Below are 114,614 nucleotides of genomic sequence, written 5' to 3' on the forward strand. Positions count from 1 at the left end.
GCCCGCCCGCGACGACCGTCGCGGGCGGGCCTTCCGTCATCTGCCGCTGGGGGGTGGGCCGTCAGCCGCAGTGGCTCCAGCCGGACTTCCAGCTCACCGTCTTCCAGGAACCGCCCCAGATGACGCACTGCTTCTTGGCGCCCAGGCGCACCGGCCCCGCGTACGCGGTGAAGCTGCCGGGGTTCGAGCCGCTGGACCCGCCCTTCACCTGGAGGACGGCGTTCATCGCGACCTTGCCCGGATACACGAGCTTGGACATGGTGACCACGCAGTTCTTGCCCGCGCCCGTGTTGTAGAGCAGGTAGACGGTCGCGCTGCCGCCCAGGGCGTGACTGTCGATCACCTTGTAGCCCGTGCCGCAGACCTGCGCCGGCGTGAACGGGTTCGGCTTGAGCGGGGCGGCCGTCGGCTTCGGGGTCGGCTTGACCGTCGGCTTGACCGTCGGCGCGACGGTGGGCCTGGCCGTGGGCTTCGCGGTCGGCTTGGCCGTGGACTGCGCCGGAGGCGGCTCGACCGTGCCGGTGTCCGGGCCGCCCGTGGGCGCCGTGGACGGGTCCACCATGTTGTCCGGCTGCTTCTTGGTCTTCGTCGGCTTCGTGGCGGGCTCGGATTCCTTGTCCGCCGGGGTCTCCTTCGTGTGCTGCGGAGGCGCGACCGTGGCCGGGATCTGGACCTGGGTGGGGAGCGGCTGGAGCGGGCTCGGCTGCTTCTGCGCCGCCCCGGTCTCCGTCGGCTTCGTCTCGTCCAGGTCCGGCGGCGGGACCGTGCCGTCCGTCGGCAGGCCCGTCTCAGGGGTGATCACCTCCGCCGGCGGCTCCACGGGCTGGTCGCCGCCCGAGCCGTCGGTGGGCGTCGCCTGCGAGCGGTTGCCCACGGCGACGACCTCGGTGGGCTTGTCGGCGTTCGCCTGGACGACGACCGCGCCGGCCACGACCAGGAGCGCCGCCGCGGCCGCGCCCGAGAGGGCGAACGTCAGGGTGCGGCGCTGCTTGGCCGCCGGACCGCCCTGACCGTCCGGTCCGCTCTGCCTGCCCGGACCGGTGGGGCCGGCGGGACCGCCCTGCCGGCGCGTGGGCCCGCCTGGGCCGTTCCCGCCGCCGTGCGGCCCCTGGGCGCCGGGGTGTGCGCCTCCGGGGTGCTGGACGCCGGGGTGGCCGCCTGCCGGGTGCTGGGTGCCGGGGTGGCCGAAGGGGGCCGCCTCCCGGCCCGGCCAGGCACCCTGGGGGCCTCCGCCGGGCGCCGAGGGGTAGCCGCCGCCCGCGCCGGGCTGACCGCCCGACGCCGCCTGCGGCATGCCGGGATGCTGCGCACCCGGCTGCTGGGATCCGGCGGGGTACGGCGCGCCGGGGTGCTGACCACCGGGCTGGGGACCGCCGGGCTGAGGACCACCCGCCTGGGGGACGCCCTGCTGGGGGACGCCCTGCTGGGGAGCACCGGGGTGCGGGCCCGCGGGCTGCTGCGGCACGTGGGGGAGCTGGGCGCCCGTCTGGTGCGGGCCCGCGGCCTGAGGCCCGCCGGGAACGGCCTGGCCTCCAGGAACGGCCTGGCCGCCCGTGACCGGCTCGACCGCAGCCCTGGGCGCCGGCTGCCCGGTGAGCCGCACGATCAGCTCGTCCGCGCTCGGCCGCAGCGCCGGGTCCTTGGACAGGCACAGGGCCACCAGCTCGCCGAGCGTCCCTTCCATCCCGCCGAGCTGCGGCTCCTCGTGCAGGATGCGGTTCATCACCACGGGGATGGAGTCGGAGCCGAACGCCGGCGTGCCCGTCGCGGCGTACACCATGGTGACGCCCCACGCGAACACGTCCGCGGCCTCCGACACCGGGGCGCCGCTGAGCTGCTCCGGCGCGAGGTACGACGGCGTGCCCATGGCCATGCCGGTGGCCGTCGCGCCCGGCGAGTCGAGCGCCCGCGCGATGCCGAAGTCGATCACGACCGGGCCCTCGGGGCCCATGAGCACGTTGGCCGGCTTGAGGTCGCGGTGCAGGATGCCGGCCCGGTGGATGGCCGCCAGCGCGGTCGCGGTGCTGATCGCCAGCCGCTCCAGGGCGGCCCCCCGGCGCGGCCCCTCGTTGATGACGAGCTCACGCAGCGACGGCCCGGGCACGAACTCGCTGACGATGTACGGCCGGCTGCCCTCCAGGTCGGCGTGGAGCACGGGCGCGGTGCAGAACCGGGCGACCCGCTGGGCCACGGCCACCTCCCGCAGGAAGCGGGTGCGGGCGTCGGGGTCGGCGACCGCCGCGTGGTGCAGCAGCTTGACCGCCACCTGCTCGCCGGAGTCGCTACGGCCGAGATAGACGACTCCCTGGCCTCCCTCGCCGAGACGGCCCAGGAGGTCGTAGGCCCCCAGCCGTCGCGGGTCGTCCGCCGCCAACGGCTGGTACTGATCCACGTTGAACCCCCATGACCACGCATGATTTATCAACAACTGGGGCAGAACGCTACCAGCGTGGTGCTTGGTGCGTGGCCCGGCCTTGCCATTTCTTTCATGATTTGTCGGCTCATGTCAGCGTTTGTGTACGGATTGTGGCCAGGACCACGCCCGTCGCCATGCCCGAAAACCGGCTGAACGGCTCAGATCGCCTTGCCCGGGTTGAGGATGCCCAGCGGGTCGAACACCGCCTTGATGCCGTGCTGCACCTCCCGCGCGACCGGCCCCGCCTCCAGCGCCAGCCACCGGCGCTTGAGCAGGCCGACCCCGTGCTCGCCGGTGAGCGTGCCGCCGAGCTCCAGCGCCCGGGTGAAGACCTCGTCGGCCGCCGCCCACACGCTGGCCGGCGGCTCGGCCAGGCCGTGCTCGAAGATGAACACCGGGTGCAGGTTGCCGTCGCCGGCGTGCGCGACCGTGCAGATCCGCACGTCGTGCCGGGCCGCGGCCGCCTCGATCGCGCCGATCATCTCGGGCAGCACCGAGCGGGGCACGCACACGTCCTCCACCAGGCACGCCCCGAGCCGCTCCTTGGCCTCGTAGGCCATGCGGCGCACGCCGATCAGCTCCTCGGTCTCCTGCGGGCTGGAGGAGACGGCCACGAACGACGCCCCGTTCTCCACGCACAGCCGCTCCATCCGCTCGACGGCGGCCTGGCCGTCGGAGGCGTCCGACTGGCCGATGAGCATGGCGTTCACGCCGGGCTCCAGGCCGATGTGGCGCCAGTCGTCGATCGCCTCCAGCGTCGCCCGGTCCAGCAGCTCCATCAGGGACGGCTGGCAACCGGCCGCCATGATGGCCGACACGGCCGCGCCCGCCTCGCGCAGCGACCCGAACTCCGCGGCGAACGTCGCCGGCGGGGCCGCGGGCGCGCGGCGCAGCCGTACCGTGGCCGAGGTGATGACGCCGAGCGTGCCCTCCGAGCCGACGAACAGCCCGGTCAGGTCGTAGCCCGTGACGCCCTTCATCGTGCGGCGGCCGGTGTCGAGGATGCGGCCGTCGGCCAGCACCACCTCCAGGCCCAGCGCGGAGTCGCGCGTCACGCCGTACTTGACGCAGCGCAGCCCGCCCGCGTTGGTCGCCAGGTTCCCGCCGATCGTGGAGATCTCGTACGACGACGGGTCCGGCGCGTACATGAGCCCGTGCTCCCGGGCCGCCCTGTCCAGGTCGGCGGTGATCACGCCGGGCTCCACGACGGCGATCTCGTCGGCGGGGGACAGCTCCCCGATGGCCGTCATGCGCGCCAGCGACAGGACGAGCGCGCCCTCGGTGGCCGTGGCCGCCCCGGCGAGGCCCGAGCCGGCGCCGCGCGGGACGACCGGGACGCGGTGCTCGGAGGCCCAGCGCAGCGTCGCGACGACGTCGTCGCGAGAGGCGGCGAGCACCACGCCGACGGGCTTGCCGGGCTCGACGAACGTGCGGTCGCGGGCGTAGGAGTCGGCCACGTCGGGATCGGTCACGACTCGGCCGGCGGGCAGCGCGCGCACCAAGGCGTCTATGGGTCTCACATGACGAACCTTACGGTTTGCGTGGATCGAGGCTTGAGGCCAGACTGCCCGGGTGGAAGTGACGTGTCCGGTGTGCTCCCAGGTTGACCAGGTCATCGCAGTCCCGGGAGCGGTGGCGGCGGGGACCACGTACCGGATCGGGCGCGTCCGCCTTCCCGGGGAGCGCGAGATCGCCGACCTGCCGGCCGCCGTGTCGCTGGGCGCCACGAAGCACCTGATGAGCCGTACGCAGCTCGCGGTGTGGATGTCGTTCCCCAGCCGCCAGTACGCGCCCTGGGTGCGCAACCAGGGCTACATCCTGCTCGGCGTGGCCGCGCTCGTGCACCTGGTGGTGTCGCTGGTGATCGCGATGGGCAAGGACTCGAACTGGGGTGAGGTGCTGCTCGCCCCGTTCTGCCTGACCGGCCTGTTCTGGGGGTTCGGCCTGCTCCAGGTGCTCGGCTCGTACGGGGCCCGCAGGCGGGACGAGGCCGAGGCGCCCGCCCGCGAGCAGGCGCTCCAGGTGTGGGAGCGCCTGCGTTACTGCTCCCGCGACAACGTGGTCTTCGAGCCCGGCGTCGGCGTCTCGGTGCACCCGAGCGAGACCCGCGACTACATCTTCGGCTTCAGGCGCGGCGGTCGCGCCTGAAGCCCGCCGGCCGGGCGGACCCGGCGGTCAGGCGCCGTGCTCGTCGGCGACGAGTCGCGCGCACACCGCGAGGCCGGTGATGGCCTGCTCCAGCTCGTCGAGCCCCGGGAAGGTGGGCGCGATGCGGATCACGCGGTCGTCGGGGTCCTTGCCGTACGGGTGGGTGGAGCCGGCCGGGGTGAGCGCGATGCCCGCCGCCTTGGCCCTGGCCACCACCTCGGCGGCGTGCGGCACCTCCAGGCTGACGAAGTAGCCGCCGGTCGGGCTGGTCCAGGTGGCCAGGCCGCCCAGCTCCTTGGTCAGCACCCGGTCGACCAGCTCGAACTTCGGCCACACCAGCTCGGCGTGGCGCCGCATGTGCGCGGCCACGCCCTCGGCGTCGCGCAGGAACTCCACGTGACGCAGCTGGTTGAGCTTGTCGGGGCCGATGGACTGCTTGCCGGTGTTGCGCAGGAACCACTCGACGTTCGCCGGGGAGGAGCCGAAGAACGACACGCCGCTGCCCGCCAGCGTCACCTTGGAGGTGGAGGCGTAGACGAACACCCGGTCGGCGTTGCCGTGCTCGGCGGCCAGCGCCAGCAGGTCGGCCAGCTCCGCCGGGGCGTCGGTGAGGTGGTGCACCGCGTACGCGTTGTCCCAGAAGATCCGGAAGTCGGGCGCGGCGGCCGGCATGGCGGCCAGCCGGCGCACCGTCTCGTCGCTGTAGGTGGCGCCGGACGGGTTGCTGTACTTCGGCACGCACCACATGCCCTTGACGCTCGCGTCGGTGGCCACCAGGCGCTCGACCACGTCCATGTCGGGGCCGTCGGCGTTCATCGGGACGGGCACCATCGTGATCCCGAACCGCTCGGTGATCGTGAAGTGCCGGTCGTATCCGGGCACGGGGCACAGGAACGTGACCTTCGGCTCCTCCACCCACCGGCGCGGGGCGCCCGGCACCGCGTCGAGCAGCGCGAACGCGACCGTGTCGTGCATCAGGGCCAGGCTGGAGTTGCCCCCGACGACGAGCTGGCCGGCGGGCACCTGGATCAGCGGCGCGAACAGCTCGCGCAGCTCGGGCAGGCCCTGGAGGCCGCCGTAGTTGCGGCCGTCGGTCCCGTCGGCCGCGCGGTAGGACGTCGGCAGGCGGAGCATGTCGTTGGAGAGATCCAGCTGGCGCGGGGACGGCTTGCCGCGGGTGAGGTCGAGCGAGAGGCCACGCTGGACGAGTTCGGCGTAGTCGCGCTGAGCGTTCACGAGATCTTCTCCTCCGGATGGGTCGGATACGAAGGATAGAAGACGCGCTTCGGGGAGCAGGAATCGGTTTCGGCATGTGGACGGCCCGCCCGTGCCGAATCAGCGCGAACGGCTTCACGCGGAGCGATCGGTGGCGTGCAATGGAGAGGCATCGGGGGCACCGGGGGACCGGCAAGGCAGGGCACCACGTTCCCGGTGCTGGCCGCCGCCCTGCTCGTGCTGGAGTCGGACCGCAAGCTCGGCACGCGCGTGTTCGACGGGGCGAACGGCGGCCCCATGATCTGGCAGCACCTGTTCTGGTTCTCCGGCCATCCCGAGGTCTACATCATCGCGCTGCCGTTCTTCGGCATCGTCACCGAGGTCATCCCCGTCTTCAGCCGCAAGCCGCTCTTCGGCTACGTGGGGCTGGTGGGGGCCACGATCGCCATCGCGGGCCTGTCGATGACCGTGTGGGCGCACCACATGTTCCCCACCGGCCAGGTGCTGCTGCCGTTCTTCTCGTTCATTACCTTCCTCATCGCCGTGCCGACGGGCGTGAAGTTCTTCAACTGGATCGGCACCATGTGGCGGGGGCACCTGAGCTTCGCGACGCCGATGATGTTCGTGATCGGCTTCCACACGACCTTCCTCATCCAGCACTGGCTGGGCGTGGCGGGCTTCCCGCGCCGCTACGCCGACTACAGCCCGCTCGACGGCTTCACCGACCTCAACATGATCTCGTCGGTGGGCGCCTTCGTGCTGGGGCTGTCCACGCTGCCGTTCCTCTACAACGTCTGGAGGACCGCCCGCACCGCGCCGCGCGTCACCGTGGACGACCCGTGGGGCTTCGGCAACTCCCTCGAATGGGCCACCTCGTGCCCGCCGCCGCGGCACAACTTCACCTTCATGCCGCCCGTCCGGTCCGAACGTCCCGCCTTCGACCTGCACTACCCGCACAAGGCTCCCCAGGGGGAGCAGGACTAGGGCGGTCACGGACCCTTATTCTGAATTGTCCTAAATACATCACATTTCAACAACGCTCTTTACGTCCGCTTTACTCACCCTCTAACGTCCGGCATTGCATACCCCAAGGCCATGCGCCCGGCGATCCCGGGCAGAGAGGGTTCCTGGTGCCCAGCACGAAGCGCCTGTTAACAGCCATGCCGGCGGCGGCCCTGCTCGCTGCCGCACTCACAGTCCCCGCGGCAACCTCCCAGGCCACAGCGTCGGCGGCCGTGTACGAGCCGACCGCGGCCGACTACTACATCAACTACGCGCCGCCGCGCGACGAGCCCGAGCCGGGCGACCCGCCGTCCCCGAACAGCAGGCGCGCCCGCGCCCAGTCCCCGGCGCAGAAGGCCGACCGGAAGTACATCGAGGGCAATCCCGCCGCCGCCCGCGTCCTCGCCGCCCGCGAGCAGCAGGCCATCAAGACGGGCCGAAACCCCGCTGAATTCATCTTCAAGAACGCGAAGCAGTCAAAGACCGCCAAGCTTCTCACGCTGCTCGTCGAGTTCAACGAGAACGCCAACGACGACTTCTCCGGCTTCAACCGGCTGGCCACCCCGGACAGCGCCCCCGACGACTGCGTCGTCGAGCCGCCCGGCACCCTGAAGAACGGCCCGCTGCACAACAAGATCCCGGACCCGGCCACGCTGCCGCACCAGGACAACAACTCGTTCTGGGTCAAGGACTTCAGCACCGAGCACTTCAACCAGATGCTCTACACCGACAAGGGCATCACCGAGCGCGTCCGCCCCGACCTGAAGGACCCACGCGACGGCAAGCCCGGCATCGACATCTCCGGCTTCACGATGAAGAAGATGTACGAGGAGATGTCCAAGGGCGCCTACTCCGTCACCGGCTCCGCCGTCGGCTGGATCAAGGCGCCGCACTCCGAGGCGTGGTACGGCGCGGCGGCCTGCGGCGGCGCGCCCCAGGACATGTCCGGCCACCCCGACAACCCGACCGGGGCGGGCCAGCTCGCCATCGACGCAGTCAACGTCCTCTCGCAGACCCAGCCGAACTTCCCCTGGGCCGACTACGACGTCGAGGACGTCTCCGACGCCGACGGCGACGGCGACTACGCCGAGCCCGACGGCGTGATCGACCACCTCGTGCTCGTCCACGCCGGCAAGGACAAGTCCTCCGACGGCGGCGCCGAGGGCACCTACGCCATCTGGGCGCACTCCAGCGCGGTCGCCGGCGGCTACCAGGTCCCCGGCACCGACAAGAAGATCTCCAACTACATCGTGCAGCCCGAGGACTCCGGCGTCGGCGTCTTCGCCCACGAGTACGGCCACGACCTCGGCCTGCCCGACCTGTACGACACCAGCGGCGCCGCCAGCTCGGCCGTGGACTTCTGGGACCTCATGTCCAGCGGCTCCCACTCCGGGCCGATCTTCCAGTCGATGCCCACCCACATGGGCCTCTGGGACAAGTGGGTGCTCGGCTGGGCCAACCCGAAGGTGTTCGAGCCGGGCGACGCCGCCAAGCTCGTGACCGTCGGCCAGTCGTCGCGCACGCCGAAGCTCACCCAGGACGGCGTCCGCGTCAACCTCGCCTCCACGCCGCTGAAGATGATCGACCCGCACAGCGGCGCCAACGCGTGGTGGTCCGGCATGGACCAGGAATGGGCCAACGTCCACCTCACCCGTGACGTGCCCGTCCCCGCCGGCACCGACGTCCGCTTCTGGATGTGGAACAACTACGAGATCGAGGAAGACTGGGACTTCGGCTTCGTCGAGGTGTCCACCGACGGCGGCCAGACCTGGACGCAGCAGAAGGTCTACGACGAGGCGGGCAACGAGGTCACCACCCCCGACGGCTACCCGGACCCGAACAAGAACCTCAAGACGTTCGGCAACAAGAAGTACGGCCTCACCGGCAACACCAACGGCTGGCGGCACGACTACGTCAACCTGACGCCGTTCGCCGGGAAGAGCGTCAAGCTCCGCCTGACGTACAACAGCGACGCGGCCTTCACCCCGCGCGGCTGGCACGCCGACGACTTCCAGCTCACCAACGGCGGCACCGCCGTGTGGAGCGACGACGTCGAGAACGGCGACAACGGGTGGAAGGCCACCGGCGGCACCTTCACCAACACCAGCGGCCAGGGCTGGACCATCAACAACGGCTCCCGCGAGGTCTCCCGCTTCTACCTCGCCGAGTGGCGCAACTTCGACGGGTTCGACAAGGGCCTGCAGTTCGCCTATGACAGCACGTACTCGCGTGAGGGCGCGTGGAAGGTCCAGAAGGTCAAGTACAACGCGCCCGGCCTGCTGATCTGGTACCGCGACTCCACCTTCACCAACAACTCGATCGCCAACAACCTGGAGCTGTCGCCGAGCATCGGCTCCAAGGGCAGCCTCCTCGTGGTCGACTCCCACTACGACCCGCTGCGCCGCACCGGCACGGCGGCCGCCAAGGACCCGACCCGGCACAAGAACATGGAGGGCCGCTCGCAGTCGTCCAACGCCGCCTTCTCCTTCGGCAAGACGTACCCGTTCAAGGAGTGCCTGGAGGCCGCGGGCGAGCCGTTCAGCGAGTACTGCACGGACGTCCCCGCGCTGAAGGGCGTGCCGAACTTCACCGACGCCAAGACCTGGTACCCGGGCTTCGAGGTGCAGGACGGCAGCCTGTACTACCGCGACTTCGACGCCTCCACGGTGGTGCCGTCCAAGGACGACCAGCAGTACAGCACCCGCGTCGTGCACCTCGACGGCACCCCCGCCACCGAGCTGTACGGCACGGACCTCGGCAACGGCCACAAGCTCGGCACCGGCAATCCCGGCGACGAGGGCAAGGCCCTGGGCGTCCAGTTCAAGCTGGTCTCCCCGCTGCCGGGCAACCTGGGCGCCATCGTCCAGGTGATCCCGCCCAAGAAGTGAATCTCGCCCTGTTCTCTGGAGAGCCTGATCTGGAGGACCTGATCTTCAGGGCCTGATCTGTAGGGCCGCCGGGGCGACCGGCGGCCCTACGATTGGACACCATGAGCGAACTGCGCACCAAGGCCGAGCACACCGAGGCGATCCGCAAGGACCGTCGCGTGGCGGTGGTGATCAACACTCGCTCGCGCCGTGGCCGGCGCCACTACGTCGAGGTGATCGAGCAGCTCCACGACCTCGGGTTCGAGCCGCTGGCCGAGATCGGCGTCTACAACCCCAAGCGGCTGCGCGAACTGCTCGACACCGCGCTCGCCACCCGCCCCGACCTGCTCATCGTGGGCGGCGGCGACGGCACGCTCTCCTCCGCCGTCCGCCACGTCGCCCACCGCGACGTCGCCCTCGGCGTACTGCCGCTCGGCACCACCAACAACTTCGCCCGCAGCCTCGGCCTGCCGCTCGACCTGCAGGGCGCGATCCGGGTGTTCGACACGGGCAAGGTCGCCGACATCGACCTGGGCATGGCCGACGACCGGCCGTTCGCCAACCTGGCCAGCTTCGGGGTGTCGGTCGAGGTGGCCGGCAAGGTCAAGCCGTGGCTCAAGCGCCTCCTCGGCCGCCCCGCCTACCCGCTCACCGCCCTCACGGTCCTGCCGGGGCACCGCCCGTTCCGGGCCTACATCACGGTCGACGACCAGCGGCACGAGCTGCTCACCCACCAGCTCAACATCGCCAACGGCCGCTTCCACGGCGGCTGGCAGGTCGCCAAGGACATCAGCATCGACAACGGCATGCTCGTGGCGTACCAGCTCGGGTCCGGCAAGAAGCTGCGGCTGCTCGGCGAGACACTGGCCCGCGCCACGACGGGCCGCTGGCGCAGCCTCGCCGGCGGCCCCTTCGTGTTGGGCCGCGAGATGCTGCTGGAGACCGACCCGCCGATGGCGGCGGACGTGGACGGCGAGGTACGGCTGCGCACCCCGATCCGCCTCCGCGTCGTCCCCAACGGCGTCCGCGTCATGGTCCCCGCCTCCTTCGAGGACCGCTGACCACCCCGCCCACAGGACCTCAGGGCCCCAGAGCCTCACGGCAAGGTCCTCACCCGGGGCGCGCTTCGCGCGACGGGACTCGAGCTGTGACAGCGGGGGAGCCGAGCTGCCCCCGCACCCCTGGCCGGGACCTCCCTGCCCCCGGACCCCCGAGCGTGGGCGAGCTGTGACGGTGAGAGCCAGGCGCGGTCTTCCGTTCTCGTCAGTGATCTCTGGTTCGCCTATGGAGCAGAAGTGGGGATGTCCCCTGCCGTGCGATGCAAGGCCGATCTGGTGCGTGATGATCACCCCCGATACAGTTGCCGGACCGCGTCGGATGTCGAGGCCGTTCTTGGAGGAGGTGTGCAGCAGATGCGCAGGACCTTTCAGTGGCGTACCCGCAGCTCTGCCATCAGCCACTTCCCCTCAAGCCGGAGACATCGTGTCCGTTCGCGTCACCTCTCTGATTGACCCCCAGCTCAGCCCGTCCAGCCGGCGTCTCGCCTGGCTGGCCGCCCGGTCCACCGGCGTTCCCGTCGGATCGGCCTTTCTTCGCCTGTTCACCAGGGCGGGCCAGGACCATCTGGCCGAGCTCGATCTCCACGTTCACCCGGCCGAGCGTCGTACCGGCGTCGGTTCTCTCCTGCTGACGGCCGCGCTGGCCGCAGCCCGCGACGAGGGCCGGCGCTCCGTCATCGCCCACCTGGAGCCCGGCTCGCCGGGCGAAGCCTTCCTGTCGGCACGCGCCTTCCGCAAGGTGCTGACCCTGACCTTCGCGCGGCTGCCGCTGGCGCAGGCCCACCTCGCCGGCCTTCGGGAGATCGTGGGGAGCGCGCATCCCGGGTACCGGCTGATCACCTGGGACGGGATCGTGCCCGACGAGCTGGCCGAGACGTTCGCCGTGGCCCACCACGCCATGGACGACATGCCGATGGACGACACCGACTACGGGAGCGTGCATGGGGACGTCGACCGCGTACGGCAGGCGGCGCAGGCCGTCGCGAACCGAGGCGAGCTGCTGCACACCGTGGCCGCCGTCACCGAGTCGGACGGGTCGATCGTCGGCTTCACCGAGCTGGTCGTCCCAGGGGATGGCAAGGGTGACGCCCAGCACTACGGCACCGGTGTGCTGCCTGACCACCGCGGGCACGGCCTGGCCCGCTGGATGAAGGCCGAGGCCATCCGGCAGGCCCGCGAGCGCTACCCACACCTCGGTGGTCTGCTGACCGACACCGCCGACAGCAACCGCCCCATGCGCGCTGTCAATGACGCGCTCGGCTACGCGCCGACCCACAAGAAGGTGACACTCCAACTGGATCTCTAGCGGCGAGCGTCCTTTCCCGGTGAATCCCGACGTCGTTCAGGTGTTCGGATAAGGCATGCTGGCGAATGTCGGCGTCACTGAGTCTGAGCAGGTGGCCCGCTCATCGGGGAGTTGGCCTATCTGCTGGCGACCACGAACGGTAGTTGCAGAGTCAACTACTGTTCGTTGGCGCCTGCTTGCTTGCTGTGCTGGTCTGTGCGGCGGTGAGCAGGCTCAGCGCGGAGGCTCGGCGTGGGGGGTCGGGTAGTGCGAGTGCGGCGGGGACGCGGATCGGTGGATCGGGCTGGATGAGGGCGACGGCGGTGGAGTCTTGCGAGACGACGCCGGCGGGGAGCAGGGCCCAGCACCCTCCGGAGGCAACAGGTCCGGCAAGGAGGTCTTGGACTCGGGTCAAAGTCGGCCCCACGCGGGGAGTGAACCCGGCCGCTTGGCAGGCGGCCGTGATCAGGTCGTAGCTGCCAGGGTTGTCTGCCCGGGCGGATCGGGCCAGGGGGAGCTCGGCGAGCGTGGCGAGGTTGCTGGCGGTGCGGGCGTATGCGGCGGGGACGGCCAGGAGTAGCGGCTCGTCCCAGAGGTGATGAACCCGCACGCCCGGGGTGTCCGGTGGCGCCGCCACGAACGCGGCATCGAGGTCGTTGGCGACGAGGGCGGCGAGCTGACCGGTCGTTGAGGAGGAGCTTGTCACCTCGAGAGTGATGCCGGGGTGGGCGTCGCGGACAGCGGCAAGAGCAGCTTCGATACGAGGGCTGAATACGACGCTGCTGCCGATGCGCAGTAAACCGGTGTTACCGGCGGCGATGTCGACGGCCGCAGCGGCGGCACGGTCGATGCCGCGTAGCGCGCGGCGCGCGTGGACCAGGAATGCCTGGCCGTCCAGGGTGAGCCGGGCCCGACGGTGGGACCGGTCGAACAAGGTCAGTCCGAGTTCGCGTTCCAGCCGCGCGACCTGCTTGCTTACCGCAGATTGAACGATGTGCAAGGCCTCTGCGGCCCGGCCGAAGTGTTCACACTCGGCGACGGTGACGAAATAGCGCAGCTGCCGGACCTCCATCGCCACTGCCCTTCTCGCCTCGATCGATTCCTCTTGGTGATTGTTCCATGGCCGGGTTGGTCGTTGATCGGCTTTGGTGAGACCGGCTGGAATAGAGCGTGCGAGGTCGAGGACCTCCGGGGGACGACCCTCACGTTGGGAGAACCTCTTCTGTCCAGGTTGTTCAGGATCTCTTGGGGGAGGACGTCATGGCCGCAGCAACAACGATCGTGAACGCGAAGGTATTCGACGGGACGAAGTCGCAGAACTGGACTTCGGTCCGGTTCGCTGACGGCCTGATCACCAAGTGCTCGGCCGCCTCGGCCGCCCAAGAAGGCGACGAAGTGATCGACGCGGGTGGCGGGACTGTGCTTCCCGGTCTGATCGACGCGCACGTGCATCTCGTTCCCGGCTCCCTCGCGCAATCGTTGACCTTCGGCGTTACCACCGTTCTCGACATGTTCAGCAAACCCGACCTGGTGGCCGGGGCCAAGGAGCAGGCCGGCTCCCGTCCGGACGTGGCCGATGTGCGTTCCTCGGGTGTCGGTGCCACCGCGCCCGGCGGGCACCCGTCGATGATGTACGCCCCGTTCCCGACGTTGACCACCGCTGACCAGGCCGAGCAGTTCGTCGCGGAACGGATCGCGGAGGGCTCGGACTATCTGAAGATCTTCTCCGGCGCCGGGGGGCTCTGGCCGTCGCTGGACTCCGAAACCATCAAGGCACTGGTCACTGCCGCGCACGCCCGCGGCCTGGTCGTCGTCGCTCACGTGAGCTCGACGGCCGGTGTCGAGGAGGTCGTGTCCGCCGGTGTCGACGTGGTAGCCCACGTCCCCGCGGACGCTGAGCTGGACAAGGCCCTGGTCGAGCGCATGGCCGAGGCCGGAATCGCGGTCGGTCCGACGCTGGCCACCGTCGAGAACACCCTCGGTGAACCGGGTGGGGCAGCAGTGGTAGGGGACCCGCGGCTCGCTGAGGCGCTCGGGGACGCCTGGGCACGTCGGTTGACCTCGGGTGCCTCGGGATGGCGTGGCCGGGAAATGCCGCCCTACTCGCAGGCCGAGGACAACGTGCGGCGACTGGCCGATGCGGGGGTCACTCTGCTGGCGGGCACCGACGCCCCGAACCCAGGGACCGTGTTCGGAGCAAGCCTGCACCGGGAACTGGAACTCCTTGTCCGGTGCGGCATCAGCCCGGCGCAGGCCCTGGCCGCTGCCACAACCGAACCGGCACGAGTGTTCGGACTCGCCGACCGAGGACGCGTGGCGGCCGGGCAGCGCGCGGACCTGGTCCTCGTGTCCGGTAACCCGTTGACGGACATCACAGCAACACGCGCGATCGAGCGGATATGGCGCGCGGGCACAGCCTGCGATCGACGCGCCTTCGTCGCGAGCGCTGCCGAAACTGAGCAGCTTGACGCTTTCGACGCCCAGGTCGCCAAGGTCGTGGCAGCCGTGCGCGAACGCTGGTCCAACTTCGGCCCGAGGAAGGCCCCCTGAACGCGGGTCCCGCGTCGCGGGCATCGTGATCTTCTGTACTCGCATCGGGTGAAGACAAGAACACCGCGCTATGTCGTGCCGCTGACACGACACGGCAGCGGGACATCCCCTGATGCGGCGGGAGAACGTGGAGGCGGCCGGAAGTGTCGGTGCGGCTGGTTACCGTCCCCGCCATGGATCATTGGGACGAGATCAGGAAGCTGATCGAGAAGCGGCACGCCGACCGGCTCGCCGAGAGAGTCAAGGCACTGGACGGCGCGGCCCGCACGGACGTCGCGGCCCGATTACCGGCACTGCGCAAGGAGCTGCGGGGCTGGTTCGACCAGTGGGACGACGGCCTGGTCGACTACGCGCCCGTGCTGCGGGTGGCGGGCGCCGCCACCTTCGGCGGCGCGGCGGCCGTGGCGTCCTGGTTGTACCGGCGCGACTTCGCGCCGCAGTGGGCCGGCCCTGACAACGACGTGGACCTCGTCCTCGCGGTGATCGCGGACCGGCCCGCCGCCTGGCGTGCCGACCTGGCCGAGCGGCTGGTGCTGCGCATGCGCGTCCCCGACGACCGCGGCATGGCGCTCGCCCTGGCCCTGCTCCGCGAGACCGGCGTCGAGCCGCCGCCGCACGACCCGCTGGTGGCCGGCTGGGTGGAGCGCGGGCCGTCGCGACTGGGCGACGACCCGCTGCTCGACCACCTTCTCCCGCGGCTGTTCGAGGCCCAGGGCGTGGGGCGGGCGCTCCAGTGGGAGAAAGACCCCGAAGAGGGCTGGCTCGGCGCTCTGACGGAGCTGGCCGAGGCGGGGCGGGTGAAGCGCGAGGCGCTGATCGAAGGCTGCGTGCGCCGCTTCCTGCTCGGTGGCACAGCACGAGACCTGCGGTTCTTCGTCCACCTGCACGAGGCGCTGAACCCTTCCCCCACCGAGGCGGCCTCCCGTGCCCGCGACTATCTGCGCCTGCTGCCCGCGTCACCCGGTCCGGTCGCCGAGCTGGCCATGAAGCGCCTGCGCGCCTGCGACGACCTCGACGCCGACGATCTCGCCGAGGCGTGGGACTCACTGCTGTTCCGGCCCGAGCGCAAGCTGGTGCGCGCCGGGCTGTCATGGCTGGACCGCTCCGTCCGGCACACGCCCGCGCTGGCCGAGATGGTGGCCGCGCCGCTGGCCCGCGCATTCGGGGCCGACTCCGTCGAGCTTCAGGAGACGGCCGTCGGGCTGGCCCTCGCCCACGCGGAGGGCATGAGTGAGGAGGGGCGCGCCACCGTACGGGAGGCGATCGAGCTGCTCGCGCCCGAGCTCGGCCGCCGGGCGGCCCTGGTCTTCGGGGGAGGCGCGGTGGCCGAGCCCGAGCCCTCGCTCGTACCGCCGCTGCCCGACCCGCCCGAACGCGTCCGTGGCGTCGAACCCCCAATCGACACTGTCGAGGAGTTCGTCCGGTCGAGAGCGGAGGGGTGGTACTCGTGGCAGGCGTGGGAGCGGCTGCTGGCCGGGTTCGTCACGCTCGCGGTCCGTGACCGGGCGGGCATGGAGGCGGCGCTACGGCCACGGATGATCGGCGCGTATACGGGGGCGTACCACGGGGAGAGCTGGGAGCGAGCCGAGGAGTGGCTCCAGGGCGCGGAACACGCCCTCACCGCGACCGCGCCCGTCCGGGACGCCTGGCGGCGCTTCATGCCGAAGACCCGTCTGCCCGCGCCGCACCGGCTCCTGCTGCACCGCCTGGCCGAGATCCTCCGGGCGGTCGAGGAGGACACCCTCCCGCCGCTGCTGCTCGCCACGCCCACGCACAGCACGGGACACGTGGCGGCGGCGGAGCTGGTCCGGCGGCTGGAGGTCGTCGAGGCGGCCGGGGCCAAGCCGCTGGCCGCCGACCTCCAGCAGGCGCTGCTGCGGCTGCCGCGCACTCCTGAGCCCGGGGCGGCGGAGCGGGCGGCTCGCCTGACCTCCGCCGCGGGCCGGATCGTCGCCGCGTGGACCTGCCCGGAGGTCGAGATCAAGCTGGGGTGGACCTGCGGCAGCCACGGCGACGACCACGACTGGCACGACCGCGGGCATCACCACACCGCGCGCCTGGTGCCGGAGGCCACCCTGGAGCCCACCGGCCTGCCGCTGGTGGACCTGATGCTCGGCGTCCCCCGCCACTGCGCCGAGGCGCAGCACAGCGACTGGTGGGACTCCACCCTGCCTTCGCACCGCGAGGTCGCCGCCGCTCACTTCATGCCGTACGTGCTCCGGCGCCACTGGGGCGGGCCCTCCATCGGGCCCGAGCAGGCCCGTGCTCTCGTCCGGGCCGACGGGCCGGCCGGTGCGGCGTGCGCGGTGGTGCTCGCCCGCGTTCTGGGCGACCCGCGGATGCCCGAGTCGGTCGACGTCCTGCTGGAGGCCGCCGCCCGGGACGAGCTGCCCGCCTCCGAGATCGGCCGCCAGGCCGGGCTCCTCGTGGCGAGCGGCGAGGTCAGGATGGTCGACATGGTCGCCGCGCTCGACGCCGCGGCCAGGTGGGGCGCCCACGCGCACGTGTGGCGGATGGCCGCCGCGGCGCTGCCCGTGCTGCTGCCGCCTCCCGGCGGGCGCTCGCACAACGGCCTGGCCGAGTTCGTCAGGCTCGCCGTCCTGGCCGCCGAGTGGTGCGGCGCGCGCGGCGAGATCCCCGAGGTACGCGACATGGCCGCCCGCAAGGGGAGCAGCGGGCTGCTCCGCGAGGTCCGCCGGCTGCACGACCGGCTCACCGGCGGCCCCGGTCAGGAAGGAACATCATGACGTCCGAGCGTTACACCTGGCCCGCCCGGCCCGATGAGGGTCACAGCACGCGGATGACGATCGGCGACCTGGCCCGAGCCGCCACCGCGCCTGGCTGGTCACGGCTCACCGTCCGCCGTGCCCAGGTCGGCGCGCACACGCTGACCACCGTGACCCGCGACGGCCGCGAGATCGCCGCCGAAGGCGTCGACGAGCAGTTCCAGCGCCTGCGCGAGCTGTCCTACCGAGCAGACGCCGGCACCTGGTTCGCCTGCGAGCTGGAGTTCACGCCCGGCAGCAGGGGTTACACCGGCCGCGTCGACTCCTCCGCGCCGCCGTTCGAGGACGTGCCGCCGCCGGCGGCGCTGGGGGAGCTGACCCTGTTCCCTCGCGAGGAGCCGCCCGCGTGGTTGCTCGCCGCGCTGCCCACCGCCGCGCCCATCGCGCTGCCCGCAGCGTACGACGACCGCCACGATCACTGGCGCCACCACCGCGGCGACCACGAGCCGCCGCCCCCGCCGCCTCCGCCGATCACCGGCGAGCTGGCCTACCGCCCGGCCACGGCCATGACCGCCCGCGTCTTCGAGCATCACCAGGAGCCCGACGCGCAATACGTCCACCTGACCGAGCAGGCGGACGAGCCGGAGAGCCTCCTGGTGGGGTGCAGCTGGAATGCCCTCTGGGTGTCGCGCGGAGGCATGCGTGGCACCGGCGAGGGCGTGCGCTCCATCATGCTGGACGGCGAGGTGCTCCGGCTGGAGCTGACCCCCGAGGCCGCCGACGCGCTGGAGACCGAGACAGCGTATGAGGTGCGTCTCGACCTGCCGCCCGAGATGACGGCCCGGCTGCGGGCCGTTCTGCCCGGCATGTTGCGGCGCGTCACCGGGGGGCCAGAGCTGATCGGCTTCTGAGGCCGCGCGACGATCTCGTGAGCGTGAACAGTCGCCTCTCGATCGGTGAAGGAGAGATGTGAATCCAAGGATCGAGAGGTGACCGCGATGCCACGGGCGTTACCCGCACAGGCCGGGGACGCCGTGATCATCGAACATTCCTGGCGGGATCCCGAGCGCTTCGCCGCCATTTTCGACCGCTACCACCCCGAGATCCACGGCTACGCCGAGCGCAGGCTGGGCGGCGGTCTGGCCGACGACGTGGCCGCGGAGACGTTCCTGATCGCCTTCGACAAGCGCACCCGCTACGACGTCTCACGCGCCGACGCGCGGCCCTGGCTGTACGGCATAGCCTCCAACCTCATCGCCCGGCACCGCCGGGCCGAGGTGCGCCAGTACCGCGCGCTGGCCAAGGCGGGCACCGACAAGCCGGCGGAGGACCACGCCGACCGGGTCGCGGGAGCGGTCGACGCGGTCGCGCACAGGCCCCGGCTCGCCCACGCCCTGGCCGAGATCGCCGCCCGGGACAGGGACGTGCTGCTGCTGGTCGCCTGGGCCCAGCTGACCTCGGAGGAGGCGGGCAGCGCGCTCGGCATTCCGGCGGGGACGGCCCGCTCACGGCTGCACAGGGCCCGCAAGAGGATCCAGGCCGCACTGGGAGGGGACGGATCATGAACGACATGGAGACGCTGCGCGAGGCCTGGGGCCGGCCGGAGCCGCCCTCTTCCGCCGCGCGGTCGGCGGCCAGGGCCGCGCTCCTGGCGCGAGCCGCCGGGCCCCGCCCCAGACCCAGGCCCAGGTGGGCGGCGCGGGCGCTGGCCGTGGCCGCCTCGGCGGTGGTGATCGCGACAGGAGTGACCGTGATCCAGGCCGTGGGAAGCGGAGAGCCGACGCTCCCCGCCGCCAACGCGCAGGTGGTGCTCACCAGGATCGCGGCGACAGTACAGAAGAAGGACTTCACGCCGCCCCGGGACGATCAGTGGGTCTACTCCGAGGCGCGCATACAGAGCAGCTACAAAGAGGGAATCAAGGCCGGGCAGTTCACCCCGCGGACGCCGTTGACGAGTTGGGTCGACGAGTTCTGGATCCGAGCCGACGGCAAGCGGGTCGCCTCCAAGGTGGACGGCAAGCTGGTGACCTCCGACCCCGGGGGCCGGACACTGGAGAACACCTACGCCATGGTGGCCGCGCTGCCCACCGATCCTGACGAGCTGCTGGCCAGGTTCCGCAAGGTCCCCGCCATGAAAGGCGGGGACCAGGACCAGTGGATTTTCGAGCGGTTCGGCGTGACCCTGAGCCAGAACATCGTCCCGCCCGCCCAGGAGGCGGCCATCTTCCAGGCGATGGCCGAACTCCCCGGAGTGACGGTGAACGAGTCGGCGGTGGACGTCGAGGGCCGGGCGGCGCTGTCCGTCTCCCGCGTCGCCGATGGCTGGCGCAACGTCGAGATCCTGCTGGATCCGCAGACCTACGCCTACCGAGGCAGGCGCGAGAGCGCGGTCACGGACCACGAGGAGCGGATTGAGCAGGTCAGCTTCAAGAACGGCACGGCCGTTCCGAAGTCCTCTCGCGTGGAGTGGACCATCGAGAAGGGCACGCTCTGGCGGACGGTCACCCGGACCGCCGTGGGCGTCGTCGACCAGGCCGGACAGAAGCCGTAACCGTCGAACGCCTCGTTCATGACCGACGTCACCTGCCAGAGGCCGGCGTCGTCCGTGACCAGCTCGGCTCGGTGCGTGGGACGTCAGGGCGTCCCGGGCAGCGGAACCGCGGTGTCTGACGGGTCGGGCAGCCGGTAGGTGACGCCGGTGAGGCGTTCGGACAGCCGCCACAGCCGCCCGGCCGTGACGACGTCGCGGATGGCGCGCTCGCGGGGGCGGTGCGTGGGCTCGCCGCGCAGTTGCAGGAACCCGTCGGGGACGATGTACCGCCCTCCGGGCAGGTCGGGGACGGTGGCCGCGTACAGGGAGGTCTTGGCGCCTTCCGGCGTGGGGCGGAAGGCCGCGCGCACGAGCAGGCCCGTCAGGGTCGCGTACAGCCTCCCCCTGGCGCGGTTGGCGCCGCCGGTGAGCACGTTGGTGCGGGTCAGTCCCGGAGCCACGGCCATGCTGCGGAGCGCCGTCCCGGCGGCGTCGGCTCGGCGCTGCAACTCCATCGCGAAGAAGAGGTTCGCCCGCTTCGACTGCACATACGCGAACGCCGTGCGGTAGCGGCGCTCGGCGTTGAGGTTGCCGAGGTCGAAGCGGGCGAAGCGCTGCCCCTCGCTGCTGACCGTGACGACGCGCGGGTCGGGCGCGGCGAGCAGATGGGGCAGAAGCAGCCCGGTCAGGGCGAAGGTTCCCAGGTGGTTGACGCCGAACTGCGACTCGAATCCGTCCTCGGTCAGGGCGAACGGCACCATCGCCACGCCGGCGTTGTTGACCAGCAGGTCGAGCCGGTCAAGATCCCAGCCGGAGGCGAACTCCCGGACGGAGGCCAGGCTGGACAGGTCCACGCGGCGCAGCTCCAGACGCGCGCCCGGCACCTCGTCTCGCATGCGGGCGAGGGCGGTGCTGCCGCGTCCGGGATCGCGGCAGGCGAGGACGACATGGGCGCCACGGCGGGCCAGCTCGCGGGCCGTGACGTAGCCGATGCCGCTGTTCGCGCCGGTCACCACCGCCACCCGGCCGGACTGGTCGGCCATGTCGTCGAAGGTCCACGGGGGAGGGGTACGCATGACTGCCACCTCAGGGATCGGGGGACCGGATATCGCAACTCGAAGTTGCGATAGATTCATCCTGCCCGTCGTCGACCCGTATCGCAACCTGGAGTTGCAATGGAGGCTTCCCGCCCTACTGCCCGGCCGGTCGGCCGCGGTGTCAAGGTGCGTGAGGCGGTCCACGCCGCCACGCTCGCCGAGCTCGTGGAGAAGGGGTATGCCGCGCTGACCGTCGAAGGCGTCGCCCAGCGGGCCGGAGTCCACAAGACGACGGTGTACCGGCGCTGGAAGGACCGCGAGAGCCTGCTCGTCGACGCCCTCGCAGAGCACATGGCGGTGGACGTCCCCGTCCCCGACACCGGGACGGTCGAGGACGACCTGCGGGCGCTGGCCCGCTCGCTCGTCCAGTCGTACACCAGCCCGACCGGGCGGGCCGTCCTGGCCGCGATGTTCACGGGGGCGGCGCGCCTGCCGGAGATCGCCGCCGCCGGGGGGCATGTCTTCCGCGACCGGCTCACCAGGGCCGAGCCGGTGGTGACGCGTGCCGTCGAGCGGGGCGAGCTGCCTGTGGGCACCGATCCGGCCGAGCTCCTCAAGACCCTCGCCGCGCCGATCTACCTGAGCCTGCTCGTCACCGGCGACCCGGTGGACGAGGCGACCGCCGACCAGGCCGCGCGGGTCGCGCTCGCCGCCTCCCTCGCCGGTGCCTTCGTGCCGCCTGACGTCGCCGGGCCGGCCCCCGGATGAGGCCGTCCGCCGGGCGCCGTGGCAAGATCGGCGACATGGGGGAGCCGGTGGTGATCGCGGAGTACGACCCGGCGTGGCCGGAGGAGTTCGCCCGGCTGGGCCCCCGCCTGCGAGGGGCGCTGGGCGACGTGGCGGCGCGGATCGACCACATCGGCTCCACCTCGGTGCCAGGGCTCGCGGCCAAACCGGTGATCGACATCCAGGTCTCGGTACGCTCGTTCGAGCCGCTGGACGCGTACCGGGCGCCGCTGGAGGAGGAGCTCGGCTTCGTGTTCCGGGCGGACAACCCCGAGCGGACCAAGCGCTACTTCCGGGAGCCGCCGGGCTCGCGCCGCACCCACGTGCACGTGCGGCTGCTGGGCAGCTTCTCCGAGCAGCTCCCGCTGCTGTTCCGCGACCATCTGCGGTGCCATCCGGAGGCGGCCGCCGCGTACGCGGAGGTGAAGAGGCGGTGTGCGGCGGAGTTCCGTGACGACCGGACGGGCTACGTCGAGGCGAAGGACGCGTTCGTGTGGGAGATCGTCCGCCGGGCCGACGCCTGGGCTCAGCGCACCGGCTGGCTCCCCGGCCCCAGCGGCGCCTAGCCGTGAGCAGACGCCTGGCCGTAAGCAACTGCTTACCCCCTGATCGGGAGCCGGTTGTACAGTGAACGTATGAACCCTCCCGGATCGTGGTGTGAGCGGCCCAAGCCGCAGGCTCCCTCGTGCGAGCTCCCGTCCCCGTGGAGCAAGCCGGAGCGCCCGGCCGACTGGTGTGACGTCCCCGAGGCGCCGGTCAAGTCGCCGATCGTCTCCGTCATCGGCCACCTCCTGAAGGCCGCCGCCAGGCGCTGAGGGGCCCAGGGGCCGACGGGGCCGCCGTCACGCGGCCGCGGCCCCGCGATGCGCCGTGCCGCGCTCCGGGACGCGGCCGAACGCCCGTGATAGAAGGGCGATCCGGTGGGTAGGCGCCATTCTCGTCAGAGGAGGCGAGAACGTGAACGAGACCCACAAACTGGTCAATGATCTGTCCGAGCAGGTCACCCGGCTCGTCAAGGACGAGCTGCGGCTGGCGCGCCTGGAGCTGACCGAGAAGGGCAGGCACGCCGGGTTCGGCGCGGGCCTGTTCGGTGCGGCGGGGATGCTCGCGTTCTTCGGCGGCGCCGCGCTGGTCGCCGCCGTCGCGCTGCTCCTGGCGCTGGTCATGCCCGCGTGGGCGGCCACCGCGGTGGTGGCGGGCGCGCTGTTCGTCGTCGCGGCCGTGGTGGGGCTGGTCGGCAAGAAGCAGGTGGAACGGGCCAAGCCTCCGATGCCGAGCGAAACCATCGAGAGCGTGAAGGCCGACATCGACGTGGTCAAGGAGAAGGTGCGGCGATGAGCGAGACGGATCCCGGATACAGCAGCGGGCAGCACGCCGGGGACGTCGGCGCCCACAGGACGACCGTGGGCATGCCGACCGACGAGGAGTCGATCAACGTGCCCCAGACCCGGGCGGGCGCGGCGGAGAACGCCCTCAAGGCCGAGGAGGACCGGGCGGAGCACGAGACGTTCGACCCCGAGCCGGTGGTGCGTGACGAGCGCACGGACGCCGTCGAGGGCCGCGAGGGGGAGGCCCGTTCCCAGGGCCCGCAGCAGGTGACACCGGAAGCCAGGCACGCCTCCGGTACGGGTACGGGCGCGAGCTCAGGCCAGGCGCGTGAGACGACGACGACACGTCGCGGCCGGGACGGCCGGGACGGCGAGGACGACGACGAGGAGGGACGAGTGCGCAAGCGCATCGAGGAGACCCGCGGGCAGCTGGGCCACACCGTGGCCGAGCTGGCGCACAAGGCGGACGTGAAGCACCGCGCCGGTGACGCGGCCGAGACCGTCAAGGCCAAGGCGGGCGAGGTGGCGGGGACGGTCACCGGCAAGGCCAGTGAGGTGGCGGGGACGGTCACCGGCAAGGCCAGTGAGGTGGCGGGGACGGTCACCGGCAAGGCCAGTGAGATGGCGGGGACGGTCACGGCCAAGGCCGGTGAGGTCACGGGAAAGGCCGGCGAGGTCGCGGGGACGGTCACGACCAAGGTCCGCGAGGTCACGCCCGACCAGGTGAAGGACGCGGCCGACAAGGTCACCACGCAGGCCCGCAAGCGGCCCGCGCTGCTGGTGGTCGCGGCGGGCGCCGTCGCCGTGTTCGTGCTGCGCCGCGTCATGAGGCGTAACCGGCACAGGTGAGCGCTCCCGAACGTCCCACCGACTTCCCGCGCAGAGCCTGGTGGAGCGTGCTGAAGCGCACGTTCATCGAGTTCAAGGACGACAACGTCCAGGACCTCGCCGCCGGGCTCACCTACTACGCCGTGCTGTCGATCTTCCCGGCGATGATCGTGCTGGTGTCGTTGTTCGGCCTGCTCGGCCGCGACGACACAGCGGTGATCGTGGGCCACCTGGCCGTGGTGGCGCCCGCCGAGGTGCGCGACCTGCTCACGCAGGGCGTGGCGGGCGTCCAGCGGGTCGGGTCGGCGAGCGTGTTCGCCCTCGTCGGCCTGGCCGTGGCCCTGTGGTCGGCCTCCGGCTACATCGCGGCCTTCATCCGCGCCTGCAACGCGATCTACGACATCGAGGAGGGCCGGCCGTTCTGGAAGACCACCCCGCTGCGGATCGGCCTCACCGTCCTGGTGACCGTGCTGCTCGCGGTCGGGGCGATAGCGGTGACCCTCACCGGCCGGTTCGCCGACCTGGCGGGGCGCGCGCTGGGCCTGGGCGGAGCGGTCGTGACCACCTGGAACATCGTCAAGTGGCCGGTCCTCGCCCTGATCGCGGCCGGCCTCATCATGGTGCTCTACTGGGCGGCCCCCAACGTGCGCCAGCCGGGTGTGCGCTGGATCAGCCCCGGAGGGCTGCTCGCGGTCGTCCTCTGGGTGATCGTCTCGGCCGGGTTCGGGCTGTACGCGAGCCACTTCGGCTCCTACAACAAGACGTACGGCACGCTCGCGGCGGTCGTGGTGTTCCTCATCTGGCTGTGGCTGTCGAACATGGCGCTCCTGTTCGGCGCCGAGCTCGACGCCGAGCTGATCAGGGAGCGCGCCATCGCCGAGGGCAGCCCCGTGGAGCGGGAGCCGTACGCCGAGCCCCGGGACGAGCCGGAGCCCGATACGCTGCCTGAGTGAAGCGTCGGCCGGCCACAACCCTGCTCGTGGTGCTGACCGCCGCCGTGGTCGCGGGGTGCGGCGGCGGCGCGGCGGTCAGCGACCTCGGCGTGATCGTCAAGGGCGCCAAGGGCGCGACCGTCCCGGTGGAGCTGCATTCGGGGCAGCGGTTCTCGCTGGCGGTGCCCGACGACCCGGCGGCGGGTGACAGCTGGACCCTGGAGGCGGTGCCCGACGCCCAGGTCGCCTCGTACATCAGCAAGGAGCTCCGGCGCGACGGCTCCTCGGGCACCGCCTACTTCGTCTTCAACACCAAGCGGCCCGGCACGACGAGCGTCAGGCTGTACGACTGCTGGCGCTGCGGCGGCGCGACGTCGCCCCCCACCGAGGAGAGCCGCCTGCGCTCCGGCGAGGCGGTCTTCGACCTCACCGTCACGCCTCGCTGACCCGTCCGGGGGCGCCCGTGTCCTTGATCCGGAGGCGCGGGTCGGGGAGGCTGCGGACATGGACAACGGCAGCGACTACGGCAGGGACTTCGTACGCGTGCGCGCCGCCGCGGACGGCGCCGAGACGATCTCCTGGTGGACCGGCGACGTGTACGGCTGGCGGCGCGACGACGGCCCTCACCACCTGTTCGGCTTCGAGGGCCTCAACGTGGCACGCGCCGAACGCGGCGACGCCGGCTGGCGGCTGCTGACCCGCGAGGCCGCCGCCTACCTCGACCCGGTCACCCGGGACGCCCTGTCCACCTGGGACAACCCGTTCACCGGCGAGAGCGTCGAGGTGCGGCACGTCTTCAACGACCCCGTCAACCAGCCGCTCGGCGACCGCGCGGTGCCGTTCACCCGCGTCGGTGACCAGGTCGTCTACCACGTGGACGTGCGCCTGGCCTACCCGTCGCCGCTCCCGGTCGCCGACTTCCCCGAGCACTCGGCGGGCGACACGTACCGGGCGATGGAGCTGTTCCAGTTCTTCGCCCGCGCCGCCGACCTGGACTCGGGCGTGGCGGACGTGCCCTGCGTGTTCTCCTGGTGCCGGGTGTCGCCGTGGCTGCCGTGGATGGCGATGGGGCAGCGCGAGGGGGCGCTCGTCTACCACTGCCGGGGCGGCAAGGTCACCGAGGTGCCCGAGCGGCTGGCCGGCTTCGCCGGGGAGCGCTTCCTGCACGCCCCGCAGGCGTGGTCGGCGCCGAACATGACGAGCTGGACCGACTTCCGCGACCACATGCGGGGCCGGCGGGACGCGGCCGGGACCGCCGAGGCGGCCGGCGGGTAGGGTCGGCCGGTGAGCACCGACCTGTTCTGCGAGATCGTCGCGGGGGAGCGGCCCGCGTTCGTCGTGCGCGCCGACGAGGTGGCCGTCTCCTTTCTCGACGCCAGGCCCCTGTTCAAGGGCCACGTGCTCGTGGTGCCCCGGCGGCACGCCGAGACGCTCGCCGACCTGCCGCTGCCCGACGTGGGGCCGTTCTTCGAGCGGGTCCAGGCCGTGGCCCGCGCCGTGGAGGAGGCCATGGACGCCGCCGGCACGTTCGTCGCGATGAACAACCACGTCAGCCAGAGCGTCCCCCACCTGCACGTCCACGTGGTGCCGCGCAACCGCAAGGACGGCCTGCGCGGCTTCTTCTGGCCGCGCACCAGGTACGACTCCGACGAGGAGGCCCGCTCGTACGCCGACGCCGTCGCCAAGGCGCTCGCCCAGGCTCAGGGCGGCCCCTGGGGGTCCGCCGAGTAGGCTCGCGCGATGTGGAGTACCTCGTCGGCGTCGCCGTGGCGGCGGCACTCGTGGGCGTGCCGGCGCTCGTCCTGTGGCGCGTCATGCGCGGCCGCCGGGAGCTGGGCACCAGCCCGGCCGAGCGGGCCACGTTCGAGACCCTGCACACCGCCTCGCTCGCCGGCCCGCCGCTGCGCGCCGGGCTGACCGCCGAGGGCGCCGAGCGGGCCTCGCGGCACCTGCGCGCGCTGCTCGGCTCCTCCGCCGTGGCCGTCACCGACGGGGAGCGGCTGCTGGTGTACGACGGCGCGGGGGAGCACCACGCCGGGGAGGCCTTCGAGCATGCTCGGGCCACGCTCAAGGACGGCCGGACCCAGGTGCTGGCCGTCGGCTGCGACCTGCTGGAGTGCCCGATCCGGCATGCCGTGGTCGTGCCGCTCACCACCGACGACCGGGTCGTCGGCGCGCTGGCCGCCTACGGCCCCCAAGCCTCGGCGGGGCTGGTCAAGGCCGCCCAGGAGGTCGCGGGCTGGGTCGACTCGCAGCTGGAGCTGGCCGAGCTGGACCGCTCGCGCACGCTGCTCATGGAGGCCGAGGTGCGGGCGCTGCGCGCGCAGATCTCACCGCACTTCATCTACAACTCGCTCACCACCATCGCCTCGTTCGTCCGCACCGACCCCGAACGGGCCCGCGAGCTGCTGCTGGAGTTCGCCGACTTCACCCGCTACTCCTTCCGCCGGCACGGCGAGTTCACCACGCTGGCCGAGGAGCTGCGCTCGATCGACCGCTACCTCACCCTCGAGCACGCCCGCTTCGGCGACCAGCTCCAGGTGACCCTGCGCATCGCCCCCGAGGTGCTGCCCGTCGCCGTGCCGTTCCTGTGCCTGCAGCCGCTCGTCGAGAACGCCGTACGCCACGGCCTGGAGAGCCGCAACGGCGTCGGCCGCATCGCGATCATCGCCGAGGACGCCGGCGCGGAGTGCCGCATCAGCGTCGAGGACGACGGCCTCGGCATGGACCCCGAGCGGCTGCGCCGCATCCTGGCCGGCGAGATCGCGCCGACGGGCGGCGTCGGGCTGGCCAACGTGGACGAGCGGCTGCGCCAGGTGTACGGGGACGAGTACGGGCTCGTCGTCGAGACGGGGGCGGGCGCGGGCACGAAGGTCAACGTCAGGTTGCCGAAGTATCACCCCGGCGTCTCGGCCCGTTGACCGCGTCGGTAGTTGTCGGTTTTATCACTGTCTATGGCGCAACTCAGGGTTCTCGCGGTCGACGACGAGCTGCCCGCGCTGGAGGACCTGTCCTACCTGCTGCGCGCCGACCCGCGCATCGGCGAGGTCGCGACCGCCCGTGACGGCGCCGCGGCCCTGCGCCTGCTGGACCGCGCCATCGCCGAGGGCCGGCCGATCGACGCGGTGTTCCTCGACATCCGGATGCGCGGCCTGGACGGCGTCGTGCTGGGCCGGCTGCTGTCGCGCTTCGCCAACCCGCCCCGCGTGGTGTTCGTCACCGCGTACGAGGAGCACGCCGTGGACGCGTTCGAGATCAAGGCGGAGGACTACCTGCTCAAACCGGTGCGCCCCGAGCGGCTGGCCGAGGCGATCCGGCGGGTCGCGGTCTCGGCGGACGTGCCCGCCGACGGCGGCGAGTCCGACACCATCCCGGTCGAGCTGGGCGGGGTGACCCGGTTCGTCGCCAGCACCGACGTCGTCTACGTGGAGGCGCACGGCGACTACGCCCGCCTGCACACGGCCACCGGCAGCCACCTGGTGCGCATCCCGCTGGCCACGCTGGAGGACCGCTGGGCCTCGGCCGGGTTCGTCCGGGTGCACCGCAGCCACCTGGTGGCGGTCAAGCACATCGAGGAGCTGCACATCGACTCCGGGCGCTGCACGGTCAGGGTGGGGGACACCGAGATCCCGGTCAGCCGCCGTCACACGCGCGAGCTGCGCGACCTGCTCGTCCGCCGCGCCCGCAGGGGGCGCGCCGAATGAGCCGCGACCCCGAGACCCCACGCCCGCAGGGGGCGCGCCGGACGGGCCGCGACCCCGAGACCCCGCGCCCGGCCCGGCGCGGCGAGCAGCCGCGCCGGGTGGCCGTGACCAGCCCGCGGACCGCAGCCGCGCGGCGGCCCCGCTACCCGGCGACCCGGGAGATCGACGAGCAGACCCACCTCGGCGAGGTGTACATGCGCTCCCTGCTGCGCACCCAGTTCCGGCTGGCGCTGTTCGTCTGCACGGTCCTGGGCTGCGTGGTGTGCGGCCTGCCGCTGCTGTTCCTGCTCATCCCCCGGCTGCGTGAGGCGGAGCTGTTCGGCGTCCCGCTGCCCTGGGCGGTGCTGGCCGGCCTCATCTACCCGGCCTTCGTCCTCGGGGCCTGGCTGTACGTGCGGCAGGCCGAACGCAACGAGCGCCACTTCGCCGACCTGGTCGAACGCCCGTGAGCCTCGCCGCCGTCCTCGTCGTCGTCGTGGCGGCCGTGCTCATCGGCGCGTTCGGCATCCGCGTCTCCCGCACCACCTCCGACTTCTACGTCGCCTCCCGCACCGTCAGCCCGCTCTGGAACGCCTCCGCCATCGGCGGCGAGTACCTGTCGGCCGCCTCGTTCCTGGGCGTGGCCGGGCTGATCCTGTCCTTCGGCGCCGACATGCTGTGGCTGCCGGTCGGCTGGACGGGCGGCTACCTGGTGCTGCTCGTGCTCGTGTCCGCGCCGCTGCGCCGCTCGGGGGCGTACACGCTGCCGGACTTCGCCGAGGCGCGGCTGGAGTCGATGGCCGTGCGCCGCACCGCGAGCGTGCTCGTCGTCCTCATCGGCTGGCTGTACCTGATGCCGCAGTTCCAGAGCGCCGGTCTGGTGCTGCGGGAGATCACCGGGGCGCCGCGGTGGGCGGGCGGGCTGCTCGTGGCGGCGGTCGTCGCGGTGAACGTGCTGTCCGGCGGCATGCGGTCGATCACGTTCGTGCAGGCGTTCCAGTACTGGCTGAAGCTGACGGCGCTGGCCGTGCCGCTGGTGTTCCTCCTCATGGCGTGGCGGGCGGGCGGCGCGCCGCGGCTGAGCCCGCAGGACGCCGCCACCTGGCAGGTGCCGCTGGCCGGCGGCAAGGAGTACGCGCTGTACTCGACGTACTCGCTGATCCTGGCCACGTTCCTCGGCACCATGGGGCTGCCGCACGTGCTCGTGCGCTTCTACACCAACCCCGACGGGCGGGCCGCCCGCCGCACCACGCTCGTCGTGCTGTCGCTGCTCGGCGCCTTCTACCTGCTGCCCGCCCTGTACGGCTGGCTCGGCCGGCTGTACGCGCCGGACCTCGTCCGCACCGACGCCGTCGTCCTCACCCTGCCCGGCCGGATGGTCGGCGGCACGCTCGGCGACCTGCTGACGGCGCTGGTCACGGCCGGGGCGTTCGCCGCGTTCCTGTCGACGTCCTCGGGCCTGACCGTGTCGGTGGCGGGGGTGATCGCGCAGGACCTGCTCAAGGGCGGGGTGCGCTCGTTCCGGATCGCGACGCTGATGGCGGTGGCCGTGCCGCTCGCGCTGGCGCTCCAGGCCAGGGCGCTGCCGGTGGCGGACGTGGTGGGGCTGGCGTTCGCGGTGGCCGCCTCCTCGTTCTGCCCGCTGCTGGTGCTCGGCATCTGGTGGCGGCGGCTCAGCACCACGGGCGCGCTGGCGGGCCTGTTCGTGGGCGGCGGGCTGGCCTGCGCGGCGGTGCTCGTCACGATCGTCGGCGGCCCGTACGAGGGGCCGGCGAACGCGCTGCTGGCCCAGCCGGCGGCGTGGACGGTGCCGATCGCGTTCGTGGTGATGGTGGCCGTCTCGTTCCTCACGCCGCACCGGGTGCCGCCGGGCGTGGCCAGGACCATGGTCCGCCTGCACACCCCCGAGGACCTCAACCTGGACCGCGGCGACTGGCGTCCCCGCTCTTCCTGACCCCTGTGCCGCTCACTCGATGGGAACGTCGGCGAAGTAGCCGACGCTGGGGATCTGCACGCCGATCCGGTCGGCGTCCTCCGGGACCCCGGTGAACAGCGAGTAGTAGGGCGCGGTGTCCTGGGGCTGGAGGGTGCCCTGGGTGATGCTGCAGGAGCAGGCCTTGCCCTCGGTCACCGGCCCGTACTTCTTGCCGGTCGCCGGGTCCACCAGTGCCACCCCGGCGGTGCTGTTGTACTGCCACGTGGTGTCCGGCCCCGTGCCGAAGGCGATCCACGGGTTCCAGTCCTTGTCGCCGACGTTCCGCACCGACCACTGGAGGGTGACGGTACGGCCCTCGCGGGTGAGCGAGGTGACCTCGACGTGCAGCTTGACCCCGTCGACCTGGAGATCGCGGGCCGCCGTGGTGGCGCCGCCGGGCCGTTCGCGGCCGCCGTACAGCGTGAGGGCCAGCACGGCCGCCGAGACGGCCACGGCGGTCACCGCGACCAGCAGCGGCACCAGCCACCGGCGTGGCGGCCGCTCCGTCACGGGACGCGGGACGGGCACGTCCACGTCCCAGCCGGCGGTCACCAGCCGGGTCGCGGCCTCCGCCGTCACCTTCTCGCGGCCGAGCAGCCGGTCGAGGAGCTGCTGGGCGGTGGGGCGGCGCGCCGGGTCCTTGTCGAGGGCCTGCTCGACCAGCGGGCGCAGCCGCTCGTCCAGGCCGTCCAGGCGCGGCACGTGGTGGGCGACCCGGTAGAGGATCTCGGCGTCGCTCCGGCCGGGGAACGGCGGGCGGCCCGTGGCGGCGTAGGTGACCACGCACCCCCACGCGAACACGTCGGCCGCCGAGGTCACCCGCTCGCCGCGGCCCTGCTCGGGCGACATGTACGGCAGCGTGCCGACCACCACGCCGGTGTCGCCCTGCCCCGCGAGGGTGTCGGCGAGCTGGGCGATGCCGAAGTCGATGACCCGCGGTCCCACGGGGCTGAGCAGGATGTTCGACGGCTTGAGGTCGCGGTGCACCACGCCCGCCTCGTGGATGGCCGACAACGCCGTGGCCACCCCGACGGCCAGGGCCTCCAGCGTGGACCCGCTCATCGGGCCCTGCGCCTCCACCACGGCTGACAGGTCGGGGCCGTCGATGTACTCGGTCGCGATGTACGCCCGTGCCCCGCCGGCGCCCGTGTCCAGGCCGCCCGTGTCCAGGCCGCCCGTGTTCGCCCCACCCGTGTTCGGGCGGCCCGTGTCCAGGCCGACGTCCAGTACGGCCGCGGTGCAGAACCGGGCGACCTGCCGGGCGGCCTCCGCCTCCGCGCGGAAGCGCCGCTGGAACTCCTCGCGCGCGGCCAGCTCCGGCCGCATGACCTTGAGCGCCACGTGCCGCCCGGCGCCGTCGCGCGCCAGGTACACGATGCCCATGCCGCCCTCGCCGAGCCTGCGGTCCAGGACGTACGGGCCGATGGTGCGCCGCTGCGCAGTGGTCGCGTCGTGGGATAAATGCCCATTCATCGCGCCCTATCATGCCGTGCCGCACCTCTTCCCGCAGCCTCACAGCAGGGGGGCGAGACGCTCGCCGAACGCTAACGGGAGGGCGGGGGGAGCTCGCCGGAGCCGCGGGCGACCAGTTCGACCGGGACCTTGACGCGGCGCGGCGTGTCCGAAGGGTCCAGGAGCAGGTCCACCGCGCTGCGCCCGAGCCGGGTCACGTCGTAGCGCACCACCGTCACCCCCGGGTTGAACACGTCCGCCAGCGCGAAGTCGTCGAAGCCCACGTACGCCGGATGTTCGGGCCGTTCGCGTAGCGCCTGGAGGATGCCGATCGCCGCCCGGTTGTTGGTGGCGAAGAAGGCCGTGGGCGGGTCGTCCAGGGACAGCAGCCGCGCCACCTCGTGCCCGGCCCGCCACGGGTCGAAGACGCCCCGCACCACCAGCGACTCGTCCACGGCCACGCCCGCTTCTTCCAGCGCCGCGCGGTAGCCGCGGGCGCGGTCGTGGACCGAGCTGAACGCCTCGTCGTCGGAGATCAGCCCGATGCGCCGGTGCCCGCGGGCCAGCAGGTGCTCCGTCGCCATCCTGCCGCCCCGGACGTCGTCCAGCAGCACCACGTCGGCCTGCTCCAGTCCGTGCGGGACCCGGTCCACGAACACCGTGGTCAGGCCGCCGTGCTCGGCGAGCCAGCCGTGGTCGGCGGCCGACGGCACGATGATCAGCGAGTCGACGCCCCGCGCGTACATCGACTCCACGAGCATCCGCTCCCGCTCCGGGCGTTCCTCGTACGAGCCGAAGACGACGAGCGCCGCGTGGTCGGCCGCCGCCGCCTCGACCGCCTTGGCCAGCCGGGAGTAGAACTCGTTGGAGATGTTCTCCATGACCAGCCCGATCGTCAGCATGGTGGCGCCGCGGGCCAGCCGGGCGGCCGCCTCGTTGCGGCGGAAGCCGAGCACGCCGATCGCCTCCTGCACCCTCCGCTGGAGGACGGGGCTCACGTGCGGCTCCTGGTTCACCACCCGCGACACCGTTTTGAGGCTGACACCCGCCTGACGGGCCACGTCGGCCATGGTGGGTTTACGGCGCGCTGTCATACTGTGCCCCCATGGACGATGAATGGATCTGTGGCCGGCTGGGCGAGGACGAACCGTGGATGCTCGGCGCGGTCAACCCACCGGTGTTCGAGAACTCGGTGTTCACCTTCGCCACGGCCGTCGAGCTGGGCGAGGCGATCAGGAACGAGGACGAGCGGTACGTCTACTGGCGCGGCACGAACCCGACCGTGGACCTCGCCCAGCGCAAGCTGGCGGCGCTGGAGCGGGCCGAGCGGGCCAAGTGCTTCGCCTCCGGGATGGGCGCCATCTCGGCGACGATCTCGTCGCTGGTGTCGGCCGGCGACCACGTGTTGGTGCTGGGCGCGGTATACGGGCCGACCACCCAGTTCCTGCGTTACCTCGAGAAGTTCGGCGTCACGCATACGCATGTCGATGATCTCGTCAGCTGTGACAGCGCTATCAGGGAGAGCACGCGTCTACTGTACTTCGAGTCGCCCTCCTACATGCGGTATGAGGTCTTCGACATTCCCGCCGTCACGGCGTGGGCGGCGGAGCGGGGCCTGGTGACGGTCATGGACAACACCTGGTCCACCCCGCTCTTCCAGAAACCGCTCACCATGGGCGTCGACCTGGTGGTCCACTCGCTGTCGAAGTACGTGGGCGGGCACAGCGACCTGGTCGGCGGCGTGGTGGCCGGCCCGTCGCGGCTGATGCGGCCGCTCGCGCTGACGGAGTACCAGCTCTACGGCGCCGCCATGTCGCCGCACGTCGCGGCCAAGGTGATCAAGGGGCTGCGCACGCTGCCCGTGCGGATGGCGGCCCACCAGGAGCGCGGCCTGGCGGTGGCGCAGTTCCTGGACGAGCACCCGGCCGTACGGCGCGTCAACCACCCCGGGCTGCCCTCCCACCCGGGCCACGCGCTGGCCGCCCGCCAGATGTCCGGCTTCTCCAGCCTGTTCAGCCTGGAGCTCGACACGGAGTCGCGGGAGGAGGTGGCGGGCTTCATCGACCTGCTGCGGCACTTCCGCGTCGGGGTGTCGTGGGGCGGCTTCGAGAGCCTGGTCAACGCCCCCGCCCTGTCCACCGAGGAGAGCGTGCGGGCCACCATGGGCATCCCCGTCGGCCTCGTCAGGCTGTCGGTGGGGCTGGAGCCGGCCGACACGTTGATCAAGGACCTGGGTCTGGCGCTGGAGGGGGTCGGTCGCCTAGCGTGACTGACAGCGCTGTCTGCCGGGTCATCCGACAGTGCGGCCGGCGGTCCCCGCCGCCGGCCGCGACGGCGGGCTCCCAGCGCTGACTTACTCGTGCGGAGGCCCCAATGCGAACCCCCCTTCTGTCAGCCCCCCTCCTCTCAGCCTCGTCCGCGGCCATGGCCGCGGTGCTCGTCCTCGCCGGCTGCGGCTCCGGCTCGTCCTCGGGTGAGGTCAAGCTCCGCATGATCGAGAGCCTGACCAGCCCCGAACGGACCAAGCTGCTCAAGACCCTGATCGAGGGCTTCGAGAAGGCGAACCCGGGCGTGGAGGTGGAGCTGGTCTCGCCCCCGCTGGACAGCGCCGACCAGAAGATCACCCAGATCCTGCAGACGAAGAAGGACCTGGACGTGCTGGAGGTCCGCGACCACACGGCCAAGTCCTTCTCCAACAACGGCTGGCTGGCCGAGCTGCCCACCACCCCGTGGGCCGGCTGGTCCGACCTGACCGAGCTGGCCCAGAAGAAGGCCGTCGAGGTCGGCGGCAAGGCGTACCTCATCCCGTACGGCTTCTACCAGCGCACGCTGTTCTACCGCACCGACTGGGGCCTGACGCAGCCGCCGAAGACCTGGCAGGAGCTGTACGAGGCGGGCAAGAAGATGACCTCCGGCGACCGGTTCGGCTACTCGTTCCGGGGCGGCAAGGGCGGCGCCGACTACGCGGTCCAGATGATCAGCGCGTACAACGGCGAGGCCCTCGACCCGCAGAAGTCCTTCTACCTCAAGGACAAGCGGACGATCTTCTCGACGCCCGAGGCCGCGCAGGCCCTCGACCTGTACGTGAAGATCTTCAAAGAGGCGTCGCCGCCCGACTCGGTCTCCTGGGGCTACCCCGAGATGGTGCAGGGCTTCACCTCCGGCGTCACCGGCATGCTCATCCAGGACCCGGAGGTCATCAAGACGGTCGAGGAGAGCGCGGTCAAGGCGTGGTCCACGGCTCCGATCCCGAAGGGCCCGTCCGGCTACGCCTTCCAGCCGGTCGGCTACGCGGGCTGGGGCGTCACCTCCTTCAGCAAGCACCAGAAGGAGGCGGTCAAGCTCGTGCAGTACCTGTCGGAGGCCAAGCAGAGCATCGCCTTCGCCAAGGGCAACTCGCTCATCCCGATCTCCCGGCAGGCGCAGAGCGACCCGCAGTTCTCGCAGGGCGCGTGGAAGGCGTACCTGGAGGCGCAGCAGGACCCGAAGCAGGTCATCACGGTCCGGCCGGTGGACTACCCGGGCTGGAGCCAGTTCATCGCCGACTCCGACCGTGACGTGCAGGCGCTGATCACCGGCAAGAAGACCGTCGCCGAGGTGCTCACGTCCTGGGACGCGTTCTGGGCGGACCAGGCGAAGAAGGTCTCGTGAGCCAGGCCGCCCGTCCCGCGTTCACCGGGCGCAGGGCCAGGTTCGTCGCGCTGTGCCTGCTGCCTGGCGTGGTGTTCGTGCTGCTGTTCACGTACTACCCGATGATCCGCGGCGCGGTCATCGCCTTCCAGCGCTACAACCTGTTCGACCTGACCTCGACGCCGTTCGTCGGGCTGGAGAACTTCCGGGCGGTGCTGGCGGAGGACCGGTTCTGGACCGCGCTGCGCAACACCGGCACGTGGGTGGCGGTGTCGCTGTTCTTCCAGTTCTTCCTCGGGTTCGGGCTGGCGCTGCTGCTGCGCCGGCACTTCCGGGGCCGCGGCCTCTACCAGGCGTGGGTGTTCTTCCCGTGGGCCATGTCGGGCTTCCTCATCGGGCTGCTGTGGCGGTGGATGTTCAACGGGCAGTTCGGCGTGGTCAACGACCTGCTGCTGAAGGCCGGGATCATCGACGGGCGGATCGGGTTCCTGGCCTCGCCGGGCTGGGCGATGACCTCGGTGATCGTGGCCAACGTCTGGTACGGCGTGACGTTCTTCGCCATCATGATCATGGCGGCGCTCCAGTCGGTGCCGGCGGAGCTGTACGAGGCGGCGTCGGTGGACGGCGCCTCCCGGCTGCGGCAGTTCTGGCACGTGACACTGCCGCACATCCGCCCGACGCTGGCGCTGATCACGCTGCTGCGGATCATCTGGATCCTCAACTTCCCCGACCTCATCTACGCCATGACCGGCGGCGGGCCGGCGGGGAGCACCGACATCATCACGACGTTCCTCATCCAGCAGGTCATCGGCGGCGACTACGGCCGGGCCGGCGCGGTCGGGATGCTCATCCTGGGCCTGCTGCTCGCCTTCAGCGTCTTCTACCTGAACGCCACCCGATTCGAGAGGTCCCGATGAGACGCCTGGCCAAGGGGGCCGTGCTCGCGGTCTGGCTGGTGATCACGCTGTTCCCGCTGTACTGGATCGCCGTCACCTCGCTCAAGCCCAAGGCGGAGATCTTCTCGATGCCGCTGAGGTACTGGCCGGGCGAGGTGACCTTCGAGCACTACGCGGACCTGTTCTCGTTCGCCGACTTCGGCACCTATCTGCTCAACAGCCTGCTCGTCTCGCTGGTCGCGGCGGCGGCCGTCACCGTGATCGGGGTGCTCGGCGGCTACACGCTGGCGCGCTTCTCCTTCCCCGGCAGGGGCGCGCTGATGCTGGCGTTCCTGGTCACGCAGATGATCCCGCTGTTCATCGCGCTCGGGCCGCTCTACCTGCTGATGTCCGACCTCGACCTGCTCAACCGCCTCGCGGGCCTCATGCTCGTGTACGTGGCGATGCTGGTGCCGTTCTCCACGATCATCATGCGGGGCTTCTACGAGCGGATCCCGGTGGCGCTGGAGGAGGCGGCGCAGGTGGACGGGGCCTCCCGGCTCGCGGCGATGGTCCGCGTGGTGATCCCGGTGATGCTGCCGGGCATCGCGGCGACGTTCATCTTCGCGTTCGTGCAGTGCTGGAACGAGCTGTTCCTGGCGATCACGTTCATCGACAGCGAGGACGCCAAGACGATCCCGGTGGCGATGAACTCCTTCATCACCCAGTACGACATCGACTGGGGCTCCATGGCCGCGGCGACCGTGGTGTCGGTGATCCCGACCCTGGTCCTCTTCGCCGCCATCAGGCGCTACATCGTGGAGGGGCTCACCGCGGGCGCCGTCAAGGGGTGAGGGGGCTTGACAGAGGCAGACATCGGATGGATCTTCTCATTCATCAGAGGTCTCGCCTCCTAATCCCCGCGCTGGAGCCTTTCATGTCCGAAAACCCGCCCTTAACGCCGGAATTCCTCGGAGGTGTGGCCTCACGCCGGACCGTCATCGGCTCCGCAGGCGGCCTCGCCCTCGCCCTGCTCACCACCGCCGCCACCGCCGGCCCCGCCCGGGCGGGCACGTCCACCACCGGAGCCTCCGCCGGTGGGGCGGCCGCTCCCGCGTGGCGTCTCCAGCAGCGGATCACCTGGCAGGACTTCATGAAGGACCAGGACCTGCTGTGGGGCCGGATGCCCAAGGCCTGGCACGAGGGCCCGTTCCTCGGGGACGGGCTGCTGGGCAGCATGATCTACCAGGAGCCCGGCCAGAACAAGATCCGCTTCACCGTCCAGCACGGCCGCGTCCAGGACCACCGGCCCGAGTTCGGCAGCGGCTGGGGCACCTGCCGGCTGCCCGTCGGCCACCTCACCCTCGACCCCGTCGGCGCGATCACCGCCGTGGACTGGCGGCTCGACCTCTGGAACGCCGAGTTCACCGGCACCGTCACCACCGACAAGGGCACGCTGACCTGCTCGGCGTTCATCCGGGACGAGATCCTCGTGGCCAAGGCCGCGGCCGGCGGCGGCGAGCAGGTGCGCTGGACCTTCCACCCCGAGGAGGCGGCCAGCCCCCGTGGCGGCAGCGAGGCCCCGCCGTCCGGCTACACCCCCAACCCCGCCTGGACCACGGCGTCCTCCGGCGGCATCACGCAGGTGATCCAGCCGCTGACCGGCGGCGGCCAGACCGCGACCGCCTACCGGGTGAAGGGGGACACGCTGCTCCTGACCGTCGCCCACAGCTTCCCCGCCGCCGACGCCCGGGCCACCGCGGTGGCCCGGATCAAGGGCGCCGAGCCGTACGGCACGCTCAGGCAGCGGCACCGCGACTGGTGGCACGACTTCTACGGCAAGAGTTTCCTCTCCCTGCCCGACGAGCGGCTGCAGAGCTTCTACTGGATCCAGCTCTACAAGACGGCCTCGGCCAGCCGCGCCGGCGGGCCCGTCATGGCGACGACCGGCCCCTGGCTGGAGCCCACCCCGTGGCCCGCCGTGTGGTGGAACCTCAACGTGCAACTGGAGTACTGGCTCATCCACGGCTCCAACCACCTGGAGCTCGACTCGCTCACCTCCACCCTCGACCGCAACCGGGACCAGCTCGTCGCCAACGTCCCCGCCGCCTACCGGTCCGACTCCGCGGGCGTGGGCCGCAGCTCCGACATGTTCGCCACCCGTGGCGTCGGCACGCCCGGCTCCGGCGCCGAGGTCGGCGACCTCACCTGGGCGCTGCACAACGTCTGGCTGTCCTACCGGCACACCATGGACGACGGGCTGCTGCGGGACACGCTCTTCCCGCTGCTGCGCCGGGCCGTCAACTACTACCTGCACTTCCTGGCGCCCGGCGCCGACGGGAAGCTGCACCTGCCGAGCACGCTGTCGCCGGAGTACCCCGTCACACCGACGCGCGACACCAACTACGACCTGGCGCTCATCCGCTGGGGCTGCCGGACGCTGCTCGACTCGGCCGCGCGCCTGCGCGTCGACGACCCGCTCAAGGCCCGCTGGCAGGAGGTGCTCGACACCCTCGTGGACTACCCGGCGGACGCCAACGGCTACATGATCGGCGCCGAGACCCCGTACGGCCAGTCCCACCGCCACTACTCGCACCTGCTCATGGTCTACCCGCTGTACCAGGTCAACTGGGACCAGCCGGAGCACCGGGAGATCATCGAGAAGTCGGTCGTCCGCTGGCAGTCGCTCACCGGCGCGCACCGCGGCTACAGCTACACCGGCGCCGCCTCCCTGTACGCGATGATGGGCCGCGGCGACACCGCCCTGTCGTACCTGGAGAAGTTCTTCGACCCGGCCGGCCGCTTCCCCTGCCGCGCCAACACCCACTACGCCGAGGGCGGCCCGGTCATCGAGACGCCGCTGTCGGCCGCCCAGTCGATCCACGACATGCTCTGCCAGAGCTGGGGCGGCATCGTCCGGGTCTTCCCGGCGGTCCCGGCCGCCTGGCAGGACGTCACGCTGCACGACTTCCGCACCCAGGGCGCGTTCCTCGTCTCCGCCGTACGGCGGGCCGGCGTGACCCGCTTCATCCGGGTCAGGAGCCTGGCCGGCGAGCCGCTGCGGCTCAGGCACGGCCTGACCGGCAGGCTCACCGCGGTGCTGGACGACGGCGCCGCGGCCACGGTCAAGGACCTGGGCGGCGGCGTCGTGGAGATCACCCTGCCCAAGGGCCGGGAGGTCCTCGTCCACACCGGTGCGCGGCCCGACGTGGTCGTCGCGCCCGTGGCGACGGCCAGGCCCGCCGACCCGTGGGGCCTGCCGCCGATCCCCCCGCCCGGACCGACCACCCCGGTGAACCTGTCGGCGCACTTCGACAACGACGCGGTGTCCGCCCACGAGGCCATGACCGACGGCGACGCCGACGGCTCCGGCTACACCTACCCGGCCGAGGAGCTGCCGCCCGCCGGCCCGCTCGTCCACGAGGGCCTGACCTTCACCTTCCCCGCGTACGGCGACGGCGCCAGGAACAACGTGACCGGGCAGGGCCAGACCATCGCCGTGCCGGCCGGCAGGTACACCAGGGCGCGGCTGCTGGGCGCGGCCACCTCCGGGGCGCTCACGGGCACGCTGACCGCCACCTACGCCGACGGCTCCACCGCCCAGGTGCCGTTCACGATGCCCGACTGGGGCGGCGCGGGGGCCTCGCCGACCACGGAGGTGCTGCGCTGCACGCACCGGCACGGCCGCACCGGCTCCAACACGCTCAAGGTGGGCCTGTTCGAGACGCGGGCGCAGCTGGACCCGGCCAAGGAGCTGCGCTCGCTGACGCTGCCGGCGCTCACCCGCCCGCAGCTCCACCTGTTCGCCCTCTCACTGGAAGGGCCGGCCCGATGAGCCCGGTGTCGCGCCGGGCATGAGCGCGGCCGGCGCCTGCCGTACAAGGGGACGGACACGATCGAGATCCCGCTGCGGCGGGACCGCCCTGACCGACGCCGTCGGCGGGACCGTTCGTCGTGCGAACCGGACCTTTCGCCGCAAGCACCGCGCGATTGGCCGCCGCGCCCCGGCGGCTCACCGAACGACCCTGGTGAAGACCTCCACTGGGGTAGGTTTCGCTCCTACGGTGTGCGTGATCCGCATCACAGTGGAGGTCTCGTGACAACTCAAGAACATGAACCGTCCGTCTATGAGCAGGTCCAGCGGAGCGGCGAGTTCCAGGACCTGAAGCGGCGCTTCCGCCGCTGGACGTTCCCGATGACGGTCGCGTTCCTGACCTGGTACCTGTTGTACGTCATATTGTCCGGCTTCGCCCGCGACTTCATGGGCATCAAGCTGTTCGGCAACGTGAACGTCGCCCTGGTCTTCGGCCTGCTCCAGTTCGTGTCGACGTTCTGGATCGCCTGGGCGTACGCGCGGCACGCCGAGAAGAAGCTCGACCCGATCGCCGACAAGCTCCGCCACGAGGTCGAGGAGAAGACGCTGTGAGCTCGACAGCCCTCGCCACCACGCTCTTCCTCCTCTTCGTCGCGCTGACGCTGGGGATCACGTTCTGGGCGAGCCGCCAGACCAAGACGGCCGCCGACTACTACGCGGGCGGCCGGTCCTTCAGCGGCGCCCAGAACGGCCTGGCCATCGGCGGCGACTACATGTCCGCCGCCTCGTTCCTCGGCATCGCCGGCATCATCGCCCTGTCGGGCTACGACGGGTTCCTGTACTCCATCGGCTTCCTCGTGGCCTGGCTGGTCGCGCTGCTGCTCGTCGCCGAGCTGATGCGCAACTCCGGCAAGTTCACCATGGCCGACGTGCTGGCCTTCCGCATGAGTCCGCGCCCGGTCCGCACCGCCGCGGGCGTCTCCACGATCACGGTCAGCATCTTCTACCTGCTGGCCCAGATGGTCGGCGCAGGCGCCCTCGTCGGTCTGCTGCTCGGCATCACCTCGCCGTCCGGCAAGGCGTGGACGATCGTCGGCGTCGGCGCCCTCATGATCGTGTACGTGGTCTTCGGCGGCATGAAGGGCACCACCTGGGTGCAGATCGTCAAGGCCGTCCTGCTCATGACCGGCGCCGCCCTGATCACGATCCTCGTCCTCGCCCACTACGGCTTCAACCTGTCGTCGCTGCTCGGCGACGCCGCCACGCAGAGCGGCAAGGGCGACAGCTTCCTCATCCCCGGCCTGAAGTACGGCACCGCGGCGCAGGGCCTGGCCGGCAAGATCGACCTGATCAGCCTCGGCCTCGCGCTCGTGCTCGGTACGGCCGGCCTGCCGCACATCCTCATCCGCTTCTACACCGTGCCGACCGCCAAGGACGCCCGCAAGTCGGTGCTGTGGGGCATCGGCATCATCGGCGTGTTCTACCTGCTCACGCTCGTCCTCGGCTTCGGCGCCGCCGCCCTGGTCGGCAGCAAGGCCATCGCGGCCGCCGACAAGGCCGGCAACACCGCCGCCCCGCTGCTGGCCAAGGCCATCGGCGAGACGTTCCTAGGCGACGTGGGCGGCACCATCCTGCTGGCGCTCATCGGCGCCGTCGCCTTCGCCACGATCCTCGCCGTCGTCGCGGGCCTCACGCTCGCCTCGTCCTCCAGCTTCGCCCACGACCTGTACGCGCACGTCTTCAAGCGCGGCAACGTCACCGAGCGGGAGGAGGTGCTGGTGGCCCGCGTCTCCGCGTTCGTCATCGGCGCCGTCTCGATCGGCCTCGGCATCCTGGCGCAGGGGCAGAACGTCGCCTTCCTGGTGGCGCTGGCCTTCGCCGTCGCCGCCTCCGGCAACCTGCCGGCCATCCTCTACAGCCTGTTCTGGAAGAGGTTCAACACGGCCGGCGCGGTCAGCGCCATCTACGGCGGCCTGGTGTCCGCGCTCATCCTGGTGATCTTCTCGCCGGTGGTGTCCGGGTCGCCGACCGCGCTGTTCAAGGACGCCGACTTCGCCTGGTTCCCGCTCAGCAACCCCGGCATCATCTCCATCCCGCTCGGCTTCCTGTGCGGATGGCTGGGCACCGTGCTCAGCAAGGAGCACAACGAGGGCAAGTACGCCGAGATCGAGGTCCGCTCGCTCACCGGCGTCGGCGCCGAGAAGGCCACCGGGCACTGATTCACCCAGCACCGACCCGCCCGGAACGCGAAGAAGGGCCCGGCCACCCGGCCGGGCCCTCCTCGCGCTCAAGGGCGGACGTCACGTGCTGACGGGCTCCGCGCGCAGCCGGGCCGAGTGCTTCACCAGCGTGATGAGCACCTCCCGGCTGGAGTCGCGCTTGCGCGCGTCGCACATCACGATCGGGATCGCCGGGTCGAGCTGCAACGCCATCCGCACCTCGTCCAGCTCGAACGTCGGTGACCCCTCGAAGCAGTTGACCGCCACCACGAACGGCGTGCCCCGCCGCTCGAAGTAGTCGACCGAGGGGAAGCAGTCGGCCAGGCGCCGGGTGTCGGCCAGGATCACCGCGCCCAGCGAACCCTCGGCCAGCTCGTCCCAGACGAACCAGAACCGCTCCTGGCCGGGCGTGCCGAACAGGTACAGGACGTAGTCGTTGGACAGCGTGATGCGGCCGAAGTCCATGGCCACGGTCGTGGTCCGCTTGGCCTCCACCGAGGAGATGTCGTCGACGCCGACGCCCCGGTCGGTGAGGACCTCCTCGGTCCGCAGGGGTCTGGTCTCCGAGACCGCGCCGACCATCGTCGTCTTGCCGGCGCCGAAGCCCCCGGCGATCAGAATCTTGATCGCCGTGGGCAGGCGCGGGCGCTCAGAGCGACCGAAGACCATCGAGCACCGCCCTGTACATCCTCATGTCACGCATGTCCACCTCGGATTGCGGTTCCTGGGCCGAGACGAGCTCCCTGTCGAACAGGTCGCCGAGCAGCACGCGGATCGTTCCCGCGGGCAGGTTGAGGTGAGCGGCGATCTCCGCCACCGATTTGGGTTCGCGGCAGAGCTGGAGGATCCGGAGATGCTCCGGGTCGAGTCCCGCGTCCGGGCCCGGCGACGGGCCCACCGCCAGCGCCATCGAGATGAGGTCGAACCGGCCGTGCGCGGGCCGGGTGCGCCCTCGTGTGACGACGTAGGGACGGATGATCTCCGGGTCGACCCAGTGCTCCTCTCCCGGGTCCCCGGTCGGCGTCACCGCTCGCTCCCGGCGACGGCCTCGCCGGTGCGCGCGGCCGAGGTCAGGTACTGGCCGACGCGCGCCACCAGCATCGCCATCTCGTACGCCACGAGGCCGATGTCGGCGTTCTGCGCGCACAGGACCGCCAGGCAGGCCCGCTCGCCCGCGTTGGTGACGATGAGGAACTGCGACCTCCACTCGACCACCGTCTGCCTGATCGGGCCGCCCTCCACCCGCTCGGAGACGCCCTTGGCCAGGCTCTGCAGCCCGGACGCCACCGCGGACAGATGCTCGCCGTCGGTCCGCTGCAGCCCCGCCGAGGAGGCCATCAGCAGCCCGTCGGAGGAGAGCACGATGGCGTGCCGGGCCTCGGGGATGCGCCCGATCAGATCGTCGAGAAGCCAGTTGAGATCCGTGCCGGAACTCGGTGTCACGCGTCGCCTCCCGGTCGCCGCTCGCCCATGAGCCGGGCCGCGTCGGTCCTGCCCAGCCGGGTTCCCGACTGCAGCGATCCCATCATCGCCCGGATCTCCTCCGGGGAGCGCTCGTCGTCGTCTTCCTCGGCCGCCGACCCCACGGGCGGCGGCTCCTCCTTCAGAGCGGGCGCCAGGCTGGCCTGGGGCACCCGCAGGGGCAGACCGCCGGGCGTGAACGCCGGCGCGGGCCGCTCCGCCGCCGGGGGCTCAGGCGCCGTCCCGGGCGGCTCTCTGCGCGCCGGCTCTCGCTGGACCGGCTCTCGCTGGACCGGCTCTCTGCGGGCCGGCTCTCCCAGCAGTGGCTCTCTGTGGGCCGGCTCTCTGTGTGGCTGCTCCATCTCCGGCCTCCGATGGCTCGGAACCCTGCGTGGACGGCCGAGATCGGCCGGCTCTCTCGGCTCGGGGAGGTCCGTCAGCTCGTCCGGCTCCAGCGCCAGCGCCCTGCGGTTCGAGGCCACCTTCAGCGAGCGGACGTTCTCCCCGGTCACCTGCCGCGGCGCGGTCGCCAGGCCCGTCTGCCTGCGCGGCAGCGACGTGGGCAGGTCCTCGTGCGGCTTCGGCGCGTCGTCCATCTGGACGAGCTCCTGCGGCAGCAGGACCACCACCGTCGTCCCGCCGTACGGGGACGCCTTCAGCACCACCTGGATGCCGTGACGCTCCGCGAGGCGGCTGACCACGTACAGGCCGAGCCGGGCGGTGCCGGTGATGCGGAACTCGGGCGGCTCGGCGATGCGCTCGTTGGCGGCGGCCAGGTCCTCGGGCTTCATGCCCAGGCCGCGGTCCTCGACCTCGATCACGTAACCGTTGGCCACGAGCTGCCCGCTGACCTGCACCGTCGTGTACGGCGGCGAGAACGACACCGCGTTCTCGATCACCTCGGCGAGCAGGTGGATGACGTCGCCGACGGCCCGGCCGACGAGCACCACGTCGCCCATCGGGGTGAGGGTGACGCGGGTGTAGTCCTCGACCTCGGCCAGCGCGCCGCGGACCACGTCCACCATCGGCACCGAGCGCCGCCACGTGCGGGCGGGGGAGGAGCCGGACAGGACGATGAGGTTCTCGGCGTTGCGCCGCATGCGGATCGCCAGGTGGTCCAGCCGGAAGAGCTCCTTCAGCTCCTCCGGGTCGGCCTCGCGGCGCTCCATCACGTCGAGGACGGTGAGCTGCCGGTGGACCAGGCCCTGTGTGCGGCGCGCCAGGCTGAGCAGGATGTCGCGGATGCTGCGGCGCAGCTCGGCCTGCTCGGCGGCGACCCGCAGCGCGGTCTGCTGCACCGAGTTGAACGCCTGGCCCACCTGCCCGACCTCGTCGTCGCCGAACTGCAGGGCCGGGGCCTCGACGTCCACGTTGACGCTCTCGCCGCGGCCGATCCGGTCCACGACGGCGGGCAGCCGCTCGTCGGCCAGCTCGTGCGCCGCGTCGCGCAGCTTCTGCAGCTGGGCGAGGAGCTGCCGGGTGGTGGAGATCGACAGGGCGATCGAGGCGATGACCGCGATGAGGCCGAGGCCGCCGGCCAGCGCCAGGCGGATGATGACGCCGATGCTGACGGGCGTGGTGCGCTCCACCAGCCGGTCGCCGGCGCCGACGACGAACGCGTTGAACTCGGCCAGCCCGCGCTCCGTGGCCGAGGCCCACTGGTCGGCGCCGAACGGGATGCCCTCGCGGCCCCCGCCGTACTCGGCGACCAGGGTCTCCAGGTTGTGCAGGCGGACGATGCCGTTGCTGATCGTGAGGGCCTCGTAACCCGGCCGCTCGTTGTCGGGCAGGTCGATGGCGGCCTGCTCGGTCATGATGTGCCAGGCGCCGACCGTCTCGGTGAACTTGGTCTTCTCCTCGACGGTCAGCCGGCCCTCGGCGATCGCGCCGGCCAGCAGCGCGTCCTCGCGGGAGAGCATCTCGCGGGCCTTGCTGAGCAGTCCCAGCGTGCGGATGTCCTTGGCGATCGTCTGGTCGTCCACGGTGCCGATGAGGCTGTGCATGCTGTAGAAGGAGTCGATGATCTCGTCGTACGTGGTGGCGGCCTGGGAGCGGCTGAGCTGACCGGCGTCCACGGTCTGGCGGATGGTGTCGAGACCCTCCAGGCGCTTGAACGTCTGGCTCAGGCGGGCGCTGCCCTCGTCGTCCAGGGCCCAGTCGACGATCCACTCCCGGGCGGCGGTCGTGAAGGCGCTCCGCGCGCGGTCGGCCACCTCGCGCTGGGCCTTGAGGTCCTGGCGGGTGCGGGCGGAGGGGTCGCCGAGCCGGATCATCGTCATCCGGCGCTCGCGCTGCAGCTCCACCAGCAGCGGCTCGCTCGGGTCGATGACGCTGGCGTCGATCTGCGACACCCAGAGCAGGTTGACCCCGTCACGCAGCGTGACCCAGGCCGCGAAGACCCACAGCGCCGTCAGGGAGAGGAGCAACGCCGTGACCTTGGTCCGCAGACGTGAATTGCGGGGGCGCATAGTACCTACCCTGCGAAGTCCATGTGAATGGCTGACGACCAGGACATGCCGTGGCATACCAGCGCTGACATCCTCGGGACCTTAGCAAGGGCCTGATCATGGCTCAAGTTACCAAGGTGATTTGAGCCAACATATCCGTTCTTGTAGCGACTTTTAGTCATTTATCCGTGCGAAGGGCCGGGTTTCGCGGCCTCACCGGCACGGAATCCCGGGAGGACGCCGGGCGGCGCTCACGCGCCTCCGCCCATCGGCCACGTCCAGTCGTGCGCCGGACCGCCGCCGATGGCGGGCAGCGGGACGGTCGCCGGCCAGGCGCCGTTCCGGGGCTCCTCGTCCCGCGCGCCCGGGAGCAGCCGCAGCAGCGGCGCCTCCCTGGGCCGTACGACGGCTCCCGGAACGGGCGTGAAGCGCTGCGGGTTGGCCAGCTCCGGCTGGTACCTGCCGACCAGGCCGGCCACCACGAGCGCCGCCTGCAGGTGGAACAGGTCCTGCCCCGGGCACCCGTGCGACCCCGCGCCGAACGGGACGTAGGCGTAGGGGTGCCGCCGCCCGTGGCGCTCGGGCGCCCAGCGCTCCGGGTCGAACTCCGCCGGCCGCTCCCAGAACTCCGCCAGCCGGTGCGTCGTGCACGGGCTGACCAGCACCTGCGAGCCCTCCGCGATCGGGACGCCGCCGATCTCCGTGTCCCGCACCGCCTGCCGGGGGATGATCCAGGCCGGCGGATGGACGCGCAGCAGCTCCTGGAGCACCATCCGCAGGTACGTCAGCTCCTGGGCGTGGCGGGGCCGTACCGGGCCGTCGCCCACGACCCACTCGATCTCGTCGCGCAGCCGCGCGTTCACCTCGGGATGGTCGTGCAGCAGCGGCCACAGCCAGGTCAGCGCCGTCGCCGTGGTCTCGGCGGCGGCGCCGTAGACGCCGACCAGGTCGTCGCGCACCCGCGCCGTGACGTCCGCGCCGTCCCCGCCGATCCTGGCCCTGATCAGGGTCGCGACCACCGCGTCCGGCCGCCCGGCAAGGTCGCCGCCCCGGTGGCCCGCCGCGCGGACCTCCTCGATGAGCGGGCGCACGACGTCGTCGATCCTGCGCGCGGCGTCCAGGAACGCGCGGTCGCCGGGCGCCCGCATCGCGTACGGCACGAACGGGAACGGCAGGCGGACCCCGGCGGCCGTGGCGCAGGCGGCGAGCGCCGGCAGCAGCCGCTCGCCCGCCTCCCGCTCGCCCGCCCGCGGCGGGACGCCTTCGCCGAACAGCACCCTGACGAGGACCTGGTCGGTGATCGTGGCCATCAGGTGAGCGGCGTCGACGAGCCGGCCGCCGCGCGCGTCCTCGTCCAGCGCGGTGATGCGCCCGGCGACGACGCCGGCGATGTCCGCGGCCGGCGACGCGGCCCCGGAGGCGGTGAGCAGCGGCTGGAGGATCTCCCGGCCGGACGCCCAGCCGTCGCCGTCCCCGAGGACGCCCCGCCCGGCGCCGCCGGGCAGCGGGCGCCAGAACACGCCCTCGCGCGCGAAGCCGGTCGCCCGCGTCTCCAGCACCTGCCGGACGTGGTCAGGATGGGACACCAGGTACGGCCGGAACGGTCCGATGTCGAGCCGGACGACCTCGCCGGCGGCTTCCACGCCCATCCGGGCCAGCTCGGTGACGGGGTCCCTGAGGAGCCGCGGGACCACGCGGTAGAAGGGAAGGACGCGTGGCTTGGACACGGTGGGGTCCGTGGCAAGCGGCATGACGGCGTTCCCTACGTCGGTCCTGATCTGCGGCTGCGGGCTCAAGCATCCTGCGCTGAGAAGCGCTGTCTTGTTCGGGAAACGGGGCGCGTCAAGTATCACATGATCATGATTTTTGATCAAGATGAGATAACGACGGCGCTGCCGCCCGCCGGCTCACGCATGGGCGCTCGCCGCGGCGGGGTCGCCGGCTCAGGGGCGGGAGGCCTCGTCCAGCAGGCGCAGCTAGTCGGCGCCCAGCTTGAGCGCGGCGGCCTCCAGCAGCGGCCGGAGCTGCGCCACGTTGCGGGCGCTGGCGATCGGCGCCGCGACCGTGGGCTGCGCGGCCAGCCAGGCCAGCGCCACCGACGCGGGCTCGGTACCGCGCGCCGAGGCCACCCGGACGAGCGCCTCGACGGTGCGCGGCCCCCGCTCCGTGCTCAGGTACTCGCCGGCCCCCTTCGCCCTGGGACTGTCGACGGTGACCCCGGGGCGGTACTTGCCGGTCAGGAAGCCGCGCGCCAGTGACGACCACGGCGTGCTGGACAGCCCCTCCCGGGCCACCACGTCCCGCAGGTCGCCCTCGTAGTCGCGCTCCACCAGGTTGTACTGCTGCTGGAGCGCCACGTAACGGGTCAGGCCCGCGTCGTCGGACACCTTCAGCGCCTCGGCCAGCCGGTCGGCCTCGTAGTTGGAGGCGCCGACGTGCCGGACCTTGCCCTCGCGCACCAGCGCGTCGAACGCGCCGAGCGTCTCGGCGAGCGGCGTGTCCCTGTCGTCCACGTGCGCCCAGTAGAGGTCGATGTAGTCGGTGCGCAGCCGGCGCAGCGACCCCTCGACCGCGGTGCGGACGGTGTCCGGGGCCAGACCCTTGACGCCCTCCAGCATGCCGACCTTGGTCGCCAGCACGACGGACTCGCGGTTGCCGCGCGCCTCCAGCCACTCGCCGATCATGATCTCGGACGTCGGCTCGCCGGTGGCCCAGTACGGGTAGACGTCGGCGGTGTCGATGAAGTTGCCGCCGCCCTCCACGTAGGCGTCGAGGACCGCGAACGCGTCCTCCTTGCCGGCGGTCCAGCCGAAGACGTTGGTGCCGAGGGCTATCGGGAAGACGGACAGATCCGTGTCGCCTATCACTCGCATCGACCCAGTATCCCGCCCGCCTCCACGACGGCCCGTGGCCGCCCCCCTGCCGCCGGGTGCGTGAGGCTTGCCTGATCGTCAGGTAACCCCAGGGGTGGACGGGTCGGAGCCCCGGCCGGACGTCAGTCCGCCGGGGCTGGCTTGTGTTCGCTGTGAAGTTCCGGCGGCAGCGCGAGCCGCACATACTTCTCCCAATGCCCTCGGCCCACAAATACAAAGGGACGCTTCCTTATACGCCCGTCGTCGCGGTCGGGCGGACGTTCGGGTCGTCGGCAGTAGCACTGCCACGTGGGTGTCGTCGGCGGACCGGAGGAGTGCGGTGCCCTTGGCGGCCAGAAGCGGATCTGCACCTCTGTGTGGTTGGTGATGCCCGGCCCAAGGGGATAGAGCTTGACGCGGCGTGGGGTTCCCGCCTCGACGTCATAGACCTCACGCGGGCCGAGCCAGTCCCCGGCTGTCTGTATGGCAATGGTGTAGTCGCGGGAGAGCGTCAGGATGCCCCACAGGTACCGACGTGCGTTCCCCGGGCCGACCCAGCCGTGTTCGGTCGCGATGTAGGTCTCGATCTCGCCGGGGAGTAGCGGCGCGAGTTCGTCGTGGCGGCGTTCGCGTTCCTCCTCCCGCCGTTCCACCTCCACCTTCGCGATGGCCGCAGCCTCCCTGGCAGACCTCTTGGCCGCGATGGCTGCTGTTGCGGAGAAGTAGAGCGCGACGGCCGCAATGGCTGCGGCCGCGACGGCAGCCCATGCCTCTAAGCTCACAATGACCACGGTACGTCGCCGGTCGGACGTCAGTCGCCCAGGGCTCCAGCGTGACCAGCGGGCCCGCCGGCCTCCAGGTCGTCTAATTGTCGCAAGCAGTACGTGGTCGTCTCACGACAAGGGTCTCCCTCCGGCGGGATGGCGGGGCGGCCGGGCCGAGGCTTAAGGTGCGGCTGTGGTGAGCGGTGACGCGCGCAAGCGCATCCTGGACGCGGCGGAGGAGCTGTTCGCCGGAGGCGGCTACGAGGCCACCCCCACCTCCGTCATCGCCCGGCTGGCCCAGGTGCCGAAGGGACTGGTCTTCCACTACTTCCCGCGCAAGATCGACGTGCTGGTGGCGCTGGTGGACGAGCGGACGATCGTGGAGGAGGGGCGCGACGTCGACGCGGTCCCCGGCGACCCGGCCGGCACGCTGTCCCGGCTGGCGCGCGGGCTGCCGCTGCGGGCCTCACCGGCGATGCGGCGCATCCTGTTCCGCGAGGCCGACACCCACGGCTCCGTGCGGGAGCGGCTCGGCCGCCTGAACGGGGAGCTGATCCGGCGCGCCAGGTTCGCGCTGGAGCTGGCGCTGCCGGGCGCGCGCGGCGACGCGGCGCGGCTGGAGGTGGCGGCGGCCACGTTCGCCGCCGTCCTGCTGTACCAGGAGACGCTCTGCCAGCTCACCGGCCACCAGCTCGACCCGGACGCCGTGGCCGAGCTCATCGGCCACTCGCTGGCCTGACCCCGGCCCTGGTCCGGGCCTGGTCCGGCCCTGGTCCGGCGCGGTGCCGGGGTCGCGGTGCGGGCTCGCGGTGCCGGGTCGCGGCGCGGGGCTGTGGTGTCAGCCGGCGTCGAGCGCCAGCAGCTCGTCGAGCGCCGCCCGCAGGTGGTCGAGCATGCCCCACACGTCGTCCGCGCGCTCCGGGCAGGCGACGACGCCGAAGTCCAGCATGCCGTCGTACGAGAAGCAGGTGATGTTGAGGCCGCCGCTCACGTCGGACACCACCGACAGCGGGTAGTACGACAGCACCCGCCCCCCGCACAGGTACAACGGGAACTGCGGGCCGGGCACGTTGCTGATGATGATGTTGATGGGCGGGAACGCCACCGACGCCAGCCGGAACAGCGCGGGCGTCGCCAGGCTCGTGAGCGGGGCGGGCAGCAGCGCGCACAGGTCCGCCGGCCAGGAGGCCGGGGCCTCGGCGAACCGGCGCTTGGCCGCCCGCATCGCGGCCCCCGTCTCGCGCAGCCGGTCTCGGGCGCCGGCGAGGTGCGTGGGGAGGGGGGCGACCATCGCCGAGATCTGGTTGCCGACGAGCCGGCGGGCACCCCCCGTACGGACCGCGACGGGGACGGCGGCGACCAGCGGCTGCGCGGGCAGCGCGTCCCGCTCCACCAGCCACGCCCGCAGCGCGGAGGCGCACAGGGTCATGACGACGTCGTTGACGCTGATGCCGTTGGCCTTGGCGACGCTCTTGACGTCCTTGAGCGGGACCGAGCCGAACGACACGCGCCGCTCGGCGCTGACCGGCCCGTTGAACGGGGTGCGCGGGGCCACCAGCCTGGGAACCTCCGGCCGGTCGTGCCGGTCCCCTGCCACGAGCCTGGCCGCCCTGGCGATCAGCCCGGCGCCCGGGACCCTGGAGACCAGGGGGATCGCGTCGAGGTCGCCGACGGCGCGGATGGCGGCCTGCACGGCGCGAACGGGTTGCGTGGCGGACCGCACGGCGGCGCCGGCCAGCATCCGCGCCAGGCCGGGCTCCTCCCCGCCTTCCTGACCGGCGTTCGACGCCGCGGGGAGGGGGCGGGCGGCCGGGGCGGGAGTCTCTCCGGGCGGAGTGCGGCAGGTCTCCTCGGAGCCGGTCAACGGGACGACGGTGGGGACGGCCCGCAGCGTCGCACCTGACGACGCCGCCCGCGCCGCGCCACCGCCCGTACCCGCCCTGGCCGTGGCAGGCCGTGCCGCACCCCCGGACGAGGCAGCCCGCGAGGCGCCGGCGGCCGGGCGGCGCCGGTCGCCCGGGGCGAGGTCGAGGAGGGCGGCGAGCGTCTCCGCGCCCGAGACGCCGTCGATGGCCGCGTGGTGCACCTTCGTGTACACCGCCACCAGCCCACCCGCCAGCCCGTGGATGAGGTGCATCTCCCACAGCGGGTGGGCCCGGTCGAGCCGCCGGGCGTGGATGCGCGCCACCTCGTCGGCGAGCCGCCGCTGGTCGCCGGGGTCCGGCAGCGCGGTCTCGAACAGGTGGTTGCCGAGGTCGAACCCGGGATCCGCCGCCCAGTACGGATGGTCGAGGCCGAACGGCACCGGCGCGATCCGGAGGCTGAGGGCGGGGGACAGGTGGACGCGTTCGAGGAGCAGCTCGGCCAGGGCGTCGCGGCTGACCGCGCCGTCCGCCGGATCGAGGATGGCCAGCCCCGCCACGTGCGCGGCGGTGGTCGCGGACTCGACGTTGAGGAACTGCGCGTCGAGGGCGGTCAACTGGCGCATCTGGACTCCTTGTGGTCTCGTGTGGTCAGCGTCACACGGACCGATTTCGGATGGGTTTCCGCGCGAGTCTTTCAGATGAATTCAACGTACCCGGACAGACCATTCGGGAATGCGCAGCTCAGCATGGATCGGTGACATTTTCCTATCTGCTGACAACATGAATCGGGTGTTGCACGACGGCGTCGAAGTGATAGCCGAAGGGGTGACGCGGAGTGACCAGGGGCTGTGTCGCGCCGGTCTCGTCGGTGGCGCGCGCCATGAGGACGTGCCGCCCGGGGGTGCGGGGAGCCCACTGGACATGCCACGGCAGCCAGGCGCTGACCAGGAGACGGCCGTGATGCTGGGCCGGACGCCAGCTACGGCCCCCGTCGAGGCTCACCTCCACGCGGGTGATCCGGCCGCGCCCCGACCATGACCGGCCGTGCAGGGTGTGGGGGACGCCGAGGGGGAGCACGGCGTCCCAGGGGAGCTCGAAAGCGCTCTTGATCGGCTGTGTGGTGATATCGCGGTAGAACAGGGTGTTCCAGGGGGTGAAGATCTCCTCGGTGGCGACCTCCAGATCGCCGAGCCATTTGATCGACGCAATTCCCGCCCATCCCGGAACCACCAGCCGCGCCGGAAATCCGTGATCGGGCGGAAGCGGTTCGCCGTTCATTGCGTAGGCGACGATCACGTCGTCCATGGCCTTGCCGGCGGGCAGCGGCCTGCGTACCCGGCCGTGGTCCTCGAACGGCGCGTCCAGCCCCCGCGCCACCACGTCCACGGCCTCGGGCCGCAGGCCGGCCTCGCGCAGGAGGTACGACAGGGGCACGCCGCGCCAGCGCGCCACCCCGATCGCGCCGAGCCCCCACTGCGCCCCGGGGGCCGGCTCGCGCTGCTGGGTGTCGTAGAGGCTCCTCCCGTTCCCGGCGCACTCGATCGCGGTGTCGATGGTCCGCGAGGGCATGGCGAGCAGCTGCGGATAGGTGTACGAGCCGGGACATCGCACGCCGGGGCCGTGCAGCCGCAGCCGCCACGTGGAGGCGTCGATCAGCGGGGTGACGGTGTGGTTGCGCACGAAGAACCGGTCGGTCGGCGTGTGGTAGCCCGTGCCGGCCATGGCTTCCCAGCGCATCTCCGCGTTGCCGTCGTGCAGCCGGAACAGGTGGTCCGGCAACGGCTTGACGATCGTTGTCACGGCCTGCTTCACGGGGCCACCACCTCCGTAATCTTTATTTCCTACTGGAAAACCATGTAATCATACTGACCGGCTCCGATCCACTTGCCGTCCCGTAACGGCTCGGTCATGGCGAGGGTCGTCAGCGGGCCCTCGTCGGCGGTTCCTCCCCCTGGGATATACCCGTCATGGCGAGGGACAGCAGGCGCCGCGCCGGCTCCGGTGCAGCTCCGACTCCTCGTCGCGCAACGCCGCCATGACCGACTCGGGCAGGCCCACCGTGGGTGCCGAGCCGAGCCTCCCGCCGGGCCCGGGGGTAGCGAGCCGGGCTTCTCCCGAAACCGGGTTACGACGGGTGGCCGAGGGCGCGACGGGTGGCGCGGGTCAGGGCGGGCAGGGTCGGTTCGGTGAGGACGGCGGCGATGTGAGCGTCCGGCCGGATGAGCCACACCTCGCCCGGCCTCGCCTCCAGCGCCTTGCGCACGTCGCCGCCCGGGTCGATCTCGTCCAGGGCCAGCACCGTGACCGGCGCCCGGACCGCGCGGACCACCGCCGTGCCGAGCGCCTCACGGTCGAGCCCCTCGGTGAGCAGCACGAGCAATCCGTCACGGCACACCTGCCGAAACCTGGTCACCTCCGGCCGTCCCTGGACGGACACGGGCGCGTCGGGCACGATCACGCCGGGGACCGGGGAGGGGGACTCGCCCCTCGCCGGCCGTCCGGTGAACGTCCGCCCGGGAGCGGGCGTCGTCAGCGGCGAGTCGAGATACCAGAACGGCTCCGCGAACCGCCCCGAATCCACCGCCGCCACCGCCGCGACAGTCTCCCCGTCCGCTGCGCCCGTCGCCGCTCGCGCGTCACCGGTCTCCTCGCCGCTACCTTCCGCGCCGCCACCGCCTTCCCCGGCCTCCCCGGCCACCGCCCCCACAGCGGGCCGGGCCGAGGCGGCGCGGTCGAGGATCTCGCGGCGGCGTGCCCACCCGGCCTCGGTGCGCGGCGCCAGGAAGCGCATCGTCGCCGCCGTCACCTCCAGGTTCTCCAGCGCCGCCGCACGCCGCTCCATCTCGTACGTCGCCAGCAACTCCTCCGGCGCCCACCCGTACCGTACGAAGGCGATCTTCCACGCGGCGTTCTCCGCGTCCGGCACCCCGGAGTTCAGCCCGCGGGCGCCGAACGGCGCCACCAGGTGCGCGCAGTCGCCCGCCAGCAGCACCCGCCCCACCCGCATCCGGTCCGCCACCCGCGAGTGGAACCGGTACACGGTCCGCCACATCAGCTCGTACGGCCGCTCGCCCACGACCTGCCGGATCCGCCGGTCCAGCCCGCCCGACGCCTCCTCGGCCGCGAGGTCGAAGTCCGGCGGCACCTGCCAGTCGATGCGGTACGTCGATCCCGGGCACGGATGGACGAGGACCTGGCGGCCGGGGTTCCAGGCGGGGTCGAAGTGGAAGCGGCGCTCCCGCTCCCAGCCGGGCAGTTCGGCGCGGACGTCGCAGATGAGGAACCGCTCGTCGAACGTCTCCCCGTCGAACGACACCCCCAGCGCGTCCCGTACCAGCCGGCCGTGGGCGCCGGCGCAGGCGACCGCGTGCGACCCCCGCACCTCGGCGCCGTTCGCGCACCGCACCGTCACCCCGTCCGGGTCGGGCGGGAAGGCGACCACCTCGTGCCCCCACCGCACGTCGATCAGCGGCGTGGCGGCGATCCGCTCGTCCAGCAGCTCCTCGGTGCGGGCCTGTGAGATGTTCACGAACGGCGGCAGCGGCGAGCGGCCCGGGTCGAAACTCCAGGCGAACAGCTCCCGGCCCTGGTAGTAGGTGCGCGCGGTGGTCCAGGTCAGCCCCTCGGCGGTGATGGCGCCGCAGCCGGCCGCCTCCCACACGTCGAGCACGTCCCGCTGCTGGCAGATCGACCTCGATCCGGCGGGCTCGCGGCCGGGACGCCGGTCCAGGACGACGACGGGCAGCCCCCAGCGGGCCAGCAGCAGCGCCGCCGTCTGCCCCACCGGTCCCGCCCCGATCACGACCACGGGAAGCGGCCCGGCCGGCGGCGGGCCGGGGAACGGGTCTGCCGGCATCGTCGCTCAGCCCTGGAGGAGGGCCCAGACCTCGCGGTCGCGGGCCGCCGTCCAGACGCGCGGGCGTTCGACGCCGGACAGCTCGTCCCACAGCCGCGACACGTCGAACGGCAGGCAGTGCTCGAAGATCGGCCACCCGCCGAACCGGGGCGCGAGCCGCTCCCGCACCGCCTCGAACGCCTGCCTGAGCGTCCCGCCCGCGTCGCGCACGGCGCCCACCTCGCCGATCATGACCTCCAGGAACATCCGGGTCTGCGCGATGGCCGCGTCCACCGCCTCCCGCCCCCAGGCGACCGCGCCGCGCCCGCCGACCAGCGTCTCGGCGCCGAGCCCGGCGATCCGGTCGAGCGTGCCGGTGGCCCAGTCGCGGTGGAAGGCGTCGCCGGTGTAGAGGGCGGCCTGGGCCTCCACCAGGTCGCCGGCGAACAGGATGCGCCGCTCGGGCAGCCAGGCCACCAGATCGCCCTCGGTGTGGCCGCGCCCGCAGTGCCACAGCACCAGGTCGCCCCGCCCGCCGCCGAGGTCGATCGTGAGCCGGTCGGAGAACGTCAGCGTCGGCCACGTCAGCCCGGGGATGCTGTCAGGCTCCTTGAACAGGCGCGGCATCCGCCCGAGCTCCGACTCCCAGTCCTCCTCGCCGCGCTCGGCGATCAGCTCCCGCGTCTTGTCGTGCGCCACGACGACGTCGGCGCCGAACGCGCTCGCGCCCAGCACCCGCACGGCGTGGTAGTGCGACAGCACGAGGTAGCGCACCGGCTTGTCGGTGTGCTCGCGCAGCCGGGCCAGCCACTCACGCGCCGCCACGGGTGTCGCCAGTGCCTCGAAGCAGACGAGGAAGTCCTCGCCCTCGATCGCGCCGGCGTTGGGGTCGCCCTCGGCGGTGAACGCGTACACGCCGTCGGCCAGCACGTCCAGGGTCTGCCGCTGGTCGGCCAGGTCGGCCGACGAGGCGAATGCCTTCGCCGTCATGAGCCCCCCACACGCCGCAAGGACAGGGTCCCTCCCACCTTACGCCGGGAGCCCCGGGAAACCCGGTAAGGCGTCAGGGCCGCAGGAAAGCCCGGAGCCGCTCCAGTGGCCAGGTGTTGATGACGTCGTCGGTGGTGAGCCAGGCCCGCTGCGCGATGCCGACGCCGAACCGCTGGTGGGCCAGGTGCGGGATGGCGTGGGAGTCGCTGTCGATGGAGAACTTCACCCCGTGGTGCCTGGCCAGCCGCACCAGGTCGGCCGGCAGGTCGGAGCGGTCGGGGTAGGAGTCGATCTCCATGGCCGTGCCCGTGCGGGCGGCGGCGCGGAAGATCGCGTCCCAGTCGGCGTCGACCGGGTCACGCTTGCCGATCTTACGGGTGGTGGGGTGACCGATGATGTCGACGTACGGGTTCTCGCAGGCGGCGATGAAGCGGCGGGTCATCTCGTCGCGCGGCATGCCGAAGTGGGAGTGGACGGAGGCCACGCACACGTCGAACTCCCGCAGCACCTCGGCGGGCCAGTCGACCGAGCCGTCGGGCGCGATGTTGAGCTCGCTGCCGTGCAGCAGCCGCATGCCCGGGTGCCGCTCCTGCAGCTTGGCCAGCCGCTCGCGCTGCTCCAGCGCCTTGTCGAGGGTCATGCGCTGCATGGCCAGGTCGGGCGCGTGGTCGGTGACCGCGTAGTAGGAGTAGCCGCGCGCCTCGGCGGCGGCCACCATGTCCTCCAGCGAGGCGATGCCGTCGGTCAGGTCGGTGTGGGTGTGCAGGTCGCCGCGCAGGTCCGCCAGCTGGACCAGGTCGGGCAGCTCGCCGCGCAGCGCCGCCCGCACCTCGCCCCCGTCCTCGCGCATGGGCGGCGGGACGTACTGCATGCCGAGCGCGGCGTAGATGTCCTCCTCGGCCTCGGCGGCGATCACCCGCTCGCCCTCGAACAGGCCGTACTCCGACAGCTTCCAGCCCTTCTTGACCGCCATCTCGCGGATCGCGACGTTGTGCTCCTTGGAGCCGGTGAAGTACTGCAGGGCGGCGCCCCACGAGCCCGCGGGCACCACCCGCAGGTCGATCTGCACGCCGGAGGTGGTGCGGATCGACGTCTTCTTGTCGCCGGCCGCGATCACCTCCGCGACGTAGGGTTGTGCCCGGAACTCCTCCATGATGGACTCGGGCGCCACGGCGAGGATGTCGATGTCGCCGATCGTGTCCTTCATGCGGCGCAGCGACCCGGCGTAGGCGACGCGCTCGGCCGTCAGGGACGCCATCACCTGCTCGGCCAGCGACATGGCGACGCCGATGTGGACCCGGCGGCCCGCCTGCTCGATCTGCTCGACGCCCTTGGCGAGGTTGGCCAGGGTCTTGGCGCCGAGGCCCTTGACGCCGTCGAGCCGGCCCGCCGCGATCGCCTCGCCCAGCGCGGCGGGGGAGTCGATGCCGAAGTCCTCGAACAGCATGATCGCGGTCTTCGGCCCCAGCGACGGCACCCGCGTCAGCCGCCGGACCCCTTCGGGCACCCGCCCGCGCAGGTCGTCGAGCTGGCGGAAGCTCCCGCGCAGCAGGAACTCCTCCATCTTCTTCGCGATCGCCTCGCCGACGCCGGGGACGCCGCGCACGTCGGTCGCCGAGATGTCCTCGGGGAAGCCGGCGATGGCCTTGGCGGCCTTCTGGTAGCTGCGCACCCGGAAGGCGTCACCGCCGGTCAGCGCGAACAGCTCGGCGTACTCCTGCAGCGCCGCCGCCGCTTCCTCGTTAGCACGTGCCATGGCCAAAGCTTAGAAGCCGCCACCGACACTTCCGGCCCCGCCCGGCGGACGCCGCCGGGAGCGGGTGTACGACCGTCAGAAGCGGACCACGCGCGGCCGGTACGGCTCGGTGAGGGAGGTGAGCTCCTCCTCCGACAGTCTGACGTCCACCGCGGCGACCGCGTCGTCCACGTGCCGCTCCTTGGTGGCGCCCACGATCGGGGCCGTCACCGCCGGCTGCTGGAGCACCCAGGCGAGCGCGACCTGTGCGGGAGGCAGGTCCCGCTCCTTGGCGATCCGCGCCACCCGGTCGATGACGATCTGGTCGTCGTCCGGCTCGTACAGGGAGTCGATGCGCGGGTCGGAGCCCGCCCGCGCGGTGGCGGAGTCCTGGCCGGCGCGGGCGAGCACGCCGCGCGCCAGCGGGCTCCACGGGATGACGCCCACGCCCTGGTCGGCGCAGAGCGGCAGCATCTCGCGCTCCTCCTCGCGGTAGAGGAGGTTGTAGTGCGGCTGCATCGACACGAACCGGGTCCACCCGTTGACCTCGGCGACGTGCTGAGCCTTGGCGAACTGCCACGCCCACATCGAGGAGGCGCCGATGTAGCGGGCCTTGCCGGCCTTGACCACGTCGTGCAGCGCCTCCATCGTCTCCTCGATGGGCGTCTCGTCGTCCCAGCGGTGGATCTGGTAGAGGTCCACGTGGTCGGTGCCGAGCCGCCGCAGGGAGTCGTCGATCGAGGCGTGGATGTGCTTGCGCGACAGGCCGCGGTCGTTGTGCCCCTTGCCCATGGGGAAGTAGACCTTGGTCGCCAGCACGTAGTCCTCGCGCCGGGGGAAGATCTTGCGCAGCAGGTTGCCGGTGACGACCTCGCTCTCGCCGCCGCTGTAGACGTCCGCCGTGTCGAAGAACGTCACACCGGCGTCGGCCGCGCGGCGCACCAGCGGCTCCGCCTGCTCCTCGGTGAGAGTCCACTCCATCTTGGCGGGATCGCCGTAGCTCATCATGCCAAGGCAGATACGGGAGACCTTCAGCCCGGTGTTGCCGAGTCGCGTGTATTCCATGGGTTCAACCCTATGACCGGCATGTTTGTGCTGGGTTACGGCATGGTGGTGTCCGAAGCAGGCCATCCGCTTTACAGGCGTCGGCCGATCGGGTCGATTAGAGGGAGGGGCGGACCGGGCGGCAAGCGGGGGGCGGGTGTACTGCACAGAGAACGGGTTCGCGGCGCGCTTGCGCTCGATGGTCGTCACCCCCATGTCCCCGTTGTGGCTGGGCCGCGTCGCGGTGACGGCCGGGCTGGCGGCTCTCACGGTGCCCGTCCAGTCCGCTCTGACGGCGCCCGTCGGTGCGGTGCTGCTGATGGCGCTGCTGGCCGTGCACGCGCGGTTCGTGCTGGGGGTGCTGGCGCGCCGTGAGGGCGGGTGGTGGCTGGTCGGCGCGCAGGCGTGGCTGACGTACCTGCCGATGCCGTGGTTCGGGGCGGCGTGGACGCCCGTGTGCGGGCTGCTGTCGGGCGCGCTGCTCGTGACCGCGTACCGCGTCCGGTCGGCGGTGTTGGTGGCCCTCGCCGCGGCCTGCGGCCCGGTGCTGCTGTGGGCGCCGCCGGGCGCGCTGGCCCACTCGGGCTGGGCGGTGGGCGCGCCGGTGCTGGGGCTGGCGGAGTACGCCGTGGTGACGCTCGCGGGGCGGGCTCACTGGCTGGCGGCCGCCCGCAACGACGTCATCGGCCGGGCCGTCGCCCTGGAGCGCCGGCGCTTCACCCGCGACCTGCACGACCTGGTGGGGCACCGGCTGACCGCCCTGGTGCTGAAGGCGCAGCTCGTCGAGCGGCTGGTCCACGAGGGTGACCCCAAGGCGGAGGCGGAGGTGGGGGAGACCCTGGTGCTGCTGCGCGCCCTCGCCTCCGACGTGCGCTCCGTCGCCCACGGCGGGGGTCACGCGTCGCTGGAGGGTGAGGTGGCGTCGGCGCGCGCCCTGCTGGAGTCGGTGGGGGTCCGCTGCGACGTCCGGGTGTCGTGCCGTGACCTGCCGGGGGACGTGGCCGAGGCGCTGGTCCACGTCCTGCGTGAGGGTGTGACGAACATCCTGCGGCACGCCGCCGCGCGGCGGTGCGTGATCCGGCTGGACGAGCAGGACCGGCTCATCACCCTGTCGATCAGGAACGACGGCGCCCGCCCGGTGCGGCGTCACGGGAACGGCCACCACCTCGGGCTGCACGGTGGCGTGTCTCACGGTGGCGGGTCTCACAGCGGCTTGTCTCACAGCGGCTTGTCTCACAGCGGCTTGTCTCAGGGCGGCTTGTCTCAGGGCGGCGGGCACGGGCTCGGGAACATGACGGAGCGGCTCGCGGGGCTCGGCGGCTGGCTGGAGACGGACGCCCGCGGGAGCGAATTCGCCTTCTCGGTCTTCATTCCCCGGACCAATCATGACCGTATAACCGGCCAATGATGAAAAACGCACCAATGCAATTATATTTGTACCAAATTAGCGATGTTGTGTGTTACTAGCCGCAAACCCACCCGGAACGTCAGTCTTACTCCAGACCGCACTGGGAGGGAGCGCCAGATGGACCAGTACGAGCTGTACTGCCTGGCGGACAGCCGTTTCTACGACACCCTCGGCCACACCGACGCCGAGGAGGCCGGCTTCTCCCTGCTGCGCAGACCGCTCCCCGAGGGCTGGGTCCACATGGTCACCGGAACCTGGTGCTACTACGCCGCCGCCGGCCAGCCCCCGCTGCCCCGGCAGGGCTGGAAGATCCACGTCTCCGCCCGCCTCGACGACGCCGAGCGCGCCATAGCCGCCGTATGGGATTACTGCGTTCCCCGCGGAATGGCGTTCAAATTCCTGCGCGGCCCGGCCGTGCACGTGATGGTCAATTCCAAGGCCGCCTCCCGCGCCTCCAGCGGGAAACTCGTGACCATCTACCCGCGTGACGAGGCGCAACTCGAACTCGCCCTCAAGGAGCTGCACGAACTGCTGCGCGGCGTCCAGGGCCCGTACGTCCTCAGCGACCTCAGGTACGGCGAGGGCCCGCTCTACGTGCGCTACGGCGGGTTCGCCGAGCGGCACTGCCTGTCCGGCGGCGGCGAGCGGGTGCCGGCGGTCGAGGACGGCGACGGCCGGCTCGTGCCGGACGTGCGCGGGGCCACGTTCACCGTGCCGCCGTGGACGACCCTGCCCGCCTTCCTGGAGTCCCACCTTGCCGCCCGCAACGCGGTCACCACGACCGGCCTGCCGTACGAGATCGAGCAGGTCCTGCACTTCTCCAACGGCGGCGGCGTCTACCTGGCGCGCCACCTCCCCACCGGCGAGCGGCTGGTGCTGAAGGAGGCGCGTCCGCACGCCGGCCTCGACGCCGCCGGGCGCGACGCCGTCACCCGGCTCACGCACGAGCGCGACATGCTGGAACGCCTGTCCGGCCTCGACGCGGCGCCCGCGCTGCGCGACCACTTCACGCTCGGCGAGCACCACTTCATCGCGATGGAGTTCGTCGACGGCACGCCGCTCCAGCGCCGCCTCGTCCACCGCTACCCGCTCACCCGCGCCACCTGCCGGGCCGAGGACCTCGCCGAGTACACCCGCTGGGCGCTCGCCACGCTGGACCGGGTCGAGGCCGCCATCGAGGCGCTGCACGCCCGCGGCGTCGTCTTCGGAGACCTGCACCCGGACAACGTGCTGCTCACCGAGGACGGGCGCGTGGTGCTGATCGACTACGAGGTCGCCTCGCTCGCCGACGACGGCGCGCGGGCCGCGCTGGCCCACCCCGCCTTCGCCGCGCCGCCGGACCGGCAGGGCGTGGACGTCGACCGGTACGCGATGGCGTGCCTCAGGTTCGCCCTGTTCGCCCCGCAGTGCACCATCATGCTGCCGCTGCACCGGCCGAAGATCCTCCAGGTCGCGGAGATGGTCGCGGAGAGCTTCCCGGGGACGGCGGACATGGTCCGCGCCGCCGCGGCCACCATCCTCGGCGACACCCTGCCCGTTCCCCGCGACGCGGCGCCCGCCGGTCCGGGGCCGGACGGCACGCCCATGCCGGGACGCGCCTCCTGGCCCGAGCTGCGCGACGCGATGTGCCGGGCCATCACCGCCTCCGCCACCCCGGAAAGGGACGACCGGCTGTTCCCCGGCGACGTGGCCCAGTTCCGCCCCGGCGGCGGCCTCAACCTCGCCCACGGCGCCGCCGGCGTCCTGTACGCGCTCGCGGCGACCGGCGCCGGCCGGTACCCCGCCTACGAGGAATGGCTGCGCGAGCGCGCCCTGCGGCCCGCCCAGGGGTCGGGGCTCGGCCTGTACGACGGCCTGCACGGCGTCGCGTACGCCCTCGACCGGCTCGGCCGCCGCCAGGACGCCCTCGACCTGGCCGGCGTCTGCTTACGCGAGAAGTGGGACGGCCTCGAATCCGCTCTCTCCTCCGGCCTGGCCGGCATCGGGCTGAACCTCCTCCACCTCGGGCGCCGCCATGACGAGCCCGAACTCGTCCGGGCCGCCCTGCGCGCCGCCGACATCTGCGCCGACCGGCTCGGCGGCCCCGGTGACGTCCCCGAGACCAGCGGGGGCGACCACCCGAGAGCCGGCCTCATGCACGGCTCCAGCGGCCCCGCCCTGCTGTTCCTGCACGCCTACGAGCACACCGGCGACACGGCGCTGCTCGACCTGGCCGACACCGCGCTCCGGCAGGACCTCCGCCGCTGCGCCACCTCCCAGGACGGCTCGCTCCAGGTGAACCAGGGCTGGCGGCTCCTGCCGTACCTCGACGAGGGATCGGCCGGCATCGCCCTGGTCCTCGCCCGCCACCTCGGCCACCGCGACGACCCCGGCCTCGCCGACGCGCTGTCCCGCCTGCGGGCCGCCGGCCGCGCCGGCTACTACGTCCAGCCGGGGCTGTTCACCGGCCGGGCCGGGATCATCGCCGCGCTCCCGGACCGCGACCCGTTCGCCGACCGGCTGGTCGAGGGGCTGCGGTGGCACGCGCTGCCGTTCGCCGGCGGCCTCGCCTTCCCCGGCGACCGGCTGCTGCGGCTCTCGATGGACTTCGCGACGGGCACCGCCGGTGTCCTGTTCGCGCTCGGTTCGGTGCTGGGCGAGCAGCCTGTGCACCTGCCCTTCCTGGAGCCGGCCCCGCAAGGGCGGCCCCGTCACCCCGACACGCGGAAGGAGGTGTAAACCATGGTTCTCCTCGACCTGCAGGGACTCGAGTCCCCGGCGAGCAGCGACGTCGCCAGCGGCGGCTCCACGCTCACCGTGCTGGGCTGCCACTCCGGCGCCCCCAGCAACCTGAGTGTCGCGGTCTGCCACTGACCGGCGGCATCCGAGATCCCCGCGCCGCCGTCTCGTCGGCGCGGGGATTCGCCTGTGCACGACCTGTGGGACCGCATGACTTGTGGGACCGCATGACCTGTGAGACCGCATGACCTGTGAGACGCGGAGGTGGACGTGCGGGCCGGAGACCGGCTGGTGATGGACGCGGTACGGCGCGGCGGGCCCTGGCCCGTGGTGCTGGCCGTCACGGCCGTCGCCGGAGCGGCCGGCGAGCTGGCCCTGCCGTACGCGGCGGGCAGGACCGTCGACGCCTTCACCGGCTCCCTCTCCGGCTCCCTCACCGGCTCCCTCTCCGGCGGCGGCCCGCAGCCGTTCGCCTCGGGCGCCGGCGGCTGGCTCGTCGCCTGCGCCGCGCTGGTCGCCTGCGTCATGCTCTGCGAGAGCGTCGGCGTGTGGGCGCGCGGCGCGAGCGGCGCCCGCGCCGCGGCCGGGCTCCGCCTCCGGGTCCTGCGCCACGTGCTGGGGGCCGGGCCCGTCGCGACCCGCCGCTTCCCGGAGGGGGAGCTGGTCACCCGCGCCGGACTCAACGCCGAGGAGGCCGGCCGCGCCCCCGAGACGATCACCGGCGCGCTCGCGCTGCTCGTGCCCACGGCGGGCGCCCTCGTGGCGCTCACGCTCATCCATCCCGTCCTGACCGCCGCCCTGGCCGCCGGGATCGTCCTCGTCCTGCTGGTGTTACGCGCGTTCCTCCGTACGACCACGGCTCTCGCGGGCGGCTACCAGGAGGCACAGGGCGAGATCGCCGCCCGGCTCGTCGGCGCGCTGGACGGCGCCCGCACCATCGCGGCGGCCGGCACCGCCGACCGTGAGGCCGCCCGTGTCCTCGCCCCCCTGGAGGCGCTGCGCCGGCACGGCCTGGCCCTGTGGCGCGCCAACGCCTCGGCCGGGGTGCGCGCCGGACTCGTCGTGCCGCTGGCCGAGGTGGCGGTGCTGGCGGCGGGCGGCTTCCTGCTCGCGTCGGGAGAGCTGACCGTGGGGGAGCTGTACGCGGCGGCGAGGTACGCGGTGCTGGGCACGGCGCTCAGCACCGGGCTGGGACTGATCGGCGCCCTGGCCAGGGCCCGCTCGGCGGGCGCCCGCCTGGCCGCCCTCCTCACCGTCCCCCGCCCCGCCCACGGCACCCGCCCGCTTCCCGCCACCGGTCATGAGCCCCGCGCTCGTCCGCTTCCGGCCACCGGCCATGGGCCCCGCACCCGCCCGCTTCCCGCCGCCGGCCCTGGCGCCCAGGAGGGCACGCTGGAGTTCCGTGGCGTGGCCGCGGACGGGCTGACCGTGGGTGACCTCGTCGTGCCCGGCGGCTCCGTGACGGCCGTCGTGGGCCGCTCGGGATCGGGCAAGTCGCTGCTCGCCGCCCTCGCGGCCCGCCTCACCGACCCCGAACGCGGGACGATCCTGCTGGACGGCGTGCCGCTGCCCGAGCTGACCCGCGACGAGCTGCGGCGCGCGATCGGCTGCGCCTTCGACCGCCCCGTCCTCGTCGGCGACACGATGGGGGACGCCATCGCCCTCGGCCTCCCCGCCGCCTCCCGGGAAGGCCCCGCGTCGGACGCCGTCGTCGCGGCGGCCATGGCGGCCAGGGCCGACGGCTTCGTCAGGCGGCTGCCCCGGGGGTACGCCACCCCGCTCCCCGAGGCGCCCCTGTCCGGCGGCGAGCGGCAGCGGATCGGCCTGGCCCGCGCCTTCGCCCAGGCCGGACGCCTGCTCGTCCTGGACGACGCCACCAGCAGCCTCGACACCGTCACCGAGCGCCAGGTCGGCCGGGCCCTCACCGCCGACCCCGCCGGCCGTACCCGGCTCGTCGCCGCCCACCGGCTCGCCACCGCCGCCGGCGCCGACCAGGTCGTCTGGCTGGAGGGCGGCGCCGTGCGCGCCGTGGGAACCCACGCCGGCCTCTGGCGGGACCCGGCCTACCGCGCCGTCTTCCAGGAGGCCGCCCCATGACCCCGCGCACGGCCGGACGCGAGGGAACGGCGAGCCGGCTGCTCTGGCGGGCGCTGCGGCGAAAGCCGTACCAGCTGGCGCGCATCGGCGGCTGGTCGGTGCTGGAGGCCGCGCCCGCGTTCCTCATCGGGCACGCCGTCGCCCGCGCCATCGAGGACGGCTTCGCGGCGGGCCGCCCCGGCACCGGTCTCCTGTGGCTCGCCGCGCTCGGAGTGTCGTGGCTGGTCGCCGCCGTGGCCGCGCGCCAGATCGTGCTGGCCGTCGCCGCCGTCGCCGAGCCGTTCCGCGACGACCTGCTGGCCCGTGTCGTGCACGGCGCGGTACGGCGGGCCGCCGCCACCGCCGGCGCGCGGCGGGACAGCGCCGCCGTCACCCGGGCCGGACTCCAGGTGGAGCTGGCCAGGGACGCGTTCGCCGCGGTGGTGACGACCGTGCGGGGTTTCGCGTTCACCGTGCTCAGCGTCGTGCTCGGGCTGCTCACGCTGGCGCCGGGCGCGGCGGCGCTGGTGCTGCCGCCGTTCGCGGCGGGGCTGGGGCTGTTCCTGGTGTCGTTGCCGGCGCTGGCCCGCAGGCAGCGGGAGTTCCTGGTCGCCGACGAGCGGCTGGCCGAGGCGATGACGGCGACGATGGGCGGGCTGCGCGACATCACCGCCTGCGGAGCGGAGGAGCGGGAGGGCGACCGGCTGGCGGTGCGCGTCGCGGAGCAGGCCGGCGCCGCCCGCGCCCTGGCCCGCGTCACCGCCGTCCGCACGGCCGCGCTGGCCGTCGGCGGCTGGCTGCCCGTCCTGCTGGTCCTCGCCGGCACGCCCTGGCTGCTGCGCGACGGGGCCGGCGCGGGCGTCGTCGTGGGGGCGCTGGCGTACGTGACCCAGTCCCTCGCGCCCGCCCTCGGCGGGCTCGTGCAGGGCCTCGGCGTGAGCGGCGTGCGGCTGGCGGCGACGCTGGAGCGGATCGCCGGCGCCGCCCCGGCCGGGCGGCCCGCCGCCCCGCTGCTGCTGCCCGCGAGCGCCGAGGTCCGGCTGTGCGGCGTCACCTTCGCGTACGGCCCGCACTCGGCGCCCGTCGTGGCCGGCCTCGACCTGCGCGTGCCGGAAGGGGAGCACCTGGCGGTCGTCGGGCCCAGCGGGGCGGGCAAGTCCACGCTGGCGGCCCTGATCAGCGGCCTGCTGCGGCCGGACGCGGGGGAGGCGCTGGTCGGCGGGGTCCCGGCCGCGTCCCTCGACCCGTCCGCCCGGGTCCTGATCCCCCAGGAGGCGTACGTCTTCCGCGGCACCCTCCGCGAGAATCTCACCTACCTCCGTCCCGGCGCCGGAGCGCGCGAGCTGGAGGAGGCCGCGGCGGCGCTCGGCGCGGAGGACCTCGTCCGGGCGGCCGGCGGGTACGACGCGCCGCTCGACCCCGCCGCCCTGTCCGCCGGCGGGCGCCAGCTCGTCGCCCTCGTCCGCGCCTACCTGTCGCCCGCCCGCCTGGTCGTCCTGGACGAGGCCACGGCGCACCTGGACCCCGCCGCCGAGGCGCGGGTGGAGCGGGCGTTCGCCCGGCGCGGCGGCACGCTCGTCGTCGTCGCGCACCGCATCACCTCCGCGCGGCGCGCCGGCCGCGTCCTGCTCATGGACGGGCCGGACGTGCGCTCCGGCTCCCACGACGAGCTCGTCCGCACCGCCCCCCTGTACGCCGACCTGGTCGGCCACTGGCAACCGGAGCCCGTGTCATGAAATACCCGCAAGCACGGCGGCTGTCCCTCGTCGACCACCTCCACGGCCACCCCGTCCCGGACCCGTACCGCTGGCTGGAGGACCCCGCCGCCCCCGAGACCCGCGCGTGGCAGCAGGCCCAGGACCGGCTGTGGCGCGAGCACGCCGCCGGCCTGCCGCTGCGCGACCGGTTCGAGGCGCGCCTGGTGGAGCTGAGCGCCGTCGGCATGGTGACCCCGCCGCTGTGGCGCGGCGAGCGCCGCTTCCACCTGTCGCAGTCCGCCGGTCAGGAGCACCCGGTGCTCCACCTCGACGACCGGCCGGTGCTCGACCCCGCCCGCCTGGACCCCTCCGGGCTCACCACGCTCGACGGCTGGCAGCCGGACCACGACGGCCGCCTGGTGGCGTACCAGCTCTCGCGGCGCGGCGACGAGCGCGCGGAGCTGTACGTCCTCGACCTGACCACCGGCGAGCCGGTGGACGGGCCGATCGGCGGCTGCCGCTACTCGCCCGTCGCCTGGCTCCCCGGCGGCGCCGGCTTCTACTACGTCCGCTTCCGGCAGGGTGTCTACCTGCACCGCCTCGGCGACCCGGCCGACGTGGAGGTGCTCACCCGCGGCCCCGTCGCGTACGGCCTGCAGACCAGCGGCGACGGCCGGTGGCTGACGATCACCGCGGGCACCCGGGCCGGCAACGGCGCCTGGCTGGCCGACCTGTCCGCCGGCGACCCCGCCCGGCTCGACCCGCGCCCCGTCCACGAGGAAGGCCGCGAGCGGGACGCCCGCACGGAGGCGGCCGTCGGCCCCGACGGCCGCCTGTACGTCCTGACCGACCTGGACGCCCCGCGCCGCAGGCTGTGCGTCGCCGGCACGGAGGATCCGTCCGCCTGGAAGGAGCTCGTCCCGGAGGACGGCGCGGCGGTCCTCGGCGCGTTCACCGTCCTGGACGGCGGCCGGCTGCTCGTCGCGCGCACCCGCCACGCCGTCGGCGAGATCGGCGTCCACGACGCCGCCACGGGGGAGTGGCTGGCGGAGGTGCCCCTGCCGGGCAGCGGCACGGTCACGGCGTTGACGTCCCGGCCCGACGGCGGGCACGAGGCGTGGTTCGGCTACACCGACGCCGTCACGCCCGGCGAGGTCTGGCGCTACGACGCCCGCGACGGCGCCGTGGCCCGCTGGGCGACCGCGCCGGGGCACGTGCCGTTCACGGAGGTGGAGAGCCACCACGTCGAGTACGCCTCCGCCGACGGCACGCGCGTGCGCATGGTCGTCTCCGCCCTGCCCGGACGTGACGGGCCACGGCCGGCGATCCTGACGGGGTACGGGGGGTTCGGTGTGCCGCTGACGCCCGCGTACGCCGCCGACTCGCGTGCCTGGGTGGAGGCGGGCGGGGTCCTCGCCGTCGCGCACCTGCGCGGCGGCGGCGAGGAGGGGGAGTCCTGGCACCGCGACGGGATGCTCGACCGCAAGCCGAACGTCTTCGCCGACTTCGAGGCCGCCGCCGGCAAGCTCGTCGCCGACGGCTGGACGGAGCCTGGCCGCCTGGCCGCCTGGGGCGAGTCGAACGGCGGCCTGCTCGTCGGCGCGGTCCTGACGCGCCGCCCCGGGCTGTTCGCCGCCGTGGTGTGCTCGGCGGGCCTGCTCGACATGGTCCGCTACGAACGCTCCGGCCTCGGGCCCTCCTGGGCGCCGGAGTACGGCTCGGCCGCCGACCCGGAGCAGCTCGCCTGGCTGCTCGGCTACTCGCCCTACCACCACGTACGCGAAGGGACGGCGTACCCCGCGACGCTGTTCACCGTCTCGGGCGGTGACTCGCGGGTGGACCCCATGCACGCCCGCAAGATGTGCGCCGCGCTGCAGTGGGCGACCTCGGGGGAGGGGCCGGTGCTGCTGCGCCACGAGCCGGACGTCGGCCACGGCGCCCGCGCGGTGAGCCGCTCCATCACCCTGGCCGCGGACGTCCTGGCCTTCGCCGCCGCGCACACCGGCCTGACGGCCCCCTGATCCCCGGGCCGCCTTCGGGGGTCAGGCGGCCTGAGACCCGGGCCGCCGGGCGTCAGGGTGCCGTCAGGCCGCCGGGAGCTCGCGGCCGAGGAAGGCCAGGAGCCGGCGGTGGGCCGGGGCGCCGGCCGGGGCGGGCACCGCGGGACCGAACATCCCCGGCCGCCGGAAGACGTCGAAGTCCATGCCCAGCATGATCTCCAGGAGCTCCTCGGACATCGGCTCGTCGGCGAGCTTCTCCTGGCCGGTGGCGACCGCCAGGTCGAGGCCGTGCACCAGCACCTCGGTGAGATGGATGACCGCCGCCTTCGGCCCCGGCACGGCGCCGAAGGACAGGTGCACGGTGCTCTGGAGCGCGCCGGGGCGGCTCCACGCCGCCCGGTCGAGGACCGCGGCCTCGGCGTAGGCGCCGCGCGGGTCCGCGCCGAGCCAGTCGGACTCGTGGTCGCCGCCCGCATCGGTCCCGGTGAGCTCGGCGGCGAAGATCCGCATGCCGCCGACCAGATGGTTGAGCTCCGTGCGCACGTCCCACTCCCCGGAGGGGGTGGGCTCCGTGAGCCGGTCGTCGGTGATGCCGTCGACGATCGCGGCGGTCATGTCGATGGCCCGGCCGATCTGGTCGATCACAGGCGGCATGTCGTTCTCCCGGGGCGATGGAGCGGCAGGCCGAAAAGCCGCTCATGGCTGCGTCAATGCGGACTGTAGGTCCTCGTCCGACACAAACGCAAGTGGCGGCTGCGTTAACCTGGACGTGCTGGAAGCGGCTGAGCCGCCGGATCCTCGGCGCGATCACCGAGTTCGGCTGGAACGGCACGATCGGCATGATGCTCACGTACTTTGGCAGGTCAGAGGGAAACTGATCAGTCGCTGAGAGCTCAGCGGATGGGGGCCGCCTGCTCGGCTGTCCTGCGGAACTTCGCGCCGTTCCACGTGTAGGTCTGGCTGACGATCAGATCGGGGCAGCAGTTGGGGGCCCGGCGGCTGACCACCTTGCCGCTCAGCCGCACCCGCCCGTCGCGGATCGTGACCTTGAGGGACTTGAAGGAGCGGTTCGCGCCGAGCTTCCCGAGGAGGTGAGGGGCCGCCGGGCGCTTGGAGGCCCCGTCGTAGACGAAGGCGAGCATGGGATTGCTCGATGTCGGGCTCGGGCACGACGACACGACGACGGTCTCGCGCTTCCCGTCGCGGGTGAGGTCGCCGACGGCCGCGACGCGCGCGCGTATGACGTACCAGGTGGCATTCGGCTCCGGCTCAAGGCAGTGCAGCTCCGGCTCCACCACGGCCGCCCAGTCCACCCGGTCGGCGGCCGGGCCGCTGCCCCGCTCGGTGACCGCGTCGGCGGGGCCCGCGCCCAGGACCGTCGACAGTGAGGCGGCGAGGGCGGCGGTGCCCACCCAGACCGGGAATCGGCGGGGCCTCGGGCCGCTCGTGTGCTCGGTGCGTAGGTTCATGAGCGATTGGACCCGCCGTACCTCGCATAAGTTGCGAGGCTGCTCAGGTGCCGGGCAGGCGCAACAGGTCGAGAAGGCGGCGCAGGTGGTCCGGCGTGTTGACCAGGCGGGCGCGGCCGTCGCGGCACAGGCCGGTCAGCAGGCGTGTCCCGCCGACGTCGGCGAAGCCGAGCCTTTCGACGTCGATGAGCAGCACGTCGTCGCCGCGGCGGGCGCGGCGCAGCGTTTCGATCACGGCGGAGGTGTTGACCGCGTCGAGCTCACCGATCAGGCGGACGACGGCCGGGTCGGGGTGGGGGCTGTAGACGACACGGAGCTGACCGTCGAGGTACAGCACGGCGTCGACGCTCTCGGCGGGCCCGGGGGAGGCCGTGCCGGTGGGGGTGGGATCGTAGCTGATCACGGCGCGCGCCTGACTGGGTGGGCGTCGTCACGCGCGGTGGCGGGCGGTGCGTCGCCGCGTCACACGGTGACCGCTGGGACTCTGGTGCCGATGAGGGATGGCGCGCATGTGACCCCCTTGACGCTGCATTGCTGTAAAGAGTGAAAATAGACGTTATAGGAGAATCTACTTACCCGAAAGAGGATTCGTCTATCATTGTGCGGTGCTTCTGTGTCCATCCCATGAACACCGGGCCCGGAGCGGGGCCCGAGAGATGCGAAGTGCCTCGTGAGCAGTTCCGAAGAGCGTTCGACGTGGACCTTCCTGACCCACCACGCCCGCGTCCTGCTGGAGATCGCCCGCGATCCGCGGGCACGGCTGCGTGACATCGCCGCCAGCATCGGCATCACCGAGCGCGCCGTCCAGGGCATCGTCTCCGACCTGCACCAGGCCGGCTATGTGACCCGCGACAGGATCGGCCGCCGCAACCAGTACGCGATCGACCCCCAGCGGCGCTTCCGGTATCCGACGGAGGCCGACCTGCCCATCGGCCTGCTGATCGACATGTTCACCCGGCACGATCTGCGGCGCGCCGGGGCCGCCCCTGAGCAGACGCCGCCGGTGCCCGAGGCGCGGCGGACGTCGGCCGACGGGCCGGATGCTCCCGCCGCCGACCAGGGCTCGCTGTCCATGGCCTGAGACCGCTATGCGGTGGGCGGTCAGATCCAGCCGGACTCGCGGGCGATGCGGATGGCGTCGATGCGGCTGCGGGCACCCAGCTTGGCGGTGGTGCGGTGCAGGTAGTTGCGGACCGTTCCCTCCGAGAGGAACAGCGACGCGGCGATCTCCGACACCGGCGCACCCTCGGCCGCCGCGCCGATGACGTCCAGCTCCCGGGGCGTCAGCGGCGCGTCCGGCGGGGCCATGGCGGCGATGGCGATCTCCGAGTCGATGACCCGCTCGCCGGCGGCGACCCGGCGGATGGCGTCGGCGAGCTGGTGGGGCGGCGCGTCCTTGGCCATGAAGCCGCGCACGTGGACGTCCAGCGCCCGCCGCAGCAGGCCGGGCGTGCCGACGCCGGTGAGGATGAGGACACCGCAGTGCGGCAGCTCCTCGTGCAGCTCCCCGGCCGCTTCCAGGCCGTCCTTGCCGGGCAGGGAGACGTCGATGACGGCCACGTCAGCCGCGGAGGCACGGGCGGCTCCGACGATCCGGTCTCCCCGGTCCACCTCGGCGACGACCTCGATGTCCTCCTCGTAGGCCAGCAAGGCCACGATCGCGCCCCGTACCAGATGCATGTCCTCAGCCAGCAACGTTCGGATCACTGTTGTCCTCGCGGTCGGCCAGCAAGACCTTTCCGGTTCTGAAGGCAGCCGTGACAGCTCCCGGGGGGAGGTGTCAGTGCGCCGTCACCGCGAGTTTCTGCCCAGTTACGGCGGAAGCATGCTACAGGGCCGTAAATTACGGAGAATCTGGAGAAGCCGCAGCGTTACGGGGGTGCCAGGTCCGCGTCCGTGAGCGATGCTGGCGCTCATGGAACCTCGCGTGCACCCCCTCCCGCCCGAGCAGTGGGACGACTTCCAGCGGGACAACCCCCAGAACGTCTTCACCACGCTCGGCCGCCACCCCAGGCTCTACCAGGCATGGCTGCGGTTCGGCAGCGCCCTGCTGTACGGCACGCTGCCCGCCCGCGACCGTGAGCTGGCCATCCTGCGCACCGCCCACCACCACGGCAGCGCCTACGAGTGGGCCCATCACACCCGCATCGGCCGCGAAGCCGGTCTGACGGCCGAGGAGATCGACGCCGTGCGGCGGGACGGCCCGGCCGAGCCCGCGGACTGGGCGCCCGCGGACCTGCTGGTGCTGCGGGCGGCCGACGAGCTCCACGCGGACGGCGACCTCAGTGACGCCACATGGGCCGCCCTGTGCGAGCGCTACGACGAGGCCCGGCGGATCGAGCTGGTGATGCTCGTCACGCACTACGGCATGCTGGCCGTCGTGCTCAGGACGCTGCGGGTTCCGCTCGAGGACGGCTGACCTCCCGGCCGGCCGTCAACTCCCCGGGACGATCATCGTCACGCCGGGCACCGACCCGATCGAGGCCAGCGCCTTGCCCACGTCGGCCAGGCCGATGGTGCGGGTGACGAGCTGGTCCGGGTGCAGGATCCCGGCCCTGATCATCTCCAGCATGGGCGGGTAGGCGTGCGCCGCCATGCCGTGGCTGCCCAGCAGCCGCAGCTCCTGCCCGACGACCCGGCTCATCGGCACCGGCGTCGTCTCGTCCGGCAGCAGGCCCACCTGCACGTGCCGGCCGCGGCGACGCAGACTCTCGACCGACGCGGCGCAGGTGCGCGGGCCGCCCAGCGCGTCGATCGACACGTGCGCGCCGCCCCGCGTCAGCTCCCGCACCTGGGCGCCCGCGTCGCCGGCCGACCCGTCGACGAAGTGGGTCGCGCCCGCCCGCTCGGCCAGGTGCAGGGCGTCGGGGCTGATGTCGACGGCCACCACCCGCGCCCCCGCCGCCGAGGCGATCATGACCGCGGACAGTCCCACGCCGCCGCAGCCGTGGACGGCCACCCACTCGCCCGGCCGGACCTCGCCCACCTGCGCGACGGCCCGGAACGCGGTGGCGAAGCGGCAGCCGAGCCCGGCGGCCGTCGGGTAGGCCATCTCCTCGGGCAGCGCGATGAGGTTGACGTCGGCGTGGTCGATGGCGACGTACTCGGCGAACGACCCCCAGTGGGTGAAGCCCGGCTGCGTCTGCCGCTCGCACACCTGCTGCTCGCCGGCTGCGCAGGCGGCGCAGGTGCCGCAGGCGCACACGAACGGGACGGTGACCCGCGCCCCCGGCAGCCACCCGCGCACGTCGGAGCCGACCGCCTCGACCACGCCCGCCAGCTCGTGGCCGGGCACGTGCGGCAGGGCGCGGATGTCGGGGTCGTGCCCCTGCCAGCCGTGCCAGTCGCTGCGGCACAGGCCGGTGGCCCGTACCCGGATCACCGCCCCGTGCGGCGCGGGGGTGGGGTCGGGCAGGTCACGGAGGTCGAGGTCTCCGCCGAACAGGTCAAACGCAACGGCTCGCATCTCATGAGCTTAGGACCAGGTGCCGGAGCTCGCGCATGGCTCGGTGCGAGGAGGAGCCGGGCTCGGTGGTGTAGATGACCAGGCGCAGGTCGTCGCGGTCCGGCACGGGCAGCACCTGGCAGGTCATGTGGATGTCGCCCACGACCGGATGGTGGATGACCTTGTGCTGGTCCCTGCGGACCTCCACCTCGTGGCGGTCCCACAGCTCGGCGAACTCCGGGCTGAGCGCGAGCATCTCGGCGACCAGCGCCTGGATGTCCGGGTCCGCGGGGTAGCGGCCCGCAGCGGCGCGCAGGTCGGCGACCGCGGCGCGGGCGAAGCGGCTCTTCTCCTCGTCGCCGAGGCGCATGGCGATGTCGGGGGAGCTGAACACCCACCGGATGGCGTTGCGCTCCTCCGGCGCCTGCTCGTCGAGGTTCTGCAGGACCACGCCGGCCAGCGGGTTCCAGGCGAGGACGTCGTACTTGGCGTCCAGCACGTACGCCGGCACCTCCTCCAGGGACGCGACGAGGTGCAGGATGCCCTCCGGCACGTCGCCCCTGAGCCGGCCCTTGCCACCCGGCTGCTCCAGCGCCTGCCCCGCCAGGTGGAACAGGTGCGCCCGCTCGTCCTGGCTCAGCATCAGCGCCCGGGACAGCGCGTTCAGCACCTGGCGCGACGGGTTCGGGCCGCGGCCCTGCTCCAGCCGGATGTAGTAGTCGATCGACATGCCGGCGAGCTGCGCGACCTCCTGCCGCCGCAGGCCCGGTGTGCGCCGCCGCTCGCCGGCGGGCAGGCCGGCCTCCAGCGGGGCGAGGCGGGCGCGGCGGGAGCGGAGGAAGTCGGCGAGCAGGTCGCGGTTCATGCCCCCATCATCCTCGATGGACGGTTCGCGTGGGTGGTACCGCCGATCCCAGCCTCGGGAGGTCTCTCCCGCCTCGTCCCGCGCCCCGCGACCGTTGAGGCATGACGACGACAGCCCTCATCACGGGTGCCAACAAGGGAATCGGCTTCGAGATCGCGCGCCAGCTCGCCGAGCACGGCGTCACCGCCGTCATCGGAGCGCGCGACGAGGAGCGCGGGCGGGCCGCCGCCGAGCGGCTCGGCCAGCCGTACGTGCGGCTCGACGTGACGGACGAGGAGAGTGTCCAGACCGCCGCCAAGTGGATCGAGCGTGAGTACGGCCGGCTGGACATCCTCGTGAACAACGCCGGGGTCGCCGGCTGGCCGGCCGAGCCGAAGCCCAGCAGGACGCCGGCGGCGGCGCTGCGCGAGGTGTACGAGACCAACGTCTTCGGCGTGGTGACGGTGACCAACGCGATGCTGCCGCTGCTGCGCCTGTCGGAGGCGGGCCGGATCGTGAACCTGTCGAGCGAGCTGGGCTCGCTCAGCCTGGCGCTCGACCCCGGCACCCCGTTCTGGGAGAACAACTTCCTGGCCTACAACTCCTCCAAGACCGCGCTCAACATGGTGACCGTCGCGTACGCCAAGGAGCTGCGGGACACCCCGATCAAGGTCAACGCCGTCACGCCCGGCTACTGCGCGACCGACCTCAACGACCACACCGGCTACCGCACGCCCGAGCAGGGCGCGGTGATCGCGGTGCGCCTCGCCCTGACCGGCGCCGACGGCCCGACCGGTGCGTATCTCGACGAGAACGGCCCTCTGACCTGGTAGGTGTGGGCGTGCCCTGCCCGGACAGTAAGGGGGGCATGGGACAGGATCTGGACAAGGAGCGCTTCACCGAGGAGGAGTACGTCCGCTTCGGTGAGCGGCTCCAGAAGCAGCTGGGCACGTTGCGCGGGCTGCTGGACACGCCGGGATTCGGCCAGGGGCCCACGACCATCGGCGCGGAGCTGGAGCTGGTCCTGGTCGACGAGGCGGGCCGGCCGCTGCCGCGCAACGAGGAGACGCTGCGCACGCTCGGGGACCCGCGCGTGGTGATGGAGCTCGGCCGCTACAACCTGGAGGTCAACCTCTCGCCGGTGCCGCTGGAGGGCCGGCCGTTCGAGCGGCTCGGCGGGGAGGTCCAGGAGGCGCTGGGCAAGGTGGACGCGGCGGTGGGCGCCACGGCGCCCGGTGGGGGGGCGGTGCCCATCGGCATCCTGCCCACGCTCGGCACGGAGGACTTCACCCGGGAGGCGATGAGCGACCAGAAGCGGTACCGCGCCATGAGCAGCGGCTTTCGCCGGCTGCGGCTCGAACCGTTCATCGTGAAGATCGACGATCTGGAGCTGGCGGTCGCCGACGTGCTCCTGGAGGCGGCCAACACCTCCTGGCAGGTGCACGTCCGCACCCCGCCCGAGCGGTTCGCCCGGGTGTTCAACGCCGCCCAGCTCGCGATCGGGCCGGTGCTGGCCGCGTGCGGCAACTCGCCGTCGTTCCTGGGCAGGCAGCTGTGGGAGGAGACCCGCATCCCGCTCATGGAGGAGGCGGTCGACGACCGCGACATCGAGCGCCGCGAGCGCAGGGACGGCCGCGTCACGTTCGGGTCGGACTGGGTGCGCGAGGGCGCGTACGAGCTGTTCGAGAGGTACGTCCGCGACTACGCGCCGATCATGCCCGAGCTGCGCGACTCCGACGACCCGCTGGACGTGCCCGAGCTACGGCTGCACCAGGGCACGGTCTGGCAGTGGAACCGCCCCGTCTACGACCCGGCCGGCGGCGGCCACCTGCGGGTCGAGATGCGCGCCCTGCCCGCCGGCCCCTCGTGCGCGGACATGACGGCCAACACGGCGTTCCTGATCGGGCTCACGCTGGCGCAGGCCGAGCACGACCTGACCGGCTACCGCTTCGCCGAGACGTACCAGAACTTCTACCGCGCGGCCATGCGCGGCCTGGACGCGAAGCTGTCGTGGCCGGGCAGGGACGGCGAGCTGGACGCGGCCGACCTGGTGCTGAGCCTGCTGCCCGAGGCCCGCGCGGCGCTGCTGGCCGCCGGGGTGGTGCCGGACGACGTGGACGGGGCGCTCGGCGTCATCGAGCAGCGGACCCGGCTGCGCCGTACCGGCTCGGCCTGGCAGCGGGAGGCGCTGGCCCGGCTCGGCGGCGACCGGGAACGGCTCGTCCAGGAGTACCGCCGCAACGCGCTGTCGGGGCTTCCCGTGCATCTGTGGCGATAGGCGCAACAATCAGCACTCTCCACCCGTCAGACTGATCACAAGGACGGAATGGGGAGAGGGCGACATGGCGGGCACGGGGATGATTCCGGCGGACGCGGCGCCGTACACGTTACGACGGGTGACCGGCACGCTGGCGGAGGCGGCCGGGAAGCTGGCGGGGGAGATCGGCGCGGTCACGGTGGCGACGGTGCTCGCCTGGGCCAACCGCACGGCGAGCCGCAGGGGAGCGACGGCGGCCATGGGCACGATGCAGCCCAGGCCGGCCGACTGGTACGCCTTCGACGTCAAGGACCAGGACACGCCCGACTGGTACCCGCAGGGCCTGACCTGCGGCGAGGACTCCGGCTCGGCCGGCGCGTCCGTGCTGGTCGCGAGCTGGTACTTCAAGCCGGAGCCGCCGGTCCCCGAGCGCGGGATCCGGCTCACCTTCCTCAGCCCGCAGACGCTCAAGTACCAGCACGCGCTGCTGGTCGAGCCCCGGACCGACGGCTCGTACGTCCCGATCGACATCCACGCGGGCGGGGTGGCCTGGCACGGCGGCCTGATGTACGTGGCCGACACCGTCCGGGGCCTGCGCGTCTTCGACACGCGCAACGTGCTGGACCTGCGCACCGCGCAGAGCGACCTCGGCGACCCCACCCAGGTGGGCCGGCACGACGGGAAGTTCCACGCGTTCGGCTACCGCTACGTGATCCCGCAGACCGACTTCTGGCGCGTCGCCCAGTCCGGGCCGCTCTTCTCGTTCGTGTCGGTGGACCGCAGCACCACCCCGCACACGCTGATCAGCGGCGAGTACGACGAGGACGGGCCCGGCGGGCGGGTGGTCCGCTGGAACCTCGACCCGGACCTGGCCGACGGCACGCCGCGCGACGCCTTCGTCATGGGCCACGCCAAGATCCAGGGGGCGGTGTCCTGCGGCGGGGCCTGGTACCTGAGCCAGGCGGCCGACGGGCGCACCAACGGCAAGCTGCTCGTTTACCGCGACGGCAAACTCACGGTCCGGCCCTTCCCGATCGGCCCGGAGGACCTCACCGTGCGGGGCGGGCGACTGTGGAGCATCACCGAGTTCAGGAACAAGCGGGTGATCTTCGGCGTCCCCCTCTGACCGGTGCCCGGCGTCAGCCGGTGAGGTGCCGGTGCAGCACCTCCCGGTAGCGGCGGTCGAAGGCGTCGTAGCGGGCGCGCAGCTCGCCGCCCGGCCAGCCGGCGGGCAGCAGCTCCCCGGGCAGGAGCGGGTCGGCCAGCAGGTGACGCAGCACGGCCGCCGACACCAGGAACCCCTCCGCCAGCCCTTCGGCCCGCTCCAGCCGCCGCTCCAGCTCGCGCGCCTCGGCGGCCCAGCCGTCGAGGTCCCACAGCAACGGCGTGGGGTCGGTGTGCGGCCGGCCGTCGATGAGCGTGCACTGCTCGGTGACGGTCGCGGGCCAGGCGCGCAGCAGGTTGGCCGGGCGCATCCAGGTGCCCTCGCGCAGCTCGGCCATCCGCAGCGCCGTCATCGCGTGGCGCAGCGCGGCCCGGTCGGCCGGCGCGCGCCGCTCGGCGGTGACGACGGCGATCTCCCACGTCCCGTCCCACGGCCGGGGATGGGGGTCGCGGCTCTCGTCCTGGCGGGCCTGCCGCTCGACCAGCCGCTCCGACAGCCGGTAGCGGCCCTCCTCCTGGAGGAGGTCGCCTGCGGCGACCATGCGCGACAACGCCACCCGTACGGCGCCCTCGGCGATGCCGAACAGCGCGCCGACCTTCACCAGGTGCCGGGCGGGCAGGCTCGGCGGGTGGCTGCCGAGCAGCGCGCTCAGCACGGCGGACCGCGCGCTCAGACCATTACGCTCTTCCATCGCGTGTCGAGTATATGTAACACTCGCGGGCATGGGGCGCTATCTCATCGAACCGTTCGACAGCAGCGACCGCTACGCGACCGAGCGCTACCAGGGCGCCGCCGGGCGCAACTGGTGGACCTGCGACCCGACGCTGCGGCTGCTCATGCGGCGGCACCTCGGCGACGGCCTGGCCTGGGCCGAGCCGCACCTGGACCGGCTGGGCGCACTCATGGGCGGCCCCGTCGCGGCATGGGCGGAGGAGACCGACCGCAACCCACCCCGGCTGGAGAAGTACGACAAGTGGGGCAGGGACGTCAGCCAGGTCGTCATGCCGCCGTCCTTCCACGCCGCCCGCGACGCCCTCATGGCGGACAACTTCACCTCCCCGGCCTTCGCGGCCGAGGCCCGCGCCCACGGCGCCGACCCGGCGGCGCTCGCCGCCGTCTGGACGTACCTGCTCGACCAGGCCGACATCGGCATGGGCTGCGCCCTCGGCACCGGCGGCGACATGGTCGTCTCCCTGGCCGAGCGGCACGCGCCCCCCGACGTGCGCGACCGCGTCCGGGCGGTCTTCGCCGACGGCTTCTACTCCGGCGAGGCCGCGCAGATGCTCACGGAGCGGACCGGCGGCTCGGACCTGGCCGCGCTGGAGGCCACGGCGGTCCCCGACGGCGACGCGTGGCGGCTGACCGGCCTGAAGTGGTTCGCCTCCAACGCCAACGGCTCGGCGTTCGTCGTGCTCGCACGCGCCGCGCAGCCCGAGGGGTCCGAAGGGGGCGTCATCGCGCCGTTCCTCGTGCTCTGGGAGCGGCGGGACGGCTCCCGCAACGGGGTACGGATCAGACGGCTCAAGGACAAGCTGGGCACCCGGTCGGTCGCGTCGGCGGAAGTCGAGTTCACGGACGCCGAGGCGTTCCTGCTCGCCCCCCGGAGCGGGACGGGCCAGGAGTCCGGCTCCGGCCTCGGCACGATGATGAAGCTCACCAACGCCTCCCGGCTCGGCGTGGCGATGATGGGCGTCGGCGTGGCCCGCCGCGCGCTCGTCGAGTCGCTCTGCTACGCCCGCGCCCGCGAGGCGTTCGGCCGCCCGCTCATCGACCAGCCGCTCATGCGCCGCAAGCTGGCCGAGCTGATCGTCGAGGTCGAGGCCGCGCAGGCGCTCGTCTTCGACGGCCACCTCGGCCCCCGGCTGCGCCTCGCGCCCGCCCTGGTCAAGCTGCGCGCCACCCGCCTCGGCCTGACGGCGGCCAGCGACGCCGTCGAGATCCACGGCGGCAACGGCTACATCGAGCAGTGGCCGGTCGCCCGCCTGCTGCGCGACGCCCAGGTCAACCCGATCTGGGAGGGCGGCGACAACATCCTCTGCCTGGACGTCCGGCGCGCCATCGTCCGCGAGAACGCCCACGAGCCGTTCCTGGAGCGGCTGGAGACCGCCGTCTCGTCGGTCGAAGGCCCCACCGCCGATCTCGTCCGCACCCGGATCGGCGACCTCGCCAAGGCGATCACCTTGTGGTCGTCGCTCGCCCCCGAGGTGGCCGAGGCCAGGCTCTTCCCGCTGGCCCAGCTCATGGCCGACGTCTATGCGGCGGCCCTGCTGCTGGAGCAGGCGGGCTGGGAGGAGCGCCACGGGCACGGCGGCCGGAAGGCCCTGGTGGCGCGACTCTACGCCGACGCTCACCTCGAGGACCACGGTCCGCTGCGCGGGATCGACCGTCCGGCGGAGGGTCTGGAGCGCTTCGACGAGCTGGTCTCGGGCGCGCTGGCGCTCTGACCGGGGATCACGGGTTTCGGGGCTTGTCACGGGCGCGGGTGGACGAGGGGCGACGGGCCCATGGGCCCGACCCGTAAGGCACGCGACGGCGACAGCCCCGGCCGCTACCGAGCCCGGCGGGCGAGGGCGAGGTCGGTGGTCAACGTCATGTCCACGCCGTCGCCCAGCAGGCCGGCGACCTCCCGCACCAGGGCGTCGCGGGTGTCGGGGGCCAGGATGGCGTAGGAGGAGATGGAGCGGATCAGGTCCAGGTAGCGGTCGGCTTCGTACCAGCGGGTGCGGGTGTAGTGGCGCTCGTCCAGGTCGGTGAAGCGCGGGTCGTCCGCGAGCTGGTGCTCGCTCGCCCCGGCTGGGATCGTGGTGTTCTGGTGCAGGGTCGTATTGGTGACCCCGTAGCGGTCGTCCACTTCGGCGAGGCCGGCCCGCAGGTCGGAATCGGTGACGGCGTAGCGGTTCCAGAAGACCGCCACCGCTCCCGACGGCGCCAGGGCCGCGTGGGCCAGGTCCCAGCGTCTCTCCCTGTCGACCCAGTGCCAGGCCTGGGCGGAGTAGAGCAGCGCGAAGGCCCTGTCGGGGACGTAGTCCTCGAAGACCCCGATCTCGACTCGGGCTTCCGGGCACTTCACCGTCAGCGCGGCCGCCATCCGGGGGTCGGGCTCGACGCAGGTCAGATCCACTCCGCGGGCGGCGAAACCCGCGGTGGCCTTGCCCGTTCCGGCGCCCACCTCCAGGGCCGGGCCGGGAGGCGCGTAATCCAGCACGTCGGTGATGAGCCGGGCGGGGTAGTCCGCCCTGGCCGCCTCGTACTGCTCCACCGTCTCTCCGAACACCACACTTCGCGTGCGGTCCACCGTCATCGCTTCCTCCTCACGCTCGGGCGAGAGCCGATCGAAGATGCGGGGCGCGGGCCTCCGGCCGCTGCCAAGGGGTGAGCCCTTCTGCCGAACCTTCGAGCGGTAGACCGATCAACTGTAAGGGGCTCTGTTCGGCCCTGGCCTTGCGCACGAACGGCGACATCGCTGTTCGATGCGCGCTTCCGGGGATTGTCGGGGGTGTTGCGTAGGGTTGGCCCATGCCCGACATCGAGGTCGCGGGGCGGCGGGTCACCGTCACGAGCCCCGACAAGGTGATCTTCCCGAGGAGCGGCCACACGAAGCTCGACCTGGTGCGCTACTACCAGGCCGTGGCCGAGGGGGCGCTGCGCGGGGTGGCCGGTCGTCCCATGATCCTCAAGCGGTTCGTGCACGGCATCGAGGAGGAGGCGTTCTTCCAGAAGCGGGCTCCCGCCAAGCGGCCGCCCTGGATCGAGGTGGCCGAGCTGCGCTACCGGTCCGGGCTGAGCGCCGAGGAGGTCGTGGTCGGCGACCTGGCCCAGCTCCTCTGGGTGGTCAATCTCGGCTGCATCGACCTCAATCCGCACCCCGTCCGCGCCGACGACCTCGCCCACCCCGACGAGCTGCGCATCGACCTCGACCCCGTGCCCGGGGTCCCGTGGGACGACGTGCTGGCCACCGCCCAGGTCGCCCGGGAGGTGCTGGCCGACCACGGCCTGACCGCCTGGCCCAAGACGTCCGGCTCGCGCGGCTTCCACGTCTACACCCGCATCGAGCCGCGGTGGACGTTCGCCGAGGTGCGCAGGGCGGCCGAGGCCGTGGCCCGCGAGGTCGAGCGGCGGGCTCCCGACGTGGCCACGAGCCGCTGGTGGAAGGAGGAGCGGCACGGCGTCTTCGTCGACTTCAACCAGAACGCCTACGACCGCACCGTCGCCTCCGCCTACTCCGTTCGCGCCGTGCAGGACGCCCGCGTGTCCACGCCGCTGACCTGGGACGAGGTGCCGGGGTGCCGTCCTGAGCTGTTCACCGTCGAGACCGTGCCGCGGCGGCTGGCCGAGCGGGGCGATCCGTGGGCCGGCATGGACCTCCACCCGGGCTCGCTCGACGGGCTGCTGGAGCTGGCCGAGTCGCTCGGTCCCGCTCCCAAGCCCCCCAAGGGCACGGGCCGCAGGCGCCAGGTCGTCCCGGTCATCGAGATCGCCAAGGCTCAGCACAAGGACGAGGCCCTGGCGGGGTTCGAGCGGTGGAAGTCCCGCCACCCGGAGGCGGCGGCCCGGTTGGAGCCCGCCGACATCCTGGTCGACGGCATGCGGGGGCGCAGCAGCGTGTGGTACCGCGTCCGGGTCAACCTCCAGCACGTCCCGGAGCCGGAGCGGCCACCCCAGGAGCCGTTGGAGGTCGACTACGACCCGTGGCACTGAGGCACGCGGCCGCGGGGCGGCCTTGCCCCTTCACCGGCGTCTGCGATTTGACCGGAATCATGGAATTCTCTGGCGGGCACCTGACATGATCTTACCGATTTCGGCCCCCCGAGAATGAGGTGTCCATGAAGCGAGCGATGGTGCGCAGAGCCGGTGCGGTGGCGCTGGTCCTGGCCGGCCTGATGGGGGTCGGCTCCACCGCGCAGGCCCAGGCGGGCCGGGCGGCGAGCTCCTGCGAGTTGTCCTTCTGCCTGTACGAGCACGACAACTTCAAGGGCGCGGAAGAGGAGTTCATGTTCGAGGGCTGGGGCGTGTGCTACAACGTGCTCCGAGTGAACAACAAGGCGAGCTCCATGCGCAACCAGAGCACCGCCAGGGTGCAGTTCTACAACTCCGCCAACTGCTCCGGCGCGTACGGCTACGCGGCGAAGCCGGACTCCCTGGACGGTGACCTGACGAACAACGGGTTCGACAACAAGACCAGCTCCATCCGGTACGTCAGGCCGTAAGGCACCTGAACCGCTCGCAGGACAGCGACTTCCCGGACATCGAGTTCGGCGCCCCGCCCCGGCCGATCGGAGGAACCAGCGTGTCCGCTCGGCTGCGGGGAGCGGTCGGAGTGCTCCTGACCGCGGCGACAGCCGCCTGTTCGACGGCGCCGGCGACGCGGCCGCAGGTTCCGGTGCCGCCGCCGGGAGTGGAGGCGCGCGAGCTCTCGATCCCCTTCGACCGCTACAACCTCTCCCCGTCGGACATCGGCGTCCTTGAGGGCGCCGAAGAGCTCCTCGTCCGTGACTGCATGCGGCGGCGGGGCATGACGTGGCAGGTGCTGCCGCAGAGCGCGGCGGAGGACGTGGAGCCGGCCAACCGCCGCCGCTACGGTGTCGTCGAACCGGAGATGGCGCGTCTCTTCGGCTATCACACCCCGCCGGACCGCCCCACCGTGGCCCGGCGCGCCGCCGCGCGCGCCGGCCGCATGCGAAGCCTGTCGGCGAAGGAACGGCAGGCCGCGTACGGCGAGAAGGACGGCTGCCTGGGGCAGGCGCGGGCCCACCTGGAGCAGGGCACCCCGAAGGTCGACGGGGCGCTGTTCAACCGGCTCATCTCGGAGACCTTCGAGCGGTCCCAGCGGGATCCGGAGGTCGTCCAGGTCTTCCAGGCCTGGAGCACCTGCATGCGGGAGCAGGGCCGGCAGTACGCCGATCCGCTCGCCGCCGTCTCCAGCCGGCGGTGGATGACGGACGGCCCCGCCTCCCCCGAGGAGATCCGCGCGGCGCAGGCGGACGTGCGGTGCAAGGTGAGGACCGGCCTCGTCTCCGTCTGGTCCGCCGTGGAGAGACGCATCCAGGACGCTGCGATCAGCGCCCACCCCGCCGAGTTCCGGGCGCTGCAGGCGGCCAAGGACCAGCAGCTCGCGGCCGCCCGCGCCGTCCTCGCCCGCGGCTGACACCCTGACGTACGGATCGGTGGCACGGCCGACGAGGGCCGCCCTGGGGGCCCAGAAGGAGCGCGCGGAGAACAGCCGGCCGCGCAAAATCGCAGGCGATGGCCCGTCCGGCGTTCCACAACGTCTTCGCGGGCGGTGGGAAAGTGGTCGCCGGGCGGTCGACGCGACCCGGCTGCGGCAATGAGACGGCCCATGCCAAAGCGGGTCGTGTTGAGGTCGCTTGACGCCGTGATCATGCCGGGTTTACGCTCACTCGCACGTCGGTGTCATGCGTTCTGACGGGCAGTGAAGAAGTGTTTACCCAGCGGCACACGCGGATGTTTGTGCGGCTTGACCGCACGGGACAAAGTAACCAGGGAAGTCCACTTGTCGTGCCATTTACCTGCCTGCGTTGAGCAAGCCGGCGGCTCTTCATGAGCCGCCCCGTCGTCGCCATCACCGGTGGAGCCGGATTTCTCGGATCACATTTATGTGAACGATTTCTCGCCGAGGGCTACCACGTCATCTGCTTGGACAATTTCCTGACCGGTTCGGTGGGCAACATCGAACACCTCATGGCTGATGACCGCTTCCGGCTGGTCAGGACCGACGTGTCGGAGCACCTCGTCGTCCCCGGCGCGGTGGACGCCGTGCTGCACTTCGCCTCGCCGGCCTCGCCGGTGGATTACCTCAGGCTGCCGATCGACACGCTCCGGGTCGGCTCCAACGGCACGTTCAACGCGCTCGAGCTGGCTCAGGACAAAGGTGCGCGGTTCGTTCTCGCCTCGACCTCCGAGACCTACGGCGATCCGCTGGTCCATCCGCAGCCGGAAAGCTACTGGGGCAACGTGAACGCGGTCGGCCCCCGCGGGGTGTACGACGAGGCGAAACGCTTCGCCGAGGCCATGACCACGGCCTACCGCCGGGCCCGAGGCGTCGATGCCGCGATTCTGCGGATCTTCAACACCTTCGGCCCCAGAATGCGGCCGTTCGATGGGCGGGCGATTCCCACGTTCATCAGGCAGGCGCTGCTCGGCGAGCCGATCACGGTGTCCGGCGACGGCCGCCAGACCAGATCCGTCTGCTACGTGGACGACATGGTCGAAGGCATCGTCCGGTTGTTCAACTCGGATCTGGACGGTCCGGTCAACATCGGCAACCCGCATGAGCTGTCCATGCTCGCGCTCGCCGAGTGGATCAAGATGCTGACCGGTTCGGCGTCGGAGATCACGTTCGTACCCCGGCCGCAGGACGACCCGTCGGTGCGGCGTCCGGACATAACGCTCGCCCGGAGCCGGCTGGGCTGGGAGCCGCGAGTTCCCGTCGAGGAGGGGTTGCGGCGGACCATCGCCTGGTTCCAGGAGCATCAGCACCTGTGGGGCCGGATGAAGGCAGTCGGCTGTGACGCGGTCCCGCAGCTCGGGGTCGACGCGGCGCGATGATCATTTCACACAGGGGACGGAACGATGGAGTTCGCACAGGCGCTCGCCGGTCATCTGACGGCGATCGAGACACGCGACCTTGACGGGTTCCTGGCGACCGTCCATCCGGACGCGTCGGTGATCCTGCCGAACGGCACCCTGCTCGACGGCAAGGAGGCCATCGCCGAGTTCCACGCCGCCTGGTTCGCTGACTCCGACTGGTCGATCAGGACCGAGACCGTCAGGTCCGAGACCGTGGGTGACGCGTCGTTCGCCGTGCTGTCGGTGGTCTACGACGACCTCGATCCCGAGGGCACGCCGTACCGGAAGAAGTACTTCCTGACGTTGTACTTCACCCGCTTCGACGAGCGCTGGCTGCTCGTTCACGACCAGAACACCTTCGTCTGAGATGCCGTACGGCATCCCGCTTCTGATGGAGGGAGCCTTGTGAGCCGGTTACGATCCACGATCAACCTGGCGCCGGTCGCCTATCACCTGGCCGCCGTCCGGCGGCGCGAGCGTCTGAGCCACGAGGAGCAGCGCGACATCCAGTCCCGGCTGCTCCGCGCCCTGGTCCGGCACGCCCACCAGAACGTCCCCCACTACCGGCGCGTCCTCGACGCCTCGCTGGTCGACGGTCTGCGGAGCGCCGCGGACCTGGCCGCGTTCCCCGTGCTCAGGCGCGAGGACCTGCGTCACACGCCGCCGGGCGAACTGCTGGCGGCCGGCTTCACGCCGGAGAACACCCGGGCGGGCACCACCAGCGGCTCCTCCGGCATCCCCATCACCATCCGCAACTCGGAGCGGGACCTCGGCTACCTGCGTGCCACCTATCTCCAGGACATGCTCGCCGCCGGAGTGCGCCTGACCGACCGCGTCGCCTACTTCCGGGTCCGCCCGTTCCTGCGGCATCCCCTGGAACGCTTCGGGCTGCTGCGCAACTCCCACGTCCCGACCGACCGGACGCTGGACGAGCAGGTGGCGGCCTTCCTGGCGGCCCGGCCCACGTTCCTGATCGGCTTCCCCAACGTCATCGGCAGCGTCGTCGAGGAGCTGCGGCGGCGCGGCATCGCGTACGACGGCGTGCGGACGGTGCTGTTCGGCGGCGAGCGGCTGACCCCGACCGCGCAGGCGCAGATCCTCGACTACCTGGGGGCGACCCACCAGGAGGTGTACGCCTCGGTCGAGGTCTTCACCATCGCCCGCACCTGCCCGGAGGGGCGGTTGCACCTGCGGTCGGCGGACCTGGTCGTGGAGGTGGAGCACGCGGACGGGACCGTCTCCGTCGAGGACGGGGAGGGCGAGATCCTCGTCACCCGGCTGGTCGGCGAGGCCATGCCGCTGATCCGGTACCGGCTGGGCGACCGGGTGCGGATCACCCCGAACGACTGCCCGTGCGGCGTGGCCCACACCCCGATCGTGCGGGAGGTGGTCGGCCGTAGCGAGGACCGGCTCGTGGACGCCGACGGCCGGCGCTTCTACGGCGACTTCATCACCTTCGCGGTTCAGGACTTCCCCGAGGTGAGCCGGTTGCAGGTGGTCCAGACCCGGCCCGGGGCGATCGAGATCCGGACCGTGCTGGCCCCCGGTGCCCGCGCCGACGTGACGGCCGACATCGCGGCCGCGGTCCGGCGCGTCGTGCCCGACCAGGCGGTCACCGTACGGCGGACGCCGTACATCGCCCCGGAGTCCAACGGCAAGATCAAGATTGTCAAGGTGCTCGACTCCGCCGCTGAAGGCGTGACAGAGAAGGGTCGTGCGGCAGATGTCTGACTCCCCGCCGAACGTCCGGCCCGGCGTCACCGCGATGGTCCCGTGCTACAACGAGATCGCCTGCATCGAGCGGGCCTACCGGGAGATCCGGGCCGAGCTGCTGCGGTACGACGACGTCGAGCTGCTCTTCGTCGACGACGGGAGCACCGACGGCACCCTGGACGCCATCAAACGGTTCGCGGCCGAGGACCCCGTGGTGAAGTACATCTCCTTCTCCCGCAACTTCGGGCTCGAGGCGGCGTTCTCGGCGGGCTTCACGTACGCCTCCAAGCCGTGGACCGTCCAGTTCGACGCCGATCTGCAGTCCCCTCCGAAGGAGATGCACCGCCTGCTCGGGAAGGCGCTCGAAGGGTACGACGTGGTCTTCGCGGTACGCGAGAACCGGCAGGATCCCTGGTACCGGCGGTTCGGCACCTGGGCTCACCAGACGATCGCCCGCAAGTGGCTCGGCATCGAGCTGCCGCCCGGTGCGTCCGTGTTCCGGGTCGTCCGGACCAGCGTCGCGCGCAAGGTGGTGGACAGTCGCCTGTCCACGCCGTACTTCGTGGCCATGGCTCCGCTGCTCGGCGCCCGCTACACCACGCTTCCCGCGGAGCATCACCCGCGCCTGGCGGGGCGGGGCAAGTGGAACCTGCGCAAGCTCTTCGCGCACGCCGTCGAGCTCTTCGTCGGGTTCTCGTACCGGCCGTTGACCTGGCTGATGGGTCTCTCCCTCGTGGGGCTCGTGGGCGGGGCGACGGTCCTGTCCCTGGCGTTGACGGGTCACCTCCGTCACTTCGACCTCGCCGAGGCCAGCCTGGTCGTCGCGATGGTCGCGCTAGCCATGCTCGCGCTGATCGCCCGCTATCTCGTGCGGATGATGCGGGTGCAGGCGATCAGCATGCCTCGCTACCAGATCCGCGAGGCCAACATCTCCATCCGGGCGGACGAGGCCCTCTACGGCTACGAGACGCCCTTCGCCGTCGCCGACATCTGGGAGAACGCCAGTTGAGAAACCTCATCGTGCTCGGTGGTGGCGAGGACCAGATCCCCGCCTATCGGGAGGGGCGCAGGCTCGGCTACCGGGTGATCGGCGTGGACCAGCGCCCGGACGCGCTCGGCGCCGCGGAGGCCGACCAGTTCCTCTGCATGACCAGCAGGGACCCGGAAGGCATCGCTCGCGCGCTGGGTCCGATCGACGTCGCGGCCGTCATCTCCCCGGCCAGCGACGCGGCCCAGGAGGCGGTCGCGGAGCTGAGCCGGATCTACCGGACGGCTCATCAGCCCGCGCCCGACGCGCTGCGCTGCTCGGTGGACAAGGGGTTCTTCAGGGACGTCATCGACCGGCTCGGGCTGCCCGCGTACCGGCACGTCCAGCACGACGACCTGGAGACGCTCGTCGAGGCGTCCGCCGGCGTGGGCTATCCCCTCATCGTCAAGCCCGTCGACTCCTCGGGCAGCAAGGGGATCACCGTGCTCGACGGCCCCGGCGGGCTGGTGGAGGCGATCGAGCACGCCAAGAAGCACTCCTTCAGCGGGCACGTGATCATCGAGGAGCTGGTGGCCGGCCGGCACTGCGCGGTGGAGTCGTTCTTCGCCGACGGCCGGTTGGCCTTCATGGCGGTGACCGACCGCACCATCACCGGGCCGCCGGCGATGATCAGTCTTTCCCATGTGGTCCCCGCCGACCTCGACGAGTCCGTTCACGCCCGGCTCGGGCAGGCCGTGACGGCGATCTGCGCCGAGATCGGTCACACGCGCGGCCCCGTCAACTTCGACTTCGTGCTGACGCCCGGCGGTGATCTCTGTTTCATCGAGATGGGCGCCCGGCTCGGCGGCAACGGCATGCCGCTGATGGTCAGGCACGCGTTCGGGCTGAACACCGTCGAGGCGGCCATCCGGCTCGCCCTGGGCGAGCCCCTGGACATCACCGTCTCGCGACGCAGGATCGCCGTCCTGCGCATCCTGACCGCCGAGGCCGACGGCGTGCTCACCGCGATCGAGGGGCTGGACGCGCTGAAGCGGATGCCCGAGGTCGTGGACGTGCAGGTGTTCAAGGAGGTGGGCGACCATGTCCGCGCCTACACGCAGGCGGGCCACAAGCTCGGCTACCTGGTCATGGTCGCGGACACCCGCGGGCGGCTCGAATCCGCTCTCGACGAGGCCCTGCGGACGCTCCGTTTCGTGATCGAGACCGACTCGAAAGGTTCTGAATGATTCCCCGAAAGCCTCTGGGCTTCCTGATCTTCGCCGCGCTCGCCGTGGCGGCGGCGGCCTTCGTCTGGTTCGGGCTGCCGCACGACCGGGAGGTGAAGTCGCTGGGCATCTTCCTGGTGAAGCTGCTGCCCTTCGTCTTCGCCGCCGAGGCCCTCGCACGGCTCGACGTGGAGTGGGCCAGGCGGATCCGGCTGGTGGTGTGGCTGGTCCCGCTCACGTTCCTGGTGTACTTCCTGTATTTCGTGCCCAAGATCTTCTACTTCGGCGGCGTGGTCAACGGGAGCAGGGAGGCCTACTACGGCCTCTACTACCACGTCCTGACGGTCACGCCGCTGATCATCGTCTCCCTGGCGCTGGCCTACCGGCTCGGCGGTGGCACGCCGGCGACCGTGCGCAGGCTCGCGTACGGCATGCTGCTGCTGATGCTGTCGGGCCTGGAGGACCTGGCCTTCCTCACGGTCAACGAGCACACGGACCCGAAGTGGGCGAGCATCCCCGAGGTGTGGGACTGGGCCTCACACATGACCGTGTTCCTCGGGCACCCGCCCACCAAGTACGAGGCGTACGCGTTCATCGTGGTCCACGTGCTGCTGGCGCTGGCGGTGTTCTTCAGCCCGCAACGCTGGTGGGACGGCCTGCGCGCGCGCTCCATGGCGCTCTTCGGCAGGCCCGCGGACGTCGGGCCGGAGCGCGCGTAGGCGATGCTGATCCGCGAAGCGTGCTACGTCCCGCTCACCATCGCCCGGCAGTACGGCGGTTCCGCGCGGCTGCGCCGGCATCAGCTCCGCGGAGTCAACCGGCTGCTGGAGCTGGCCCGTACGCGGGTGCCGTACTACCGGGACGATCCCCGGTACGCGCGCGGCCCCCTGCGCACCCTCGCCGAGCTGGCGGAGCTGCCCGTGGTGGACAAGCAGGTGCTGCGCGAGCAACCGCTGGAGCGCATGCTGGCCGACGACGTGGACCCGGAGCGCTGCCTGTCCTTCCAGACCAGCGGCAGCACCGGCCGCCGGGTCCGCATCCTGCACGACCAGGACAGCCACGACTACCACATGGCCGCCTGCGTGCGGCGGTTCCTGGCCACCGGCCGCTACCTGCCCACCGACCGGCTCAGTCACATCCGCCCGTTCGCGCCCCCCGCCCGGATGTTCGAGAGGTTCAAGCTGTTCCGCCGGCACGTGATCCTCTCGCATCGCCCGATGCGTGAGATCAAGGCCGAGCTCCTCGCCAACCGCCCCAAGGTTCTCATCGGCTATCCCGTTCACCTGCGGGCCCTGCTCCGCGAGCTCACCCCCGAGGAGCTGGCCCAGCTGAGGCGGACGCTCAGAATCGTCATGACCGAATCGGAGCTGCTCCTCCCGGAACACCGGACGATGTTCGAGGAGCGCTTCGGCGCCCCGGTCTTCGACGAGTACTCGGCCTTCGAGGTGCTCAATATCGCCTACGACTGCCGATACGGCCGTGCCCACCTGGGCGAGGACCGCGTCTACTGCGAGATCGTCGACGACCGGGGCCGGCCACTTCCCGACGGGGAGCCAGGGCATGTGGTGGTCACCGCCTTCATGGAGCGCGCCATGCCCCTTCTGCGGTACAGCCTCGGGGACATCGGCCTGATCGAACCCGGCCGGTGCCGCTGCGGCCGGAGCTTCCGCACGCTCAGGCTCACCGCCGGGCGCAGCAACGACTACGTCACGCTCCCGTCGGGAGAACGCCTCTACCCCGATGCCTTCCTGCATCTGGCCGCCGTCCACCCGGGCATCAGCGAGTGCTTCGTCCATCAGGACGCGGACGGGCTGGTGCGCCTGCACATCGTCCCCAGCGGCGGCGACGGCCACGAGGTGTTCGAGACGGTACGGGCGAAGCTCTTCGGCCTGGCCGGAGGGCACTTCCCGCTGGAGGTGGTGGCCGCCGACTCCGTCCGGATCAGCCCGGGCGGCAAAGGAAGATTCGTCACCTCCGACTACGCCGCGCCGACCGCATGAGGAACGCCGACCGCATGAGGAACAAGGAGTCTGTGTCATGACGTACACGTCACTGGTGACCGGCGGCGCCGGTTTCATCGGCTCACACGTCGCCGCCGCCCTGCTGCGAGCCGGTCATCGCGTCGTGGTGCTGGACGACCTCTCGGGAGGCGACGCGGCGAACGTGCCCGAGGGCGCCCACTTCCGGCACGGCAGCGTCTGCGATGCCGGGGCGGTGGACGCCCTCTTCGCCGAGTGGCGTTTCGACTACGTGTTCCATCTGGCCGCCTACGCCGCCGAAGGACTCAGCCACTTCATCAAGCGCTACAACTACACCAACAACGTGATCGGCAGCGTCAACCTCATCAACGCGTCGGTCAACGCGCAGACGGTGCGGTGCTTCGTGTTCACCTCCTCCATCGCCGTGTACGGTCACGCCGAGCCCCCCATGACCGAGGACATGCCGGCCGCCCCCGTGGACCCCTACGGGATCGCCAAGTACGCGGTCGAGCAGGAGCTGAAGGTCACGCACGAGATGTTCGGCCTGCCCTATGTGATCTTCCGCCCGCACAACGTGTACGGCGAGCGGCAGAACATCGGCGATCGCTACCGCAATGTCATCGGCATCTTCATGAACCAGATCCTGCGCGGCGAGCCGTGCACCATCTTCGGCGACGGCGAGCAGACCCGGGCCTTCAGCCACATCGACGACGTGGCCATTCCGATCGCCCGCTCGATCGAGAACCCGGAGGCGTACGGGGAGACGTTCAACATCGGCGGCGACACGCCCTATTCGGTGAACGAGCTGGCCGCCGCCGTGGCGACGGCCATGGACGCGCCCCTGCGAGTCCAGCACCTGCCGGCCCGGCACGAAGTGGTCCACGCCTATTCCTCCCATCAGAAGGCGCGGGACGTGCTCGGAGTGGGGTCCGGGTCCGTGCCGCTCGCCGACGGGCTGGCCCAGATGGCCGCCTGGGCGAAGAAGCACGGGCCGCAGGAGCCGTCGGTGTTCTCGGGGATCGAGGTCAGCCGGAACATGCCGCCGTCATGGCAGGCGCTCGTCGTACCGTCCTGATCCCCGGTCAGCGGGCCTCGACGATCGGCACGCCGTGCCGCGGGCAGGAGGCGACCGTCAGCGCGCCCGCGCCGGCCGGGATGACGTCAAGCAGCACGGGCCGCGCGCGGCGCAGCGCCGTGACCGCCACCGTCCCCCCGGCCGGGCGGGCGTGGAAGCGGCGCCAGAGCAGGTGGGTCCTTCCGCAGCCGGGAACGGTCGCGGCGAAGTAGCCGAGGTACGGGTCGTAGGCGATTCCCCGCTCCCGTACGGCCCGCGCGGCGGTCATGCGCTCCACGGTGACCACCCGAACGCCGTCGAGCTCCGGCAGGATCGCCTCGAATGCCGCCCGCTCACCCACGAGGACCGCCTGCCCCGCGTCCGTCGCGAGCGCGAGCGCCGCCTGGTTCAGCTCCCGGCGGCGCCGGTCGTCCACGACCTTCGCGTCCGGTCCGAGCACCACCCCGTATCGCGGACCGGTCCACCCGAGAGCGCGCCGGTCCAGCACGGCGGCGCGCACCTCCAGCACGGGCGCCCGCCGCGGCACGGCGACCAGGGCGAGCGCCTCCCGCAGGTCCCGTCCGTCGCCGATCCACGGCGGCGGCTCGCGGGAGGGGTCGTACGGTCGCGCGAACGGGCACAGCCGGTGGAGCCGCCCCGTCAGCGCGGCGGACGGGGTGGGCTCGGGCTCGTCCAGGGCCCGGCCCGCGGCGACCCATTGGTCGCGGTAGAACGGCACCCGCAGGAACGCCGTCTCGACCACCCGGCGGTAGGCCCGCTCCCACCGTGCCGCCGAGAACTCAGCCCGCATCGCCCCTGGCTCCGACCATGCCACCTCTTGAGTGCGCGTGCACGACGACTGATGCGCTCTTCAGGTGTGAGACGCGCAGTGATGATCACAGCAGACGCGATCAGCCGCTATCTTGATCACCGGTTGGAATGTATCCATGTTGTGATAGTTGTGCCATGAAAGCGACCACGTGCGACTGGAACTCCTCGACCCCCGCCACGACCCGGAGCCCCCCGGTTGGGAGGAGCTGCGCCGCGCCGCGGACCAGTACGTGACGTGGCGTTACGACCTGCTGCGGGCCTACGCGTGGGCGGCGCAGGCGCCGGTGCTCCTCGCCGTGCTCAGCGAAGGAGGCGTCGCGGTCGGCGCCGTGTCGGCGTCCCTGCGCGGCGTCCGCCCGCGCCGCGGCTCGTACGCGTCCGGCCGCGACGTCGCGGGCGTCGTGGACGTGCACGCGCCCGGCAACCGCTCCCTGAAGGGCTGGTGGTTCGCCGGCGCCCTGGAGCCGGAGCGCCGCCGCGAGCTCCTGCGCGCCTACGTGCGCGGCGTCCGGCGGGCGCTGGGCCCCGGCTGGCGCGGCGTCCTGTGGCGCGAGGTGTCGCCCGGCGAGGACGCCCAGCTGCCCGGCGTGATCAAGGTCCGGCTGCCGACTGAGCCCCTGGCCCGGCTGGCCACCCCGTCCAGCCTCGACGAGTGGTACGCCCGGCTGCACGGGACCCGCGGGCCCTCGCTCAGAAGCTGGGCGCGGCGCCTCGCCACCGATGCGAGCCTGTCGATCCGCGTCGGCCCGGCTCGCGACCTGGTGACGGGAGCGGAGGCCTCCGCCCTGCGCGCGCAGAACGACCTCAAGTACCGCACCAGGCTCTTCCCGCTCGCGCCGCTGCCGCAGCCGTACTTCGACGGACTGGTCGGCGACGACGAGGTCGTGGCGGTCGCCTACCGCGACGGCGGGCGGCTGGTCGGGCTCTCCCTGACACTGGATCACCGCACCTGGCCCATCTGCCTGAGCTGGGGCGCGCTGGCACCGGAAGAGGGCGGGCGCAAGCACCTGTACTTCGACTTCTACCTCCGGACGGTCGAGTGGGCCATCGGAACCGGCAAGGCCGGGCTGATCCTCGGCAAGGGGAAGGCGGACATCAAGCGCTCCCTCGGCGCGGACCTGGCTCCCTCATCGGCGCTCGCCGTACCCATCTGACCTGTGGACGCCCCCATGACCTGCGTGCAGTGCGGCCACCCGCACCCCGTCCCGATCACCGGACGCCCGTTCCGGAACCGCTACTTCTGCCGGTCCTGCGGTGCCGTCTTCTCCAGGGCCGTCTTCTCCAGGACCGTCTTCTCCAGGACCGTCCTCGGAGACGCGGCCGGCGATCGGGAACGGCTCGCGCCGGTCGGCGAGGACCCCCTGTCCGCGTTCATGCCCGGACGCATGGTCCGCTGGGTGCGCGAGCGCGATCCCGCCACCGTCGCGCCGGACCGGGCGACGCTCGCCCGCTGGTACAAGGACTTCGACGCCCTCGTCGCCACAGCCAGGAGCTCTCCGGAGGCGCGCGCCACCGTCGAACGGGTCAGCGAGATCCCCCTCGACCGGCTGCCCGCCAGGATCCCCGCGTTCTCCCAGGTGTGCGGCGCGTTACGCGCCACCTGTTACGACGCCCCGCTCGCCGCCGCCAAGCTCGGCGGCGCGGACCTCGTCCTCGAACGGGTGAGCCACCTGCGGCACTGGCTCGCCACGGCGGGCCGGTCCACCACCTGGCTGGAAGCGCGCCTCGCCCCGCCCCCGGCCCGTGCGGAGGTCGAAACCCTCCTCACGTCACGGGACTGGCAGACCGCGGAACAGGCCAAGACCCTGTTCCGCGCGCTGTTCGGGGTGGACAAGGGGCCATCCGTGCAAGGTGTCCGCGATCGGTTCGGCGACGAACGCATCCGCCAGGCGCTGCTCGCCTATCTGGAGACCGGCGCCCGCCCGCTGCGCGAGGCCGTGGCGGCCGATCTGGACGCGATATGACCAGCCGGTCCACCGCGCCGCGGCACACCGCATCGGCCCGCGCCTCCTCACGCTGCTGACCGGTGTGCGGGCCGGGTCATCCGGAGGACGAGGCCAGGCCGGCCTCGTAGGCGAGGATGACGAGCTGGACCCGGTCCCGGGCGGCCAGTTTGGACAGCAGGCGCGTCACGTACGCCTTGACGGTCGCGACGCTGATGACCAGCTCGGCAGCGATCTCGGTGTTGGACAGGCCGCGCGCGACCAGGGTCAGCACCTCGCGCTCCCGGTCGGTGATGCCCGCCAAGGAGCGCGGCGCCGGGCTGGACTCGGGCCGGTCGGCGAACGCCTCGATCAGGCGGCGGGTCACGCTGGGCGCGATCAGCGCGTCCCCCGCGGCGACGACGCGGACGGCCGCGAGGATGTCGTCCAGTGCCATGTCCTTGACCAGGAAGCCGGACGAGCCGGCGCGCAGCGCGCCGTAGACGTAGTCGTCGTCGTCGAAGGTGGTCAGCACGACGACCCGCGCCCCGCTGGTGCCCGCCGTGATCAGCCGGGTGGCCTGGATGCCGTCCATGCCCGGCATGCGGATGTCCATCAGCACCACCTCGGGGCGCAGGTCCTCGGCCAGCCGGACCGCCTCAGCGCCGGTCCCGGCCTCTCCGGCGACGTCGAGGTCGGGGGCCTCGGCGATGACCATGCGCAGGGCGGCGCGGATCAGCGGCTGATCGTCGGCCAGGACGACGCGGACGGTCATCGCGCTCCTGCCGGGATCGGAAGGCGGGCCGCCACCCGGAACCCGCCTTCTGGACGCGGCCCGGCGGAGAGCTCCCCGTTCAGCATGTCGACCCGCTCGCGCATCCCGGCCAGCCCGTAGCCGCCCCCACCCAGGCCGCCCCCTCCCAGGCCGTCCCCTCCCAGGCCGTCCCCTCCCAGATGGCCCCTTGCCGCGTGGCCTTCTCGTGCCCAGCCCACTCCCACCCGGTTCTGCTCCGTGCGGCCATCTGCTGCCTGGTCCTGTTCCGTGCGGCCTTGTCCTGTGCGGCCTTGTCCTGTGCGGCCTTGTCCTGTGCGGTCTTCTTCTGTGCGGTCTTCTTCCGTGCGGTCTTTCGTGCGGTTCTCTTCTGTCCAGCTCTTCCCCTCGGGGCGCCCTCTCTCGCGGTCCTGGCGCCGGCCGGAGTCGAGGACCTCGATCGACAGCTCGGCTGGTCGGTACTCGACGGACACCCGGCACGAGTGGACGCCCGCGTGGCGGACCACGTTGGTGACCGCCTCCTGGACGATGCGGTAGGCGGAGACGTCGAGGTCGGCGGGCAAGGATCGCCGTTCGCCCAGCCAGTGCACCTCGACGCGGACTCCGGCGTCCGTCGTCGTCGCGGCCAGCCGTTCGAGATCCGCCAGACCCGGCATCGGCCGGTTCGCCGTCTGGACCGCGGCGTGAGAGGCGTGTGGCGCCGTCCGAGGTGTGGCATGCGGGGTGTCCGGTCCTGGCTCGGCCCAGGCGCGCGGATCGTTCACTGTCGGCTGGGCCGGAGTGCGCGGCCTCGGCTGGGCCGGGGTGTGCGGTCCGTGTGCTGTCGCCCGGGCCGGGGGGCGGGGTGTCGGCTGGTCGTCGGAGGGCCGGGTGTGGGGGGATGGCTGTGGTGGGTCGTCCGGCTGGGGGCGGCGGAGGGTGCCGACCATGCGGCGCAGCCCCGCCAGCGTCTCCCGGCCGACATTCTCGATCTCGCCCAGCGCCTGCCGCGCCCGCTCCGGCTGCGTGTCGATGACCCGTCGCGCCGCCCCCGCCTGGAGGGCGATGACGCCGATGCTGTGCGCGACGATGTCGTGCAGCTCACGGGAGATGCGCAGCCGCTCGTCGGTGACCGCGCGGGCCGCCGCCTGGGCGGTCAGTGCCGCGGCGTGCTCGCGGGCCTGGTGCGTCGAGCGGCCGATCAGCCAGGCGATGACGGCCGTCATGGCCACGGCCAGCTCCGCCGAGGTGCCGACGGCCCAGCCGAACAGCAGCCGGGTGCCCAGGTAGCCGGCCAGCAGGGCGAGGGCTGCCGCGAGGGCGGCGGCTCCGGTGCGGCGTGGCCGGGTGGCGGCGATGACGTACAGCGCCACGTCCACCGCGAGGTACTGGGCCAACGGGATCTCGCCCACGCCCAGCGGGACGCAGGCGAGGACAGGCGCGGCCAGCAGCAACGTCAAAGCCATCAGCGGGCGGCGGCCCAGCAGGCCGCCGCCGCACAGCGCCAGGGCGGTGGCGACCGCCAGGAACGTCAGACCGTCCCACCGGTAGATCAGGCTGCCGGGTCTCACGGCGGGTAACCACTCACCGGGCAGCCGGACTCGTGCGAGGAATGTGAACACCATGCCCGCGCACCAGGCCAGGGCCGTCCACATCCCCGGAGGCACCCGCTTGAGCAGCGGCGGCGTCGTGACCCGCATGCGCAGATCGTAACGGCGAACCCGGGGGCCGGTCATCGGACCAGGGTCGTACGACCTGGGTCTAACGGCGCGGGTGCGAATGCCACCGGTGGTCCGATGTGGCGCGGACGCCCCCTGCGACACCGTCGGTCACGTGACCCACGTCGACGTCCCCCGCCTGCGCCGGGCCCTGCTCGCCGCCCTCGTCGCCGCCTCGGTGGCGGTGCCCGTCTCGGGAGCGGCACGCCCGGGAGCCGTTCCCGCGCCCGCCCCCGCCCTCCTGCCCGCTCTGCGGGCCGCCGCCCCCGAGGCCCTGGCCGGTCGATACGCGGCCGCCCGGAGCGGCATCCTGGCGGCCGAGCGGGCGGCCGACCGGCACGGCGACCGGTGGCGGGCCGCGATGCTGCGCGCCATGGCGGACCCCGCGCGGCGGTTCCTGTCGTTCGACGGCCGCGACGGCGGCCGCGCCGCCGAGGTCTTCGGCGACCTGCCGTCGGCCGGGCGGATCGCCGTGGTCGTCCCCGGCTCCGACACGAACCTCGACAGGTACGGGCTCCTGCGCGGCGGCTCCCTGCGGCTGCTCGGGGAGCTCGGCGACAGGTCGGCCGTCATCGCCTGGCTCGGCTACCGGACGCCCGCGACCTTGAGCCTTTCGGCGTTGACCCCCGGCCTCGCCGAGCGGGGCGCCCGTGACCTGCGCGCGTTCGTGCGGGAGCTGCGCGCGGCCCGGCCCGGCGCGCGGATCTCCCTGCTGTGCCACTCGTACGGCGGCGCGGTCTGCGGCCTGGCCGCGCCCGGCCTGGACGTCTCCGCGATCGTGCTGGTGGGAAGTCCGGGCGTGACCGTGGACCACGCCGCCGAGTTGCGTACCCGGGCGACGGTCTGGGCCGGGCGCGGCGCCGGCGACTGGATCGCCCGCGTGCCGCACGTCCGGATCGGCCTGCCCTCCGGCGCCCTCGGGCTCGGCGCCGACCCGGTCTCCCCGGGGTTCGGCGCCCAGGTCTTCCCGGCGGGCGGCGGCGGGCACAGCGACTACCTGAGAGCCGGCTCCCTGCCACTGCGGAACATCGCCCGCATCGTCTCGGGCCTGCCCCCGGTCCGGGCGGTGGCCGGTGCGTGACCTGGTTCGGCGTGTCGCCGCGCGGACACCCTCGGGACGCGACCGCGGCATCGACGGCTTGCGGGCCCTGGCCATCCTGGGCGTGGTGCTCGGTCACTGGCTGGTGACGGCCGCGGTGGTCGACAGCGGCACCGTGCGTGTCACCAGCCCGCTGCGGCACATGCCGTGGCTCGCCCCGGCCTCCTGGATCTTCCAGACCATGGCGGTCTTCTTCCTCGTGGGCGGGTGGACGGCCGCGGGGAGCCACGCGGCCGCCCGCGCCCGCGGCCGCTCGTACGGGGAGTGGCTCGGTGGCCGTATGGCGCGCCTGTTCAGGCCGGTCGTCACCGTGGTGGTGGTCTGGGGCGTGGTGGCGGTCGCGATGCTCGCCGCCGGGGCCGACGCCGGGACGGTACGGGCGCTGGCCAAGCTGGTGTGGTCACCGCTGTGGTTCCTGCTGGTCTTCGCCGGGCTGACGGCGGCCACCCCGCTGGCGGTCAGGCTGCGTCCGGGATGGCCGCTGGCGGTCGTCGCCCTCGCCGACCTCGGCCGGTTCGCCCTGGGCGGGCCCGCCTGGATCGGCTGGGTCAACGTGGCCGCCGGGTGGCTGGTGCCGTACTGCCTGGGCGCGTCGTGGGCGCGCGGCGGCAGGGAGTCGACGGGGGGCCGGCCGGCCGGATGGGGGTTGCTGGCCGGCGGTGCCGCCGTCACCGCCGCGCTCGTCCTGTGGGCCGGCTACCCGGCATCCATGGTCGGAGTGCCCGGCGCCCCCGTCTCCAACCAGTCCCCGCTCACCCTCGCGGCCGTGACCTTCGGGCTCGCCCAGTGCGGGGCGGCCCTGCTGCTGCTCGGGCCGTTGCGGCGGGCGCTGCGCCGCCCCGCCGTCTGGGCGGTCGTGGCGCTCGCCAACCTCTCCGCGATGACCGTCTTCCTCTGGCACCAGACCGCCATGATCGCGGTCACTGGGCTCGGCACGCTCGCGGGCAGGCCTCTGACGGGCCTGCACACCGTGCCCCTCGGCGCCGACTGGCTGCTCGCCCGGCTGGCCTGGCTGCCGGTGTTCGGGCTGGTCCTCCTGGCGTGCCTGGCGGCGTTCCGGTCGGCCGAAGGCCGGCTGAGCGATGGCAGGTCAGGCGAAGGCCGGGTGGGCGACGGCGGGTCAGCCGAAGACCGTGTCGCGGGCCAGGTCGAGGGCGGTCAGGACGGCGCCCTGGAGCACCGCGTTGCCCGCCACGGTGCAGGTCGCGGGGAAGAAGGGACGCGGGAAGGGTCGCGGGGCCCGGGGCAGGACCGGGCCCCGCGGGTCAGCGGCCGGAGATGAGATCCGCGACGCGGGCGTAAGCCGACGTCGTGGTGCCCCGGTCGTTCTCGTGGCGGTCGGCGGTGCGGTACAGCGCGTAGATGAGCTGCACGCCCGTCCACCGCAGGGGCTCCGGCTCCCACTGGCGCACCTGACGGCCCACCCACGGCAGCGCGGTCAGCTCCGTGTCGCGCCGCAGCACCAGGTCCCGCAGCGTACGGCCGGCCAGGTTGGTCGTGGTCACGCCGCTGCCGACGTAGCCGCCCGCCCAGCCCAGGCCCGTGGCGTGGTCGAGGTGGACGGTCGAGCACCAGTCACGCGGCACGCCGAGCACCCCGCACCACGAGTGCTGCACCCGGGCGTCGGCCGCCGCCGGGAACAGCTTGACCAGCATCCGCCACAGCAGCGCCACCGTGGACGACTGGGTGGCGCCGCGGTCGTCGGTGCGCGAGCCGTACCGGTAGGGCACGCCGCGCCCGCCGATGGCGATGCGGTCGTCGGCCGTGCGCTGGGCGTAGATGTAGGCGTGGGCCTGGTCGCCCAGCAGCTCGCTGCCCGACCAGCCGATGTGCTTCCACACCTCGGCCGGCAGCGGCTCGGTGACGATCATGGAGCTGTTCATCGGCAGCCACTGCCGGTGCTGTCCGGCGAGGCTGGCGGTGAAGCCCTCGGTGGCGCGGATGACGTAGTCGGCCTGGACCGTGCCCCGGGTGGTGACCGCCGCGGGCCTGCCGCTCCCGCGGCGGGGCACGATCGCGGTGACGGTCGTGTCCTCGAACACGTCCACGCCCAGCTCCGCGACGACGCGGGCCAGGCCGACGGCGAGCTTGGCGGGCTGGATGCGGGCGCAGTGCGGCGAGTACATGGCCTCCAGCGTCCCGGCCACCTGGAGCCGCTCACGCTGCTCGTCCCGGTCGAGCAGCCGGACGTCGTCCTCGCCGTACCCCCAGGCACGCAGGTCGGCGGTCTCCGCGCGCAGCCGCCGGCGCTGCGCCGGGTTGGTCGCGACGTGCATGACGCCGCCCTTGTGGACGTCGGCGTCGATCCCCTCGGCGCGGGTCACGTCGATGACCTCGTCCACCGTCCGGAACATCTCGCGCTGCAGGTCGATCATCGCCTGCCGGCCGCGCGCCTTGGCGTGCCGCTTGCGCGACCCGGCGAACTCGGCCGACAGCCAGCCGCCGTTGCGCCCCGAGGCGCCGAACCCGGCGAACTCCTTCTCCAGGACCGCCACGCGCAGCCCGGGATCGGCCTTCTTCAGGTAGTACGCGGTCCACAGGCCGGTGTAGCCGCCGCCGACGATCGCCACGTCGTAGTCGCGGGACCCGGGCAGCGGCGCCCGCCGCGCGGGCGCGCCGATCTGCCGGAACCAGAAGGAGACGCCGCCGTTGGCGAAGTCGGCGGTCAGCGGAACGCCGGGCTTCACGGGGCGCTCACGGCGCCGGCGCGCCGCCCCTCGGTCCGGGACGGGCGGGTGGAACAGCGGGTCACTCTGGTCTCCTGGTCGGGTCGGTCATGTCGGTGGGGTCGCATCGGTTCCCGCTTTCCTCTTCGGCCGCGGCCGAGCGGCGAGGCGCCGGTCGGCAGCGGGCCGGAGCGGCGCCGGCGCCGGTCGGCGCGTGTCCTCTCCGGTGGTGCAGGTTCATGTCCCCATGGTGGCGGACGGGGTGGCGGACGGGGTGGCGGACGGTTCACAGTGGTCAGACGGACGGGGTGAGAGAGCTCACGGTGGTCAGGTGGCCGGGGTGGGAGGGCTCACCACCCACAGGACCTCGGCGGTGAGCTCGCCGTCGTTGGCCACGCGGTGCGGGACCGACGTGCGGTACTCCACGCTGTCGCCGGGGCCGAGGACGTGCCGGGCGGCCTCGTCCGGCGGACCGAGCCAGAGCGTGACCTCGCCGCGGATCACGAGCAGGATCTCCTGGGAGTCCCCGTGCGTGTACGGCTCCGCCCCGGTGGAGGCGCCCGGGTCGAACTCCCCGGCGTACATCTCCAGGTTGCGCAGCGGACGCTGGGAGATCAGGTACTTGCGCGCGCCCGGCCCGGCCGGCAGCTCCGGGCGCCCGGATCGGGGCACGACCCGGTGCCCCACCTCGTCGTCCTCGCTGAACAGGTCGGCGACGGTGACGCCGAGGGCCAGCGCGATCCGCCGCAGCATGCCGACGCTCGCGCCGGCCTGGCCGCGTTCGAGCTGGCTGATGAAGCTGGGGCTGGCGCCCGCCTCGCCGGCCAGCCCGCGCACGGTCATCTGACGCATGGCGCGGTACGCGCGGACCCGGGCGCCCAGGCGCTCGGTCTCCGACTCGCTCATCGAACCCCTCGGCCGGCCGTACTGAACAAGTTGTTAAGTGGCAACGAAAGGACCGTACAGAGGCCGGAGAAAGCCCAGCAAGAGGCCACGGCATAACGAGTCCGCAACACGACCCCCGGCCGTGGAGCGGTGGAGGCGTCTGCCGTGGCCCGAACGGGGTAGGGGCCGCGCCATGGCTCGAATCGCATCGGAATCCCTGGTCGAACGGCTCGCCGAGTGGGGTGTCGACACCGTCTTCGGCATGCCGGGCGACGGCATCAACGGCATCATGGAGGGCCTGCGCCGTCACAGTGAGAAGGTGCGCTTCGTCCTTGTCCGCCACGAGGAGGCGGCGGCCTTCATGGCCGCCGGCTACGCCAAGGCCACCGGGCGGATCGGCGTGTGCCTGGCCACCTCCGGCCCCGGCGGCATCCACCTGCTCAACGGCCTGTACGACGCCAAGCTCGACCACGCGCCCGTGCTCGCCATCACCGGCATGCAGGAGACCGCCGTGCTCGGCACCGGCTACCAGCAGGAGGTCCACCTGGACCGCGTCTTCGAGGACGTCACCGAGTACAACATGATGGTCACCAACCCGGAGCAGCTCCCGGCCCTGGTGGACATCGCGGTCCGCAGCGCCTACGCCCGGCGCGGCGTCGCCCACCTCACGATCCCCAACGACGTCCAGGTGGCCGAGGCGGGGGAGGGGCCGTTCGAGCACGTCGGGCCGGTGCGCGCGCCGCAGTCCACCGCGCGGTACCTGCGCCCGCCGGGCGTCCCCCGCCAGGAGGACCTCGCCGCGGCGGCCGAGCTGCTCAACAACGCCGAACGGCCCGCCCTGCTCGTCGGCGCCGGAGCCCTGCACGCGCGCGAGGAGGTGCTGGCGGTCGCCGAGCTGCTCGGCGCCCCGGTGGTCAAGACGCTCCCCGGGAAAGCGGTCGTCCCGGACGACTCGCCGTACACGACCGGCGGCATCGGCCTGCTCGGCACCCGCCCGAGCGAGGAGCTCATGGACGACGCCGACGCGCTGCTCATGGTCGGCACCAACTACCCGTACACCAAGTACCTGCCCCGGCCGGAGAAGGTGCGGGTGGTGCAGATCGAGGCCGACCCCGTCCGCGCCGGCGCGCGCATGCCCACCGACGTGCCCATGGTCGGCGACGCCCGCGACGGGCTGAGGGCGCTGCTGCCCCTGCTGGACCCGCGGGAGGACCTCTCCCACCTGCGTGCGTACCAGAAGAAGATGGCATCCTGGCGCTCCGACATGGAGGCGCTGGAGAGCGCCGGCCGTGACCCGATCGCCCCGCAGTACGTGGTGTCCGTGCTGGACGACCTGGCCGCCGACGACGCGATCATGACCTGTGACAGCGGCACGGTCGCCACCTGGGCCGCCCGTCACTGGACGATCCGCGGCGGGCGGGAGTTCTACCTGTCGGGCAACCTCGCCTCGATGGCGCCCGGCCTGCCGTACGCGATCGCCATGCAGCACGCCTTCCCGGGCCGCCAGGTGATCGCGTACGTGGGCGACGGCGGCTTCGCCATGCTCATGGCCGAGTTCCTGACGGCCGCCCGCCACGGACTGCCGGTCAAGGTCGTGATCAACAACAACAACTCGCTCGGCCAGATCCTGTGGGAGCAGATGGTGCTGGGGTACCCCGAGCACGGGGTGCGCTTCCCCGAGCCCGAGGCCGACTTCTCCGCCTGGGCCGTCTCCTGCGGCGGGTTCGGCGCCAAGGTGACGAAGCCGGAGGACGTCCGGCCCGCGATCGGCGCGGCCCTGGAGTACGACGGGCCCGCGCTGGTCGACGTGGCCGTGAACCCGAACGAGCCGCCCATGCCCGGCAAGGTCACCTACGAGCAGGCCAAGAAGTTCGCCCAGGCGTTCCTCAAGGGCCAGCCGCACCGGGCGGCCATCGCCACCACCTTGTTCAAGGACCGCTTCGAGAAGTTCGGCGACTGATCATAAAAGGCGGTTAAATCCATACCTCTCGGGTCACTTGTGGCAATACTGGGACCATGGTGAACGAAGGGGCGACGGATGCACGATGACCTGCAGGCCACCATCGAGAGCCTGGTCGAGGAGTACGACCGGCAGGTCCGCGAGGTCCACGAGGTCCACGCCCGCCTCGGCGAGGTCACCGCGACGGTCTCCGACGGCAACGTGACCATCACGGCGGGGCCGCAGGGCCGGATCGACGAGATCGTCTTCCATCCCCGCGTGTACGGCCGGCTGTCGCCCACGGAGCTGGCGCGGGCCGTCCAGGAGCAGATCGCCAAGGCGCAGGCCGAGGTGGACGAGCGGTCACACGAGATCATGGCCCCGCTCATGCCCGAAGGGCTCGACGCCGGCGAACTGTCCGGCGGCTTGCTCGACCTCGGCGCGCTGCTGCCCGACCCGCCCGCGGCCGGCCGCAGTGGGGAAGGCCGCCATGGGGTGGGGCGCCGTGGGGACGGCCAGGGCGAGGGCCGTGGCGGAGAGGGCCGCCGGTGAGCGCGTGGGCCGACGGGTTCGACGTCGCCTGGGCGCGCATGCGCCAGGCCGGCTCCTGCTGGAGCACCTCCGCGGAACAGCTGCGTGAGGCGCGCGGGCTCGTGGAGGGCGTGCTCGCCGCCGCTCCGTGGGGTGAGGACCAGTACGGTCAGCAGTTCGCCGCCGTCTTCGTCGCCCGGCTGCAGGACGTCGCCGGAGGCTGCGAGCAGGGCGCCCGGAGCATCGACGACCTCCAGGAGCAGGTCGACACGTCCGCCCGTAACTACCAGCGGGTCGACCAGCCGTACCTGCGGGTCTGAGGCGTGGATCTGCGCTCCCTGCTCGGCCCCGTCTACCCGGTCGTCGAGCCGTATCTGGGCTGGGTCGTCGGCATGGACTACCCGGCGACCGACATGCGGCACTGCGTGAGCCAGGCCCGCATGCTGCGCACGGCGGCCCACCGGTGCCGCGCGGCGGGCGCCGAGGGGGACGAGGTGCTCCAGCTCGTGCTCCGGTACGCCAAGGGACCGGCGGCCGACCTGCTCGGCGCGCACTGGAAGCGGTACACCACCGAGGACCCCGCCTTCCTGGAGACCCTGGCCTCCTTGTGCGAGGACGCCGCCGACCGGCTGGAGAACTACGGCCTCGACAGCGACTACACGCAGAAGTACATCGCGCTGTGCCTCGTCCTGCTCGCCTTCGTGCTGCTGCGCAGCCGGGCGTTCGCGCCGGTCACGGGCGGCCGGTCCCTGCTGGCCACGGGCCCCGCCTGCCGCCTGGCCCGTCTGAACGTCCGGATCGTGGCCAAGATGCTGCTGCTGAGCATCGCCTTCATGAGCGGCCTGGACGCCGGGGTGCAGATCTGGCAGTTCGCCGAGGGCAAGCGGCACTCCTGGGACGGCGACAAGTCCGTCGCGGCGCTGGAGGGCGGGCTGCTCACCGGGCTCGCGTTCGTGGCGCTGGGCGCGGCGGTCGTCCGGCTGGGCGGCCCGCGGCTGCTCGGCGCCGGTGTGCTCAAGGCCGACATGACCGGCCGTGAGCGGGTCGCCGCCTGGCTCACCCACACCATGGGCGGGGTCGCGACGCAGAGCGCCCTGGCCTCGGCCCTCGGCTCGGTGCCCATGCTCATGGAGTCGGGGCAGCTCACCGCGGAGAGCCTGGCCAAGGCGCTGGTCTCGGGGTTCGTCGGGGGCGTCGACGGCCGGGCGGGCCGCGCCGACCACGCCCCGCTCAAGAGCGGCGCCGGCTTCGACCTGCCGCACCTTGGGGAGGTGCCACGGCTGGGCGACACGGCGTTCACCGACAAGGGGCTGACCGGCAAGGGGCTGACCGGCAAGGAACTGACCGGCAAGGGGCTGACCGGCGGCGATCTGGACGGCAGGAGCCTCGTCGACGCGGGGCCGGACGGGACGACGCTCGCCGGGGCGGAGCACGCGCCGAAGCCGGAGCAGCACGCGGGCGCCGCCTCCCGCCCGGAGGCACCCGCGCCGGGCGGGGAACGCGCGCTCGTGGGCGCCGGCGCGGCCCACCACTTCGGCGCCGCCGAGCGCCCCGGCCCGGCCGACCCCTCCGGCGGCGTGCCCCGTGACGGCGTGTCCGGCGGTACGCACGAGGGGCCGCGTGACGCCGTCGCCGGTGGTACGCGCGAGGGGCCGCGTGACGCCGTCGCCGGCGGCGGCCATGAGGGCGGGCGCGTGGTGCCGGAGCTCACGGACGCACACCGGCGGATCGTCCGCGAGTCCAGGGTCGAGGTGGACGCCGGCGTCTGGTACCGAGAGCCCGGCAGCCACGCCCTGCCCACCGCCGACATGCGGCTGCTGCGCCGCACCGAGGGCGTCGTGGACGTGGGCGTCCAGGCCGACCGGGACGGCTTCCTCCTGGGAGACCGGCGCCTGTCGGGCCGCGACCTCGGCACGATGCTCGCCCACGACCCCGTCGTGATGGCGAACCCGGACGCCAAGATCCGCCTCATCGCGTGCGACGTCGGCCAGAACCGCGTCGTGCTCCAGGAGATCGCCGACATCACCGGCCGGGAGGTCGTCGCCGCCGACAAGTACGTCTACGTCGGCGCCGACCGGGCTGCCCGCACCGGCGGCGTCCCGCAGTACCTGCCCGACGGCCGTCCCGTCTTCCGCGAGGACGGTCAGTGGCACCACGTCCAGCCGGAGCGGCCGCACGAGCAGCCGGCCGTCCCCATGGACGTGTCCCGGCCGGCGCGCGACCTGCCGCACGGGCCGATCGACGAGGCGGCGCTCAAGGCGCGGCTGGAGCGGGAGCGGCCCATCGTGAGCTACCTCGACGCCGGCCAGCACGGCGTCGTGCAGACCGCCCGCTTCCCCTCCGACGGCCTCGTCCTCATCCGCAAGCTCCACACCTACGGCCAGGTGACCCTGATCAAGGACCTGCTGGCCTCCCTCGTCGGCCGCGCCATCGGCGCTCCCGTGCCGCACATCGTCCGCGACCCGTTCAACCGAGAGGCCGTCTACATGCAGGTCGTGGACGGCACACCCGTCGAGAAGATGTCCGCGAGGGAGCTCGAACGCTACCTGAACGGTGAGCCGGGCAGCCGGCTCGGCCTGCTCGACGCGCTGGTGTCCAACACCGACCGCCGGCGCCTCAACTGGCACGGCCACGGCGGCGAGAACCTGACGGGACTCGACCTCAGCCGAACCTTCTCGTTCGCCGAGGAGAGGGTCGAATTCGCGCAGAACGACTTCTCCCACCACTACATGGATGTCGAGGGCGGGTGGATCGACAACGCGCGCACCCGAGCCGAGATGGAGGCCATCACCGACGAGATCGTGGCACTGCGGCCCGAGTTCGAGCGGACACGCCGTCTCCACTGGTACGAGAGCATGCTGGACAACCTCTACCAGGTGAGCTGGCACGCCATGGGCGACGCCGCGGGCCAGGCCGTGCCCGCGGCTCACCACTTCGGCTACAGCGACGCCCCCGCGGCCTTCGACGGGATCCACGACCAGGCCCAGGCGATCTTCCAGACCCGGTGGCGGCCGGCGGACGTCGTGCCACTCCTGTTCGACTCCGGGGGGAGCCGCCGGGCGTTCGGCGTCGAGCTGGAGTACAGCCTGCCCGGCGTGCCGCCGGAACGGCACGCCGCCGTCAACGAGCAGATCGCCCGCGCCCTGCACGAAGCGGGCCTCACCCACGACCCCCGGGTCCTCGGCCACCACGTCGGCCACGAGCGCGGCTACGGCGAGGACGCCTCCGGCTGGTGGGTGGAGACCGAGCGCACCGCCACGGTCGCGGGCGAGGTGGTCTCCCCGATCATGCGCGACACGCCCGACACCTGGCGCAGCCTCGCCCGGGTCGTGGAGATCATCAGGGCGCACGGGGGCGAGGTGGGGCCGGGAGTGGGCGGGCACGTCCACGTCGGCACGCCCGACTACCGCACCGTGGTCAACTACCTCAAGCTGCTCGACGTGGTCCGGGGCAACCAGGACGTCCTGTTCAGGCTCGCGCAGAACCCGCTCGCCGCGGACGGCCTGCACCGGGGGTACCGGTTCTGCGTGCCCAACGTGCTCAGGCCGGGCCTCAGGCCGTACTATTTCGGGGCGCTCGCCGAGGCCAACGGGGACACGGCGGCCGTCAGCATGACCACGGTGAGCGGGCGCGTCGACGACCACGTCCAGTTCCGGCTGTTCGACGGCACGCTGGAGCCAGGCGTCATCCAGGCGCAGGTGCGGCTCACCCTCGCCATGGCGGACGGCGCGCCGTCCGGGCTCGGGGAGGGGCTCTCTCCCGAGCTGGCCGGCCACCACCGGGAGCACGGCGACGACTCGACGTCGTTCCGCCGCCTGCTGGACGAGCTGCCGCTGCGCGAGATCGACAAGGAGCAGCTCATCAGCCTGTACGCCATCACTAACTGGCAGCCGTCCGTCCTCGACCGCTACTCCGGGAGACAGAGATGATCAGGGTCGCCCGCGTGTTCGACGGGGTGCGTGACGGCGTGCCCTTCTTCGGGGCCGGTCATCCCCGCGTGGAGGCCACGGAGGAGCGGGAGCGGCTGGCCCGCTACCTGGAGGCCGGCGCGGCCTTCCTGGCCACCACCGGACTGGACGTGGACCGTGTCGAGCCGGAGCGCGGTCAGGTGGTGCCGGTGAGCTTCCGCACCGACGGCGTCTACGTCTGGACCGACACGGTCACCTACTACCTGCGCGCGCACGGCCTGCGGCCGGACCCCGGGCTGTGCGCGCACATCGCCGCCGCCGGGTACGCATGCCCGCCGGTCGGTCCGGACGTGGCCGCGCGCGTCCTCGCCGAGTTCCAGCGTTACTCCCAGGAGAACTGAGCCCCGGAAAGGCCGTCCGCGGGAGGGCTGATCTCCGCAAGGCGCAGGCTCAGGCGGGTCGCCAGCCCGGGACGTCGCCGTGCAGGGCGTGGTAGAACGGGTCGCCGGGGCCGATCTCGCCCGCGCTGACCGTGGACCCGGTCAGCGCCGCCTTGTACAGGGCGGTCACCAGCTCCAGGGACCGCCGCCCGTCCTGCCCGCTGCCCCGGGGCCGCCGGCCGGCCCGCAGGTCCTCCAGCAGGCCGAGGAACTGGGCGCGGTGGGAGCTGGGCTCGTCCTCCGGCGGCGGCCACGGGATGCCGGCGGCGCCCTCGGCCGGGGTGTAGGTCCAGTCCGCGTTGGCGTAGCCGTACAGGTGGGTCAGCTCCAGTGTGCCGCCGGCCAGGTCGAGGCGCAGGTGGCTGACCTGGCGCGGCGACAGGGCGCTGTTGACGACGGTGGCCAGCGCGCCCGACTCGAACCGGACCAGGGCGGTGGTGACGTCGTCGGTCTGCACGTCGCGGGCCAGCCGGGCGGCCATCGCCCGCACCTCGCTCCAGTCGCCGAGCAGTTCGAGCAGCAGGTCCATCTGGTGGATGCCGAGGCCCATCGCGGGCCCGCCGCCCTCGGTCTCCCAGCGTCCCCGCCAGGGCACGGCGTAGTAGGCGTCGTCGCGGAACCAGGTGGTCTGGCAGTGCGCGACGTACGGGGCGCCGAGCGCGCCGTCGGCGATCAGCCGCCGCAGGTGCTGGGAGCTGGAGCCGAACCGCTGCTGGAACACGATCGCCGCGTACGGCCCGCCCTCGCGCTCGGCGTCGACCATGGCGTCGTACTCGGCCAGCGACAGGCACGGCGGCTTCTCGCACCACACCCACGCGCCCGCCCGCAGCGCGGCGACCGCCTGCGCGCTGTGCAGGGCGGGCGGGCTGGTGATGACGACGAGGTCCGGGCGGGTGTCGGCGAGCGTCCTTTCGAGGTCGGCCGAGGCGTACGGCAGGCCGAACTCGCCGGCGAAGGCGCGGGCGAGCGCGTCGGTGGCGTCCACGACGGCGACCACCTCCACCTCCTCCGGCAGCTCGCGGAACAGGGGCAGGTGGGCGTGTCTCGCGATCTGCCCGCCGCCGACGACGGCGACGCGGAGGGGGGACGGCACGGGGATGGCCTCCTTGGGAAAGCGCTTGCCGAGGCACGGTAGCACGGAGCGGGCTCAGCCGGTGCGGGCCGTCGCGGCGTACGCCCGCGCGATCTCGCCCGCCGCCGCGCGCAGCGGCTCGACCAGCCGGTGCAGCTCGCGGGCGCGCCGCGACGACAGCACGATGCCCACCGCCGCCACGGCCCGGCCCTCCACCAGGACCGGCGCCGCCGCCGAGCACGAGCCCAGCGTCATCTCCTCGAACGTCAGCGCGTAGCCCTGCGCCCGCACAGTCGCCAGCTCCCGCGCCAGCCGCCCCGGCTCGGTGATGGTGTGCGGCGTGGGCCGCTCCAGCTCGCGGGCCAGGTACGCGTGCACGAACCACTCGGGTTCGTACGCGAGCAGCGCCTTGCCCACGCCGGTCGGGTGCATCGGCAGCCGGCCGCCGGTCCTGGAGACGATCCGCACGGCCCTCCTGCCGTGGACCTTGTCGAGGTACAGCGCCTCGACGCCGTCGCGCACGGCCAGGTGCACGTTCTCGCCGGTGCCGGCGAACAGCTCCAGCAGCCACGGGTGCGCCACCTCCTGGAGGTCGCCGGCGGCGAGCCGGCCGAGCTCCCACAGCCGCAGCCCGATCCGCAGCCGCCCGTCGGTCCCGCGGCTCAGCACCCCTCCGCCCTCCAGCTCGGCGGCCAGCCGGTGGACGGTGCTCAGCGGGAGCCCGCTGCGCCGGGCCAGGTCGGTGAGCGTGAGCCGCGGGTACGCCGCGTCGAACGCCCCCAGGATGGCGAGCACCTTGGACGTCACCGTGCGCCCGGCCTCGCGGGAGTGGCCTGCCATGCGGGAATCCTGCCGAATCCTTCCACTGGACGGAAGGGACGGCTCGGCGCGGCCACCCTCCGGGCACGATCCTTCCCCCTATGCGAACTCAGGTCGGGATCATCGGGGCCGGGCCGGCGGGATTGCTCCTGTCGCACCTGCTCCACCTGCGCGGCATCTCCTCCGTGGTGCTGGAGAGGCGCAGCCGCGCGTACGTGGAGGGGCGCGTGCGCGCCGGCGTGCTGGAGCAGGGCACGGTCGAGACGCTGGTGGAGGCCGGTGTCGGCGAGCGGCTGCGCCGCGAGGGCCTGCCGCACCACGGCATCGAGCTCAGGTACGGCGGGCGGGGCCACCGCATCGCGTTCGAGGAGCTGGTGCCCGGCCGGACGATCACCGTGTACGGGCAGCAGGAGGTGGTCAAGGATCTGATCGCGGCCCGGCTGGCGGCGGGCGGCGACGTGCGCTTCGAGGTCGAGGACGTGGCCCTGCACGACCTGGACGGTGAGCCGTACCTGACCTTCGGCGGGGAGCGGCTCGACTGCGACGTCATCGCCGGCTGCGACGGCTTCCACGGCGTGTCGAGGCCGTCGGTGCCGGAGGGCGCGCTGACCTTCCACGAGCGCGACTACCCGTTCGCCTGGCTGGGCGTCCTGGCCCGCGTCGCCCCGTCGTCCGACGAGCTGATCTACAGCCGCACGGAGCGCGGCTTCGCCCTGCACAGCATGCGCACACCTGAGATCAGCCGTTTCTACCTCCAGGTGCCGCCCGACGCCACGGCCGGGGAGTGGCCGGACGAGCGCGTCTGGGCGGAGCTGAAGGCCCGCCTGGAGACCGTGCCCGGCTTCACGCTGGCCACCGGCGAGATCCTGGAGAAGGCCGTCACGCCGATGCGCGGCTTCGTCACCGAGCCGATGCAGTACGGCCGGCTCTACCTCGCGGGCGACGCCGCGCACATCGTGCCGCCGACCGGCGCCAAGGGGCTCAACCTGGCGGTGGCCGACGTGCGGGTGCTGACGGAGGCGCTGGACCGGTTCTTCGCGACGGGCTCGGCCGAGCTGCTGGACGGCTACTCGGCGGCGTGCCTGCGGCGGGTGTGGCGGGCGCAGCACTTCTCGTGGTGGATGACGACCCTGCTGCACACGTTCGACTCCGACGACGCGTACGGCCGGCGGTTGCAGCTGTCGTACCTCGACTACGTCACCTCCTCGCGGGCGGCCGCGACGACGCTGGCGGAGAACTACGTCGGCCTGCCCTGACGGTTGTTGACGCCGTCGAGCGCCCAGGCCGTCCCCTCACCGCCTCTTCCCGGACCGCTCCTTCCCGGACCGTGTCCGGGGCCGGTCCCGCCTCACCCGTGGGACCGGCCCTCCGGGTCTCCGAGTCACGATTTCAGACTTTACCGAAACTACGCCATTGACCCGCGACGCCTCGGGTTTCTAGATTTCGGTCATGACCTTAATTTCGCGAACGATGGCCGCCGGCATGGCGGCCATCGCTCTGCTGGCGGCGGCGCCCGCGCCTGCCTCGGCGGGCGGCACGACCGCGCCCCCGGCCGCCGAGGCGGTGCCGGCCGATCTCGGTGTGCCGCTCCAGGACGTGCTGCTGCTCGGTGGCACCGTCGCCCCCGGCCCCAGCGGCAGCCCCGTGCTCTGGGGCGCCTCCTCCGGCGCCCCCGCCCACCTCAACGCCGTGGACCCGGCCACCGGCCGCGCGGTGGCCCGGTTCGACCTGCCGGGCGCCGCCGGGGCCTGGGCGGTGGACGCGACGCCCGACGGCAGCGTCTACGCCGGCACCTACGGCGACGGCCGCCTCTACCGCTGGACCCGCCAGGGCGGCGTCACCGACCTCGGCCGCCCCGTCCCGTCCGAGAACTTCGTCTGGTCGGTGGCGGCGGGCGAGGGTGCGACCGTGTACGGCGGCACGTCGCCGGGCGGCCGCCTGTTCGGCTACGACCCGGCGACCGGCTTCCGCGACTACGGCAGGCTCTCCGCAACCCACGCGTACGTGCGCAGCGTCTCCTACGCCGGCGGCAAGATCTACGCGGGCACCGAGAACCCGGCCGCCGTCTTCGAGGTGGACGCCGCCACCGGCGTGGCGGAGAAACTGCCCACGCCGCCCGGCCTCGACGTCACGGACAAGTGGGCCTACGACGTCAACGCCGCCGGCGGCTTCCTCTTCGTCAGGTACGGCGGCGCCTTCCCGGGCCCCCTGCACGTCTGGGACATCGCCGCTCACGCCTGGACGGACACCCTCGAATCAGCCCACGGCCTCGACGTGTCCCCGCCGGACGACCAGGGACGGATCTACTTCGTGAAGGGCGGCGAGCTGGTCGGCTACGACCCGCACAGCCGTACCGTCACCCCGACGGGGATGCCCTTCACCGGACGGGTCGCGAACACGCGCGGCATCGGCTGGGCCGAGCTGGGCCTGCCCGACTACCCCGGCCGGAGCCTCGTCGGGCTGCTGTGGCGCGGCCTGATGTTCCGCTACAACCCGCAGACCGGCGCCAGGTCGTTCGTCCAGACGGGCATCCAGGGCGAGCCGATCGACATCACCGCCATCGCGGACGGTCCCGACGGCCGCGTCTACGTGGGCGGCTTCCTCAACGGGGGATTCGCGGCGCTCGACCCGGTCACGGGGGAGCGGGAGGAGTTCCACACCTTCTCCCAGAGCGAGGCCATGACGGCGCACGGCGGCAAGCTCTACGTCGGGGCCTATCCCGAGGCCAGGATCTACGCCTATGACCCCCGGCTGCCGTGGAACAGCACCGAGTACTCGCCCAGCCCCGAGCCCGGACCCGCGTCCAATCCGGCGCGGCTGCTCGACCTCGCCGCCGACAAGCAGATCAGGCCGCGCGCGCTGGCCCCGGCGGGCAGGTACGTGGCGGTCGGCACCATGCCCGACCTCGGGCAGCTCGGCGGTGTGCTCGCTCTCTGGGACCCTCGGGAGGGCCGGGTCGCCCACGCCCAGCGGCAGGTGGTCAAGGACCAGAGCATCGTCTCGCTCGCCTACCGCGACGGCGTCGTCTACGGCGGCACCTCGATCTACGGCGGCCAGTCGGCGACCCCGCCGACCCAGC

100 protein-coding genes and 1 pseudogene (1 of these 101 running past the window's edge) are annotated in these 114,614 nt (G+C 72.5%); 66 read left to right on the plus strand and 35 right to left on the minus strand.

Features of this window, described 5'->3' with window-relative positions; all coding sequences use genetic code 11:
* Positions 1-61 precede the first annotated feature (61 nt).
* Positions 62-2,392 carry a protein kinase gene (locus AB0H64_RS23315; protein WP_357627945.1) on the minus strand — a complete coding sequence of 777 codons (2,331 nt, stop codon included), beginning with the start codon at positions 2,390-2,392 and terminating at the stop codon, positions 62-64.
* A gap of 182 nt (positions 2,393-2,574) precedes the next feature.
* Positions 2,575-3,936, minus strand: coding sequence for an FAD-linked oxidase C-terminal domain-containing protein (locus AB0H64_RS23320; protein ID WP_357627948.1), 1,362 nt, complete (start codon positions 3,934-3,936; stop codon positions 2,575-2,577).
* A 52-nt stretch (positions 3,937-3,988) separates the two neighbouring features.
* Here AB0H64_RS23320 and AB0H64_RS23325 point away from each other — a divergent pair, with 52 nt between their 5' ends.
* Complete coding sequence (locus AB0H64_RS23325) at positions 3,989-4,564, plus strand: hypothetical protein (RefSeq protein WP_357627951.1); 576 nt, start codon at positions 3,989-3,991, stop codon at positions 4,562-4,564.
* 27 nt (positions 4,565-4,591) lie between these two features.
* Here AB0H64_RS23325 and AB0H64_RS23330 read toward each other — a convergent pair whose 3' ends face one another.
* On the minus strand, positions 4,592-5,800 hold the full coding sequence (locus AB0H64_RS23330) for an aminotransferase class I/II-fold pyridoxal phosphate-dependent enzyme (RefSeq protein WP_357627954.1): 1,209 nt from the start codon (positions 5,798-5,800) through the stop codon (positions 4,592-4,594).
* A gap of 189 nt (positions 5,801-5,989) precedes the next feature.
* On the opposite strand from AB0H64_RS23330, the pseudogene AB0H64_RS23335 reads away from it, so the two are divergent.
* The 4 genes and pseudogenes from AB0H64_RS23335 to AB0H64_RS23350 all read left to right on the plus strand — a co-directional run.
* Positions 5,990-6,763 (plus strand): annotated as a pseudogene (locus AB0H64_RS23335) (cbb3-type cytochrome c oxidase subunit I); the annotation flags it as partial.
* Between the two features lie 251 nt (positions 6,764-7,014).
* Complete coding sequence (locus AB0H64_RS23340) at positions 7,015-9,669, plus strand: immune inhibitor A domain-containing protein (protein WP_357627956.1); 2,655 nt, start codon at positions 7,015-7,017, stop codon at positions 9,667-9,669.
* Positions 9,670-9,770: 101 nt separating this feature from the next.
* Positions 9,771-10,709 (plus strand): diacylglycerol kinase family protein, encoded by a 939-nt coding sequence (locus AB0H64_RS23345; protein WP_357627959.1) that lies wholly within the window; start codon positions 9,771-9,773, stop codon positions 10,707-10,709.
* 421 nt (positions 10,710-11,130) lie between these two features.
* Complete coding sequence (locus AB0H64_RS23350) at positions 11,131-12,012, plus strand: GNAT family N-acetyltransferase (protein ID WP_357627961.1); 882 nt, start codon at positions 11,131-11,133, stop codon at positions 12,010-12,012.
* 151 nt (positions 12,013-12,163) lie between these two features.
* Here the strand turns inward: AB0H64_RS23350 and AB0H64_RS23355 are convergent, their stop codons facing one another.
* The gene (locus tag AB0H64_RS23355; protein ID WP_357627964.1) at positions 12,164-13,063 is read right to left on the minus strand and encodes a LysR family transcriptional regulator; all 900 of its coding nucleotides are present in this window, start codon (positions 13,061-13,063) and stop codon (positions 12,164-12,166) included.
* A 188-nt stretch (positions 13,064-13,251) separates the two neighbouring features.
* Here AB0H64_RS23355 and AB0H64_RS23360 point away from each other — a divergent pair, with 188 nt between their 5' ends.
* The 5 genes from AB0H64_RS23360 to AB0H64_RS23380 all read left to right on the plus strand — a co-directional run bounded on the left by AB0H64_RS23360 (position 13,252) and on the right by AB0H64_RS23380 (position 19,818).
* Positions 13,252-14,541: an amidohydrolase family protein gene (locus tag AB0H64_RS23360; protein WP_357627967.1), complete on the plus strand. Its 1,290-nt coding sequence runs from the start codon at positions 13,252-13,254 to the stop codon at positions 14,539-14,541.
* Between the two features lie 173 nt (positions 14,542-14,714).
* Complete coding sequence (locus tag AB0H64_RS23365) at positions 14,715-17,288, plus strand: DUF6493 family protein (RefSeq protein WP_357627970.1); 2,574 nt, start codon at positions 14,715-14,717, stop codon at positions 17,286-17,288.
* Complete coding sequence (locus AB0H64_RS23370; protein ID WP_357627973.1) at positions 17,285-18,178, plus strand: hypothetical protein; 894 nt, start codon at positions 17,285-17,287, stop codon at positions 18,176-18,178. Before AB0H64_RS23365 ends, AB0H64_RS23370 begins: the two co-directional genes overlap by 4 nt.
* A gap of 87 nt (positions 18,179-18,265) precedes the next feature.
* Complete coding sequence (locus AB0H64_RS23375; RefSeq protein ID WP_357628317.1) at positions 18,266-18,832, plus strand: RNA polymerase sigma factor; 567 nt, start codon at positions 18,266-18,268, stop codon at positions 18,830-18,832.
* Positions 18,829-19,818, plus strand: a complete 990-nt coding sequence (locus AB0H64_RS23380; protein WP_357627976.1) for a CU044_5270 family protein — start codon at positions 18,829-18,831, stop codon at positions 19,816-19,818. The genes AB0H64_RS23375 and AB0H64_RS23380 overlap by 4 nt, the downstream gene beginning before the upstream one ends.
* Before the next feature lie 83 nt (positions 19,819-19,901).
* Here the strand turns inward: AB0H64_RS23380 and AB0H64_RS23385 are convergent, their stop codons facing one another.
* Entirely contained in the window at positions 19,902-20,873 is a 972-nt protein-coding gene (locus tag AB0H64_RS23385; protein ID WP_357627977.1) for an oxidoreductase, read from the minus strand.
* A gap of 147 nt (positions 20,874-21,020) precedes the next feature.
* On the opposite strand from AB0H64_RS23385, the gene AB0H64_RS23390 reads away from it, so the two are divergent.
* From AB0H64_RS23390 to AB0H64_RS23450, 13 genes are all read left to right on the plus strand, one after another.
* Positions 21,021-21,602, plus strand: a complete 582-nt coding sequence (locus tag AB0H64_RS23390; RefSeq protein ID WP_357627980.1) for a TetR/AcrR family transcriptional regulator — start codon at positions 21,021-21,023, stop codon at positions 21,600-21,602.
* 35 nt (positions 21,603-21,637) lie between these two features.
* Positions 21,638-22,186 carry a GrpB family protein gene (locus tag AB0H64_RS23395; RefSeq protein ID WP_357627983.1) on the plus strand — a complete coding sequence of 183 codons (549 nt, stop codon included), beginning with the start codon at positions 21,638-21,640 and terminating at the stop codon, positions 22,184-22,186.
* A 69-nt stretch (positions 22,187-22,255) separates the two neighbouring features.
* Positions 22,256-22,435 carry a hypothetical protein gene (locus AB0H64_RS23400; RefSeq protein WP_357627985.1) on the plus strand — a complete coding sequence of 60 codons (180 nt, stop codon included), beginning with the start codon at positions 22,256-22,258 and terminating at the stop codon, positions 22,433-22,435.
* 142 nt (positions 22,436-22,577) lie between these two features.
* The gene (locus AB0H64_RS23405; RefSeq protein WP_357627988.1) at positions 22,578-22,958 is read left to right on the plus strand and encodes a phage holin family protein; all 381 of its coding nucleotides are present in this window, start codon (positions 22,578-22,580) and stop codon (positions 22,956-22,958) included.
* Positions 22,955-23,797: a DUF3618 domain-containing protein gene (locus AB0H64_RS23410; protein WP_357627990.1), complete on the plus strand. Its 843-nt coding sequence runs from the start codon at positions 22,955-22,957 to the stop codon at positions 23,795-23,797. The genes AB0H64_RS23405 and AB0H64_RS23410 overlap by 4 nt, the downstream gene beginning before the upstream one ends.
* The gene (locus AB0H64_RS23415; protein ID WP_357627993.1) at positions 23,794-24,729 is read left to right on the plus strand and encodes a YihY/virulence factor BrkB family protein; all 936 of its coding nucleotides are present in this window, start codon (positions 23,794-23,796) and stop codon (positions 24,727-24,729) included. The genes AB0H64_RS23410 and AB0H64_RS23415 overlap by 4 nt, the downstream gene beginning before the upstream one ends.
* Complete coding sequence (locus AB0H64_RS23420; RefSeq protein ID WP_357627995.1) at positions 24,726-25,154, plus strand: protease inhibitor I42 family protein; 429 nt, start codon at positions 24,726-24,728, stop codon at positions 25,152-25,154. The genes AB0H64_RS23415 and AB0H64_RS23420 overlap by 4 nt, the downstream gene beginning before the upstream one ends.
* 58 nt (positions 25,155-25,212) lie before the next feature.
* Positions 25,213-25,983, plus strand: a complete 771-nt coding sequence (locus tag AB0H64_RS23425) for a DUF1838 family protein (RefSeq protein WP_357627998.1) — start codon at positions 25,213-25,215, stop codon at positions 25,981-25,983.
* Between the two features lie 9 nt (positions 25,984-25,992).
* Positions 25,993-26,439 carry an HIT family protein gene (locus AB0H64_RS23430; protein WP_357628000.1) on the plus strand — a complete coding sequence of 149 codons (447 nt, stop codon included), beginning with the start codon at positions 25,993-25,995 and terminating at the stop codon, positions 26,437-26,439.
* Positions 26,440-26,450: 11 nt separating this feature from the next.
* Positions 26,451-27,629 (plus strand): histidine kinase, encoded by a 1,179-nt coding sequence (locus AB0H64_RS23435; protein WP_357628003.1) that lies wholly within the window; start codon positions 26,451-26,453, stop codon positions 27,627-27,629.
* 33 nt (positions 27,630-27,662) lie between these two features.
* Positions 27,663-28,412 (plus strand): LytTR family DNA-binding domain-containing protein, encoded by a 750-nt coding sequence (locus tag AB0H64_RS23440; protein WP_357628006.1) that lies wholly within the window; start codon positions 27,663-27,665, stop codon positions 28,410-28,412.
* On the plus strand, positions 28,409-28,861 hold the full coding sequence (locus tag AB0H64_RS23445) for a hypothetical protein (RefSeq protein ID WP_357628009.1): 453 nt from the start codon (positions 28,409-28,411) through the stop codon (positions 28,859-28,861). The genes AB0H64_RS23440 and AB0H64_RS23445 overlap by 4 nt, the downstream gene beginning before the upstream one ends.
* Positions 28,858-30,345: a cation acetate symporter gene (locus AB0H64_RS23450; protein WP_357628010.1), complete on the plus strand. Its 1,488-nt coding sequence runs from the start codon at positions 28,858-28,860 to the stop codon at positions 30,343-30,345. The genes AB0H64_RS23445 and AB0H64_RS23450 overlap by 4 nt, the downstream gene beginning before the upstream one ends.
* Before the next feature lie 12 nt (positions 30,346-30,357).
* On the opposite strand, the gene AB0H64_RS23455 is transcribed toward AB0H64_RS23450, so the two are convergent.
* Both AB0H64_RS23455 and AB0H64_RS23460 read right to left on the minus strand, forming a co-directional pair.
* A complete protein-coding gene (locus tag AB0H64_RS23455) occupies positions 30,358-31,839 on the minus strand; it encodes a serine/threonine-protein kinase (RefSeq protein WP_357628013.1) in 1,482 nt (493 codons plus the stop codon).
* Positions 31,840-31,910: 71 nt separating this feature from the next.
* Positions 31,911-32,912, minus strand: a complete 1,002-nt coding sequence (locus AB0H64_RS23460) for a LacI family DNA-binding transcriptional regulator (RefSeq protein WP_357628016.1) — start codon at positions 32,910-32,912, stop codon at positions 31,911-31,913.
* Positions 32,913-32,923: 11 nt separating this feature from the next.
* Here AB0H64_RS23460 and AB0H64_RS23465 point away from each other — a divergent pair, with 11 nt between their 5' ends.
* The 7 genes from AB0H64_RS23465 (at position 32,924) to AB0H64_RS23495 (ending at position 42,356) form a co-directional block, all read left to right on the plus strand.
* Positions 32,924-34,087, plus strand: coding sequence for a PLP-dependent aspartate aminotransferase family protein (locus AB0H64_RS23465; protein WP_357628019.1), 1,164 nt, complete (start codon positions 32,924-32,926; stop codon positions 34,085-34,087).
* 155 nt (positions 34,088-34,242) lie between these two features.
* A complete protein-coding gene (locus AB0H64_RS23470; RefSeq protein ID WP_357628022.1) occupies positions 34,243-35,469 on the plus strand; it encodes a sugar ABC transporter substrate-binding protein in 1,227 nt (408 codons plus the stop codon).
* The gene (locus AB0H64_RS23475) at positions 35,466-36,365 is read left to right on the plus strand and encodes a sugar ABC transporter permease (protein ID WP_357628025.1); all 900 of its coding nucleotides are present in this window, start codon (positions 35,466-35,468) and stop codon (positions 36,363-36,365) included. Before AB0H64_RS23470 ends, AB0H64_RS23475 begins: the two co-directional genes overlap by 4 nt.
* A complete protein-coding gene (locus AB0H64_RS23480) occupies positions 36,362-37,177 on the plus strand; it encodes a carbohydrate ABC transporter permease (RefSeq protein WP_357628027.1) in 816 nt (271 codons plus the stop codon). Before AB0H64_RS23475 ends, AB0H64_RS23480 begins: the two co-directional genes overlap by 4 nt.
* Before the next feature lie 125 nt (positions 37,178-37,302).
* Positions 37,303-40,158 carry a Tat pathway signal sequence domain protein gene (locus AB0H64_RS23485; protein WP_357628030.1) on the plus strand — a complete coding sequence of 952 codons (2,856 nt, stop codon included), beginning with the start codon at positions 37,303-37,305 and terminating at the stop codon, positions 40,156-40,158.
* Between the two features lie 261 nt (positions 40,159-40,419).
* Positions 40,420-40,749 carry a DUF485 domain-containing protein gene (locus AB0H64_RS23490; protein WP_357628033.1) on the plus strand — a complete coding sequence of 110 codons (330 nt, stop codon included), beginning with the start codon at positions 40,420-40,422 and terminating at the stop codon, positions 40,747-40,749.
* Positions 40,746-42,356 (plus strand): cation acetate symporter, encoded by a 1,611-nt coding sequence (locus AB0H64_RS23495; RefSeq protein WP_357628035.1) that lies wholly within the window; start codon positions 40,746-40,748, stop codon positions 42,354-42,356. The genes AB0H64_RS23490 and AB0H64_RS23495 overlap by 4 nt, the downstream gene beginning before the upstream one ends.
* Positions 42,357-42,437: 81 nt before the next feature.
* Here AB0H64_RS23495 and AB0H64_RS23500 read toward each other — a convergent pair whose 3' ends face one another.
* The 7 genes from AB0H64_RS23500 to AB0H64_RS23530 form a co-directional block, all read right to left on the minus strand.
* A complete protein-coding gene (locus AB0H64_RS23500; RefSeq protein ID WP_357628038.1) occupies positions 42,438-43,025 on the minus strand; it encodes an ATP/GTP-binding protein in 588 nt (195 codons plus the stop codon).
* On the minus strand, positions 43,006-43,383 hold the full coding sequence (locus AB0H64_RS23505) for a DUF742 domain-containing protein (RefSeq protein ID WP_357628041.1): 378 nt from the start codon (positions 43,381-43,383) through the stop codon (positions 43,006-43,008). The genes AB0H64_RS23500 and AB0H64_RS23505 overlap by 20 nt, the downstream gene beginning before the upstream one ends.
* Positions 43,380-43,799 carry a roadblock/LC7 domain-containing protein gene (locus tag AB0H64_RS23510; RefSeq protein ID WP_357628044.1) on the minus strand — a complete coding sequence of 140 codons (420 nt, stop codon included), beginning with the start codon at positions 43,797-43,799 and terminating at the stop codon, positions 43,380-43,382. Before AB0H64_RS23510 ends, AB0H64_RS23505 begins: the two co-directional genes overlap by 4 nt.
* Positions 43,796-46,285: a sensor histidine kinase gene (locus tag AB0H64_RS23515; RefSeq protein ID WP_357628047.1), complete on the minus strand. Its 2,490-nt coding sequence runs from the start codon at positions 46,283-46,285 to the stop codon at positions 43,796-43,798. Before AB0H64_RS23515 ends, AB0H64_RS23510 begins: the two co-directional genes overlap by 4 nt.
* A gap of 230 nt (positions 46,286-46,515) precedes the next feature.
* Positions 46,516-48,015 (minus strand): cytochrome P450, encoded by a 1,500-nt coding sequence (locus AB0H64_RS23520; protein ID WP_357628050.1) that lies wholly within the window; start codon positions 48,013-48,015, stop codon positions 46,516-46,518.
* A 225-nt stretch (positions 48,016-48,240) separates the two neighbouring features.
* A complete protein-coding gene (locus AB0H64_RS23525) occupies positions 48,241-49,137 on the minus strand; it encodes an aldo/keto reductase (protein WP_357628052.1) in 897 nt (298 codons plus the stop codon).
* A 122-nt stretch (positions 49,138-49,259) separates the two neighbouring features.
* Positions 49,260-49,898 carry a hypothetical protein gene (locus AB0H64_RS23530; protein ID WP_357628055.1) on the minus strand — a complete coding sequence of 213 codons (639 nt, stop codon included), beginning with the start codon at positions 49,896-49,898 and terminating at the stop codon, positions 49,260-49,262.
* A gap of 178 nt (positions 49,899-50,076) precedes the next feature.
* On the opposite strand from AB0H64_RS23530, the gene AB0H64_RS23535 reads away from it, so the two are divergent.
* A complete protein-coding gene (locus AB0H64_RS23535) occupies positions 50,077-50,619 on the plus strand; it encodes a TetR/AcrR family transcriptional regulator (protein ID WP_357628058.1) in 543 nt (180 codons plus the stop codon).
* Positions 50,620-50,718: 99 nt separating this feature from the next.
* Here AB0H64_RS23535 and AB0H64_RS23540 read toward each other — a convergent pair whose 3' ends face one another.
* From AB0H64_RS23540 to AB0H64_RS23565, 6 genes are all read right to left on the minus strand, one after another.
* The gene (locus AB0H64_RS23540) at positions 50,719-52,368 is read right to left on the minus strand and encodes a wax ester/triacylglycerol synthase domain-containing protein (RefSeq protein WP_357628061.1); all 1,650 of its coding nucleotides are present in this window, start codon (positions 52,366-52,368) and stop codon (positions 50,719-50,721) included.
* A gap of 142 nt (positions 52,369-52,510) precedes the next feature.
* On the minus strand, positions 52,511-53,557 hold the full coding sequence (locus AB0H64_RS23545) for a sulfite oxidase (protein WP_357628064.1): 1,047 nt from the start codon (positions 53,555-53,557) through the stop codon (positions 52,511-52,513).
* 313 nt (positions 53,558-53,870) lie between these two features.
* The gene (locus tag AB0H64_RS23550) at positions 53,871-55,601 is read right to left on the minus strand and encodes an FAD-dependent monooxygenase (RefSeq protein WP_357628066.1); all 1,731 of its coding nucleotides are present in this window, start codon (positions 55,599-55,601) and stop codon (positions 53,871-53,873) included.
* Positions 55,602-55,607: 6 nt separating this feature from the next.
* Entirely contained in the window at positions 55,608-56,570 is a 963-nt protein-coding gene (locus AB0H64_RS23555) for an MBL fold metallo-hydrolase (RefSeq protein ID WP_357628068.1), read from the minus strand.
* A gap of 73 nt (positions 56,571-56,643) precedes the next feature.
* Positions 56,644-58,326 (minus strand): DNA polymerase/3'-5' exonuclease PolX, encoded by a 1,683-nt coding sequence (polX, locus tag AB0H64_RS23560; RefSeq protein ID WP_357628071.1) that lies wholly within the window; start codon positions 58,324-58,326, stop codon positions 56,644-56,646.
* A 75-nt stretch (positions 58,327-58,401) separates the two neighbouring features.
* Positions 58,402-59,370: an aldo/keto reductase gene (locus AB0H64_RS23565; protein WP_357628073.1), complete on the minus strand. Its 969-nt coding sequence runs from the start codon at positions 59,368-59,370 to the stop codon at positions 58,402-58,404.
* Positions 59,371-59,563: 193 nt separating this feature from the next.
* On the opposite strand from AB0H64_RS23565, the gene AB0H64_RS23570 reads away from it, so the two are divergent.
* The 6 genes from AB0H64_RS23570 (at position 59,564) to AB0H64_RS23595 (ending at position 69,269) form a co-directional block, all read left to right on the plus strand.
* On the plus strand, positions 59,564-60,757 hold the full coding sequence (locus AB0H64_RS23570; RefSeq protein ID WP_357628077.1) for a histidine kinase: 1,194 nt from the start codon (positions 59,564-59,566) through the stop codon (positions 60,755-60,757).
* A 117-nt stretch (positions 60,758-60,874) separates the two neighbouring features.
* The gene (gene lanKC / locus AB0H64_RS23575) at positions 60,875-63,475 is read left to right on the plus strand and encodes a class III lanthionine synthetase LanKC (RefSeq protein ID WP_357628080.1); all 2,601 of its coding nucleotides are present in this window, start codon (positions 60,875-60,877) and stop codon (positions 63,473-63,475) included.
* 3 nt (positions 63,476-63,478) lie between these two features.
* On the plus strand, positions 63,479-63,610 hold the full coding sequence (locus tag AB0H64_RS23580) for a SapB/AmfS family lanthipeptide (protein WP_175595241.1): 132 nt from the start codon (positions 63,479-63,481) through the stop codon (positions 63,608-63,610).
* Between the two features lie 135 nt (positions 63,611-63,745).
* Positions 63,746-65,572, plus strand: coding sequence for an ABC transporter ATP-binding protein (locus AB0H64_RS23585; protein ID WP_357628084.1), 1,827 nt, complete (start codon positions 63,746-63,748; stop codon positions 65,570-65,572).
* Positions 65,569-67,287: an ABC transporter ATP-binding protein gene (locus AB0H64_RS23590; RefSeq protein WP_357628087.1), complete on the plus strand. Its 1,719-nt coding sequence runs from the start codon at positions 65,569-65,571 to the stop codon at positions 67,285-67,287. The genes AB0H64_RS23585 and AB0H64_RS23590 overlap by 4 nt, the downstream gene beginning before the upstream one ends.
* Positions 67,284-69,269 (plus strand): prolyl oligopeptidase family serine peptidase, encoded by a 1,986-nt coding sequence (locus AB0H64_RS23595; RefSeq protein ID WP_357628089.1) that lies wholly within the window; start codon positions 67,284-67,286, stop codon positions 69,267-69,269. Before AB0H64_RS23590 ends, AB0H64_RS23595 begins: the two co-directional genes overlap by 4 nt.
* Positions 69,270-69,332: 63 nt before the next feature.
* Here AB0H64_RS23595 and AB0H64_RS23600 read toward each other — a convergent pair whose 3' ends face one another.
* Positions 69,333-69,902, minus strand: coding sequence for a TIGR03086 family metal-binding protein (locus tag AB0H64_RS23600; protein WP_357628092.1), 570 nt, complete (start codon positions 69,900-69,902; stop codon positions 69,333-69,335).
* 92 nt (positions 69,903-69,994) lie between these two features.
* Here AB0H64_RS23600 and AB0H64_RS23605 point away from each other — a divergent pair, with 92 nt between their 5' ends.
* The gene (locus tag AB0H64_RS23605) at positions 69,995-70,126 is read left to right on the plus strand and encodes a hypothetical protein (RefSeq protein ID WP_357628094.1); all 132 of its coding nucleotides are present in this window, start codon (positions 69,995-69,997) and stop codon (positions 70,124-70,126) included.
* 15 nt (positions 70,127-70,141) lie between these two features.
* Here the strand turns inward: AB0H64_RS23605 and AB0H64_RS23610 are convergent, their stop codons facing one another.
* The gene (locus AB0H64_RS23610) at positions 70,142-70,717 is read right to left on the minus strand and encodes a hypothetical protein (protein ID WP_357628097.1); all 576 of its coding nucleotides are present in this window, start codon (positions 70,715-70,717) and stop codon (positions 70,142-70,144) included.
* Between the two features lie 43 nt (positions 70,718-70,760).
* Positions 70,761-71,120: an STAS domain-containing protein gene (locus tag AB0H64_RS23615; protein WP_357628100.1), complete on the minus strand. Its 360-nt coding sequence runs from the start codon at positions 71,118-71,120 to the stop codon at positions 70,761-70,763.
* Between the two features lie 267 nt (positions 71,121-71,387).
* Between AB0H64_RS23615 and AB0H64_RS23620 the strand changes: the two genes are divergently transcribed.
* Entirely contained in the window at positions 71,388-71,798 is a 411-nt protein-coding gene (locus AB0H64_RS23620) for a helix-turn-helix domain-containing protein (RefSeq protein WP_357628103.1), read from the plus strand.
* 20 nt (positions 71,799-71,818) lie between these two features.
* Here AB0H64_RS23620 and AB0H64_RS23625 read toward each other — a convergent pair whose 3' ends face one another.
* Positions 71,819-72,424: a response regulator transcription factor gene (locus tag AB0H64_RS23625; protein WP_357628106.1), complete on the minus strand. Its 606-nt coding sequence runs from the start codon at positions 72,422-72,424 to the stop codon at positions 71,819-71,821.
* 208 nt (positions 72,425-72,632) lie between these two features.
* On the opposite strand from AB0H64_RS23625, the gene AB0H64_RS23630 reads away from it, so the two are divergent.
* Entirely contained in the window at positions 72,633-73,136 is a 504-nt protein-coding gene (locus AB0H64_RS23630; RefSeq protein WP_357628109.1) for a carboxymuconolactone decarboxylase family protein, read from the plus strand.
* A gap of 15 nt (positions 73,137-73,151) precedes the next feature.
* On the opposite strand, the gene AB0H64_RS23635 is transcribed toward AB0H64_RS23630, so the two are convergent.
* Both AB0H64_RS23635 and AB0H64_RS23640 read right to left on the minus strand, forming a co-directional pair.
* Positions 73,152-74,183, minus strand: coding sequence for a zinc-dependent alcohol dehydrogenase family protein (locus tag AB0H64_RS23635; RefSeq protein ID WP_357628112.1), 1,032 nt, complete (start codon positions 74,181-74,183; stop codon positions 73,152-73,154).
* 1 nt (position 74,184) lies between these two features.
* Positions 74,185-75,027 (minus strand): helix-turn-helix transcriptional regulator, encoded by an 843-nt coding sequence (locus AB0H64_RS23640; RefSeq protein ID WP_357628115.1) that lies wholly within the window; start codon positions 75,025-75,027, stop codon positions 74,185-74,187.
* A 101-nt stretch (positions 75,028-75,128) separates the two neighbouring features.
* Here AB0H64_RS23640 and AB0H64_RS23645 point away from each other — a divergent pair, with 101 nt between their 5' ends.
* From AB0H64_RS23645 to AB0H64_RS23655, 3 genes are all read left to right on the plus strand, one after another.
* Positions 75,129-75,839, plus strand: a complete 711-nt coding sequence (locus AB0H64_RS23645) for an SDR family oxidoreductase (protein WP_357628118.1) — start codon at positions 75,129-75,131, stop codon at positions 75,837-75,839.
* Positions 75,840-75,874: 35 nt separating this feature from the next.
* A complete protein-coding gene (locus AB0H64_RS23650; protein ID WP_357628121.1) occupies positions 75,875-77,284 on the plus strand; it encodes a glutamate--cysteine ligase in 1,410 nt (469 codons plus the stop codon).
* Positions 77,285-77,348: 64 nt separating this feature from the next.
* Positions 77,349-78,389 carry a hypothetical protein gene (locus tag AB0H64_RS23655; RefSeq protein WP_357628124.1) on the plus strand — a complete coding sequence of 347 codons (1,041 nt, stop codon included), beginning with the start codon at positions 77,349-77,351 and terminating at the stop codon, positions 78,387-78,389.
* 13 nt (positions 78,390-78,402) lie between these two features.
* Here the strand turns inward: AB0H64_RS23655 and AB0H64_RS23660 are convergent, their stop codons facing one another.
* On the minus strand, positions 78,403-79,119 hold the full coding sequence (locus AB0H64_RS23660; RefSeq protein ID WP_357628127.1) for a PaaX family transcriptional regulator C-terminal domain-containing protein: 717 nt from the start codon (positions 79,117-79,119) through the stop codon (positions 78,403-78,405).
* A 31-nt stretch (positions 79,120-79,150) separates the two neighbouring features.
* Between AB0H64_RS23660 and AB0H64_RS23665 the strand changes: the two genes are divergently transcribed.
* On the plus strand, positions 79,151-80,872 hold the full coding sequence (locus AB0H64_RS23665; protein WP_357628130.1) for an acyl-CoA dehydrogenase family protein: 1,722 nt from the start codon (positions 79,151-79,153) through the stop codon (positions 80,870-80,872).
* Between the two features lie 104 nt (positions 80,873-80,976).
* Here AB0H64_RS23665 and AB0H64_RS23670 read toward each other — a convergent pair whose 3' ends face one another.
* A complete protein-coding gene (locus AB0H64_RS23670; protein ID WP_357628133.1) occupies positions 80,977-81,729 on the minus strand; it encodes a methyltransferase domain-containing protein in 753 nt (250 codons plus the stop codon).
* A 215-nt stretch (positions 81,730-81,944) separates the two neighbouring features.
* Between AB0H64_RS23670 and ligD the strand changes: the two genes are divergently transcribed.
* The 11 genes from ligD to AB0H64_RS23725 all read left to right on the plus strand — a co-directional run bounded on the left by ligD (position 81,945) and on the right by AB0H64_RS23725 (position 92,975).
* The gene (gene ligD, locus AB0H64_RS23675; protein WP_357628135.1) at positions 81,945-83,126 is read left to right on the plus strand and encodes a non-homologous end-joining DNA ligase; all 1,182 of its coding nucleotides are present in this window, start codon (positions 81,945-81,947) and stop codon (positions 83,124-83,126) included.
* A gap of 125 nt (positions 83,127-83,251) precedes the next feature.
* Positions 83,252-83,635 carry a peptidase inhibitor family I36 protein gene (locus AB0H64_RS23680; RefSeq protein ID WP_357628137.1) on the plus strand — a complete coding sequence of 128 codons (384 nt, stop codon included), beginning with the start codon at positions 83,252-83,254 and terminating at the stop codon, positions 83,633-83,635.
* A gap of 80 nt (positions 83,636-83,715) precedes the next feature.
* Positions 83,716-84,573 (plus strand): hypothetical protein, encoded by an 858-nt coding sequence (locus tag AB0H64_RS23685; protein WP_357628139.1) that lies wholly within the window; start codon positions 83,716-83,718, stop codon positions 84,571-84,573.
* Positions 84,574-84,986: 413 nt separating this feature from the next.
* Positions 84,987-85,994, plus strand: coding sequence for a UDP-glucuronic acid decarboxylase family protein (locus AB0H64_RS23690; RefSeq protein WP_357628142.1), 1,008 nt, complete (start codon positions 84,987-84,989; stop codon positions 85,992-85,994).
* Between the two features lie 24 nt (positions 85,995-86,018).
* Positions 86,019-86,381 (plus strand): nuclear transport factor 2 family protein, encoded by a 363-nt coding sequence (locus tag AB0H64_RS23695; RefSeq protein WP_357628145.1) that lies wholly within the window; start codon positions 86,019-86,021, stop codon positions 86,379-86,381.
* A 39-nt stretch (positions 86,382-86,420) separates the two neighbouring features.
* Positions 86,421-87,746: a hypothetical protein gene (locus AB0H64_RS23700; protein WP_357628148.1), complete on the plus strand. Its 1,326-nt coding sequence runs from the start codon at positions 86,421-86,423 to the stop codon at positions 87,744-87,746.
* A complete protein-coding gene (locus AB0H64_RS23705; protein ID WP_357628150.1) occupies positions 87,739-88,737 on the plus strand; it encodes a glycosyltransferase family 2 protein in 999 nt (332 codons plus the stop codon). Before AB0H64_RS23700 ends, AB0H64_RS23705 begins: the two co-directional genes overlap by 8 nt.
* The gene (locus tag AB0H64_RS23710) at positions 88,734-89,942 is read left to right on the plus strand and encodes an ATP-grasp domain-containing protein (RefSeq protein WP_357628153.1); all 1,209 of its coding nucleotides are present in this window, start codon (positions 88,734-88,736) and stop codon (positions 89,940-89,942) included. The genes AB0H64_RS23705 and AB0H64_RS23710 overlap by 4 nt, the downstream gene beginning before the upstream one ends.
* Positions 89,939-90,640, plus strand: coding sequence for a hypothetical protein (locus AB0H64_RS23715; protein ID WP_357628154.1), 702 nt, complete (start codon positions 89,939-89,941; stop codon positions 90,638-90,640). Before AB0H64_RS23710 ends, AB0H64_RS23715 begins: the two co-directional genes overlap by 4 nt.
* A 3-nt stretch (positions 90,641-90,643) precedes the next feature.
* Positions 90,644-91,921, plus strand: coding sequence for an AMP-binding protein (locus tag AB0H64_RS23720; RefSeq protein WP_357628157.1), 1,278 nt, complete (start codon positions 90,644-90,646; stop codon positions 91,919-91,921).
* A gap of 37 nt (positions 91,922-91,958) precedes the next feature.
* The gene (locus AB0H64_RS23725; protein ID WP_357628160.1) at positions 91,959-92,975 is read left to right on the plus strand and encodes an NAD-dependent epimerase/dehydratase family protein; all 1,017 of its coding nucleotides are present in this window, start codon (positions 91,959-91,961) and stop codon (positions 92,973-92,975) included.
* Between the two features lie 7 nt (positions 92,976-92,982).
* Here the strand turns inward: AB0H64_RS23725 and AB0H64_RS23730 are convergent, their stop codons facing one another.
* A complete protein-coding gene (locus AB0H64_RS23730; RefSeq protein WP_357628163.1) occupies positions 92,983-93,765 on the minus strand; it encodes a hypothetical protein in 783 nt (260 codons plus the stop codon).
* Positions 93,766-93,934: 169 nt separating this feature from the next.
* Between AB0H64_RS23730 and AB0H64_RS23735 the strand changes: the two genes are divergently transcribed.
* Together AB0H64_RS23735 and AB0H64_RS23740 are read left to right on the plus strand one after the other, a co-directional pair.
* On the plus strand, positions 93,935-94,939 hold the full coding sequence (locus tag AB0H64_RS23735) for a hypothetical protein (protein WP_357628166.1): 1,005 nt from the start codon (positions 93,935-93,937) through the stop codon (positions 94,937-94,939).
* A 15-nt stretch (positions 94,940-94,954) separates the two neighbouring features.
* Complete coding sequence (locus tag AB0H64_RS23740) at positions 94,955-95,749, plus strand: hypothetical protein (RefSeq protein WP_357628169.1); 795 nt, start codon at positions 94,955-94,957, stop codon at positions 95,747-95,749.
* Positions 95,750-95,825: 76 nt separating this feature from the next.
* Here AB0H64_RS23740 and AB0H64_RS23745 read toward each other — a convergent pair whose 3' ends face one another.
* Both AB0H64_RS23745 and AB0H64_RS23750 read right to left on the minus strand, forming a co-directional pair.
* Positions 95,826-96,482, minus strand: coding sequence for a response regulator transcription factor (locus tag AB0H64_RS23745; protein ID WP_357628172.1), 657 nt, complete (start codon positions 96,480-96,482; stop codon positions 95,826-95,828).
* Entirely contained in the window at positions 96,479-98,158 is a 1,680-nt protein-coding gene (locus AB0H64_RS23750; protein ID WP_357628175.1) for a histidine kinase, read from the minus strand. The genes AB0H64_RS23745 and AB0H64_RS23750 overlap by 4 nt, the downstream gene beginning before the upstream one ends.
* 133 nt (positions 98,159-98,291) lie before the next feature.
* Between AB0H64_RS23750 and AB0H64_RS23755 the strand changes: the two genes are divergently transcribed.
* Together AB0H64_RS23755 and AB0H64_RS23760 are read left to right on the plus strand one after the other, a co-directional pair.
* Positions 98,292-99,257 (plus strand): alpha/beta hydrolase, encoded by a 966-nt coding sequence (locus tag AB0H64_RS23755; RefSeq protein WP_357628177.1) that lies wholly within the window; start codon positions 98,292-98,294, stop codon positions 99,255-99,257.
* The gene (locus AB0H64_RS23760) at positions 99,250-100,557 is read left to right on the plus strand and encodes an acyltransferase (RefSeq protein WP_357628180.1); all 1,308 of its coding nucleotides are present in this window, start codon (positions 99,250-99,252) and stop codon (positions 100,555-100,557) included. The genes AB0H64_RS23755 and AB0H64_RS23760 overlap by 8 nt, the downstream gene beginning before the upstream one ends.
* On the opposite strand, the gene AB0H64_RS23765 is transcribed toward AB0H64_RS23760, so the two are convergent.
* Together AB0H64_RS23765 and AB0H64_RS23770 are read right to left on the minus strand one after the other, a co-directional pair.
* Positions 100,541-101,962, minus strand: a complete 1,422-nt coding sequence (locus tag AB0H64_RS23765; RefSeq protein WP_357628183.1) for an FAD-binding oxidoreductase — start codon at positions 101,960-101,962, stop codon at positions 100,541-100,543. The genes AB0H64_RS23760 and AB0H64_RS23765 overlap by 17 nt on opposite strands.
* A 306-nt stretch (positions 101,963-102,268) precedes the next feature.
* Positions 102,269-102,847, minus strand: a complete 579-nt coding sequence (locus AB0H64_RS23770) for a cupin domain-containing protein (RefSeq protein ID WP_357628186.1) — start codon at positions 102,845-102,847, stop codon at positions 102,269-102,271.
* Between the two features lie 172 nt (positions 102,848-103,019).
* Here AB0H64_RS23770 and AB0H64_RS23775 point away from each other — a divergent pair, with 172 nt between their 5' ends.
* From AB0H64_RS23775 to AB0H64_RS23795, 5 genes are all read left to right on the plus strand, one after another.
* Positions 103,020-104,786: a thiamine pyrophosphate-dependent enzyme gene (locus AB0H64_RS23775; protein ID WP_357628188.1), complete on the plus strand. Its 1,767-nt coding sequence runs from the start codon at positions 103,020-103,022 to the stop codon at positions 104,784-104,786.
* 78 nt (positions 104,787-104,864) lie between these two features.
* Positions 104,865-105,317: a YbaB/EbfC family nucleoid-associated protein gene (locus AB0H64_RS23780; RefSeq protein ID WP_357628191.1), complete on the plus strand. Its 453-nt coding sequence runs from the start codon at positions 104,865-104,867 to the stop codon at positions 105,315-105,317.
* Positions 105,314-105,616: a hypothetical protein gene (locus tag AB0H64_RS23785; protein ID WP_357628194.1), complete on the plus strand. Its 303-nt coding sequence runs from the start codon at positions 105,314-105,316 to the stop codon at positions 105,614-105,616. The genes AB0H64_RS23780 and AB0H64_RS23785 overlap by 4 nt, the downstream gene beginning before the upstream one ends.
* A 3-nt stretch (positions 105,617-105,619) precedes the next feature.
* Positions 105,620-109,225 carry a hypothetical protein gene (locus tag AB0H64_RS23790; RefSeq protein WP_357628196.1) on the plus strand — a complete coding sequence of 1,202 codons (3,606 nt, stop codon included), beginning with the start codon at positions 105,620-105,622 and terminating at the stop codon, positions 109,223-109,225.
* Positions 109,222-109,605 (plus strand): hypothetical protein, encoded by a 384-nt coding sequence (locus AB0H64_RS23795; protein WP_357628199.1) that lies wholly within the window; start codon positions 109,222-109,224, stop codon positions 109,603-109,605. The genes AB0H64_RS23790 and AB0H64_RS23795 overlap by 4 nt, the downstream gene beginning before the upstream one ends.
* Positions 109,606-109,654: 49 nt before the next feature.
* Here the strand turns inward: AB0H64_RS23795 and AB0H64_RS23800 are convergent, their stop codons facing one another.
* Positions 109,655-110,737 (minus strand): Gfo/Idh/MocA family oxidoreductase, encoded by a 1,083-nt coding sequence (locus AB0H64_RS23800; RefSeq protein WP_357628202.1) that lies wholly within the window; start codon positions 110,735-110,737, stop codon positions 109,655-109,657.
* A 54-nt stretch (positions 110,738-110,791) separates the two neighbouring features.
* Positions 110,792-111,556: an IclR family transcriptional regulator gene (locus AB0H64_RS23805; protein WP_357628204.1), complete on the minus strand. Its 765-nt coding sequence runs from the start codon at positions 111,554-111,556 to the stop codon at positions 110,792-110,794.
* Positions 111,557-111,636: 80 nt separating this feature from the next.
* Here AB0H64_RS23805 and AB0H64_RS23810 point away from each other — a divergent pair, with 80 nt between their 5' ends.
* Complete coding sequence (locus tag AB0H64_RS23810; RefSeq protein WP_357628207.1) at positions 111,637-112,791, plus strand: 4-hydroxybenzoate 3-monooxygenase; 1,155 nt, start codon at positions 111,637-111,639, stop codon at positions 112,789-112,791.
* Positions 112,792-112,984: 193 nt separating this feature from the next.
* Positions 112,985-114,614 carry the 5' portion of a hypothetical protein gene (locus AB0H64_RS23815; protein ID WP_357628209.1) on the plus strand. Its footprint extends 410 nt past the window's final position, so the window shows 1,630 of its 2,040 coding nt (coding positions 1-1,630); it begins with the start codon at positions 112,985-112,987; its stop codon lies off the right edge, out of view.

The organism is Nonomuraea sp. NPDC050733 (genome assembly GCF_040654215.1).
GTDB lineage: Bacteria > Actinomycetota > Actinomycetes > Streptosporangiales > Streptosporangiaceae > Nonomuraea.

What these genes read in the sequence shown, in the direction of transcription:
- AB0H64_RS23370 (WP_357627973.1), top strand. Translation starts at nt 17,285, where the DNA reads ATGACGTCCGAGCGTTACACCTGGCCCGCCCGGCCCGATGAGGGTCAC.
- AB0H64_RS23720 (WP_357628157.1), top strand. Translation starts at nt 90,644, where the DNA reads ATGCTGATCCGCGAAGCGTGCTACGTCCCGCTCACCATCGCCCGGCAG.
- AB0H64_RS23610 (WP_357628097.1), bottom strand. Translation starts at nt 70,717, where the DNA reads ATGAACCTACGCACCGAGCACACGAGCGGCCCGAGGCCCCGCCGATTC.
- AB0H64_RS23355 (WP_357627964.1), bottom strand. Translation starts at nt 13,063, where the DNA reads ATGGAGGTCCGGCAGCTGCGCTATTTCGTCACCGTCGCCGAGTGTGAA.
- AB0H64_RS23345 (WP_357627959.1), top strand. Translation starts at nt 9,771, where the DNA reads ATGAGCGAACTGCGCACCAAGGCCGAGCACACCGAGGCGATCCGCAAG.
- AB0H64_RS23645 (WP_357628118.1), top strand. Translation starts at nt 75,129, where the DNA reads ATGACGACGACAGCCCTCATCACGGGTGCCAACAAGGGAATCGGCTTC.
- AB0H64_RS23440 (WP_357628006.1), top strand. Translation starts at nt 27,663, where the DNA reads ATGGCGCAACTCAGGGTTCTCGCGGTCGACGACGAGCTGCCCGCGCTG.
- AB0H64_RS23775 (WP_357628188.1), top strand. Translation starts at nt 103,020, where the DNA reads ATGGCTCGAATCGCATCGGAATCCCTGGTCGAACGGCTCGCCGAGTGG.
- AB0H64_RS23635 (WP_357628112.1), bottom strand. Translation starts at nt 74,183, where the DNA reads ATGCGAGCCGTTGCGTTTGACCTGTTCGGCGGAGACCTCGACCTCCGT.
- AB0H64_RS23595 (WP_357628089.1), top strand. Translation starts at nt 67,284, where the DNA reads ATGAAATACCCGCAAGCACGGCGGCTGTCCCTCGTCGACCACCTCCAC.
- AB0H64_RS23385 (WP_357627977.1), bottom strand. Translation starts at nt 20,873, where the DNA reads ATGCGTACCCCTCCCCCGTGGACCTTCGACGACATGGCCGACCAGTCC.
- AB0H64_RS23680 (WP_357628137.1), top strand. Translation starts at nt 83,252, where the DNA reads ATGAAGCGAGCGATGGTGCGCAGAGCCGGTGCGGTGGCGCTGGTCCTG.
- AB0H64_RS23520 (WP_357628050.1), bottom strand. Translation starts at nt 48,015, where the DNA reads ATGCCGCTTGCCACGGACCCCACCGTGTCCAAGCCACGCGTCCTTCCC.
- AB0H64_RS23665 (WP_357628130.1), top strand. Translation starts at nt 79,151, where the DNA reads ATGGGGCGCTATCTCATCGAACCGTTCGACAGCAGCGACCGCTACGCG.
- AB0H64_RS23565 (WP_357628073.1), bottom strand. Translation starts at nt 59,370, where the DNA reads ATGGAATACACGCGACTCGGCAACACCGGGCTGAAGGTCTCCCGTATC.
- AB0H64_RS23695 (WP_357628145.1), top strand. Translation starts at nt 86,019, where the DNA reads ATGGAGTTCGCACAGGCGCTCGCCGGTCATCTGACGGCGATCGAGACA.
- AB0H64_RS23600 (WP_357628092.1), bottom strand. Translation starts at nt 69,902, where the DNA reads ATGCCGCCTGTGATCGACCAGATCGGCCGGGCCATCGACATGACCGCC.
- AB0H64_RS23555 (WP_357628068.1), bottom strand. Translation starts at nt 56,570, where the DNA reads ATGACGGCGAAGGCATTCGCCTCGTCGGCCGACCTGGCCGACCAGCGG.
- AB0H64_RS23525 (WP_357628052.1), bottom strand. Translation starts at nt 49,137, where the DNA reads ATGCGAGTGATAGGCGACACGGATCTGTCCGTCTTCCCGATAGCCCTC.
- AB0H64_RS23640 (WP_357628115.1), bottom strand. Translation starts at nt 75,027, where the DNA reads ATGAACCGCGACCTGCTCGCCGACTTCCTCCGCTCCCGCCGCGCCCGC.
- AB0H64_RS23795 (WP_357628199.1), top strand. Translation starts at nt 109,222, where the DNA reads ATGATCAGGGTCGCCCGCGTGTTCGACGGGGTGCGTGACGGCGTGCCC.
- ligD (WP_357628135.1), top strand. Translation starts at nt 81,945, where the DNA reads ATGCCCGACATCGAGGTCGCGGGGCGGCGGGTCACCGTCACGAGCCCC.
- AB0H64_RS23740 (WP_357628169.1), top strand. Translation starts at nt 94,955, where the DNA reads ATGACCTGCGTGCAGTGCGGCCACCCGCACCCCGTCCCGATCACCGGA.
- AB0H64_RS23480 (WP_357628027.1), top strand. Translation starts at nt 36,362, where the DNA reads ATGAGACGCCTGGCCAAGGGGGCCGTGCTCGCGGTCTGGCTGGTGATC.
- AB0H64_RS23715 (WP_357628154.1), top strand. Translation starts at nt 89,939, where the DNA reads ATGATTCCCCGAAAGCCTCTGGGCTTCCTGATCTTCGCCGCGCTCGCC.
- AB0H64_RS23365 (WP_357627970.1), top strand. Translation starts at nt 14,715, where the DNA reads ATGGATCATTGGGACGAGATCAGGAAGCTGATCGAGAAGCGGCACGCC.
- AB0H64_RS23805 (WP_357628204.1), bottom strand. Translation starts at nt 111,556, where the DNA reads ATGGCAGGCCACTCCCGCGAGGCCGGGCGCACGGTGACGTCCAAGGTG.
- AB0H64_RS23630 (WP_357628109.1), top strand. Translation starts at nt 72,633, where the DNA reads ATGGAACCTCGCGTGCACCCCCTCCCGCCCGAGCAGTGGGACGACTTC.
- AB0H64_RS23500 (WP_357628038.1), bottom strand. Translation starts at nt 43,025, where the DNA reads ATGGTCTTCGGTCGCTCTGAGCGCCCGCGCCTGCCCACGGCGATCAAG.
- AB0H64_RS23380 (WP_357627976.1), top strand. Translation starts at nt 18,829, where the DNA reads ATGAACGACATGGAGACGCTGCGCGAGGCCTGGGGCCGGCCGGAGCCG.
- AB0H64_RS23515 (WP_357628047.1), bottom strand. Translation starts at nt 46,285, where the DNA reads ATGCGCCCCCGCAATTCACGTCTGCGGACCAAGGTCACGGCGTTGCTC.
- AB0H64_RS23425 (WP_357627998.1), top strand. Translation starts at nt 25,213, where the DNA reads ATGGACAACGGCAGCGACTACGGCAGGGACTTCGTACGCGTGCGCGCC.
- AB0H64_RS23725 (WP_357628160.1), top strand. Translation starts at nt 91,959, where the DNA reads ATGACGTACACGTCACTGGTGACCGGCGGCGCCGGTTTCATCGGCTCA.
- AB0H64_RS23750 (WP_357628175.1), bottom strand. Translation starts at nt 98,158, where the DNA reads ATGCGGGTCACGACGCCGCCGCTGCTCAAGCGGGTGCCTCCGGGGATG.
- AB0H64_RS23375 (WP_357628317.1), top strand. Translation starts at nt 18,266, where the DNA reads ATGCCACGGGCGTTACCCGCACAGGCCGGGGACGCCGTGATCATCGAA.
- AB0H64_RS23455 (WP_357628013.1), bottom strand. Translation starts at nt 31,839, where the DNA reads ATGAATGGGCATTTATCCCACGACGCGACCACTGCGCAGCGGCGCACC.
- AB0H64_RS23650 (WP_357628121.1), top strand. Translation starts at nt 75,875, where the DNA reads ATGGGACAGGATCTGGACAAGGAGCGCTTCACCGAGGAGGAGTACGTC.
- AB0H64_RS23580 (WP_175595241.1), top strand. Translation starts at nt 63,479, where the DNA reads ATGGTTCTCCTCGACCTGCAGGGACTCGAGTCCCCGGCGAGCAGCGAC.
- AB0H64_RS23730 (WP_357628163.1), bottom strand. Translation starts at nt 93,765, where the DNA reads ATGCGGGCTGAGTTCTCGGCGGCACGGTGGGAGCGGGCCTACCGCCGG.
- AB0H64_RS23465 (WP_357628019.1), top strand. Translation starts at nt 32,924, where the DNA reads ATGGACGATGAATGGATCTGTGGCCGGCTGGGCGAGGACGAACCGTGG.
- AB0H64_RS23770 (WP_357628186.1), bottom strand. Translation starts at nt 102,847, where the DNA reads ATGAGCGAGTCGGAGACCGAGCGCCTGGGCGCCCGGGTCCGCGCGTAC.
- AB0H64_RS23445 (WP_357628009.1), top strand. Translation starts at nt 28,409, where the DNA reads ATGAGCCGCGACCCCGAGACCCCACGCCCGCAGGGGGCGCGCCGGACG.
- AB0H64_RS23690 (WP_357628142.1), top strand. Translation starts at nt 84,987, where the DNA reads ATGAGCCGCCCCGTCGTCGCCATCACCGGTGGAGCCGGATTTCTCGGA.
- AB0H64_RS23410 (WP_357627990.1), top strand. Translation starts at nt 22,955, where the DNA reads ATGAGCGAGACGGATCCCGGATACAGCAGCGGGCAGCACGCCGGGGAC.
- AB0H64_RS23705 (WP_357628150.1), top strand. Translation starts at nt 87,739, where the DNA reads ATGTCTGACTCCCCGCCGAACGTCCGGCCCGGCGTCACCGCGATGGTC.
- AB0H64_RS23590 (WP_357628087.1), top strand. Translation starts at nt 65,569, where the DNA reads ATGACCCCGCGCACGGCCGGACGCGAGGGAACGGCGAGCCGGCTGCTC.
- AB0H64_RS23400 (WP_357627985.1), top strand. Translation starts at nt 22,256, where the DNA reads ATGAACCCTCCCGGATCGTGGTGTGAGCGGCCCAAGCCGCAGGCTCCC.
- AB0H64_RS23540 (WP_357628061.1), bottom strand. Translation starts at nt 52,368, where the DNA reads ATGCGCCAGTTGACCGCCCTCGACGCGCAGTTCCTCAACGTCGAGTCC.
- AB0H64_RS23395 (WP_357627983.1), top strand. Translation starts at nt 21,638, where the DNA reads ATGGGGGAGCCGGTGGTGATCGCGGAGTACGACCCGGCGTGGCCGGAG.
- AB0H64_RS23810 (WP_357628207.1), top strand. Translation starts at nt 111,637, where the DNA reads ATGCGAACTCAGGTCGGGATCATCGGGGCCGGGCCGGCGGGATTGCTC.
- lanKC (WP_357628080.1), top strand. Translation starts at nt 60,875, where the DNA reads ATGGACCAGTACGAGCTGTACTGCCTGGCGGACAGCCGTTTCTACGAC.
- AB0H64_RS23780 (WP_357628191.1), top strand. Translation starts at nt 104,865, where the DNA reads ATGCACGATGACCTGCAGGCCACCATCGAGAGCCTGGTCGAGGAGTAC.
- AB0H64_RS23660 (WP_357628127.1), bottom strand. Translation starts at nt 79,119, where the DNA reads ATGGAAGAGCGTAATGGTCTGAGCGCGCGGTCCGCCGTGCTGAGCGCG.
- AB0H64_RS23570 (WP_357628077.1), top strand. Translation starts at nt 59,564, where the DNA reads ATGTCCCCGTTGTGGCTGGGCCGCGTCGCGGTGACGGCCGGGCTGGCG.
- AB0H64_RS23460 (WP_357628016.1), bottom strand. Translation starts at nt 32,912, where the DNA reads ATGACAGCGCGCCGTAAACCCACCATGGCCGACGTGGCCCGTCAGGCG.
- AB0H64_RS23670 (WP_357628133.1), bottom strand. Translation starts at nt 81,729, where the DNA reads ATGACGGTGGACCGCACGCGAAGTGTGGTGTTCGGAGAGACGGTGGAG.
- AB0H64_RS23745 (WP_357628172.1), bottom strand. Translation starts at nt 96,482, where the DNA reads ATGACCGTCCGCGTCGTCCTGGCCGACGATCAGCCGCTGATCCGCGCC.
- AB0H64_RS23360 (WP_357627967.1), top strand. Translation starts at nt 13,252, where the DNA reads ATGGCCGCAGCAACAACGATCGTGAACGCGAAGGTATTCGACGGGACG.
- polX (WP_357628071.1), bottom strand. Translation starts at nt 58,326, where the DNA reads ATGGCACGTGCTAACGAGGAAGCGGCGGCGGCGCTGCAGGAGTACGCC.
- AB0H64_RS23550 (WP_357628066.1), bottom strand. Translation starts at nt 55,601, where the DNA reads ATGCCGGCAGACCCGTTCCCCGGCCCGCCGCCGGCCGGGCCGCTTCCC.
- AB0H64_RS23655 (WP_357628124.1), top strand. Translation starts at nt 77,349, where the DNA reads ATGGCGGGCACGGGGATGATTCCGGCGGACGCGGCGCCGTACACGTTA.
- AB0H64_RS23470 (WP_357628022.1), top strand. Translation starts at nt 34,243, where the DNA reads ATGGCCGCGGTGCTCGTCCTCGCCGGCTGCGGCTCCGGCTCGTCCTCG.